This window comes from Agrobacterium sp. lyk4-40-TYG-31, from assembly GCF_030209855.1.
GTDB classification, from domain to species: domain Bacteria; phylum Pseudomonadota; class Alphaproteobacteria; order Rhizobiales; family Rhizobiaceae; genus Agrobacterium; species Agrobacterium vaccinii.
Genome location: NZ_JARVRE010000006.1, coordinates 1 through 115,343 on the forward strand (window position 1 = coordinate 1; position 115,343 = coordinate 115,343).

Below are 115,343 nucleotides of genomic sequence, written 5' to 3' on the forward strand. Positions count from 1 at the left end.
GCCGCCCTCGTCAGTGAGCGGACTTATAGAGGACACTCACGAAACAAGTCAACAGCACCCCAGTAAAAAAATCGACATATTTTGTAAGTTACGGGTTTTGTTGGATAATTTTCATAATTCTTTTGGAACGCCCTTGTTTACGCGCTAAACGCCCATACTGGTTCTCTCCTCGAAAACATGCGATAGGTCGCATTACACTCTCCGGTGCTTGTATACCGGTTGTTGCCCTATAGAGAGATTGGACAATCCCGTGCGCGTTCTTGCAGAAGCCGTCATTCCAGAACTTCCCCAGTATTATCGCGGCAAGGTTCGCGAGAATTACGACCTTGCAGACGGCACGCGCATCATCATCTCCACTGACCGCCTGAGTGCCTTTGACCGTATCCTGACCTGCATTCCTTATAAGGGGCAGGTTTTGACGCAGACCGCACGCTACTGGTTCGAGCACACGGCGGATATCTGCCCCAACCACGTCGTCTCCTATCCCGACCCGAATACGGTTGTTGGAAAGCGGCTTGATATTCTGCCGGTGGAGGTCGTCGTGCGCGGCTATCTCGCGGGCACCACGGGTACATCTATTCTTACGCTCTATAAGAAGGGCGAGCGTTCGATGTACGGCGTCACCTTCCCTGATGGCATGAAAGACAATCAGGCGCTGCCTGAGCCGATCATCACGCCGACCAGCAAGGAATTCGATGGTGGTCATGACGAGCCCCTGACACCTGCCGAAATCATCGACAAGGGTTTGCTGACGCAGGAGCAATGGGCAACCCTCTCCACCTATGCTCTGGCACTTTTCAAACGCGGTCAGGAGATGGCGGCGCAGCGCGGTCTCATTCTGGTAGACACCAAGTACGAGTTTGGCACCGATGAGAATGGCACCATCATTCTGGCCGACGAGATCCATACCCCCGACAGCAGCCGCTACTGGATGGCTGACAGCTACACCGAGGCTTTCGAGGCTGGCACGCGTCCGCACAGTTTCGACAAGGATTTCGTACGCGCCTGGGTGGCGGAGCGTTGCGACCCTTATAAGGACGATATCCCTGAAATTCCTGAAGAGCTCGTGCAGCAAACATCCCGCGTCTATATAGAGGCGTATGAACGCATCACCGGCCAGACATTTGTCCCCGACGATAGCGAAGCATCGCCGCTGGAACGCGTGCGAAAGAATTTGGAGCCTTTTTTCCAGGGAACGTGATCGTGACGAAAGCCACTGCCCCATCGTCGAAGGATGAGCCGGTCGTACGCAAGGCCCGCACGCGTCGCTCGGCCGAGGAGACGCGCCGCGATATTCTTGCCATGACCGAGCGGCTTTTTCGCGAGCGGGGCTTTGGGGCCGTATCTATCGCGGACATTGCGGCGGCACTCGGCATGTCACCAGCCAATATCTTCAAGCATTTTCACTCCAAGAATGCGCTCGTCGATGCCATTTTCGTCCATCAGATCCGTTTGCTCGAGCAGCAGATCGATCCTTTGGACAACAGCCACCTTCCTTTGGACAGGCTGAGGCATCTTGCGCGCAACCTGATGGAAAACCATCGGCGTGACCTGAACGCCAATCCCTACATCTTCGAGATGGTCTTGATGACGGCCAAACGAGAGCTTGCATGCGGCCGTTATTATGAGACAGTCATGACGGCGCAATTGGCGGATATTATTGCAGACGGGATCAGCGCAGGTATTTACGTGGCGACGGATGTCGAAGCGGCTGCCAGCACCGCACTCGTCGCGCTGACAAGCGTTTTGCATCCCGCGCTGATTGCCCATGACGAGGTAGACATTTTAGCAACACGCTGCGACGAACTGACCGCATTTATCGACAGCGCGCTTCGATATGGGATTGCTAAGTGACGATACCGCATATACGTCACTTGTTCGCCCTGCCAATACCGCGGGTGCGTTTGTATGCGCTAAATTGCAAGACGTTTATGCACCGACATTGATCGGCATCTGAAAAACCGGGGTTCGCCCGCTGAACATGAGAAAAACGATGAAAAGACGCTTCCACCCGCTCCTCACATCCTTGCTCATGGCGGGCGTCCTGGCAGGATGCAGCGACAGCGGTGAAAACAAGCAGGCGCCAGCCCAGGCCAGCCAGCGTCCCCCTTCTCCCGTCAGCGTCGTTTCCCTGAAGAAAAGTGAATATCCGCTGACGACTGTTTTGCCGGGCCGCGCAAGCGCGTTCCAGACGGCAGATATTCGTCCCCGCGTCGGTGGCGTGATCAAGCAGATCGCCTTCAAGGAAGGCAGCTTCGTGAAATCAGGCGATCTGTTGTACAAGATCGATGACGACACCTATCAGGCATCGTTTGCGGAAGCGCAGGCTGCTCTGGAACGAGCAGAGGTCAGCGTGCCCGCTGCGGAAACCAATCTGCAGCGCTATGAGCGGCTGGCCAATTCCGGCGCCTCGCAAAAAGAATTCGAAGATGCGCGCACGACACTGCTGCAGGCGAAGGCGTCCGTGGCCGAGGCCCGCGCAACCTTGCAGACGGCCCAGATCAATCTGTCCCTCACCGAAGTGCGTGCGCCCTTCGATGGCGTGACATCCGCCACCAACTTCTCCATCGGAAACGTAGTCACGGCCAGCCAGGCCGACTCGTTGATGACGCTGCGCAAGATCAATCCGATCTACATCCAGCTCAACGAATCGAGCGTCAACCTTCTTCGTTTGCAGGCTGCGATCAAAACCGGAAAGCTGGAGCGGAGTGACAACAGCGAAACGACGGATATTCGGCTGAAGCTGGAAGACGGCTCGGAATACCCTGGTGTCGGTAAGCTCGACATGTCCGAAATGGCCGTCAGCACCACGACTGGCACCGTTTCGATCCGCACCCTCTTCGATAATCCTGACAACATCATCCTTCCGGGCATGTATGTTCGCGCAACCATCACGATCGGCAAGGAGATCGGTTACCTCATTCCGCAACGCGCAGCAGGGCGTAACGCCAGTGGCGAGTTGACCGCGAAATTCGCGACGGCGGAAAACAAGGTGGAGACCAGAACATTTCCGACCAGCCAGCTCTCCGGCAACAACTGGCTCGTGACCGAGAATGTGTCGGATGGCGACAAGCTGATCGTCGATGGATTTCAAGGCATTGCCAACAACGCTGTCGTCAATCCAATCCCAGCCGAGATCGACGACAAGGGATTCATAATAGAAAAGCAGAGCGCCCAGCCCGCTCCGGCGCCGAAATCATGATGTCTCAAGACATGCTCGGCAACATCGTGATCAGGAACTAGATTATGGCACACTTCTTTATTCGGCGACCGATCTTTGCTTGGGTCATCGCCATCGTCATCATGCTGGGCGGTGGCCTTGCAATCACCACGCTGTCGATTTCCCAGTATCCGGAAATCGCGCCCCCGACGGTGCGCATCAGCGCAAGCTACACCGGGGCAAGCGCCGACACTGTGCGCAAAACAGTGACTCAGATCATCGAAGACGCGATGACCGGCCTTGACGGGCTGACCTACATGACATCGTCGTCAACCACAGGGTCCGCAAGCGTGACCCTGACCTTCGACAACAGCGTCAATTCCGACATCGCTCAGGTTCAGGTTCAGAACAAACTGCAACTTGTTACCTCGCAGTTGCCCTCTGTGGTTCAGGACCTCGGCATTTCAGTCACCAAATCCACGTCGAGTATCCTGCTCGTCGGCGCACTTGTGTCGACGGATGGCAAGCGCTCTTCCGCTGATCTTGGCGACATCTTCTCCACGCAGATCGAAGATCAGGTGAAGCGCCTCGAAGGCGTCGGCGACATCAATGCGTTCGGCTCCGCCTATGCCATGCGCATCTGGCTCGATCCGTTCAAGCTGAGGAAATTTCAGCTGACGCCAGCCGATGTGACCTCGGCGATCCAGTCGCAGAACACCCAGGTTTCCGTTGGTTCGGTCGGCGGGCTTCCCGCCGTGGAAGGCCAGCAGATCAACGTCACGATGACGGCACAGAGCCAGCTGACGACGGTGCCCGATTTCGAGCGCATCCTTCTCAAGGCGGACACAACGGGTGCAAATGTCCGCCTCAGTGATGTCGCACGCGTCGAGATCGGTCAGGAAACCTACTCATCGACGTCGCGCTCGAACCGCCAACCCGCGTCTGGTTTTGCGGTGAACCTTGCAACAGGAGCCAACGCGCTCGATACGGCGGCACTCGTCAAGTCCAAGCTGGACCAGCTCGCACCGGCGCTGCCGCAGAACGTCAAGATCATCTATCCCTACGACACCACGCCTTTCGTTTCGCTTTCCATCGAGAAGGTCGTTCACACACTCATCGAAGCCATCGTGCTCGTCTTCGTCGTGCTGCTCGTTTTCCTACAGAACCTGCGCGCCACCTTCATTCCGATGATTGCCGTTCCAGTCGTTCTGCTGGGAACGTTCGGAATTTTGGCCCTGACCGGATATTCGATCAATACGCTGACAATGTTTGCGATGGTGTTGGCTATCGGCCTTCTGGTCGATGACGCCATCGTCGTCGTTGAAAACGTCGAACGCATCATGTCGGAAGAGGGCCTGGGGCCGCTCGAAGCGACCGAAAAGTCGATGGGGGAAATTACCGGTGCCATCATCGGCATCGCCCTTGTTCTCACCGCCGTGTTTATTCCTATGGCCTTCTTCGGTGGCTCGACGGGTATCATCTACCGCCAGTTCTCCATCACCATCGTTTCGGCGATGCTGCTGTCTGCGCTGGTCGCCATCGTGCTCACGCCTGCACTTTGCGCAACGATGCTAAAGCCGATCAATCACGACAAAAAGGGCCGTGGGCCCGGCGCGTGGTTCAACAGGGGATTCGATCGCACGACGAACGGATATGTCGGTTCGGTTGGGTATCTGCTGAAGCGGCCTCTGCGTGTCCTCATCATGTTCGCAATCGTCATGGGCGGATGCGCATGGTTCTTCACCCGCCTCCCCACGTCCTTCCTGCCGCAGGAGGACCAGGGCGTCTTGATGACGATCGTCCAATTGCCGAATGGTTCGACCAGCCCGCAGACCGCCAAGATCATCGAAAAAGTCGAGAACTATTATCTCGACGATGAAAAGGACGTCATTGAAAGCGTGTTTGCGGTCAATGGCTTCAGCTTTACCGGCAGTGGCCAGAGCTATGCGATGGTTTTTGCCAAGCTGAAAGACTTCGATCTGCGCACGGACCCGAAAATGGCAGCCTCCGCCATCGTGCAGCGCGCCATGGGTAAATTCATGACCTTCCGCGAAGCTCAAGTCTTTCCGATTCTGCCGCCAGCGATCCAGGGAATGGGCAACTCCAGCGGCTTCTCCATGTATCTTGTCGATAGCGGAAACCAAGGCAGCGACGCGCTCGTTGCAGCCTCCAAGCAGGTCATCCAGACTGCAAATTCCAGTGGCAAAGTGGCAGCAATGCGCGCCAACGACCGCGATCAGGAAAGCCAGGTGAAGCTTGATCTGGACCAGGAAAAGCTTGGCGCCATGGGCCTGAACATTTCCGAGGTCAATTCCATGCTGACCACGATTTTCGCCGGTAGCCGGGTCAACGACTTCACGCTCAACAACAAGATTAAGAAGGTCTACGTCCAGGCGGACGCGCCCTACCGTATGCAGGCGGAAGACCTGAAATACTGGAATGCGCGAAACGCAGGCAGCGAGATGGTGCCGTTTACGTCCTTTGCTACGGCGAAATGGGTAAACGGTTTGCCATCGGTCTCCGCTTTCAACGCGGCCAACGCCTTCTCAATGGAAGGCGCAGCACCTCCTGGCGTCAGTTCGGGCGATGCCATGAACGAGGTGGAAAAGATCGTTTCGCAGATGGAAGGCGGTTACTCGGTCGCATGGACCGGCATTTCCTATCAGGAGCGCCTGTCAGGCTCGCAGGCGCCGTTGCTTTACGCCCTCTCCGTTCTCATTGTTTTCCTCTGCCTTTCGGCGCTTTACGAAAGCTGGTCCATTCCGTTCTCCGTCATCATGGCGGTGCCGGTCGGCGTGTTGGGCGCGCTTTTTGCAGCCGATATCTTCGGTCAATCCAACGACGTCTATTTCAAGGTTGGACTACTGACGACAATCGGGCTTGCGGCGAAAAACGCGATCCTGATCGTGGAGTTTGCGAAAGAGCGGCAGGAACATGGATTGAGCTTGCTGGATGCCACTCTGGAAGCCGCAAAGCTGCGTCTGCGGCCGATCATCATGACGTCTTTGGCCTTCATTCTGGGCGTCGTGCCACTGGCAATCGCCAGCGGCGCGGGCTCTGCGGCGCAGAATGCGATCGGTATTGGGGTGTTGGGTGGTATGCTTTCTGCAACACTGCTCGGAATTTTCTTCATTCCGTCGTTTTTCGTCATGATTCGACGCCTATCTAAACGTTAACAAACCAAAAATGTGCTAGCAAAGCAGGAATAGGCTGTTAGAAATGTCGCGAATTATGAACCGCAATTTCTGCAGCACATAAGCAGCGCTACGCTCATTTCGACTGAGGGTGCAATGTGCGCCAAAATAAATTGGGATAACTTCATGCCGTCTATTCGCGCTACCATTCCTCTGACGTTGCTTCTCCTGTCAGGCTGTGTTGTCGGCCCGGACCATAAAGCACCGGACATTCAGCTTCCCGCCAAATTTGCCGAGGGCGGAAAAGCCTCCAACGGTGATGTTGCGACAGTGGCATGGTGGAACGCGTTCAACGACAGCCGCCTGAACGGATATGTCTCGACAGGTCTGGCGCAGAACCTGACCGTGTTGCAGGCGATTGAGCGTATCAATCAGGCTGAGTCCCAGATCACTGTTGCTGGTGCAGGCGCTCTTCCGAGCCTGACCGGTTCCGGCAGCCACACCACATCGCAGACGAAGGGCAGCTTCCCAAGCACGAACCGCAGCGTCCAGAACACATCGAGCGGTGCGCTTGACGCGTCATGGCTGCTCGACCTGTTCGGCCAATACCGCCGCGCCAAGGAAAGCGCTTCCGCTTCGCTCGACGCCGCCTATTCCACCGCAGACGTCCAGCGCCTGACGCTGATCTCGTCGGTGGTATCGGCTTATATCGACGTTCGCTACTATCAGGAGCGCCTGGCAATCGCCCGTGCAAACCTGAAGTCCCGCCGCGAAACACTTGATCTGACCAAGCTCCAGCTGGAAGCCGGTGCAGCGTCGCGTCTCGATGTCGTCCAGTCCGAAGGTCTGGTCAACTCGACACTTGCCGACATGCCGGGTCTGGAAACAAGCTTCCGTCAGGCGGCCCACCGCATCGCGACATTGCTCGGCATGCCGGCATCGTCGCTGGTTGTCGAATTGCAGCGCGGCGCACGTCAGCCTGTTGCCCGCAAGACGCCGCTTACAGGCATTCCTGCCGATCTCATTCGTAACCGTCCTGACATTCGTGTGGCCGAGCGCAATCTCGCAGCGGCGGTTGCCGAAATCGGCGTTGCTGAATCGCGCCTCTATCCAAGCATCACGATCAGCGGCTCGATTTCGCCAAGCTACGTGAACCTGTCCAATAACGGTTCGCGCGGTACATCGAACTCCTGGTCCTTCGGCCCAAGCTTGGTTCTGCCGATCTTCGATGGTGGCAGCCTGCGCGCCAATGTCGACATTGCCAAGTCCTCTGCTCGCGAGCAGTATCTCGCTTGGAAGGCAACCGTGCTGAACGGCATCGAAGAAGTCGAAAATGCGCTTGCCGCTGTCACTCGCGACAAGCAGACGGAAGATGCGCTTCGCAGAACCGTCAAGTCCTATCAGGAAGCGCTCTCGCTCGCGACAGCAAGCTATCGCGACGGTGCGTCTTCCCTGCTCGACGTTCTCGATGCTCAGCGTCAGGTCTCGACAGCCCAGGCCAATCTCGCAACTGCGGTTCAGACCACAGCTCAAGACTATGTTCGGTTGAGCGTTGCGCTTGGTGGCGGTTATGCCGTCGGCGCGCCGACGACATCGTCGAACAGCATCATGGCGGCCAACACGCCAAAGGGAATGTAGGAGCCGCCATCAGCGTCTCGATCAGATCGATCCCGCAACGAAAGTTGCGGGATTTTTTTGTGCCTGATGCAGACAGCAAAAAGCCCCGGATCGCTCCGAGGCTTTTTCAAATCAGCGATGGTCGAATAATCAGTTCTTGGCGCGTTCGACGTAGGAATTGTCTTCGGTTGCGATAACGACGCGAATACCAGCGTCGACATGCGGAGGCACCATGGTGCGGATGCCGTTGGACAGCATGGCAGGCTTGTAGGACGACGACGCCGTCTGGCCCTTCACGACCGGTTCGGTCTCGACGATCTCAAGCGTGACATGGCGAGGAAGAATAACGGCCAAAGGCAGGCCTTCATGGATCGACAGAACGCAGGTCATGCCTTCCTGAAGATAGGCCTTCTGGTCACCCATTGTTTCCGCGTCAACGACGACCTGGTCGTAGTTTTCCGGGTTCATGAAGTGGAAGCCTTCACCGTCTTCGTAGAGGAACTGGAAGTTCAGGTCTTCAACGAACGCGCGCTCAACCTGCTCTGTCGTGCGCCAGCGCTCGGAAACCTTCACGCCGTCCGAAATGCGGCGCATATCGACCTGCGTTACCGGCGTGCCCTTGCCGGGATGGAAGTTGTTGGCAGTGAGAACGACATAGAGCTTGCCATCGACGTCGATGACATTGCCCTTGCGAACGGATGAGGCGATAACCTTGACCATATGATTTCCTTGTCACTCAATAAAATGCGTCGTAAAGGACCGCGCGGCTGCACCGGCCCGATGGACGTTTTGTATGTTTTCTGGGGCGCAACTACCTTAAATCCGGGCCGAACGCCAGCCTTGTGCAGCATCGAAGCGAAAACTGTGGTGCTGTTTTCCGATAAAACACGCTATGGAAACGTTTGAAGCTGCCGCGACAGCATATTTTCCGCCGCCAAGCAAAGAACCGACCGTAAAGAAGACTGCCGATGGGTAACAGCCTCAACATGACGTCTCCCTGGTGGACACCGGATGTCCACATGGATCGTCGTCCGTTTCTTTTGGGGCGCAACGCCATTCAGGCCGCGTTCCGGGGCTTTTTTGCGAGACACGATTTCATCGAGGTCGATACTTCGACCTTGCAGGTTTCGCCCGGCAACGAAGCCCATCTTCACGCCTTCGCGACAACAGGCATTACGACCAGCGCCGAACAGGCCCCGCTTTATCTCCACACCTCGCCGGAATTCGCCTGCAAGAAATTGCTGGCTGCCGGCGAAAAACGGATTGCCTGCTTTGCCCATGTCTATCGTAACCGGGAGCGCGGGCCGCTGCACCACCCGGAATTCACCATGCTGGAATGGTACCGTGCAGGCGAAACGTATGAGACGCTGATGTATGATAGCGCACAGTTGCTGGGGCTTGCGGCTGAAACTGCGAAAACCAAAACGTTCAGCTACCTCGGGCGCGAGGTCGATCCCTTTCTGGAGCCGGAACGCGTCAGCGTTGCCGAAGCCTTTGAGCGCTTTGCCGGTATCGATCTTCTGGCATCCGTCGATCATTCCGGCGAGACCGATCGCGATCATCTCGCCCTCCTCACGAAGGCGGCAGGCATCCGCGTCTCGGATGACGACAGCTGGGCCGATATCTTCAGCCGCGTCATCGTGGAACGTGTCGAGCCTCAACTCGGCTTTGGACGTGCGACGATACTGGATGAATATCCGACGAGTGAGGCGGCGCTTGCGCGGCGATCTCCCGGCGACAGCCGCGTGGCAGAGCGTTTCGAGCTTTACGCGTGCGGTGTGGAACTGGCCAACGCATTTGGTGAACTGACCAATGCTGGCGAGCAACGCCTTCGCTTCGAAACGGAAATGCGTGAGAAGCAGCGTATCTACGGAGAGACCTACCCAATCGATGAGGACTTTCTGGCCGCTCTTGCCATCATGCCGGAAGCCAGCGGCATCGCCCTCGGTTTCGACCGTCTGGTGATGCTGGCCACGGGCGCACCGCGCATCGATCTGGTCATGTGGGCACCCGTTGCGGCTTACGGCTCATGACGACACGCAGCCTGAAATCAGCGCAGGACTTGTTTGACGCCGGTCTGGTGGACGAAGCCGCCTTGTCGCGCATCCGTGCCGTGGCCGATCGTTACGCCGTGGCCGTCACGCCTGCGATGGCGGGCCTTATCGATACCGAGGATAGGGCCGATCCCATCGGCTTGCAGTTCATTCCAAGCGAAAAAGAGCTTCATCACACACCCGATGAGCGCGCCGATCCCATCGGTGACGAGGCCCATAGTCCTGTGCACGGCATTGTTCACCGTTATCCCGACCGCGTGCTTCTCAAGGCCGTTCATATCTGCCCGGTCTATTGCCGCTTCTGCTTCCGTCGCGAAATGGTGGGGCCGCAGGGCAATGGAACAATGACTGGCGACGAACTGAATGCTGCACTCTCTTACATCAGGGCGCATGAGGAAATCTGGGAGGTCATTTTGACAGGAGGGGATCCACTCGTCCTGTCACCACGTCGGTTGGCGTCCATCATGGAAGGCCTGCGGGAAATACCGCATGTCAAAATCGTTCGTTTTCATACCCGCGTTCCCGTGGTCGAACCTGACCGTATCGATGCAGACCTGATCGCAGCGCTGAAATCCAGCGGCAAGACCATTTACGTCGCGCTCCACGCCAACCACGTGAGGGAACTAACGGATGATGCGCGGGCAGCCTGCGGGCGGTTGATCGATGCCGGTATTTCCATGGTCAGCCAGACCGTGCTGCTGAAGGGTATCAATGACGACCCGCAAATCCTGGCCGACCTGATGCGTGGTTTCGTGGAAACCCGTGTGAAGCCCTATTATCTCCATCACCCCGATCTTGCGCCCGGCACCAGCCACTTCCGGGTCGATATCGAGGAAGGGCAGCGCATCGTTGCCGCCATGCGCGGGCGTGTGTCGGGTCTGTGCCAGCCAACCTATGTTCTTGATATCCCCGGCGGACATGGAAAAGCCGTCATCGGTCCGAATGCGGCAACGAAACATGCCGACGGTTGCTATTCGGTTTCGGATTTCAACGGCAGGGATCATGTCTATCCCCCACAAGAAAATTAATCGCGAGCGCAAAACTGCGGATTTCCGGGGGCTTTAACGCAACCGGCCCAAAGAAACAAAAATTTCACAATTCCGCCCCCGTCCTGTCATCATAAAGAAAAATATTCTACCTATATTGATAATCATTGATTACGCCGGGATTCTGGAGTATCAGTTACTCAACCGGAGAGTGATTCTACGGTGTTCCGGTTCAATACCAAAGCAGGGAGAGTGCCATGTATGACTTTAAACGCATTGCCGCGATCCTTGATCCGCGGTTTTCAGATGCCGGACACACAGCCATGTGTTCCCGCTGCTGTCGAATGTGACCTGACGGTCAACCCATCTTTCAAAATTCGATTCGACGAAATGCTGTGAAACAAGCCACAGCGGGAGTACGACTATGCAAAAGCAAGTTATTGAATTCGCGGGTGAACCCGTAGGTATCGTGGTGCCGGACGAAAACCGTCTGAAGTTCATTGCAGTAAAGTTTCACGTTCATGATCTTGACGATCAACGCTTCGATAGCGCCGATGACGTTCGTCGTGCCATCGGCAATCTGGTCAGAAATCGTAACGTGGCAGCACTGGTCTGAAAGTCGTCCGGGCGCTTCACAAGCTGACGATTGGGTGCTCTGAGTCATCGCACCATTCAAGAAACAACAAAGGCGTTGCCTGCAAACCGGGTCAACGCCTTTCGTATGTTTGGACGAGGCGTCAGAACGCCGTAAATGTCAGCGTCGTCAAGGACCGCACGATGCCGGGAATGCTGACGATATGCTCGTTAATGAACTTCCCGGTGTCCTGTTCGGGCGACAGGTAAACCTTCAGCAGAAGATCGTATTCTCCGCTGGTGGAATAAATCTCGGACACGAGTTCCGTCTTGTAAATGGCATCGGCGACTTCATAGGTCTTGCCGGGCGTGCACTGAAGCTGAACGAAAATAGGCTTCATGATCTTTTTCCCGTCATCAATTGGTATGTCCCACGCAGGGCTAGTGCCCCTGTTCCCATACACTATTGGCCGAGCAGCGCAGATGTTTCAAGCCTGTGCTGCCACCAACGGCGAAAACCGCTGTGATATTCCTCGCTTGCATCACATGATGTCGATATGTCGGTTTTCACACCGTGTTAGCGGCTGTAGACTGCCGTTCGCGCACCGCGCATGACCTCTCCGCTTTCTCGGGTGTTTTCGATGTACAATGATCCTCGCTCCCACGGCCTGTGGGAAAAAACCGCGCCGAAACCACCCGTCACAACGCCGCTGGAAAACAACGCAACAGCAGATGTCGTCGTCGTAGGCGGTGGTTTTACCGGCCTTTCTGCAGCATTTCATCTGGCGCAACGTGGCATCCGCGTCACGGTTCTGGAGGGCAAGGAGATAGGGTTTGGCGGGGCGGGCCGCAATGTCGGCCTGATCAACGGCGGCATGTGGGTCATGCCGCAGGAATTGCCGGGTGTGCTAGGCCTTGTCTACGGCGAGCGGCTGCTCGATCTCTTGGGCAACGCGCCGTTTGTCGTTCGCGAATTGATCGAAAAAAACGACATCCAGTGCGAGCTGGAAAAGAACGGAACGCTGCACTGCGCCGTGGGCGAAAAGGGTCTCGCGGAAATTCGCGAACGCTGCGCACAATGGGCTGCGCGCGGTGCACCGGTGCGTGTTCTGAGTGCCGAGGAAACCGCAGACCGCATCGGCTCTCACGCCTATAGCGGCGCCCTTCTCGATGAGCGTGCCGGAACACTCCAGCCCCTGGCCTATGTCCGAGGGCTGGCACAAGCGGCACAGCGCGCGGGCGTCACACTCCACACGTCCAGCCCGGTCATCGATGCGCAACCGGACGGAGACGGCTGGACGGTCAAAACTGCAAAAGCATCTGTGCAGGCCGACTGGATCATCGTCGCGACCGAGGCCTACAGCACCGGACCCTGGAAAATCATTCGTGAGGAACAGGTCTACCTCCCCTATTTCAACATCGCGACGCGGCCCCTTGGCGATAATCTGCGGAAGACCATTCTGCCGAACCGCGAAGGCTGCTGGGACACCAGGGAAATCCTCTCTTCCTTCCGCATGGATCAGGCCGGACGACTGGTCTTCGGCAGCGTCGGTGCGCTTCGCAACACCGGCACCGCTGTCCACCGCGCATGGGCCAAACGCTCGCTCAAGCGTCTGTTCCCGCAACTCGGTGACATCGATTTCGAATGCGAGTGGTACGGCCAGATCGGCATGACGGATAACGCCGTGCCGCGCTTTCATAGGTTCGCGAAAAACGTCATCGGCTTTAGCGGCTACAACGGGCGCGGCATCGCACCGGGCACCGCCTTCGGCAAAACCCTCGCCGCCCATGTAGCTGGCGACATCAAGGAAGACGATCTGCCCCTGCCCGCCACTGAGCCCAGGGCGCAGAACCTGCGGGCCATCAAAGAAGCCTACTACGAAACCGGCGCACAGGTCGCGCATTTTACCGGCGAGCGGTTTTAGCATTCATAGCGATGCCGGTGGCATGTCGATTGCGGTGGAAGATTGCCTTGGCATTGGCGTAAAGCGAGTCAGACTGTCGCAAATAGCCTGATTTTGTAGCGTTGCGAAAATCAGGCTAACATTCCGGGAAAATGTCGGTGCATTGCGACAGGAAATTTATGGGAGACCTCCATGAAAGACCTTTTTATCATCACCCACACCGAATCCATCCATCATGTGGAGAACAAGGTCGGCGGCTGGTACGACACTGACCTGACTGCTCGTGGCATGCGGGATGCCGAGGCCACCGCCGACCGTCTGGCAACGTTGATTGGCCAGAAAGAGATTGAAATCTACAGCTCCGACCTTCGACGGGCATCTCAAACAGCGGCTGCAATTGCCCGACGTTTCGGTCTCTCTGTGACGGAAACTGCCGATCTGCGTGAAATCAGCTACGGCGTTGCGGGCGGACAACAGCAGGAATGGCTTGATGCTCGCTACAGTCCCGCCCCTGACGAAAATCGGCTGGACTACGATTGCGGGATAGAAGGCGCAGAAACCCGCCGCGATGTTGCAATCCGTGTATTTCCTTGCGTGAACGCAATCGTAGATCGACCGTGCCCAACTCAGATCATTGTGACCCACGGTTTCACGCTGAGTTTGGTCATTGCAGCATGGATGAAGATACCCATTGATGCATGCGGCTTCATAAATTTCCCCGCGAAGTCGGGGAGCATTACCCATCTGCGCCAAGACAATTTTTTCAGGAACCGAGCCGTGATGGGGCTGGCTGACATATCCCATCTGACCGACGCCTGCGCCCCGGAAAGAACTGGTCCAAAATAACCGCCCTGAAAGGCGATCTCGCCCGGCAATCGACACTCTTTTCCGCGCCAATCGATATATTCTTGAAAATATAATGAATGACGTTTATGAGCGATATATTCTTTTGGATATGACGACTGGAGCGGGCTATGGGGATTTTTCGACGTATTGTGATCAAGGGCGCCTTAGCGGCCATGACCGGCGTATGGCTTGGCGCCATCACGCTTTCCAGCCCTGCCTTGGCACAGAATAAGGTGACCGTATTTGCCGCTGCCAGCATGAAAAATGCTTTGGACGCGGCCAATGCCGAATGGACCAAGGAGACCGCCAATGAGGCGACCGTGTCCTATGCCGCAAGTTCGGCGCTTGCCAAGCAGATCGAAGCGGGTGCGCCCGCCGATGTCTTCATCTCTGCCGATCTGGCATGGATGGATTATGTCGCAGGCAAGAAGCTGATCAAGGATGGCACGCGCGTCAACCTTCTCGGCAACCGTCTCGTGCTCGTTGCCCCCTCGGACAAGGCAAAGCCTGTCGACATCAGCCAGGGCTTCGACCTTGCAGGCCTCATCGGTGACGGCAAACTGGCAATGGGCGCCGTCGACTCCGTTCCCGCCGGAAAATACGGCAAGGCGGCTCTGGAGAAACTCGGCGTCTGGTCTGCCGTGCAAAGCAAGGTGGCCGGTGCGGAAAGCGTGCGCGCCGCTCTCGTGCTCGTCTCGCGCGGCGAAGCGCCCTACGGCATCGTCTATCAGACCGATGCGGCAGCCGACCCCGGCGTGAAGATCGTCGGCACATTTCCGCAGGACAGCCATGAACCGATCATCTACCCGGTCGCCATTCTGTCCGAATCCAAGAGCCCCGCCGCAACGGCCTATCTCGATTTTCTGAAATCTGCGAAAGCCGCCCCCTATTTCGAAAAGCAGGGCTTTACCATTTTGAAGTAATATCGAAACAGTACACGCAGGCTTCCCGTCTTCGAAAGGACGGGGAGCCTGCGTGCGACTGTGCACATTGCCATATCATTCAACTGGAACGTCGATTTGGACCTGATAGCGCTGAGCGCGGAAGAATGGACGGCGATACGCTTGAGCCTTTGGGTGTCCAGCATCGCCATGCTGGCAAGTCTTCCCTTCGGCATTCTCGTGGCGCTTCTGTTGGCGCGCGGTCAGTTCTGGGGAAAATCGCTGCTGAATGGTATCGTTCATCTGCCGCTAATCCTGCCCCCCGTCGTGACCGGTTTCATCCTGCTGGTGCTGCTGGGCAGGCGCGGTGTTATTGGCCAGTTTCTTGATCAGTATTTCGGCATCGTCTTTTCCTTCCGCTGGACTGGGGCCGCGCTCGCCTGCGCAGTCATGGCATTTCCCTTGATGGTCCGTTCCATTCGCCTCTCCATCGAAGCGGTCGATCGAAAGCTGGAGGAAGCTGCCGGGACGCTGGGTGCCAGCCCTTTCAGGGTGTTTCTAACGATTACCCTGCCGCTCACCCTGCCCGGCATTATCGCGGGCATGATTCTGGCCTTCGCCAAGGCCATGGGTGAATTCGGCGCGACTATCACTTTCGTTTCCAATATTCCCGGCGAAACGCAGACACTGTCTACCGCGATCTACACCTTCACACAGGTTCCGGGCGGCGATGCCGGTGCTCTGCGGCTGACGCTCGTGGCGGTGGCGATCTCGATGATCGCGCTGCTGGCATCGGAATTTCTGGCGCGCGTCGTCGGCAAGCGGGTGGCTGCCGAATGACGCTTCTTGTCGATGTCAGACATCGGCTTGGCTCCTTTCATCTGGAGGCAAAGCTAACGGCGGGTGAAGGTGTAACAGCGCTTTTCGGGCGTTCCGGCTCCGGTAAAACGTCTGTCATCCGCATCATTGCAGGACTGACGCGACCGGATCACGGCACAATCGAACTGGATGGAGAGGTGTTGACCAATAGCGCCAGCCGCACCTTCATCCCTACCCATAAACGGCGCTTCGGATATGTGTTTCAGGAAGCACGGTTGTTTCCCCATCTGAATGTGGAGCAGAACCTGCACTATGGCCGCTGGTTTTCGGGCGTATCGGATAACCCGGCAGAAGCGGCCAGAGTGATCGAGATGCTGGGCATCGGTGACCTGCTGAAGCGTCGGCCTGAAAAACTTTCGGGTGGCGAAAAACAGCGCGTTGCCATCGGTCGCGCCTTGTTGTCATCGCCGCGCCTGCTGCTGATGGACGAACCGCTGGCGGCGCTGGATGAGGCGCGCAAAGCAGAAATCATCCCCTATCTGGAGCGCCTACGCGACGAAACGAAGATACCGATCATCTATGTCAGCCACGCGGTTGGCGAGGTCTCCCGCCTTGCAGACAGGGTAGTGGTGATGAAGGATGGCAGGGTGGATGCGCAAGGCCCCGCCTCGGAAATTCTGTCCCGCCCCGCCTTTAGCTCACATCTGGAGCGACGGGAAGCGGGAAGTATTCTGTCGGGACGGGTGGAGAATTTTGACGAACGCCATGGCCTTGCCACCGTTCGCCTGAAGGGAACGGCGTTGCAGGTTCCGGCCAAATCGGCAGAGGTCGGAAAGACGGTTCACGTTCATATTCCTGCGCGCGACGTTTTGCTTGCGACGGTCCGTCCCGAAGGATTGAGCGCCTTGAACATTTTCGAAGGTACCATCAAGGACATTGAGCCCTCTGACGATGGCATGGCCATGGTGCATGTGGATTGCGGCGGTGACATCATCATGTCACGTATTACGAGCCTTTCAGCAGAACGGCTGTTGCTTGCATCCGGTAAAAGAATTTTCGTCATCGTCAAATCGGCTGCGCTCGATCCTTACTGATCGTCGTGTTGGCGATTCGCCTCCAGCCAGTCAAGATCAGCGCCAAGCGCATCTCTCATACGGCTCTCCATGTCGCGATACCGCGTCAGCAATTCCGCACCAAACGCCGTCAGTCCCGCACCGCCGCCCTGTTTGCCACCCCGCTGCGATTCGATTACCGGCTGCGTGAACATGTGGTTCAAGGCATCCACTAACAACCATGCGCGACGATAGGACATATCCATGGCGCGACCGGCAGCGGAAATCGAGCCGGTGGAAGCGATGAGTTCCATCAGTTCGATCTTGCCACGCCCCAGGCGTTCACCGGGCGGAAAGTCGATACGCAGGACCGGTTTCAGGGGTAGCGCTTTGTCGGTCATCGGCGCGCATCTCCGAAACGGTCTTGCCATGATGGCTGAGCACCCTCATGGGGAAGGGCCGTCGCCTCGAAAACGCCTCTTGCGATGGCCCGGGCGGTCACGAGTGTCGTCAGATGGCAAAGCTCGGAAAAATCTGCCGCAGCGGTTAGCGGCTTGCGCCCCGTTGCGGCTGCAAACATAGTGTCACCGTCACTGGATAGATGAGGCGGCAGAATAGCTCGCGCCAGACCATCGTGCGCCATGATGGAGAGACGATGCGCCTGCGCTTTCGTCAAGATGGCATCGGTGACGACGGCGCCAATGGTGGTCGCGGTCAGCGTGACACCTTTGATCCGCATCGCCGAGTCAGTGTCCGCAAAAGCGCTCGGCAAGCCATGCCCACCAAATTCAACACCCTTTTCAAATGGCGCTGCCCAGAAGTGATGGCTGGCGCCGACAGTTGCCGAGCCCATGGCGTTTACGGCCACGATAGCCGCGACGCGAAGACCGGTGGATGTTTCGGCGCTGGCAGAACCGAGGCCTCCTTTGAAGGTTGCCGTGGTGGCACCCGTTCCGGCACCCACTGTGCCAAGCGCAAAAGGTGTGGCTGAAGCGGCCTTGAACGCCTCATATCCCATGTCGCGGTAGGGTGAGTGTAGGCCCCAATCCTTGTCCCCGCCGTTCAGGAGGTCCATCAGGATCGCCTGCGGTACAATGGGAACCCTGGTCGGACCGACCTGAAAACCACGACCGATCTCGCGCAAACCCGATTGGACGCCACCCGCAGCATCCAGCCCAAAGGCCGAACCACCGGAAAGAACGAAGGCATCCACGGCCTCGACGGTCATGGATGGATCGAGTAGTGCAGTATCACGACCACCCGGCGCACCACCCAGCACCGAGCCGGACGCGATGGCAGGCGCATCGAAAATGATCGCCGTAACGCCGGACCCCAGCAGGAGATCCGTCGCATGGCCGACGGCAACGCCATCGATATCGGTCAGAAGATTATGCAAGAGTGGGCATCCCTCCATGTCATGCCGGTATCCCGCCCTTGGCCTTCCTTGTCAACGGATCACGAAAACACAGCCGTTCCAATCATCGGCGTGGATGGAACCGCCATGTCACGCGGTTCCAGCATGCCGGAAAGATAAGCCTCGCGGCCTGCCGTGACGGCTTTCGCAAAGGCTCCCGCCATCAGCACCGGATTGCCGGCACCCGCCACCGCCGTGTTGAGCAGCACAGCATCGAAGCCGAGCTCCATCACCGTTGCGGCATGGGAAGGGCGGCCAAGGCCCGCATCCACGATCATCGGGACATCGGGAAAATGGGCGCGCATGGAGCGCAACGCACTGATGTTGAGTGGCCCCATGGCACTGCCGATGGGCGCACACCACGGCATCAGAACCTTGCATCCCGCATCCACCAGCTTTTCGGCAACCACCAGATCATCGGTCGTATAGGGAAAGACTTCAAAGCCGTCATCGGAAAGAATGCGTGCCGCCTCCACCAATGCGAAGACATCCGGCTGGAGTGTATCGTGGTGGCCAATCACCTCCAGCTTGATCCAGTTTGTCTTGAAAACCTCCCGCGCCATCCTGGCCGTCAGCACGGCTTCCTTGGCAGTGTGGCAACCGGCGGTATTCGGCAAAACCAGTCGATCCAGCTCACGGATCATCTCGAAAAACTGCCCGCCCGTTTTCCCACCTGTGCTTTCGCGGCGCAGCGAGATGGTCAGAATATCCGTGCGGCTGGCGCGAACGGCATCTGCCAGCACTGCCGGAGACGGATAGCGCGCCGTGCCGAGAAGAAGCCTGGAACTGACCTCGCGTTCATAAAGCGTCAACATCGATTAGCCTCCCTGCATGGGTGAGAGAATTTCGATCCTGTCAAAATCCTTCAGACAAAAATTAGGGCGATCTTCTGCGTGGACGAGATCGCCATTGACGGCGGTCGCCAGCCAGTCGCCCTCGTAGTCGAGCATCGCCAGCAGTTGTGACAGCGTCGCTGTGGCAAGATCACGCTCTTGCCCATTGACCAGAACCCGCATGGGAAACCTCCTTGTTTTCTATGATGTCGGCAGCCTGCTGCGCCATTGCAGGCGAAAGCAGGAAGCCGTGCCGATAGGCACCATTGATGTGCAGCGTCTTGCCGTTCTCTTCGATGCCAGGAAGATTGTCTGGAAAGGCGGGACGGATGCCTGTTCCCATCTCTATGATTTTTGCCTCCCCGAAGGCCGGATGCAGCGCATAGGCGGCATTGAGGAGTTCCATCAGCGACCGTGCCGAGATTGGCCCGTCATCCTGCGATTCGATCATCGTCGCACCAACCATGAAGCGGCCCGGCTCACGCGGCACGATGTAAAGCGGAATACGCGGATGCAGCAGCCGTACGGGACGGGAGAGCTTTATCTCCCCCGTGGAGAGATAAAGCATCTCGCCCCGCACGCCGCGAAGCAAAGGAAGCGTGCCGACCTGTGCGTGGCCCGTGCAATCGATAACTCTATCAAAGCCTACTTCCGCCACGCCTTCCCTACCAAGGTGGAAAGCCACCCCCATAGAGACAAGTCGCTGCTGCAAAGCCCACAGAGCGAGCCTTGGATCGAGATGGCCTTCATCCGCGAACAGAAGCCCCTGCCGGAAGCGGCCCGCCAGATCAGGCTCCAATTCGCCGATCTCGTCCTCAGCCACGAGCCGGTGGTTGCGCGTGCGCGCGGCAAAGCGGGAGAGTTCCGCACGGTCACGGGCCGGAGCCACGACCAGCGTGCCGTTTCGCACCACGAGGCCTGGCGTGGCCTCATCCCACCAGTCGAGCGCAGACTGCCCCAGCGCGATGACGGCCTCATCAGCGCTTTCCCGTTCGCACCAGGGCGCGAGCATGCCACCGGCATACCAGGACGCGCCGCGACCGGCCCCGGTGGAGAGGTCGTAGACCTCCACCGAAAAGCCGCGCCGTGCAAGTTCAAGCGCAGCCGTCAAACCAACGACGCCTGCGCCTTTGATGAGAATGCGCATGTCACTCACCGGGCGTGGGCTGCGCAAGCGGCAGATAAAGCTCGCCGCCTTGCTTGAACTTCTCGGCCATGGCCTCGAAACCTTCCTTCTGAGCCTCGGCACGGATGTCATGCGAAATGCGCATGGAACAGAATTTCGGCCCGCACATGGAGCAGAAATGGGCGACCTTGTGCGCTTCCTTCGGCAAGGTCTCGTCATGGAAGGACCGGGCCGTCTCGGGATCGAGCGACAGGTTGAACTGGTCCTCCCAACGAAACTCGAAACGTGCACGCGACAGGGCATTGTCGCGGATTTGCGCCGCCGGATGGCCCTTGGCGAGATCGGCCGCATGGGCTGCGATCTTGTAGGTGATCACACCCACTTTGACGTCGTCTCGATCCGGCAGACCGAGATGTTCCTTCGGCGTGACATAGCAGAGCATGGCCGTACCGAACCAACCGATCATGGCCGCCCCTATGCCGGAGGTGATATGGTCGTAACCCGGGGCAATATCGGTCGTCAGCGGCCCCAGCGTATAGAAGGGTGCCTCGCCACAGACCTTCAACTGCTTGTCCATGTTCTCCTTGATCTTGTGCATCGGCACATGGCCGGGGCCTTCGATCATGACTTGGCAATCCTTAGCCCAAGCGATCTGCGTGAGTTCGCCCAGAGTTTCCAGCTCGGCAAACTGTGCGGCGTCGTTTGCATCGGCGATCGAACCGGGGCGCAGGCCATCGCCCAGCGAAAACGACACGTCATAGGCCCGGCAGATGTCGCAGATTTCTTCGAAATGCTCGTAGAGGAAAGATTCCTTGTGATGATGCAGGCACCACTTGGCCATGATCGAGCCGCCACGCGAGACGATACCTGTGACGCGATTGACGGTGAGCGGTATGTAATGCAGTCGCACACCGGCATGGATGGTGAAGTAATCGACGCCCTGCTCGGCCTGCTCGATCAGCGTATCGCGGAACACCTCCCAAGTCAGGTCTTCGGCAATGCCGTTCACCTTTTCCAGCGCCTGATAAAGCGGCACCGTACCGATGGGAACCGGCGAATTGCGGATGATCCACTCGCGTATATTGTGGATGTTGCGCCCGGTCGACAGGTCCATGACCGTATCTCCGCCCCAGCGGATGGCCCACACCATTTTCTCCACTTCTTCCGCCATGGAAGAGGTGACGGCAGAATTGCCGATATTAGCGTTGATCTTCACCAGAAAGTTCCGACCGATGATCATCGGTTCGGCCTCGGGGTGGTTGATGTTGGCCGGGATGATGGCCCTGCCCGCTGCCAATTCTTGGCGCACGAATTCCGGCGTGACGAAATCGGGAATGTGAGCGCCGAAGCTCTCGCCATCGCGCACCATCTTTCCTTTGAGGGCTTCCCGGCCCAGATTTTCGCGAATCGCGACAAATTCCATTTCGGCGGTAATGATGCCCGCCCGCGCGTAGGCGAGCTGAGTGACGGCCTTGCCATCGATTGCGCGCAGCGGCTGATTTCGAACGGGAAATTCCGGCGTGAGACGTTCGCCTGTGGCAAAGCCGTTATCTTCGGGTTTGACGTGTCGGCCCTCATAGGCCGCGACATCGCCGCGTGCCAGAACCCAGTCATGGCGAAGGCGCGGCAAGCCGCCTTCGATATCGAGGCGGTGGCTTGGGTCGGTGTAAGGACCGGAGGAATCATACACTGTGACAGGTGGTTCGCCTGCGGTCGGATGCACTGCGATTTCGCGCATGGGAACGCGAATGTCAGGGTGAAGAACGCCCGGCTTGTGCACCTTGGTGGAGGCGGGCAGCGGACCGGTGGTCACGTTGGGCGAGATGGTTTTGGCAACAATGTTCATCGTGAGGCTCCAAAGCAAAACAGTGGAGACCCAGTTCGAGCATGAAAGACGAAAAAATCACGGAGGAGTGGATGAGGGACATCATCCGTCACAGCCAGGCTGCGCTTTTCCGTGTTTGCACCGTCCCTACGCCAGTATGAACTGGATCAGGTTCAACGGGTCACTGCGCATCGTAGCAGTATCTCAGCCCCTTGACGGGACACCCCTGGTGAATGCCTCAATCAGAAACCCGACACCGGCTTTTGTCAAGTCGATATCTAAAACGTATATGGCCGTGGAGCGCGGTCACGACAAATTAACCTAAGCGTTTATTCGAATGTTATTTTTTGGAGCGTAATTCGGAGAATGAGCTATGATGGCAGCCATTCGACTGGAGATTACTTGAGATGAATTCAACTATTCGTGAAATACTATCGAAATTTGGTCAACTTCCCGTGCCTGTCGATACCATTGCCGATGATGCCGATCTTTATACAGTGGGCCTTTCTTCCTTCGCGTCCGTCCAGTTGATGCTTGGATTGGAAGATGCATTCGACATCGAGTTCCCCGACAGCATGCTCAACCGCAAGTCTTTCGCCAGCATCGCCGCCATCGAAACGACGGTCAAAGCCATTCTCGACGGCAAAGAGGCAGCCTGATGGACGCGTCCGTCGCGTCCACTGAAGCGGCATTGTCCGTGCGGGCAGCGCGGGTTGCAGCCATCGCCGCAAAACACGCCGATGATGTCGATGCAGCCGGTCGCTTCCCGAAAGAGGCCATCGACGCTCTGCGTGCCGAGCGACTGCTTGGCATTCAAATTCCGCCCCATCTCGGTGGCGAAGGCGCAAGCCTTCTCCAGATAACGGATATCTGCTGCACCCTTGGGCAGGCTTGCTCGGCGACGGCAATGATTTTCGCCATGCACCAGATCAAGACGTCGAGCCTGGTCGAGCACGGCGAAGACAGCGCATGGCACAGCGCTTTCATGCGCCGCATGACGACTGAGCAGTTGCTGCTGGGCTCCGCAACGACCGAAGGCGGTATCGGCGGAAATCTGCGAAACTCCATTTGCGCCATCGAAATCGATGGCGAGCGTTGCCGCCTGCAAAAAGACGCGACCGTCATTTCCTACGGCAGCGAAGCAGATGCGATCCTCATCACATCTCGCGCCAACGCGGATGCCTCACCGACCGATCAGGTGATGACCGTTTTCCTGAAAGACCAGTACCGGCTCGAAAAAACGCATGTCTGGAATACGCTGGGCATGCGCGGCACCTGTTCGGATGGCTTTCTGTTCAACGGCGAAGCACCAGCCGAACAGGTCTTTCAGAAGCCCTTTGCCGAAATCGCTGCGCAGTCCATGCTGGCCACATCGCACCTGTTCTGGAGCGGTGTATGGTACGGAATTGCAGCCGATGCGGTTGCTCGCGCGCAGGCTTTTGTTCGCGCCGCGGCCCGTAAGTCCCCCGGCGTTTCCCCTCCCGGCGCCATCCGACTGGCAGAGGTTTCCAACAAGCTCCAGATCGTCAAATCGAATATCGTTGCAGGTCTGAAAGCTTACGATGAAACCAGAAATGACCCCGAAAAGCTGATGTCTATGGCCTTCGCAATCGCCATGAACAATGTGAAGATCTGCTCGTCGGAAACCATCTTGGAAATCATCAATCATGCCATGCTGATCTGCGGCATCATGGGTTACAAAAACGGGACGCCGTTCAGCCTGGGAAGACACTTGCGCGATGCGCATTCGGCGCAGTTGATGATTTCGAACGACCGCATATTGGGCAATTCCGCCAACCTCCTGCTTGTTCAGAAGCAGGACACGAGCCTTTTGGGATAAGACCATGGACATGCAACCTTCCTTTCTTGATCGCCTGTTCGACAAGGGGCTGCTGATAGACACAGGCGTGGATGGTCTCTATGGCCGCAGCGGCCAGTTCGAGGACGTCATCATGGCTTTCGAGCGACTGATCGACACCGTCGGTGGCCCCGACAAGGCCGAAGCCATTCGCTTTCCGCCCGGCATCAATCGCGCCTATTTCGAAAAAAGCGGATACATGAAAAGCTTCCCGCAGCTTGCAGGAACGGTGCATTCCTTCTGCGGCTGTGAACTGGACCATATCAGCCTCATCAAGAGCATGGATGAAGGCACGGACTGGACGAAAGACCAGAAGATCACCGATATCGTGCTGACGCCTGCCGCCTGTTACCCGCTGTATCCGACAATCGCAAGGCGCGGAAATCTGCCCGCCACCGGTGGCCTCTACGATATTCAATCCTACTGTTTCCGCCATGAACCATCGAAAGACCCCGCCCGGCAGCAGCTTTTCCGCATGCGCGAATATGTGCGCATGGGCACAGAAAGCGACGTGACAGAGTTCCGCCAGCTCTGGATGGATCGCGGCGTCGAGATGATGGAAAAAATCGGCCTCGACGTGAAGATCGATATCGCGAACGATCCCTTCTTCGGGCGTGCGGGCAAGATGCTAGTCAACAACCAGCGCGACCAGAACCTGAAATTCGAACTGCTGATCCCGGTGACTTCCGACACCAACCTGACGGCCTGCATGAGCTTCAATTACCATCAGGATTCGTTCGGCACGAAATGGGGTCTGAACCTCGATGACGGTGCTGTCGCACACACCGCCTGCGTCGGCTTCGGTCTCGAGCGCATCGCACTGGCGCTCTTTGCCAAGCACGGGCTGGATGTGGACCAATGGCCGCAAGCGGTTCGCGAAACGCTCTGGGGTTGAGGCTTGCATGACGGCAATATTTCCGGCCCTGAGCGCTGACACCTATGTTCCGCATCCGCTGCATTCATCTGAGCGGATGTGGCCGGAAACGAACTGCTATGTCGATCTGTGGATCGAGCTTCTGTCATCGAGCGAACTTCCACCGGAAGCCATGCTCGGCTTTACGCTGACACAGGATTTCGAGGGCGATCAGTTCACCTTTTTCAAAGTGCCGCTGGAAGACCTCGAAGCGCTCTACGGCATTCGCGTCACCGAACTAGCGATCTTCGACAGGCTCGAAAGTCACGTTGCGACCCAGTTGCAGCGTGGCCGCATCTGCCTGATCGAAATGGACAGCTTCTATATGCCCGATACGCACGGCACCGCATACCGTAGGGAACACGGCAAGACGACCGTCGCCATCAATCGGATGGATGTGGAAAACCGCAGACTGGAATATTTCCACAATGGCGGCTACTTCGCGCTGGAGGGAGACGACTTTTTCGGCATTTTTCAGCATCGTCTTGGGGATGCCGACCTGCCCTTCCTTCCCTATACCGAGTTTGCGAAATTTCCAGAGACGCCCTCGAAGGAGCCTGATATCCGCAAGGTGGCGGAAGGCCTGCTCTCTGTCCATTTCGCACGTCGCCCCAAACACAATCCCATCCGTGCTTTCGCTGATGTCTTCCCGGCACAGGTCGCGCAGGTTGCCGACCGGCCCTTCGACTTTTTTCACAAATACGCCTTCAACACGTTGCGCCAGTTCGGTGCTAATTTCGAGTTGGCCGCCAGCCATCTGGAATGGCTGGGTGGCGAAAGCCACTTCGGCGATGCAGGGCTGCATGCTCTTCGCATATCGGAAGTCGCCAAAACGGTGCAGTTCCAACTCGCCCGCGCGGTCGCTCGCCGCAAGTTCGATACGCTCGCCACCGCCCTTGATCCCGCCATCGCGGCCTGGGACGCCATGATGGGCGCGTTGGAAACAACTCTTGCCAAGTCGAGTGAGGCGGCGTGACTGCGCCGTCCGGCATTCTCCTGAAGCAGGGACAATGTCTCAGCGAAGGCTGGACGCTGACCCTCACGGAGGCGGATGCTAGCCAGACGCCTGCAGACATACCGCTCGACGCAGAAGAGATGACGGCCCCGGTTCCTGGCACTGTTGCGCAGGCGCTGGAAGCACTCGGTCGGTTCGATCGATACAATCCGCATCCGCTCAACGGACATGACGCATGGTACCGACTGACGCTGGTGTCCGACCAGAGCGGCCCCGCCATTCTGCGTTTTCACGGGCTGGCAACGGTGGCGGAAGTCTTTCTGAACGGTCAACTCGTCGCCAACGTTACCAGCATGTTCGAAGTGTTGGATGTACCCTTCGACCTGACCGGTGTCGATGAGCTCGCGCTTTGCTTCAGGGCCCTTGCCCCGCGTCTGGAAAGAACAGGCCCGCGTGCGCGCTGGCGTCCGCAGATGATGAACTCTCAAGGATTACGGCTGATCAGAACGACGGCATTGGGCTATATGCCGGGCTGGTGCCCGGAAATCCATGCCGCTGGTCCCTGGCGCGGGATTAGCCTGCTGACGAAGCCCGTCTTTGATGTGCTCTCGTTCCACTGCGAGCTTGATGGTGACGGAACAGGTCGCATTCAGCTTAGCCTTCGCGCAGAAAATGAGAACTTGCTTGTCAGCATCACGTGCAACGGCGTCTCGGCACCGTTGGAGCATCGCGGCGAAAATGTCTTCGAGGGCAGCTTGGCGCTTCCCGGTATCGAGCCATGGTGGCCTGCGACCCATGGCACACCCGCCCTCTTTAACGTCGACATCGACATAGACGGGCAGATCCATTGCCTCGGCAATACAGGGTTTCGCCGGATCGAGATCGACAAGGGTAAAGATGGTAAAGGCTTCGGCCTGAAGATCAACGGCCAGTCTATCTTTTGCCGAGGTGCCGTCTGGACGAATGCCGACATCGTCCGCCTGCCGGGCAACCGGGCAGACTACGAACCGTGGCTGCGCCTTGCCGCCGAGGCGGGCATGAACATGATCCGCATCGGTGGAACCATGGCCTATGAAACGCCCGAGTTTTTCGCGCTCTGCGACGAACTCGGCATCATGGTCTGGCAGGACATGATGCTGGCCAATTTCGATTATCCGGCTAAAGACGAGGCATTTCTCGCACATATCGAGACCGAGATAACGCAACTTCTGAAAGCGACAAGCCTATCGCCTTCGCTCGCCGTGCTGTGCGGCGGCAGCGAGATGTATCAGCAAGGGGCCATGCTGGGGCTGCCAGAGCAATTCTGGAAAGGCCCGCTGACGGAAGAGATAGTGCCAGCACACGTCAAGCGGATGCGCCCTGATATCGCCTATGTCCCGAATTCACCCTTCGGCGGCGCACTGCCGTTCTTTCCGAACGCGGATGTCGGCCATTACTACGGCGTCGGCGCCTATTGCAGACCGCTGGATGATGCAAGGCGGGCAGACGTGCGCTTTGCCGCCGAGTGCCTGGCTTTTTCCAATGTGCCACAACAACGCACCCTGGAAAAGCACTTGCCCGCAAAGCCGGTTCACGACCCCAGATGGAAGGCGCGTGTCCCGAGAGACCGGGGCGCTTCCTGGGATTTCGAGGACGTCAGAGACCACTATATCAAACTGCTCTACGAGGTCGATCCTGCCGTTCTTCGACGGGAAAACGCAGATCGCTATCTTGATCTCTCACGAGCGGTAACCGCAGAAGTCATAGACGCCACATTTGCGGAATGGAGGCGTTCCGGGTCCAGTTGCCAAGGGGCTCTGGTCTGGACATTGCAGGATTTGCTGCCCGGTGCTGGCTGGGGCCTGATCGATTCGATCGGCGAGCCGAAGTCGGCTTGGTACGGTTTGAAACGGGCGTGTCGCCCCCTACAGATCAGCCTGATAGATGAGGGCACGAATGGCCTCGACATCCATGTCATCAATGAGGGACAGGAACCTGTTGACGTGGACGTCGAGATCGCCTGTCTGCGGGACGGTATTCAGCCTGTCGTTTCCGGCAAACGCGCGCTGACACTTGCAGCCCGCGACAACCTCGCTATCCCCGCGACCGATCTGTTCGGCGCGTTTTTCGATACGACCTATGCCTATCGCTTCGGCCCGCCCTCGCATGATGTGACAGTGGCGAGGCTTCGCGACCGGACATCGGGGACGTTGCTGGCGGAAGCATTCCACTTTCCAATCGGGCGCAGAGCCGCGCAGCATGCAGCCACACTTCAGGCTACACCTGTGCAGCATGGTGAACGCTGGTTTCTGGCCGTGACGACCGACCGCTTTGCCCAATCCGTGCATATCAGCGCCGATGGCTTTCGCCCTGCCGACGACTGGTTTCATCTGACGGCGGGCGAAGGAAGGCATGTGGAATTGCTGCCGCTGGCCCCGATGCGAGCCGAAAAACCCCATGGCGAAATTCGCGCGCTCGGCAGCGGCCACGTATTTCGTTTTTAAGGAATTGCGCTATAACGCGTTGTTCGTAATATCAGCGACGACAAGGGCCGCGCCTGTGGCAGCGCCCTATCCCGCCCCTAGTCCGTAAAATACGCATATCATTCATTTTCGACAGGGCAATCGCCGCCACCTCCCAGCGGCTTTGACGCCATCGAAAACATCAATTACCTTCCAGTCCGGCAAGGCGCAGAAATCCTACATGGAAAAAAGTTTAACCCGCTATATCTGGAACCACACGCGGCGGCAGCAGCTTTTCATTCTGCTGATCGTAGCACTGTCGATGATCCCGTATTTCCTGGCTTTCGACCTGCCCAAGCAGATCGTCAACGGGCCGATACAGGGTGACGGTTTCGAGGGCGTCAACTCCACCCAGCTCTTCATGCATCTGACGCTCGATCTGCCCTATATGGGCACGATCACGCTGTTTCCGGGTATCGAACTGACCCGTCTCGGGATGTTGATGGGGCTGAGCCTGACATTTCTAGCGCTTGTCATCATCAATGGCCTCTTCAAATATTACATCAACACCTACAAGGGACGCCTTGGCGAGCGCCTGCTGCGCCGCATTCGTTTTCAGCTGATCGACCGTATTTTGCTGTTTCCCCCATCTCATTTCAAGCGGGTGAAGGGAGCGGAAATATCCAGCATGATCAAGGACGAGGTGGAGCCCCTCGGCGGCTTTACTGGCGATGCTTTCGTTCAGCCCGCGCTTCTGGGTGGACAGGCGCTATCCGCGCTGTTCTTCATTATCGTGCAGAATTTCTGGCTCGGCCTCATCGCCGCCTTTATGGCTGCAATCCAGGTCGGCATCATTCCCAAGATGCGCCGTCGGCTGATCGAACTCGGCAGACAACGCCAGCTCAGCGCCCGCCAACTGGCGGGACGTATCGGTGAAATGGTCGATGGCATTGGCACGATCCATGCCTATGATACCTCCAATTACGAGCGAGCCGATGCTGCCCACCGTCTCGGCGAAATCTTCAAAATTCGCTACGACCTTTACCAGTGGAAGTTCATCGTCAAGTTCATCAATAATTTTCTGGCGCAGCTGACACCCTTCTTTTTCTACGCGCTGGGCGGTTACCTAACGCTGCGCGGCAGCCTTGATGTCGGTCAGCTTGTGGCCGTGATCAATGCTTACAAGGAACTTCCCGGCCCGCTGAAGGAACTGATCGACTGGGATCAGGCCCGTCAGGACGTTCAGGTCAAGTATGAGCAGGTTTTCGAACAGTTCGATTCACCGACCATGATCGACGGTAAAATCCAGGCACTGTCGCCGGAAGCGGCTGCGGCCATCACCGGGCCACTGGTCATTGCAGGGCTGTCGCTCGATGACGATAGCGGCACGCGCCTGCTGGATCAGGCTTCCTTGACGATCAATCCGGGTGAAACCATTGCCATTGTCGGCGGCTCCGGTGCCGAAGCCCTGGCGGATGCGCTGGGCAGAACGCTCTGGCCGACATCCGGCAAGATTACGTTCGGCGATGCCGACTTGCACGAACTGCCCGAATCCGTGACGGGGCGGCGCATTTCCTATGTGTCTGCCGACACATATTTCTTCCATGCAAGCCTCAGGGAAAACCTTGTCTATGGCCTAAAACACGCACCCTTGAAAGCAAGGGATTACGAAGGCGCAGAATTGGAGCATCGGAAATGGGAAATCCGCGAGGCGAAACTGGCGGAGAATCCCGACATCGATATCAACAGTGACTGGATCGATTATCAATCCAGTCCGGCTGGCAGTGATGACGAAGAGCAGTTCCTGAGAGCCATGCTCTCGGTTCTCGATACGGTTCAACTGTCACCGGATATTCTCGAATTTGCCTTGCGCTCTTCCATCGATCCGCTGACCGACCTGCATCTAGCCGCCCGTATCGTTGAACTGCGGCAAGCCCTGCGCACCGAACTGGAACAGGAAAATCTGAGCGGCCTTATCGTGCCCTTCGAGCCCAGCAGCTACAACGCCGAGGCGACTGTTGGCGAAAACATCATGTTCGGCACCTTGCGCAACGGGTCTGCCTCGAGCCGCCAGATCATCGATAGCGACTATTTCCGCTCGCTGATGCGCGGCAGCGGCCTGTCGGAAACGCTTTTCGACATGGGCTATACGATTGCGGAAAACGTCGTTGAAATCTTCAGCGATCTGCCATCTGATCACCCTTTCTTCCAGCAACTGACCTTCATGACCGCGGACGACATTCCCGGCTATCAGCAGATGCTACAACGCCTGCAGGGCAAAAGTTACTCGGAAGCGACAGAGACCGAACGGCGCGCCATGCTGCGACTGGCTTTCTTCTACATCGAACCACGCCAGCGTTTCGGCCTGTTGACGCAGGAGGTGATGGACAAGATCATCGAGGTCCGTCACATGTTCCACCAGAACCTGCCGGACGATCTGCGCAGTTGGATCGAGCCCTACGATCCCGAACGCTACGCGACATCGACCAGCCTTCTGGACAATATTCTCTTCGGAAAGATCAGCCATCGTTATGCGGACGCCTCACGCCGCATCACCAAGATCGTGGCCGACGCCATGAAGAAGCAGGGCCTTTACGAGAAAGTGCTGGCCGTTGGTCTGGAATTCAACCTCGGAGCGGGCGGCAAGCGGCTGGGGCCGTTGCAGCGCCAAAAGCTCAATCTGGCACGCGCTCTGATCAGAAAGTCGGATTACTACGTGCTGAACCGACCGCTGCCCGGTCTCGATCATCGTCTCCAGCAGGAAATCGTCGATAACGTCATCGCTTTCCTCAGAACCGATGGCGCTAACCCGGCAGTGCTGTGGGTTCTGTCCAACCCGTCGCTGGCGAAAATGTTCGACCGGGTGATCGTGGTCAATCACGCAACGGTTGTCGCAGATGGAACATACGAGACTCTTGTGGAAGAAAACGGTACATTCAAGGAAATGATCGCCGCCTGAGTGGTTTAGCGGTCAAACAGGAACACGAACAGGACAAGGCGATGCTTTTCAAAGACGAAATTCAGATGCTGAAGCGCGTTCCCTTCTTCAGCGGGATGGAACCATCGAAGCTCAAGCTTCTTGCTTTTGCATCCGACCGGGTGTCCTACCACGCGGGAGACGAGCTTTTCCGCCAGGGCGATCTGGGCGACGCGGCCTATGTGTTGCTGACGGGCAAGGTGGATGTCCTGATTGATTCTCCTTCCGGCCAGATCAAGCTGACCGAAATGAGCGGCAATGCCATCGTCGGAGAAATCGCCATCCTTTGCGACAGCGTCAGAACGGCGACCGTGCGTGCCTCCACCTCGGTTGAGGCACTGCGCATCGGCAAGGAACAGTTCTTCAAGCTGATGTCCGATTTCCCCGACGTAACGATCAAGGTGATGCGCGTTTTGGCAGAGCGTCTGACACAGACGACAACGGAACTCAGCAAAGCGCGATCCGGTTCGAATGTTTAGTTGGAACAGCGTTCTTCCGCACTGCTTTTGAAAAGAAAAATAAAAGTGGTGCTTCTGTAATAAAACTGAAATGCTGAGTGGACTAAAGGCGGAGGCGAATATCTCCTCCGGGAATTTGGGGCAAGGACAAGAAAGATAACACGACACCTACCGGAGGATAGTTCGGGTGTACGTGGTAAATTGGGGTGTGTCATGGCGTTGCATTCCGACGATTTGAGTCGGGACGAAAAACAGGAATTTCGGGTTAAGATTTGGGGAGCACGGGGGACGCTTCCCGTCTCGGGAGACAAGTTCCGAAAGTACGGCGGCAACACGATCTGCATCGAAGTGAGATGCGGAAAACACGTCTTGCTGTTCGATGCAGGATCAGGCCTGTTACCCGCCGGTCAGGCCTTGAAGGCCGAAGGCATTGGCGACGTCAATATGTTCTTTTCCCACTGCCATTACGACCACATTGTCGGCTTCCCCTATTTCAAGCCATTCTTCAATCGCGAGAATGACGTCCGCATTTGGTCCGGCCACCTCGCCGGGCAGAAGACGACGCGCGAAATGCTGAACGAATTCATGAGCCCGCCGTGGTTCCCCGCTCCTCTCGACATTTGCTGCGCCCAGATCGTCACAAAGGATTTCAAGGCTGGCGACGTGCTCGCTGTTCATCCTGATCTCAATATCACCACAGGCATGCTGAACCACCCCGGCAATGCCATCGGTTACCGCATCGACTGGCAGGGTCGTAGTTTCGCAATCATTACCGACACCGAACATGAAAATGGCAAGCTCGACAAATCCGTTCTGAAGCTGATCGATAATGTCGACCTGTTTCTCTACGATGCCAGCTTCACCGATGCGGAGATGGAAACCTACCGGGGCTATGGCCACTCGTCATGGCAACAGGCCGTTCTTCTCGCAAAGCAGGCCAATGCAAAGAGCGTCGGCCTGATCCATCACGCGCCATTTCGCACCGATGACGAGCTCGATGTCATCGACGCCGATGCCCGCAAGGAATTCGACGGTATCTTTGCTGCGCGTGATGGCCAGACGATAGAGCTGTAAGCGCCTAGCCTCACGAATGCCGATGACGTGATCCTTGATCTCTTCTGCTTTTCGCAGCATTGACGTATAGCCATGAAAGGCAATTGGCGGGGCCGTCTCCCCTGGTCATGCGCCCGAGGCAAATAAGCGAGCCAATCGGAGACAGCAAGCATGGTGAACATCGTGTCGGAAACGTCGCTCAGACGTGCACGATTGCTGTCCGGCCTCATCATGCTGACCTTCGTTTTTACCCACCTGTCCAATCACGCGCTCGCATTGATCTCGATCGACGCGGCGGAATATGGGCGCGCCTGGTTTACGCTCGTCTGGCTCAACCCGCTGAGCAGCCTTGTTCTTTACGGCTCTGTCCTCACCCATATCGCGCTGGTTCTGCGCGCGATCTATGTCCGACGCTCGCTTAAAATGCCGCTGCGCGAAGCATTGCAGATCATTATCGGCCTCGTCATACCCTATCTGATCATCGATCACGCGAGCGGCATTCGGCTGGCACGGATGCTCTACGATGTCGATATCGGCTACGACACCGTCATCTATAATTACTGGATACGCAATCCCACACTGGGGTTGCGTCACAGCATCGCGCTGGTTCTGATTTGGGCGCATGGTTGTCTGGGCGTGTTTTTCTGGTTGCGCTACCGCGACTGGTACAGGAAAATTTCGCCCTGTCTTCTCACGATCGCGGTTTTGCTTCCCATTCTGGCCTTGCTGGGCTTCAGCGATGCAGGCCGCATTATGGAAATTAACCCGCCCCTGCCTCGTCCTGTCAGGCCCCATCAAGCTGAGATGGATGCGACAGTCGATTTGTTTACCGGCACGTTGAAAGTGATCTTTGGCAGCTCCATTCTGCTGATGTTTGCCCTGCGCGGCGCACGCAGCTGGCGGCAGAGATCGAGCTCGTTCGAAATCCGCTACGACCACGGAGCGCTGGTCCGCGCACCCGCTGGGCTGAGCATACTCGAAGCCAGCCGGTTTGGTGATGTCTCGCATTTTTCCGCCTGTGGCGGAAAAGGGCGCTGCTCCACGTGTCGCGTGCGCATCGTTGGAACAGATGGACCGTTGCCGGAGCCGTCCACGATGGAAAGAGCCACCCTCCAGCGTATCCATGCCGATTCTGACGTTCGCCTCGGTTGCCAGTTACGGCCCAAATATAATCTTCGCGTGGCTTTGCTGCTGGCCTCCAAGCAGCAAAGCGACATCCCGGCCAGCGGCGAAACCATCCGTCCCGGTCGCGAAGAGGAAATCGCAGTCATGTTCTGCGATCTGCGCAGTTTCACGGCGCTGTCTGAAGCGCGGCTGCCCTATGACATGGTGTTTCTGCTTAACCGCTATTTCACCGTTGTCGGTCAGGCGGTCGAGCAGGCTGGCGGCAGACTGGACAAGTTCATCGGTGATGGCGCAATGGCCTTGTTCGGGCTGGATGGCAACGGCAGCACGGCGAGCCGAGATGCGCTGAAAGCGGCGGCTCTTATCTTGCGCAACATAGAGACATTGAATGAGGAACTGGAAAAGCAGTTTGCCGTCAAGCTGCATGTCGTCGTCGGCATTCACGCAGGACCGTCCATCGTCGGCGTCATGGGCTACGGCGCAGCGAAGACGCTGACGGCCATTGGCGATACTGTCAATGTGGCAAGCAGGCTGGAAAGTGCGGCCAAGGAATTCGGCACTGATATCGTGGTGTCGGAACCGGTGTTGGCGCAATCCGGCCACGACGCGGCACTCTTACAAAGCAGGACCATCCCCATCCGCGGCAAGAGCTCGCAGATGAAGGTTTTCCTGATCTCACAGGCGGAAAGCCAGCTGTTTTTATAGGCGCCTAGACCTTGCGGTAGAGAAAATACCGGTCTTCCGGTACCGAGGCCGGAACAGGAATGGGGTTTAGGCTCTTATCTGCCAACGGAAGCCCCGAGACGGCCACCCCACCCTTGGCGAGCATTCCCGCAACCAGTTGCGGCAGCCATGTCAATGTCACCGCATCCTTTTCCGGGTACCCCGTGCCGATATCCGCGTGCACCAACGATGCCTCGATCCCGACATAGGCCTGCGCTGTCTCGGCGATCTCGCCAATGACCAGATCCTTTTCATCCGGCACGGAGGACGCATGGGCGCCCATCGCGCGGTCGAAAGCGACGATGCGGCGGTCCGGGAACAGCTCGCGCAGATGGTTGAAGGTCCGCCCGTTGCCAAGCCCTATCTCCATCACCGCACCTTGCGCCGGTAGATCGAGATCGGCGTGCACGTGGTTGAGGATATCGCGCTGCGCCGTCAGGCGGCGAATGAAGCTGTCCAGTCTGCTCATCTGTCGAATACTTCCGTCAGGCTTTGATGATGTGGCTTGCGACGATGCCGCGTCGGGCAAAGGCGTTGCGCGTATCGATGATCAAGGGTGCCCATTCGCTGAGGCTTTGGTAGTCGATGTCGTCGTGATCGGTTGCGATGAGAACGGCATCGAAACCGCCAATCGTCTGTGCGTCCCACGTCACGGACTTCATGCCCAAGAGATCGCCATACTCACGCGTCTTTGGAATCTCTGAAACGTAGGGATCATAGTAGGACGGCTGGCCGCTGCGTTCCTTGATGAGCTCGATCAGCTTCAGCGACGGGCTTTCTCTGATATCAGGGACGTTCTTCTTGTAGGCAAGACCGACGATCAGAACCTTCGAGCGGCTCAATGCCTTGCCGCGATGGATATCGAGCGCCTCTGCCAGCCGACCGACGATATGGCGCGGCATGCCGGTATTGATCTGCCCGGCAAGCTCTATGAAGCGCGTCGGCAGTTCATATTCGCGGGATTTCCACGTGAGATAAAAGGGATCGATCGGAATGCAGTGGCCGCCAAGGCCCGGGCCCGGATAAAACGGCATGAAACCGAACGGCTTTGTCTTTGCCGCATCGATAACTTCCCAAATATCGATGCCCATCGCTTCGTAGACCACCTTCAACTCGTTGACGAGCGCGATGTTGACAGCCCGAAAGACGTTTTCGGTAATCTTCACGGCCTCTGCCGTAGCGTTGGTCGACACAGGTACAACGGTCTTGACGACTGCGCCGTAAAAAGCCGTCATCAACTGGCCCGCATCCTCACCGTCGCCCGCCACCACTTTCGGAATGGTCGAGGTCTGGAAATCACGATTTCCGGGGTCTTCCCGTTCTGGAGAAAAGCCGAGGAAGAAATCCGTGGCGGACCGAAGCCCGGTCTTTTCCAGAATGGATTTGACGATGCCATCCGTGGTGCCGGGATAGGTGGTCGATTCGAGAACGATCAATTGCCCGGGGCGCAGTGTGGCGGCGATTTCACGGCAGGTGTTTTCGACATAGGACAGATCGGGATCGCGATATTTCGTCAACGGTGTCGGCACGCAGATCGCGATCACATCGCACTCGCCAAGCTTGGCAAAGTCGCAGGTCGCGGTGAACAGGCCGTCAGCGCACGCGCCGTTCAAAACATCGTGTGGAACGGCCTCGATGTAGCTTACGCCCGCATCGATGGCCGTGATCTTGCCCGGATCGATATCGAAACCCACGACCTCGAAGCCGGAACGGGCGATGGTCATCGCAAGCGGCAGGCCGACGTAGCCGAGGCCGATAACACCGGCCTTCGCCTTTTTAGATTGGATCAGATCAAGAAGTTGCTGTGCGTTTGAAGAGGAAGTCAAAGCTGATTGCGCTCCGCGCATGAAAAACATGCCCTTCAGTTGGGCGAGAACCAACACAGTGTCAAGGTTGACGCGGCCAAATTCCCATTGACGAGACGCGCAGTCGCACCGCACAACACGACGATGAAAATCACATTCTATGCACCGCTGAAATCGCCACATCATCCGGTGCCATCCGGCGACCGTTTGATGTCACGCCTTCTGATCAAGGCGATGCAGCTTTGCGGGCATGAGGTGACCATCGTCTCGGAGTTACGCAGCTTTTTGCGCGAGCCGGACGGCGATGGCCACGCCTCACTGCGGCTGGCGGCCAGTGCTGAGAAAGAACGAATTATCGCCGATTGGCGAGCGAATGGCAGGCCGGACATCTGGTTTTGCTACCACCCCTATTACAAAGCGCGGGACCTTCTGGGACCGGACCTGTGTAAACACTTTGGATTGCCCTACGTCACCGCCGAAGCGTCCTATTCAGAGAGACGCAACACTTCGGGCTGGGCCGATACACAGGCAGAACTTCTCGACGATCTGCGTTTTGCCGCTGTGAATATCTGTTTCACACGCCGGGACCGCGATGGGCTCATCCAAGCCGATCCAGACCTCGCATGTACCATGCTCCCTCCCTTCATCGACGCCTCCAGATTCGTCAAAACAGCTCCAACTCCGAAGGACAACCATCTCGTCACGGTGGCGATGATGCGTTCCGGTGACAAGTTCAGCAGCTATCAGGCACTGGCCAGCGCCCTTGCTCTTTTGCCACAGGATTTGGACTGGACCCTGGATATTGTGGGCGATGGCCCGGAGCGTGATGCGGTGCAGCGTCTTTTCGAAACCTTCGATCCCCACCGAATCGTCTGGCAAGGCGAGCAAAATCCGACCGACGTCGCAGACATTCTGTCGCGCTCATCGCTTTACGTCTGGCCCGGCCATGGCGAAGCCTATGGCCTCGCTTATCTGGAGGCGCAGGCGGCTGGCCTGCCGGTTATCGCAGAGAATATCGCGGGGGTTCCAGAGGTTGTGCGAGAGGGCGAGACCGGTCTATTAACAGCGTCAGGAGATATCAACGGCTATGCAGATGCCATCACGACACTGCTGACGCGGCATGATCTGCGCCGGGACATGGCACGCAAGGCACGCCAGTTTGCGACGGAAGAACGCTCGCTCGAAAAGGCGGCGGCCACGTTGAACGACATCCTCACAAACCTGCCGGAGCAGATATTATGACGGAAAGACTGCTGCTCGACACACTGGATGAGTTTGCCAGCCAAGATGTTGTCGCCGATCTCTGGCTGCGGGATGACGATGCCACGCATTCAAGCGCAGAGCTTGACCGTCTGCTTGCCCTTTCGGCTGAATTTTCTGTTCCCATGACAATCGCGGTTATTCCCGAGCCCACAGATACATCGCTGGCCCATCGCCTCGCGCAGACCGCCGGTATCGATGTTGCAGTTCATGGCTGGGCGCATCGCAACCACGCTACCCCCGCGGAGAAAAAACGCGAACTTGGACTGCACAGGCCACTCAACGCTGTCATAGACGATCTGAGCCGAGGATTCGACAAGCTGACCTCGCTACATGAAACGCGCTTCGTGCCCATGCTCGTGCCACCATGGAACCGCATTGATGACGCGGTGATCGCCGTGTTACCGCAAATCGGGTTTAGAGCTCTGTCGGTCTACGGTCCTGAAAAAAGCAGCGTATTCCCCCTCTTGAACACCCATGTCGATGTCATCGACTGGCGCGGGACGCGGGGTGGCAAAGACCATGATCTGCTGTTTGCCGAAACGGCGAAACGGATGCGGGAAGCGCGGGCGACGGGTGGAATGACCGGCATCCTCACCCATCATCTTGACCACGACGAGAGCGTTTGGGCGTTTCTTCAACGCCTGTTTTCGCTGACCGCCGATCACCCCGGTTGCCGCTGGCGGTCTTCGCGCCAGTGGCTTGCTGGCATCTCACCATGATTTCCAGGCGATCAGCAAGCCATCGCCATTTTCATCGCTGCCTGCCCTGATCGCTTCGACCTCGCTGAGAGGAGACCTGTCGGGCACGTGGCCCGCAACAAAATCGCCGCCTGCGAGACAGACCGAACCCGCGCGTGCAACGACGGTGAAAATGAGCGGACCCGTTGCCCACCAGGCCGGTGCTCTCGGCAGTCGTTCGAAGATTTCGGGAAACGCGTCCAGCATGCGCTTGAAAACAGGGTGTCCCGGCGGCGTTGCTATGAACGAGTTGGCCAGGAAGATACTGCCCTTTCCGGTCTGGCGCGGAACATCCTCGCCAAAGGCCGTTAGCCCGATCATCGGCAGGACGTCGCTGAAGCTGATATCGTCACGCGCCGGGTAAAAATCACAATCCAGATAGATACCACCGAACGCATGCAAAATGATGTAGCGCGCAACGTCGACGGCACCGGGATAATCGCCATCAGCCAGCATGCGCGCAAAAATGGGGTGAGCCAGAATCCCGGCGGCTTCAAGATCGGCCTCACGCCACAGGCGATAATCAAGACCGTGGTGGGCGGCGTGGGCAGCCCAGGCTTTGGTCGATACCGGGACTTGCCTGTCGCCAATCCATATCTGATTGAGAATTTTCGGGATCGGCTCCCGGTTTTTGGCGGCGATCTGGCGCCGGTCTTCGAGCGAAAAACGGCTATAGGGTTCAAACACGTCAGGTGGCGGCACCAGCAGATATTGGTAGCCGGTTTTCGTGACCGCATCGCCTTGCGCCTTGGCCAGCCGCAGAAAGGCCGAGTGAAGCTTGCGTGGCAAACCGAGAGCCGTTTTCTCACCCATCAAGCGCTGCTCTTTCGCCTGCGAAAGCTGCCCGAGAATATCGCGGGCGTCCTCGAAATTCGCCTGCTTGATTGCCCGTCTGGCACGTGCCAGCATTTCGTCGAAATAGGCCTTCTCGGGCATCACAGCTCCTTAGATATTCATCACCAAGACATATCTGCGAAATAGACGTTTCTACGCAAGGCCGACCGCTTTGGAACTTCCTGATATTTTCGATGTTTCAGGAGCATAGACAGAACTAAAGGCCTACGATAACGTAAATTTTGATGGCCCTTAAATACATGCCACAGCAAAATAAGAAAACGGTGAGGACACCCTTGGCATGAGTTCAGGCGCCGATCTGCTTCGCATTGAAGACCTGCAGGTTTCGTTCTCTCTGATGGGCGGAAAGATCGATGCCGTCAGGAACACCAGCCTGCGTATTTTGCCCGGCAAAGTTACCGCACTCGTCGGCGAATCCGGCTCCGGCAAATCCGTCATCGGTCAAACCATCATGGGCATTCAGCCACGCACCGCGAGCGTCAAAGGCCGCGTGCTGTTTTCTGATCCCGCGCGTCCCGGCAAGGAGCCGGTGGATTTGCTGCGACTAGAACAGGACGGCAAGCCGATGCGCGCCATCCGGGGCAACCGCATCGGTCTGATTTTTCAGGAGCCGATGACATCGTTTTCCCCACTCCACACGGTCGGCAACCAGATCGATGAAGCCTTGCGCATTCATTCGGTGCTGACGCCGAAAGAGCGGCAGGAAAAAATGGAGGAGACGCTCGACCTCGTCGGCTTCTCCAATCCGGTTAAGATTTGCACGATGTACCCATTCGAACTGTCGGGCGGCATGCGTCAGCGCGCCATGATCGCCATGGCGCTCATTTGCCGACCTGCCCTTCTGATTGCTGACGAGCCGACAACGGCGCTCGATGTCACCATTCAGGCGCAAATCCTCAAGCTGCTGCGCGACCTGCAAAGCCGTCTCAATATGGGCATGCTGCTGATTACCCACGATCTCGGCGTCGTCGCCAACATCGCCGATGAGGTCGCAGTGATCTATCAGGGAGAGATCATGGAAGCAGGACCGGTAAGCGAAATCTTCCGCTCGCCGTCGCACCCATATCTCAAGGGCCTGATGGCAGCGGTTCCGCATTTCGACATGAAGCCGGGCGAGCGGCTGAAGGCGCTGCGTGAAGTCATCGTCGACAAGGAAAGCCTCATCGGCAAGAAATCGGCGACGGTCGACAAGGCACAAGGCGTTCTTCTCAGCGTCAAAAATGTCAGCAAGACCTACACCACCCGCAAATCGAGCTGGTTCACCTCCCGCAAATCCAGCGCCACCAAAGCCGTGGACGGCGTGAGCTTCGATATTCTGCGTGGCGAGTGTCTTGGCCTGGTGGGCGAAAGCGGCAGTGGCAAGACCACCGTCAGCAAAATTCTGATGCGGGCCGTCCGCCCGGATGAAGGCTCCATCACCTTCCACAGCCGCAATGGCGACATTGACGTTCTGGATGCGAAAAAAGACGATCTGCGCGAATTGCGCACCAAAATCCAGATGGTATTTCAGGACCCGATATCATCTCTGTCGCCGCGCATGACGATCAGCAATATTCTGAGCGAGCCTCTCGAAATCCATGGTCGTGGAGATGCGAAATACCGCGCCGAGAAAGTCCGCAATCTCCTGAAGGCCATCGGTTTGGGGGAAAGCGCGCTCAACCGCTATCCGCACAGTTTTTCCGGTGGCCAGCGCCAGCGCATCGGCATTGCCAGAGCCCTGACGCTAGGGCCGGAGCTGCTCATCTGCGACGAGCCGGTATCTGCACTCGATGTGTCCGTGCAGGCGCAAATCCTCAATCTGCTGAAGGATTTGCAAAAGGACCTCGGCCTGACCTATCTGTTCATTTCCCACAATCTGGCTGTGGTGGATTATATGGCGGACCGCGTGGCGGTGATGTGTGAGGGCAAGATCGTGGAACTGGCACCGCGTGAGACGCTGATGCGTCATCCCGTCCATCCCTATACGAAATCCCTGCTGGCTGCCGTACCGTTCCCTGACCTGGACAGACCGCTGGATTTCAGCACCATCGCCAAGATCAGCGCTACCGGTAAATTCGACTGGGGCAAACAGTTCCGTGACAGCGATGACGGTGGCTTGATCACAGCCGATCTCGGCGGTGGACATCTGGTGCTGGCCAATGGAAATGTCGATGTAGCGGAGTTACGCTCGTGATCACGCGCCGCACAACACTTGCACTGCTGGCTTCCGTTTTCGCCCCGTGGAAGGCCCTGGCTGCTTATACCGATGCCGATTTCTTCAAGGACAAGCGCGACAAGGGCGATCTGCCGCCCATCGATCAAAGACTGCCCAAAAATCCCCGCGTCATGAACATGCAAAATCTTGGGCGCCAACCGGGCAAGCACGGTGGGTCGGTCCGTATGCTGATTGGCGGTCAGCGCGATATCAGGCTGATGCCGATCAACAGTTACGCCCGACTGGTGGGTTACGACGAGCAGTTCAATTTCCAACCGGATATTCTCGAAAGCTATACGGTCGATGATGAGCGCGTCTTCACGCTGAAACTGCGCGACGGTCACAAATGGTCCGACGGCAGTGATTTCACCACCGAAGACTTCCGATATTTCTGGGAAGACGTGGCGCTGAACCTTGAAATACACAAGGGCGGTCCGCCCATCGAGTTGCTGGTCTACAACAAGCCGCCTGTGGTCGAGGTTATCGACCGCCTGACGGTTCGCTACACTTGGGAAGGCCCCAACCCCGACTTTCTGGCGAAACTGGCAGGCGCCTCACCCGCGCGCATTTCTCTGCCCGCAGCCTATATGAAGCAGTTCCACGCCAAATATCAGACGGCGGAGAAGCTTGCGAAATTCATGAAGAAGAACAAGGTCGAGGATTGGAGCAGCCTGCACATCAAAATGTCGCGACAGGTGCGCCCGGAAAACCCTGATCTTCCGACATTGGATGCGTGGCGCAACGTAACGGCACCGCCAGCCGAACAGTTCATTTTCGAGCGCAATCCATATTACCACCGGGTCGATGAAAATGGGCTTCAACTGCCTTATCTGGACCGATTCCTGCTCAATGTGACGTCATCGGAAATCATCGCCGCCAAAACGGCATCGGGCGACAGCGACCTCCAGTTCATGGGGCTCGATTTCAACGACTACACCTACCTCAAGGATGCCGAAGACCGTTTTCCTTTGAAGGTGAATTTGTGGAAGCGCAGCCAGGGATCGCGTGTCTGCCTGCTGCCAAACCTCAATTGCGGTGACGACGTCTGGCGCAACCTGTTCCGCGACGTGCGCATGCGCCGCGCTTTGTCGATAGGCATCGACAGGCACGAGATCAACATGGTCTGTTTCTACGGGCTGGCCAAAGAAAGCGCCGATACGGTGTTGCCGGAGAGTTCGCTTTTCAGACCGGAATTTGCAAAAGCCTGGGCCGATTTCAATCCTGCCATGGCGAATGCGCTGCTGGACGAGCTGGGGCTGACGAACCGCAATGACCGGGGTGTGCGCCTGTTGTCCGATGGGCGGCCCGCTCACATCATCGTTGAAACTTCAGGCGAAAGCACGCTGGAAACCGATGTGCTGGAACTGGTGACCGACCACTGGCGCAAGATCGGCATATCCCTGTCCAGCAGGCCCACGCAGCGCGACGTGTTCCGCAAGCGCGCCATGGGTGGCGAGGTCATGATGTCGGTCTGGTTCGGCATGGACAATGCCGTTCCAACACCGGACATGCTGCCTGCCGGGCTTGCGCCCACGGGTGACGATCAGCTTCAATGGCCGGTGTGGGGCGTGCATTACCTCTCGGGCGGTCGCGAAGGCAAACCACCGGATCTGGCGGAAGCAAGCCAGTTGCTTGCGCTGTTGAAGAAGTGGCGCATCAGCGTGACCGATGAAGAGCGCCGGGACATCTGGCTTGAAATGCTGTCGCTGTATTCGCAGCAGGTCTTTTCCATCGGCATCGTCAACAGCGCGCTTCAGCCAATCGTCCACACGGCGAAAATGCGCAACGTGCCGGAAAAGGGGCTCTACGGCTTCGAACCCACCTCCTATCTCGGTGTCTATATGCCAGACGCGTTCTGGTACGACGGAGACGCATGACATGCTCAGATATATTCTAGGGCGCCTGCTCGTGATGATCCCGACGCTCATTTTGATCTCGATGCTGGTTTTCACCATCATCGAATTGCCGCCTGGTGACTACTTCGAAAGCTACGTCGCCGAAATGCGAGCAATGGGCGAGACAGCCAACCTTCAGGAAATCGAAGACCTGCGCGTGCGATATGGCTTCGACCAGCCAGCCCCGATCCGGTATTTCCGTTGGGCAACCGGCATGCTCGTCGGCGACTTCGGCTTCTCGTTCGAGTACCAGCTGCCCGTCAACGAGGTGGTGGGCGACCGTCTGTGGCTGACTATGCTGGTGTCCTTCGTCACCATCATCGTGACATGGATCATCGCGTTTCCCATCGGCATCTATTCGGCGACCCACAAATACAGCTGGGGCGACTACGGCCTGACGTTCCTCGGCCTGCTGGGCATTGCCATACCCAATTTCATGCTGGCGCTGATCCTGATGTATTTCGCCAACATCTGGTTCGGCACCTCCATCGGCCACCTGATGGACCGCGAGTATCTGAATCAGGCGATGAGCTGGGCAAAGTTCAAGTCCATTCTGGAGCATCTCTGGATACCTGTTCTCATCATCGGCACGGCAGGAACGGCGGGCATGATCCGCCGCTTGCGCGCCAACCTTCTGGACGAGTTGCAGAAGCAATATGTCGTCACCGCCCGCGCAAAGGGCCTCCATCCGTTCAAGGTACTGACGAAATATCCGCTGCGCATGGCACTGAATTTCTTCATATCGGATATCGGCTCCATCCTGCCAGCGATCATCTCCGGCGCGGAAATCACCGCTGTCGTCCTGTCCCTGGAAACGACGGGTCCGATGCTGATCCGTGCGCTGCAAAGTCAGGACATGTATCTGGCAGGCTCCTTCCTGATGTTCCTCGCATTCCTGACGGTGATCGGCGTGCTCATCTCCGACATTGCCCTTGCCATTCTCGATCCGCGTATCCGCTTTGGAGGTGGTAACATCAAATGACCACGTCCCTTCCAAAACCCGGCGAGGCCCTGCCGCACTACGTATCGACGGCACCTTTCGATCCCAATCTCGTGGAACCGACAACATCGGGGCTCGCTGCCTTCAGCAAGGCATCGCAGTTCAAGCTTATGTGGTGGCAGTTTCGCCAGCACAAGCTTGCTCTCTATTCTGGCGCGTTCCTGCTGTTCGTTTATCTGTCGATCCTGATCTGCGAGTTTCTGGCACCCTATAATCTGCACACACGCAACGTCGAAAACATCTATGCGCCACCACAGGCGATCCATCTGTTTCACGATGGCCAGTTCGTCGGTCCGTTCGTCTACGGACGGTCGATGAGCCTCGACATGGAAAACCTGCGCCGCGTCTATTCGGATGTTCCGACCGATGTGCAGAAGCTGCGTTTCTTCTGCCGTGGTGATGATTACCGTTTCTGGGGCCTGTTCGACAGCAATGTGCATCTGGTCTGCCCGGCACAGGGTGGCGAGATGTATCTTCTGGGAACCGACCGTCTGGGTCGCGATGTCCTGTCCCGCATCATCTACGGCGCACGTATTTCGCTGACGATCGGCCTGCTGGGCGTTGCCATGAGCTTTGTTCTCGGTATCGTGATCGGTGGCCTTGCCGGTTATCGCGGCGGCATCTTCGATCTCATCGTTCAACGCATCATCGAAGTGTTGCAATCGATCCCCAGCATACCGCTCTGGCTGGCGCTGGCGGCCATCATGCCGGTTACGTGGAGCCCGATCCTCGTCTATCTCGGTATCACCATCATTCTGGGTCTCCTAGATTGGACCGGGCTTGCCCGTGCGGTGCGCTCCAAACTGCTTGCGCTGCGCGAGGAAGACTATGTGCTGGCGGCACAACTGATGGGTGCCAGCACGCCGCGCATCATCGGACGGCACCTCATTCCCGGCTTTATGTCACACCTCATCGCGTCTGCAACATTGACGATACCCGGCATGATTCTGGGCGAGACGGCGCTGAGTTTCCTTGGTCTCGGCCTGCGTCCACCGATCACAAGTTGGGGCATTCTGCTCACAGAAGCGAGAAGCGTCAGCGTGATCGCCCTGTATCCATGGCTGCTTTTGCCAACCGTACCTGTGGTACTTGTCATATTGGCCTTTAATTTCTTCGGCGATGGACTACGTGATGCGGCAGACCCTTTCAAATAACCACGGACGATCCATTGATACATCGACCCGCCAAGACGAACAGCCGCAGCATGGACAAGAGGTGCAGCAAGTGAGCACTCGTCTGAACGACGCCCGCATCCTCATGTATAGCCACGATTCCTTCGGGCTCGGCCATCTGCGCAGATGCCGCACCATTGCCCACGCCCTGGTGGAGGATTATCGCGGCCTGAACGTGCTGATCATCTCGGGCGCAACGATTGCCGGGGCATTCGACTACCGTGCCCGGGTCGATTTCGTTAAAATTCCCAGCGTCATCAAGCTGAGAAACGGCGAATATACTTCACTGGACCGCCATATCGATCTTCAGGAAACGCTGAAGATGCGCCGCTCGATCATCTATCACACCGCCGAAAGCTTCCAGCCGGATATCTTCATCGTCGACAAGGAGCCGATGGGTCTGCGCGGCGAGGTGGAAGAGACACTCACCTATCTGAAGAACAAGGGCACCAAGCTGGTCATCGGCCTTAGGGATGTCATGGATGCGCCCCAGCTTCTGGAAGCCGAGTGGAAGCGCAACGATGTGCTGAGCAAGATCGAACGCTATTACGACCACGTCTGGGTCTATGGCCCGCCCGATTTTCACGATCCGCTTCTCGGTCTCGATGTGCCGCAGAAAGTCCGTGACAAGATGGATTTCGTCGGATTTCTCCAGCGCTCGAAAACGCAGTCGGAAAACCCGTCTCAGCGTGCCGACGGTGATTACATTCTGGTGACGACCGGTGGCGGTGGTGACGGCAGTGAACTGATCGACGATGTCATCAATGCCTATAAATCCGACCCGGAACTGACACAGAAGGCGTTGATCGTGCTCGGCCCCTATATGCCGGGCGAGCAGCGCCAGCGATTCATGCAGAACACCTCCGACATTCCGTATATCGAAATCATCGAATTCGATAACCGCATGGAGGACATCGTCGCCGGTGCGAAAGCCGTCGTGTCCATGGGCGGCTACAACACAGTCTGCGAAATCCTGTCCTTCGACAAACCGGCACTGATCGTTCCGCGCATTGTGCCGCGTGAAGAACAATTGATCCGGGCGACCCGCGCTTCGGACCTCGGCCTCTTCGACATGCTGTTGCCGGAGGAAGCCGAAAATCCGTTGTGTATGGCGCAGGCGCTCAAAGACCTCCTGAAACGCGCGCCACCATCGGCCAACGGTAGAAACCTCAAACTCGACGGGTTGGAAAACATTTCCAAACGGATTGCCGAGTGGTTGCAGCCGGATGACGCCCAGACCGCGTTGCCCGCCACCGCCTGATTGCCAGTCGCCGAGACTGAGAGAGGCACGCATATCGTGACCGCCAAAAAGAAAATTCTGGTTCTTCTGAAGGGCTATCCACGCCTTTCGGAAACTTTCATTGCGCAGGAATTGCTGGGCCTTGAGAAAGCCGGGCTGGAGCTGGAGCTCGTCTCCATGCGCCGCCCGACGGACAAGAAGCGCCATCCCGTGCATGACGAAATCCGCGCCAGCGTTTCCTATCTGCCTGAGTATTTGCACGAAGAACCGATACGCGTTCTGACGGCACTCTGGGCCTGCCGGAAAAAACCCGGCTTCGGCAGAGCTTTGCGACAGTTTTTCCATGACCTGCGCCATGACGTGTCGCGCAACCGCTTCCGGCGCTTCGGGCAGGCTGCGGTTCTGGCCCACGAGTGGCCTGATGATGGCGGGTGGCTGCATGTGCATTTCATCCACACACCGGCATCGGTTGCCGCTTACACGCACCTCATCACCGATATTTCCTGGACGATTTCCGCCCACGCTAAAGACATCTGGACATCCAGCGACCGGGATTTGAGCCACAAGCTGGACAGTGCGAAATGGGCCGTGACCTGCACCGCGAGCGGATTCCGGCATCTGCAAAATCTTGCTGCCGACAAATCGCGTGTACACCTCAGCTATCACGGTCTCGACCTGACGCGGTTTCCGCATTTTGAAGGCCCACGCGTTCAACGCGATGGCTCCGACGCGTCAGATCCCGTCCGTATTCTGAGCGTCGGGCGGGCGGTGAGGAAAAAGGGTATTGATATTCTGCTGCGGGCACTGGCTGCACTGCCCCCCTCCCTTCACTGGCATTTCACCCATATTGGCGGCGGTGACGAGCTTGCGAAGCTGAAGCCTATTGCCGACGAACTCGGCATTTCCGACCGCGTCGTGTGGAGAGGCGCAATGGACCAGACACAGGTTCTGGACCATTACCGGCAGGCCGATCTGTTCGCGCTTGCCTGCCGTATCACTAGCGATGGCGACCGGGACGGATTGCCCAATGTGCTGGTGGAAGCCGCAAGCCAGAACCTTGCCTGTATTTCCACCAATATATCGGGCATTCCCGAATTCTTCGTCGATGGTGAAAACGGCCTTCTGACTGCACCCGACGATCCATCCGCCTTCTCGCAGGCACTGGCGACGGCAATCTCCGATCCCGCCCTGCGCTCGCGGCTGGGTCATGCCGCCGAGCAGCGCGTGCGCACATCGTTCGACCACCGCAACAGCATCACCGAACTGAAGGCACTGTTTGAGCAAGAATGGGAGAAGAGCCCTTGACCGGCAAAAAATCCGCACCGCGTGTCTTCTTCTACGTTCAGCACCTTCTCGGAATAGGCCACATCGCCCGCGCCAGCAGGGTTGCCGCAGCGCTCGTGGCCGACGGTTTCGATGTGACCATGGTGACGGGTGGAACACCGGTGCCCGGATTTCCCGGCGAGGGTATACGCCATATCGAGCTGCCGCCGATTGCGGTCAGCGATGGCAGTTTTTCCGGGCTGGTGGATGCGACCGGACAGCCTGTTGACGATACCTTCAAGGATAACCGCGCCAGCATGCTTCTGGGCGCCTATCAGGGCACACGACCTGATATCGTCATCATCGAAGCCTTCCCCTTTGGAAGACGGCAGGTGCGCTTTGAACTCATGCCATTGTTGAGCTCCATCGAGCACAGCGCCCAACGACCGCTGGTCATGACGTCGCTGCGAGATATTCTGCAGGAGCGCGCCAAGCCCGGTCGGGACGAAGAGACGATCTCCCTCGTCAAGAAGCACTTCGATGCCGTTCTGGTGCACGGTGATCCGACATTCGTGCGACTGGAAGACACATTCCCGCTTGCTGACAAGATCAGCCAGCGCGTGATCTATACGGGTCTCGTCGCGCCTGCAAAGCCATCCCCGCCACAGGAGCGTTTCGATGTCGTTGTTTCCGCAGGCGGCGGGGCTGTTGGCTCTGCGCTGATCCGCGCGGCACTCGACGCTGCACCCAAAATCGACCGCGTCAAAAGCTGGTGCCTGATCACCGGGCCCAACATGCCCAAGGCTGATTTCGAGGAGATTTCGGCACGGGCTGGCGATGGCGTTTCCGTTTTCCGGTTTCGGAAGGATTTCGCCAGCCTGTTGTCGGGCGCCCAGCTTTCCATTTCACAGGCGGGCTACAATACGGTCTGCGATATATTGCAGGCGAAATGCCGCTCGCTGCTCATCCCTTTCGCCGCCGGTGGAGAGACGGAGCAAGGCGCGCGCGCGTCCCGCCTCGCGAAACTGGGGCTCGCCCACGTTCTGGAAGAGAGCGCAATTTCGCCTGACACGATGGCGCAGGCCATCAATGCCGCCTTGGATTTGCCGGAGCCTGATCGTGTCGATCTCGATTTGGATGGCGCGCAGGGAACGGCGAGAATTCTGCGCCGTCTTTACGAAGAACGGGAATTCGACAGGCTCAATATCTGAGCTTCTCGCGCCGCAACCCAAGACCGATCAAACGACCGGCGAGATGCGCCAGCAGCGGAAAACGCATGATCGCAAGCACGAAAGCAGGCGGCCCCTTGGATCGCTTCGCGTCGGCCTGATCCTGCCTGTTGCGGCTGCGCATCATCAATTGCAGACGCTGTATAGCGCGCGTCGGGAACGACCGGCGCTTCTCGATGGCAGCGAGATCGGCATCGCTGATCAACCGACCTGACCCCAGAAGCGGTATAAGCACATTGGCGACCGCCACGGCATCCTGAATGGCCAGATTGACCCCGACGCCACCGATGGGCGACATGGCATGGGCGGCGTCTCCGATGCAGATCACGCCCGGCCTCCACCATTGCTTCAACCGGTCGATACGAACCGTTAGCAGGCTCGCATCATCCCAACTTCGAATCTCCAGCAGACGATCTGGTGGCAACGGGCAGACATCTGCGACGCGTGCACGGAAGGCTTCCAGCCCTTTTGCCTTCAGATCGGCGAACGTTCCCTTGCGAACCACAAAGCCGCACTGCCAGTAATCGCCCCGATCGATCAGCACGAAACCCTGCTGGGGGCCTGCATGACCCATGGTTTCATTGGGATCACCTGGCTGTTTGGAAAGCCGCATCCACACCACTTCAGTCGGGACACCGAAACGCTGGATTTCCAGTCCGGCCTTTTCCCGAATGATGGAATTGCGACCATCGGCCCCGACAACCAAATCAGCCTCGATGGTCAGAGGACCCTCTGGCGTCTCGACGCGAAGGCCGGACACTTTGCCTGCCTGCTGTACAAGGTCCATGACGGGTGCATTCATCAGCAGCCGAAAATTCTCGAACTGGCCAGCCTTGCCTGCGAGAAAGTTCAGGAAATCCCATTGCGGCATGAAGGCTATGAATTTGTGTTTGACCGGCAGCCAGGAAAAGTCGGCAATTGTGATGTTTCGGGCACCGATTTCCGCATGCAGCTTTTCCGCCCGCGTGTGCGGCAGGGCCAGAAACTCCCTGATGAAACCAAGTTGTTCGATGATGTCGAGTGTGGAGGGATGGATCGTATCGCCACGAAAATCACGCAGGAAATCGCTGTGCTTCTCCACCACCACGACATCGACATTTGCCCGCGCCAGAAGCAGACTCAGCATCATGCCCGCAGGCCCGCCACCGGAAATCGCAATCGTCGTCTTGATGGTGGTGTCCACAGGCGTCTCTCTCATCGATTCGAGGGTGGGGCATTCTTGGGATGTGGCCAGCCGCTTTCATCATACCGGAACAGCCACTCGGACCGGGCGAAAATAAAGGCAAAGGCCATGGCCGTCCATGTGCCCAGCAACAGTCCAGCGGCAACGTCGCTGGGATAATGCGCCCCGACGATGACACGCGATACGCCGATCATAAGGGCAAGCCCGATAAAGACGACGCGAAAACGCGGCACCAGCATCAGGAAAGCGCCAAAAAACGACCCGGCAGCGGCAGAATGTCCCGATGGGAAGCTCTCATAGAGATTGTCGCCGGTAAACGGCGTCAGGCTGTAGGCTCCCATATCCATGAAAAGTTCTGGCCGCGCACGACCGATCAGGAATTTCAGCAGGTGAACGAGAACGCTCGCGGTGCCGATGGTCAAAAAGAAATACAGCAACAACCGCCAGAGGGTTTTGATACGGCTGCCATAGGACGAAGCGGTGAGAACGCGGGCCGCCACATAGGCGACGATGGCGAGCAGACCGGTGCTGTAGAGCATCCAGCGGAAGGTGCCGAAGTCGGTGATGGCTTTGTTGAAACCAACGATGGTGCCTGGGAGGGCCTGGGCCTTTTGTGAAAGAAACGGATCAAGCGGAATGAACACCAGAACCAGAACGAATGTCGCTGCGAAAATCCAACCGCTGGAAACGAAAAAACGCCGCATGCACAAGTCCTCTGCCTTCATTCATCGCGATCTCGAACCGCTAATGCAAACAGCACTAAAGCATGCCGTTTAACGCTTCGCAGCTTTTTTACGCCCGAACCATCGTAAATCCTTTTTGAACTGCATGGTGACAGTCACATATCGTCGCAACCGGCTTTCTCCTTGTTCTGCTCACCTTTCGCGAGTAGACGCTTGGGAGAGAAAAATAAGCAAATTCGGATCGACATGATGCAGCAGCCGGAACCGACATTCCCACACAGATTGACCGTGCTCGGTTCCACCGGGTCAATCGGCACCAGCACGGTGGATGTCATAAACCAGCTCGGCGGTCGTGACCGGTTCGAGGTGATGGCGCTGACAGGTGCCGGGAACATAGCGCTTCTGGCAGAGCAGGCGCGTGCGCTGGGTGCCAAGCTTGCCGTCACATCGCAGGACGACAATTATCAGGAACTTCGCGAAGCACTGGCTGGCACCGGCATTGATGTCGCATCCGGCAGAAGCGGCCTGCGGGAAGCCGCCAGCATGAGCGCCGACTGGGTCATGGCGGCCATCGCTGGCACACCGGGCCTTGAGCCAACGCTGATCGCGGCGCAGCGCGGTGCCAATATCGCGCTTGCCAACAAGGAATGCCTCGTTTCGGCAGGCGACGTCTTCATTCGGACCGTTGCGGAGGGCGGCGGCACGCTGATACCGGTCGATAGCGAACACAGTGCCATTTTCCAGTGCCTGGAGCCAGCCAATAAAGCAAATGTGGAGCGGATCGTCCTTACGGCATCAGGTGGCCCGTTTCGAACCTTCACCCGCGAGCAGATGGCAGGCGTCACCGCTGATATCGCCCGCGCTCACCCCAATTGGTCCATGGGTTTAAAGGTGTCCATCGGCAGCGCGTCGATGTTCAACAAGGCGCTGGAAATGATCGAGGCAAAATATCTGTTCGATCTGAGGCCGGACCAGATCGAAGTCATCATCCATCCGCAATCGATCATCCACTCGATGGTTGCCTACACGGATGGATCGGTCATTGCCCAATTGGGTTGCCCGGATATGCGCACCGCCATTGCCTACGCCCTCACCTATCCGTCCCGTGGCGAGATCGACGTGGAGCGGCTGGACTTCGCCAAACTGGCTCGACTGGACTTCGAAGCTCCCGATGAAAGCCGCTTCCCAGCGCTTCGACTGGCCAGAACCGCATTGGAGCGCGGCGGTGCACAGGGTGCCGTGCTGAACGCGGCGGATGAAACCGCGTTTCATGCTTTCGTCGAGGGTCGCATCGGCTTTCTGGATATGGCCGATATCGTCGAAACCGTCATGGACAGGATCAATGACGGGCGAAGTGCCGAGACGATCGAGGACGTACTGGCCGCAGACGCGCAAGCGCGTCAGTACGCCGATGATGTCATCCAGCGTATGCAACAAGCCGCCTGATAAACTCCCTAAACGTCGATTTGATCGCTGCTGGAAGAAGACGCGGTCAGGTGTCGTATCTCCGCGCCGATTTTCTTTGAGAACTGCGGGTTGCCTCCATAGGGAATTAACGCTAGATCACATTTGTAATGTTATTACATGACAAGCTCTCATTGAGAGTACACGTGATTTTAGGGACCGTTTACATGATCAGAAAAGCTCTCGCTCTCACCCTCGGCTCGCTGTTGCTGCTATCGACCGTAGCAACCGCAGAAAACGCCAAACACAGCCACGCCCATGACCATTCCAAGGAGTCGAAAGGCATTTACAACGGCTATTTCGAAGATGCGCAGATCAAGTCGCGCGACCTCTCGGACTGGGAAGGGGACTGGCAGTCAGTCTATCCCTATCTTCTCGACGGATCGCTGGACGCCGTGATGAAACATAAGGCCGAGCATGGCGATAAGACCGCTGCGGAATATCGCGAGGAATACGCGGTTGGGTACAAGACGGATGTGGACCACATCGTCATCGACGGAGACAAGGTCACCTTCCACCGTGCAGCCAAGGCCGTTGCGGCAACCTATGTTTCGGATGGCCACGAAGTGCTGACCTACAAGAAGGGCAATCGCGGCGTTCGCTACGTCTTCAAAAAGAGCAGCGGAGATGATGCGGCACCTCAGTTCATTCAGTTTAGCGATCACACCATCGCGCCGACGAAAGCTGGCCATTACCATCTTTACTGGGGAAATGATCGCGGAGAAGTCCTGCGTGAACTCACCAACTGGCCGACCTATTACCCGGCATCCCTCAGCGCGAAACAGATCGTCCGAGAAATGAACGAGCACTAGGCACCGAAGCAAAAAAGGTCGCGGCTCGATCAAGCCGCGACCTCCAATAAAGGTATCAAAGGCACGTTGCTGTCAGGCGACCGCACGCGCCAGAGCGCAACGCGCCCAGAGCTGATGCAACGCATCCACCAACTGCGCCATGTCGGCATCGCTGTGCAGCGGTGTTGGTGTGATCCGCAGGCGCTCCGTCTTGCGCGGCACCGTCGGATAGTTGATCGGCTGGACGTAGACGCCGTGATCATCCAGCAGGATATCGGATATCCATTTGCATTTGGCAGCATCGCCGACCATCACAGGCACAATGTGGCTTGGATTGTGGATATGCGGGATGCCTGTCTGATCCAGCAAGGTGCGCAGGGTGCGAACACGCTCCTGATGGCGCGACCGCTCGAAGGGGCTAGCCTTCAAGTGCTGAATGGACGCGACAGCGCCAGCGGCCAGCGATGGCGGCAATGCCGTGGTAAAGATAAAGCCCGAGGCAAAGGAGCGGATGAAGTCGCAAAGCGCTTCCGAAGCGGCGATGTATCCGCCCATCACGCCGATAGCCTTGCCCAGGGTGCCCTCGATAATCGTCACGCGGTGCATCAGACCTTCGCGCTCGGCAATGCCACCGCCGCGTGGACCATACATACCAACCGCATGCACTTCATCGAGGTAGGTCATCGCGCCATATTTGTCGGCGAGATCGCAGATTTCCTTGATCGGAGAGATGTCGCCGTCCATCGAATAGACTGACTCAAAGGCAATCAGCTTCGGTGCAGAAGGATCGGCCGCTTTCAGCTTTGCTTCGAGATCTTCAAGATCGTTATGCTTCCAGATGACCTTTTCGCAACGCCCATAGCGTATGCCTTCGATCATCGAAGCATGGTTGAGCGCATCGGAGAAAATGATCAGGCCCGGTATCTTCTGACCCAGCGTTCCAAGTGTCGCCCAGTTGGAAATATAACCCGACGTGAAAATCAGCGCCGATTCTTTTCCATGCAGGTCGGCGAGCTCGTGCTCGAGCTGCACATGGTGATGGTTGGTGCCAGAGATATTCCGGGTGCCTCCCGCACCCGCGCCACAGTGATCGATCGCCGCTTTCATGGCTTCGATGACCTTCGGGTTCTGGCCCATGCCCAGATAGTCGTTTGAACACCACACGGTCACATCGCGCTTTTCGCCCGTTGAAGTGTAGCGGGTCGCGCGCGGGAAATTTCCCTGCTGTCGCTCGAGATCGGCGAATACGCGGTATCGACCTTCCGAATGCAAACCATCCAGTTCAGTCTTGAAATATGCCTCGAAGTCCATTCCATGCTCCAGAATTCTTGCAGGCGTTGTCGGCTCACCTCCCTGAACCGTCAACCCCATCGACGCCATTTCGGAAAAGCTGCGTCAATTCGCCCCTAGTTTTGAACCATTCCAGGAACACCTATAAGATATTTAGCAAACAGCAAAATTGATTCACATCAAACCCGCGACGAATTGGAACTTTTCCTTTTGAACCACGTTGAGAAGGGCACAATCGATTGGGGCGGGGAGCGCAGCCTGTAAGGGGAGGCTTCCATTAACACACTCGACTTGTTAGATATCTGTCGCGGTCGGAGGTAGCAGTCGCCGCAGATAACCTATGGGACGCCTACCAAGAGCCATAGAGCTCGTATGTAACGTTGGAGAGAGTTCATGAAAAAGGCTATTATTTTTGCCGTCATCGGTTTGACGCTTGCAGGCTGCACGCAGACTGAAAAGGGTGCTTCGATTGGTGCCGTATCCGGTGCCGTTATCGGTGGCGCAGTCACCGGCAACGTCCGCGGCGCAGCCGTTGGCGCGGCTATCGGTGGTGTTGGCGGTGCGCTGATCGGTAACGCTTCCGAGCCAGGCTATTGCTACTACCGCGACCAGTACGGTCAGCGTTACACGGCACGTTGCCGCTAACAGCTCAGTTTTGGTACACGAGAAAGCCCCGGTTCGCCGGGGCTTTTGCGTTTGCGTCGTAAAAAGTGCTTTTCAGGGTGCCATTCTTTCAGTTTATGACTAAGCTGGAATATTAACGGACGGGAAACCGGTGGGGCCGATAATAAATGCTCAACCATAAAGTAGCGTATGCCAAAACGACGGACTGACCCAAAGAAAAGTATTGCGTACTGGAAGGCAGGCACCGCCATGGCGGTAGCGGCAACGATTGCCCTGTACCCGGGTTTCGCCAGCAACGCCTATGCCTTCAAGCTATTCGGCATCAATTTCTTTGGCTCAGACAAGGATGAGCAGCAAGTTCTCGATCCGGTCACGTTCTCGATCACGCTCAATGCGCCTGGCGCAGATACCAAACTCACCGAGAGCCTGACCAATAGCTCGCTTCTGGCGTCAGAACCGGAAAAGCCTGCATCGGGAGATCTTGGCCTGCTCATACGGGCGCGTGACGACCGTGAGCGGCTGATCGCTGCGCTCTACGAAAACGCCAGATATGGCGGAACGGTCAAGGTGACGGTTGCCGGGCAGGACATCGATTCCATCCCGCCCAATCCGTCCTTCAACCGCTCAGGACCAGTGCCTGTCGTCATCGACGTCGCTCCTGGCCCGTCCTTCACGCTTGGAAATGTCAGGCTCGAAGGCGATGTCGCAGGGCGTGATCTCGAAAAGTATGGATTGGTCACCGGCGGCGACGCTGGCTCGCTTGCCATCATCCGCGCCGGCAACAAGCTCATCGACGATCTCAAGGCCGAGGGTCGGCCGCTTGCGGAGTTGACGAAGCGCGAAGCCGTGGCCAATCACGCCACCAACACCGTCGATCTCACCCTTTCTGCCGCGGGCGGACCCATCGCCCCCTTGGGTGCAGTGGCCGTCAAGGGCCAGCGCACCGTCGATCAAGACTTCATTCGCCGCTATTCTCGCCTGAACGGCGGCGAGCCCTATTCGCCTGAAAAACTGCGCAAGGCGTCGGACCGGCTTCGCAAACTTGGCGTCTTTTCCAGCATTACCATAAAGGAGGCGAGCGCGCTCGCCCCCAACGGGACGATACCGCTCACCATCGAGGTATCGGAAGGAAAGCATCGCTACCTCGGCGTCGGCGCACAATATTCGACGACCGAAGGCATTGGTCTTCAGGGGTATTGGGGCCATCGCAACCTGTTTGGAAAAGCCGAATCCCTTCGCATCGAAGGCGCTGTCTCACGGCTGGGCGAGGCCTCGAATGTGCAGGATATGGACTATTCCGCCGGGATCATCTTCACGAAGCCCGGCGTCTTCAATCCGGCCACCACCTTTACCGCAAGCCTGAAGGCAAAGACCGAGCATCCCGACACCTATGATGCGCGATCCGTTACCGGATATGGCGGCTTCTCCTACGAATTCAACGATTACGACACCGCGTCTGCCGGACTTGAGGTCGAGTTTACCGATACGGACGATGCCTTCGGCAACAACCAGTACCTAACCACCTCGATCCCGCTGGAATTCGTGCGTGATATGCGTGACGACAAGCTGAACCCGACAGAAGGCTTCCGCGCCTCTGTTTCCGCAAAGCCGAGCTATGAAGCGCTGAACGGTACGTTCTTCTCGTCCTTCGAAGGATCGACCACCGGCTACAAAGGGTTGGGCGCGGACGATCAGGTCGTGCTGGCGGGAAAGATCGCGGGCGGCGTGCTGGTTGGCGCAAGTTCGCTGCAGGACGTTCCAGCCACGAGACGCTTCTATGCGGGCGGCGGCGGATCGGTTCGTGGCTACAGCTATCAGGAAATCTCGCCCTATAATGACGAGGGCAATGCGACCGGCGGACGCTCCTATGTGGTCAGCTCGCTTGAGGCACGCTTCAAGGTGACCGAGACCATCGGCCTCGTTCCCTTCGTCGATGCCGGCGTGGTATCTTCGGATTTGGCGCCCGACTTTTCCGATATTCGCGCCGGTGCGGGCATCGGTCTTCGTTACGCGACACCATTTGGACCCTTGCGTCTTGATGTCGCCATGCCACTCAAAAAATATGAGGGCGGAAGCAGCTTCGGCATTTACGCCGGTATCGGCCAGTCGTTCTGAGGCGCGATGCCTTTCTAGACAACCAGCAGAGTGAATTACGTTTGATGACCGCATTGATTCGACTGTTGACCTGGATCATCTACGTTGCGCTTGGCGGCGTGGCTTTGCTGGTGCTGGCGGTCATGTTCATCGGGCTGACGCGAACAGGGGCGCAGTTTACGGCCACGCAGGTTTCCTCGCTGATCTCCTCCCCAGATCAAACCATCACCATTTCACCACCGTCGGGCCTGCTCACGGGTGCACTGCGGCTGGACACCGTAACGCTGTCGGACCGCGAAGGGCGCTATGCCCAAATCAATGGCGTGGAAGTGGACTGGTCGCCGTTGGAGCTGTTGCGTGGCACGTTCCATGCCGAGCGAATCAGCGCCCTGAACGTCGATGTCGAAAGAACCCCTGCCCCATCAACCGAACCATCCCAGAAAAGCTCGGAGGGTTTTTCCCTACCCGTCAACGTCAGAATCGATGATTTGGCACTGCCGGATATCCAACTTGGCGAAAAACTCGCAGGTCGCCCGTTCCAACTCGCGGCCAGAGGCAACGGCACCGCAAGCACCGACACGATTGCGCTGTCGCTTTCAGCCAACCGCAAGGATGCGCCTGACGCGACGGTGACGGCGGATATCGCCTTCGTTCCCAACCAGAATGTGCTGAAACTCGATGCATCTCTGAACGAGCCGCAGGGTGGTCTGCTGGCTACGCTTTTGCGTTTGCCAGACGCTCCCGCCGTTGCCTTGAAAATCAACGGCGAAGGTGCGCTTTCGGATTGGACCGGAAAGCTGGACGGCGCAGTTGGCGGCAATGCTGTTCTAGAACTCACCGGTCGTCACCAGCTATCAACAGATGGCATGAGACGCATCGAACTTCATGGCGGCGGTCAGCCGGATATGCTGTTACCCCCTATGGTGCGCCAGCTTTTCGAAGGCCAAACGAAGCTGGACCTCGTCGCGACTCTTGCGCCGAACGGACGTATCAGTGTCGAGAGCGGCAATTTGGAAACGGGAAAACTGCTCCTCACGGCATCGGGTGCTATCGATCAGCAAGGCCAGAACGATCTGTCCGCAAACCTGATCGGCACAAATGGCCCTGTCGATATCAGGCTGCCCCTGGAAGGCGGTGAAATTGCTGCACTGGTCAACGGCGTCGATCTATCCCTGCGTGGCAATGCGGACGCTGCCAAACTCAATCTGTCGGCCTCCTTGCGCTCCCTCGCACTGCCGCAGGGTCGTATCGATGATGTGAAACTGACGGCTGTCAGCGATGATCTCAACCTTGCCAGCCAGACCGGTACGGTGAAGACCTCCGTCAGTATCGCGCAATCGGCGCTGGTGGCACCGGAACTCGAACGGGCGATCAAGGCTCCCCTGACCTTAAACGCGCCGCTTCGCATCTCACCACAAACCATCGCATTCGAAGGCGCCACGCTGGAAAGCGCCAGTGTTGGCGGCACCGGAAGCGGCACCTACGATCTGTCCGCAGGGACCATCGCGACAAATCTTCGCCTTTTCGTTCTGCCTGCCGTCCTGCCGCCTACGCTTGCAGAAAAATTCGACACCACCATCGCAATCGACGCCTATGTCAACAGCACTATTGGTGGCCGCACGAGTGTCGAGAACCTCGTCGTCAAATCCGGCACAGTAGAGGCCAATGGCGATATCGCTCTGGAGAATGGCAACGTCACTGCAAAGCTCGGCGGTCGTCTGCCTGCACTGGAAAAACTGACTCCACAGGCGGTCGGAGCGCTGGGCTTCGCACTCGAAGCGAGCGGCCCCCTAACCGCCGCCGATTTCAAGCTCAACCTCAACGCAGCAAAAGCTACACTAGCAGGCCGCGCATTGGAGGGGCTGACCCTATCGGCAACAGGCAAAGCCGATGCAAACGCTCCGCAAGCCAAGCTTCAGGCCAGTGGTTCACTGGACGGCCAGGTCATCGATGCCTCCGGCGAGCTCGTCCAGGGCCAGAACGGAACAAGCGTTCCGCAACTCGATGTCAAGGTCGGGCGCAACGTGCTGACCGGCCAACTTCAATTCACACCGGAATTTTTGCCAACGGGGAGACTGTCCTTCGATTTCCCTGACGTCTCGCTGCTGGCAGCACTGGCCGCGCAACAGGCCAGTGGCGATATCAAGGGCAATGTCGCGCTGTCCAATGCCGATGGAAAAATCGCAGCGACGATTCGCGCCTCGGGCACCCGCATCGGACAGGGCACAACAGCGGTCTCAAAATTCGTCGCCGATCTGAAGGTCGATGACCTCCTGTCACTTGCCGCCAACGGCAAAGTGACGGCAGAAACGATCAATGCAGGTGCAGCCTCCATTTCAGGTATGAACCTCGATATCGACCATGCCGGGACAGCCACCACATTCGACCTCAATGCCCGCTACTACAATGCGCCTCTCGTGTTGAAGGGCAGTGCCGACACAGGCACAGGCGCTCTGGCCGTCAAAATCGACGCTTTGTCCGCCACACCGCTTGGTATTGCCGTCAAGCTTGCGCAGCCAACGACGATAGCCGTCAATGCTGGCGTAGCGCGCGTATCGGGCCTCGTGATCCAGACCGGCAATGGACGGGTGGAAGTTAGTGGCACAGCTGGTTCAGCGCTCGATCTCACCGCCAACATCCGTGCTTTGCCAGCCAATCTCGCCAATGCCTTCTCACCAGGTCTTGAAGCGGCGGGAACCATCTCCGGCACTGTGACGGCGAAGGGTTCCGCGTCTGACCCGAGTGTTGACTACGACCTGACATGGTCGGATGCAGCGGTCAGCCAGAGCCGTGCAGCGGGAATCGGTGCGCTCGGTATCAAGGCAAATGGACGCTTTGCTGGCGGAACCTTGCGTCTCGACACCAATGTCACCGGTCAAGGCGGACTGACCCTCTCGGGTGGCGGCACGCTGGGTATCAGCGGCAATCGCCCGCTCTCCATGGCATTCAAAGGCAACATGCCCTTCGGCGCGGTCGCTGCCCAGACGGCAGCACAGGGTTTCGATGTGAACGGCAAGGCAGCTGTCGATGTGAAGATCGAGGGCACGGTGGCCGCGCCTATCATTACCGGCGGCATAACCACTGACGGGACGCGCGTGACGGATGTGCGCCGAAACCTCACCGTCAACAATCTCGGTGCGACCATCGATCTCCAGCGTGACCGGGCGACCATCTCGCGTCTGACCGGGCGACTGGCTGGCGGCGGCAGCATTTCCGGTACCGGTACTGTCGGCATCGCACCCGGCTCGGGCTTTCCTGCGGACCTGACGATCACGCTGAACCGTGCAGCCTATAATGACGGAACCTTGTTCACGACCAATGCCAGTGGCACCTTGACGCTCAAAGGTCCTGTTCTGAACTCACCCGTTCTAGGCGGCACGATCACGCTTGAGAAAAGCGCTATCACCATTCCAGAACGCCTGCCTGCTTCGCTGGCCCAGATCGACGTCAAGCACAAGAATGCGCCGCCTGCCGTGCGTGCTCAAGAGAGAAAGCTCAACGCCGACAAGGGTGGCTCCGGTAGCTCATCCACTATCGCGCTCGATCTTCAAATCAATGCGCCCAGCGGTATATTCGTGCGCGGTCGCGGTATCGATGCTGAGTTGACGGGTAGCCTGACGGTGCGCGGTACGGCTGCGGCTCCTGCCGTGTCCGGCGGGTTTGAGATGCGTCGAGGCCGACTTGAAATCCTGACCCGCCGCCTGGATTTCACCACCGGCGACATCACCTTCGGCGGCGGACTTGTCCCCGTCCTCAACATGGCCGCCGAATCCACCGCTGGCTCTACGACGGTCACGGTATCGGTCACCGGAAATGCCAACGACCCGGCCTTTGCCTTCACCTCCTCACCGGCGCTGCCGCAGGATGAAGTCATGGCGCAGCTGATTTTCGGCCAATCCATGTCCAAGCTTTCCGCATTGCAGATCGCCCGGCTTGCCGACGCCGCCGGACAGCTTGCAGGCGGACGCTCGACATCCCTGTTCGACAGTCTTCGCAGCAATCTCGGCATCGATGATCTCGATATTTCAACGGATTCCGAAGGGCAGGCCCGCGTCTCAGCCGGTAAGTATCTCAATGATCGTACCTATCTCGAACTGGAACAAAGCGGCAGCTCCGGCGCCAAAGCCATCATCAATCTTGATGTCGGAAAAGGCGTAAAGTTGCGCGGCGAAGCCGGTGGCGATGGCGAAGGTGCGGCGGGCATTTTTTATGAAAAAGAATATTAATATCCGCGAACCCTCACCCTGTTGCGGATTCAATGACAACTCTGAACGTGTGTAAGCACGCATGCGAATTCAGATATTCTTAAATATGATCTTGTAGATGAATTGTTGTTGCCTTGAACAGTTGGCTCGCCCGCTGATCACGCCCCGCACGCAACGGCCTAAGCTGCATCGGACACCTCAGCCTGTCCCTGCGATGGAGTTCATCTAGTGCTATCTCTCCTCGGAACACATGCAAAAGCTGTTCTTACCGCCCTGGGCCGCTCCCAGGCGATGATTGAGTTTGATACCAGCGGCAAAATTCTCTCCGCCAACGAAAACTTCTGCCGCGCCATGGGTTACAGCGCCGAGCAGATCGTTGGCAGACATCACAACATGTTTTGCGAGCCTGCCTATGCCCAGAGTGCGGATTACAGCACCTTCTGGAAAAATCTAGGCGACGGCAAATCAGACGCCCGCCAGTATAAGCGCATTGCCAATGGTGGACGCGAAGTCTGGATACAGGCGTCGTACAATCCGATCATCCTCGGCGGCAAGGTCAAGAGCATCGTCAAGCTTGCAACCGTCATCACCGAAGACAAAGCCAGATCTGCCGAAGATGCCGGAAAGCTAGCTGCGCTTTCGCGTGCGCAGGCGGTAATCGAATTCACCACCTCCGGCGACATCATCACCGCCAACGAAAACTTCCTGAATTGCCTTGGATATGGCCTGCATGAAATTCGCGGCCAGCATCACCGCATGTTTTGCGACGATCAGTTCCGCAACAGCCCTGATTATGCGGAGTTCTGGCGCAAGCTTGCAGCGGGCGAGTTCATCTCGGCGGAATTCAAGCGCATCGGCAAGGGCGGCAAGGAAGTCTGGATTCAAGCGTCCTACAACCCCATCATGGATGCGGATGGAAGGGTCTTCAAAGTCGTGAAATTCGCGACCGATGTGACCGAACGGGTGCGCGCTGTGGACGAACTGGCGGGTAGCCTAACCGCACTTGCGAATGGTGACCTCACCGCGACCATCGAGACCCCTTTCATTCCCACGCTGGAGAAAGTTCGTCAGGACCTGAACAGCTCGCTGCAGAAACTTCAGGGCGCGATGCGCGAAGTTGCCGAAAGCGCCAGCGGCATTGCAACGGGATCACGCGAAGTCAGCGAGGCCTCCGACAATCTGGCCAAGCGGACTGAGCAGCAGGCAGCCGCGGTGGAGGAAACCTCCGCAGCGCTGAATGAAATCACCAGAACCGTTGCGCAGAACACCGTGCGGGCCGAACAGTCTGGCGAGCTCGTGGCTAAGACGAAGGCTGGAGCCGAACATTCCGGTGCTGTGGTCGGCAAGGCGATTGAGGCAATGGGCCGCATCTCGCAGTCCTCCAACGAAATCGGCAACATCATCAGCGTTATCGACGACATTGCGTTCCAGACCAATCTGCTGGCTCTGAATGCCGGTGTCGAGGCAGCGCGTGCGGGCGAGGCTGGCAAAGGCTTTGCCGTCGTGGCGCAGGAAGTGCGTGAACTTGCGCAGCGTTCGGCCCAAGCCGCCAAGGAAATCAAGACGCTCATTAACACCTCTGCACAGCAGGTGAAGGACGGTGTCGAACTGGTGGGAGAAACCGGCAAGGCCCTCGACACGATCGTTTCCCAGGTCGCGGAGATCAACGTCAATGTCGGCGCGATCGTCGAGACCGCGCGCGAGCAAGCCAGTGGCCTGAAAGAAATCAACCACGCCGTCGAAGCCATGGACACCAATACGCAGCAAAACGCAGCGATGGTGGAAGAAACGACGGCAGCCAGCCACAGTCTTGCCCATGAAGCAGACGTGCTGAGAAATTTGTTAACGCAGTTTAGATTTGGGAAACATTCTTCTGCTACGAATCAAAGAATGAAGCCGGAGAATAAAGCTCCAGTTGTTCGTACACCAGGCAGGATGCCAAAGTCCGGATACGCAAGCGTCGGTGCGCTCGCACTAGCCCAGAACAAGGATTGGGAAGAATTCTGATGGTTACGATTAATTCTACGAACTTCGGCGGCGATACCCTCGAAATCATCGCGTTTCGTCTGCACGATCAGGAGTTCTGCGTCAAAACGACCACGATCCGTGAAATCCGCGGCTGGGCTCCATCCACCCCTCTTCCGCACGCACCGAAGGACGTCATCGGCGTGATGAACCTTCGTGGCTCGGTTATTCCTATTATCGACCTGGCCTACAAGCTCGGTATGAAGAGCACCGTTGCCAATGAGCGCAGCGCCATCGTCGTGGCTGAAGTCCACAACATGGTCATCGGCATGCTCGTTGATCGCGTGTCTGACATCCTGACCATTCCGGCAAGCCAGGTACAGCCAGTTCCTGAAGTGTCCGCATCCTTCGACAAGTCGTTCTCGGAAGGCATCATCGCCAACGAGCATGGCATGATCTGCTTCCTCAACCTTGCGAAGATGTTCAAGGGCGCAGAACTGGACGACTTGGCCGCGTAAGCGCCATCATCCAGACACCGGCGAATTCAAAGCGCCACCCGGAAACGGGTGGCGCTTTTTCTGTTTTATGCTTCCGTTGAATGCTTTGTTTCCAAATATAACAATCAACAAAAAAGCCAAAACGGAAGAAAATCGGAGAGGAAAGAAAAATTTAGACTTAAATTAAACATGAACTCGACTTGAGATCACTCTTTTGTCAACTCAATATTAATATTACCAATGTCTAATTCAATCAAAGACTGAATAAATGCTCTGGAATTAACCCCATTACAAAAATCGCACGCGACACTGAAGTCACTGCCGCGGCATTTTAAGCTCACTTGGAGATGACATGCTTTGGCTGGGAAAAAGCGCGGATGACCGCAACATTCTGGGGGCGATCTCGACCTCGCAAGCCGTGATCGAATTTGACCTCAATGGCAACATTCTCGCGGCAAACAAAAACTTCTGCACTGCTCTGGGATATGACCTGAGCGAAATTCTGGGCAAACATCACAGGATCTTTTGTGATCCCGAATATGTCGCGTCGCCAGCCTACCAGGATTTCTGGTCAAGCCTTGGCAGCGGCAAATACGATGCCCGCGAATATCGACGCATCAGGAAAGATGGCCGCGAAATCTGGATCGAGGCATCCTACAACCCGGTCTGTCGCGGCGGTCAGCCCTACAAGGTCGTCAAAATCGCGACCGACATCACAGCGAAAAAGCTGAAAGCAGACGACGACAAGAGCAAGCTGGAAGCAATCTCCCGTTCGCAGGCCGTCATCGAGTTCACGCCAACAGGTGAAATTCTCACGGCCAACGACAATTTTTGTAGCACGTTGAACTACACCTTGAGCGAAATTGCAGGCAAGCATCACCGCCTGTTCTGCGAGCCGGGTTATGCTGCATCCAGAGAATATGCCGATTTCTGGAAACGGCTGGCTGCCGGTGAGTTCATTTCCGACGAGTTCGTGCGGTTCGGCAAAAACGGCAAGGAGGTCTGGATACAGGCGGCCTACAATCCCATTATCGATCACGCTGGCAAGGTTATCAAGGTCGTAAAATTCGCGACGGATGTCACACCACGCATGAGCGCCATTTCGACATTGGGCAACGCGTTGCGCCAACTTGCAGACGGCGAACTTCGGCAGCATCTCGACAAGCCGTTCGTTCCGAGCATGGAAAAGCTGCGGGCGGATTTCAACGAGGTCATCGAGAAGCTGCGCGAGACCATGCAGACCGTCGCTCAGAACTCCGCGACCATCGCATCCGGCTCTGCGGAAATCCGCGTCGCCGCGGACCAGCTCGCCCGCCGCACAGAACAACAGGCCGCCTCACTTGAGGAGAGTGCCGCAGCATTGGAAGAAATCACGACAACCGTCAAGGATTCCAGCATGCGCGCAGATGAAGCGGGCAAGCTCGTCAGTTCGACCAAGGAAAGTGCAGAGGTCTCCGGCGATATCGTCCACCGCGCCATCGGTGCCATGGATCAAATCTCCCAGTCTTCGGGCGAAATCACCAACATCATCGGCGTTATCGACGACATCGCCTTTCAGACAAACCTGCTGGCACTGAACGCTGGCGTAGAGGCAGCGCGAGCTGGCGAAGCTGGCAAGGGCTTTGCGGTGGTCGCGCAGGAGGTGCGTGAACTCGCTCAACGCTCAGCCAATGCTGCCAAGGAAATCAAGCAGCTCATCAACACCTCGCGCCAGCAGGTGGAAAATGGCGTTGACCTCGTGAACCAGACAGGTGATGCGTTGAAGCAAATCGCCAAACAGGTTGGCCTGATCGATGTCAACGTGGCGGCCATCGTCGAGGCATCGAAAGAACAGGCAAACGGTCTTGCGGAGATCAACGACGCCGTCAACCTGATGGATCAGGCAACCCAGAAAAACGCTGCCATGGTAGAGGAAACCACCGCAGCCAGCCACGGCCTTGCCCGTGAGGCAGAAAGCCTGCGCCACTTGCTGACGCAGTTCAATGTGGGAAATACACCAGCGCAAGCAGCGCCCCAGCGCCCCACCGCAGTGCCTGACGCGTCACCCGTCCACAAATTGGTGGCATCCGCCCGCCAAGGCATGGCGGCGGCACAATGGTCTGAATTTTAAAACCTCAAGTTCTCCAAAAATAAAAAAGGCGGCACAAGTGCCGCCTTTTCTTTTCGAGCTCATCTGATCAAGTGAACAGAACGAAGGTCTTCTGCAAGGTGATCCAGATGCCCCAGACGATTGGGATACCGACGATTGCCCAGGCAATTGCTGCCTTGGTATCAAAGCCACCTTTGCCGATGCCGAAGGAACCTGTCGGGCCGCTGCTGGCAGCAGACGTCTTCGCCTGAAGGGACGCAACTTCTTCGTCGGACATGTACCACTTGTCTGCGAGTGGCTTGACCATCAGGTTGGCGATGAGGCCAAGAACCAGCATGCCAGCCAGAATATACATCGTGAAATCGTAGACCTGAGCGCGCGGAATGCCCGCTGCGATCTGCGCTTCACGAATGTAGTTGACCACGACGGGACCGATGATGCCAGCCGTTGCCCAGGCCGTCAGCAGACGACCGTGGATGGCGCCGACGAACTGCGTACCGAAGATATCGGCAAGGTAAGCCGGGATGGTCGCGAAGCCGCCGCCATACATCGAAACGATGATGCAGAGCATGCCGACGAACAGCGCCTTGTTGCCAAGACCTGCCGCCCATGGAGCGGATGCATACAGCACGATGCCAAGCGCAAAGAAGGTGAAGTAGGTAGCCTTGCGACCGATGCGGTCAGACAGCGATGCCCAGAAGAAGCGGCCAGCAATGTTGAAGACCGACAGCAGACCGGTGAAACCGGCAGCGATGGCGGCGATCTGCGCAAGCTGCTCGGGCGTCAGATCGGCGAACTTCACTTCGGGAAGACCGATGAGGGAGCCCGCGAAGATTTCCTGCAACATGGGCGACGCCATGCCGAGAACGCCGATACCAGCTGATACGTTGAGGCAGAGAACGAGCCAGATCATCCAGAACTGTTTGGTCTTGTGCGCGTTCTTGAGGTGAACGTGACGGGTGGTGATCATCGAGTTCTTGGCAGCCGGTGCTGTCCAGCCCTCTGGTTTCCAGCCAGCAGGAGGAATGCGGTAACCGAATGCGCCAGCCATCATGAAGACGAAATAGATTGCCGCCATGACGAGGAAGGTTTCCCAAACGCCGATGGACACATCCGTGCGGAAGTGGCGCATCAAGGCATCAGCCAAGGGCGCACCAATCATCGCGCCGCCGCCGAAGCCCATGATGGCCATGCCGGTTGCCATGCCACGACGGTCAGGGAACCACTTGATGAGGGTCGAGACCGGAGAGATGTAACCGAGACCAAGGCCGATACCGCCGATGACACCGGCGCCGAACCACATCAGCCAGAGCTGGTGCGTCATGATACCGATGGCGGCAATGGTCATGCCACCGCACCAGCAGATCGCGGATACAAAACCGGCCTTACGTGGACCCGCGCGTTCCAGCCATCCGCCCCAGATGGCAGCAGAGCAGCCGAGAAGCACGAAGAACAGCGTGTAGATCCAACCGAGATCGCTCACACGCCAGTCGCAGGTAGTGGTGAACAGAGCGGATGCGAGGTTGAGGTCAGCACAGGCAACGGTGGAGGTAATGCCGATTGCCTTGGTCAGCGGAAGCCAGAAGACCGAAAAGCCATAGGCCATGCCGATGCAGAGATGGATTGCCAGCGCTGCCGGTGGCACCAGCCAACGGTTGAAGCCGGGTTTAGCGATAATGCGTTCACGGTCCAGAAGACCGGCACCCGCAGCCACCGGCGCGAGCGTTTCGTTGGTCGCAGTCATGTGTGTCCCTCCATTCACCGCTTTGCGCGCTGAATTTCGATGTTGTTGTTAGCTTCACGGAGGTGAGGCGCAGCCCGTAATCGTTACGGCTGCGCCTTCATCCCTTGAAACAAGGTCCCAAGCCCACATGTCCGAATGCCTGGGCGCTCCTTCTATGGGACGCTCGTACGCAGGGACATTTGTGTTGCTAGCAACAACGGAGCAATTCCTGTGCCAAAAATGAAATTGTTATTTATCAATACGATAGTCTTTTTCGCACTATCGTCCGAGACAAATTGTCTCACTTGAGCGACAAAATGTCCGTAATTTCGCTTTTATTTCGCCATTTTCTGATGTGCAAACCCCTCGCTGTCAGACAGCATGAGGGAGCCAGATCGTAAATGCGGTTCCGGTGCCAACCACACTTGTGACCGTGATGTCTCCGCCTTGCCGAGCCACCAACATCTGGCTGACCGAAAGGCCCAATCCAGTGCCTTCCTGTCGTTTGGTCGTGAAAAATGGATCGAAAATCCTCGCGACGACATCCTCGGCCATGCCAACGCCCGTGTCCGCGACTGTGACAGCCACGCCGTGAGAACCATGACGTTCCTCGTCTGCACTGGTCAATGTCAGCGTTCCGCCTTGCGGCATGGCATGCGCAGCGTTGACGATGAGATTGACGAGCACCTGCTGCAACTCGGTCCGGTTCATCGCGAGAAGCCCTTGCGCGCTGTCATTCCTGACGACTTCGACACCGGCATGGTTCAGCACATGCTTGACCAACGGCATGCAGTCCGAGATCACGGTCGCCGGGCTTTGGCGCTCCACATAACCCGCAAACTCTTCCGGGCGGGCAAATTGCAGGAGCTTGCCGACGATCCGGCTGATGCGGTCTACCTGCTCATCGATGAGGTTGAATTCGGTCGTCGCAACGTCCGCCCCGTCACCGAGCATGCTACGCGCGACCTCCAGATTGCCCTGGATGACGGCAATGGGATTGTTGATTTCATGCGCAACGCCAGCGGTTATCTCGCCGATCGTCGCCAGTTTCTCGGACATCACGAGCTGCTTGGTGGTCGCTTCCAGACGCAGATTGGCCAGTTGCAGTTCCTGCGTTCGCTGCTCTACCCGGACGTTCAGCTCCTCATTCCAGGCACGCAACTCGCCTTCGCGCTGTTGAAGACGATCGAGCAATTCATCGAGATGCACGGCCACCCGGCCAATCTCGTCGCCAGTGGGTGGCAGGCCTGTCCGCGCGCCGAGATCGCCATCATCGACCTTGGAAATCGTCTGCGTCATGCGTTCCAGAGGTTTGAAAATGCCTCTTGCCCACCGCAGAAACACCGGAATGCTGAGAATGGTGATGCCCAGAAAGGCCGCGATCACCGAACCAAGAGTTTCGTATTTCGCCTGCGCAAAGGGCGCTTCCAGAAAGCCCACATAGAGCATGCCGACACGCTTGCCATAGCTGTCGACAAGCGGCTCATAGGCAGAAATGTACCAGTCGTTGACCACGAAAGCGCTGTCCAGCCAGACCTGCCCTGCCCCCAAAACCGCCGTGTGCACCGCCTCCGACACTCTGGTGCCCAGTGCGCGACGATTTTCGAACAGGCGGACATTGGTGCTGATGCGAACGTCATCCAGAAAAAGGGTCGCCGTGCCCTGACTTCCCTCCGGCAAACTAGCTTCACGGTAAACGAGATCATTGATCGTATCGATGAAATCGAGATTCTGGTTGAGCAACCGCCCGCCCACGAGCGCCAATGCAGTACTACCCGGCAAACGCATCGGACTTGCGGCATGGATCATCATGCCGCGTGTCTCAACAGTCCTGTCCCCTTCATGCGCTGATTTCGTCGGCACGAGTTCCAGATGTGCCCGCTCCGCAAGGGCTGGAGAAAGCCCCGCCAAATCTTCCTGCGAAAAGATATCGATAGAATAGGACGCCTTGCCTGCAAGCGCCGTTGCACGGACCGGCCAGTCCACCCGAAGTCGCTTCGCATCCGTACCGGCGCTGGCCGAGACATTGCCCGCGCCATCAACGACGAACAGAAAATCCAGACCGAGCTGTTGCCGGTTTTCTTCGAGAACCCCGGCAAGTGAGGATTGATCGCCATCGGCAACGATATCGCGTAAGCGCGCAGAATTGGCGATGGCCTCAAGCCGTTCGCCGGTATTTTCCAGAATGGTCGCTAGATACTGGTGAGCCACCGTCAGGTCGCTATTGACCTTCGTGATCAAAAGCGCGTCGAACTTGCCGCTCCAACGCACCATGGTTACACCGAGAAGAAGCGGCAAAATAACCAGCGTTGGCAAAAGAGCAATCGCCAACAGCCGGAAACGAACGGACCTGACAGCGTACCAGAACGGTGTGAGCGCCGGTTTCTCAGCCATGCCAGGACGACATTTTACGGTCGATTGTTTTGCGGGAAATGCCCAGACGTTTAGCGGCTTCGTCCCTGTTGCCAGCCATCTCGTTTAAGACAGCGAGAATGTGACGACGCTCAATCTCTTCGAGCGTGCCTGTTGCAGGAGTGACGGCATTGCTGCCCCGCAAATCCAGCGGAAAGCGCCCGAGGATGAGGCTCCGTTCGATGAAATTGCGCAATTCTCGCACATTGCCCGGCCAATGATAGGCAAGCAGCATTGCGCGCACCGTATCATTGATGGCAACAGGCGGCATGCCAAGCTGTTGCGATAACTTATGCATAAAAAGGTCGGTCAGTTCGACCACATCACGCTCCCGGTCCCGCAGTGGTGCGAGATAGATCTGCATGACGTTGATACGGTAAAACAGATCAGCGCGGAAACGTCCTTTTTCCACGTCCGCCGCCAGATCTGCATTGGTCGCGAAGATGAAGCGGATGTCGATCGGCACTTCCCGCTCGGCACCAACGGGTCGTACTTTGCGATCTTCGATGACCCGAAGAAGCTTGCTCTGAAGCGCCATCGGCATCTCACCGATTTCATCTAGAAACACCGTGCCGCCTTGGGCGTGAAGAAAAAGCCCCTCCCGCCGACTATCGGCGCCCGTGAAAGCGCCTTTGACATGGCCGAACAGCTCAGTCTCCAGCATATCGGCGGGAATGGCTGCGCAGTTGATGGGCACGAACGGTTTGTCGGCCCTGTCCGACAATTCATGAATGGAATGGGCCAGCACCTCCTTACCCGTTCCCGACTCACCCGTCAGCAAAACAGACGTCGGCAAAGGCGCAACGCGACTTATCATATCCCGGGTCTGTTGGATGGTCGTCGAACTGCCGACCAGCCTGTCCCGTAGGAATATGTGCTCTGACGCCGTTTTCAGCTGGTATCTCAACGCCGAGTTTTCCTGCTGCAGGTTGGACCGGTCAAGCGCGCGAGAAATGGCATTCAGTATCTGATTGGAACGAAACGGTTTCAAAACGAAGTCAGCCGCACCTGCGCGGATGGCCTGAATGGCGGTGTCCAGATCGGCATAGGCCGTCATCAAAATCGCATCGGCATAGAACCCGATGGCTCTCTGCTCAGCCAACCATTCCAACCCGGTTTTCTTCGGCATGATGTTGTCGAGAATGACGACGTCGAAATGCCGCTCGTCGAGTTTTCGGCTGGCTTCGACGGTGTCGGCGGCCTCATCCACGAAGGCGCACCGCGTCTCCAGCGTCCGCATCAGGAAATTGCGCATGCCGGGCTCATCATCAATGATGAGGATCGACGCTTTCGCCAGCCAGGGTCCGAAATCCGTTTCCTGAACGGCATGCCGCGTCTTCGAGATCAAGTCATGCTGCATTGTCGTCTCCCGGAAACGTCGTCGCGACGCAGCCCGTCAAATATGGTTCTGGGAATGCACAGGCATACCACTCTCACGCTGGCGAGCGTCCGTTGATATCCAGTTGACGAATATCAAAGCAGAAGCAGAAAGCAAAAGGAATGCGGGCAATCCCTCAAGATTTATCGTCAGGCATATTCAAAACGATCCGATCCGAGCGGGTGAAGATTTCCAAATCTTCGCCCCTCACAAGCGCGACGAGCGTCATTCCAGCCTCCTCAGCGGTTTCGATTGCAAGCGCTGTCGGGGCTGAGACCGCTGCAAGGATCGGACTGCCCAAAATCGCAGCCTTCTGCACCATTTCCACGGAAATACGGCTGGTGACCACAACGACGCCGGTTGAACCAGAGTGACCGCTTCGTAAAACACAGCCAGCGAGCTTATCCAAGGCATTATGTCGGCCAACGTCTTCTCTGGCAGCGATGAGGCCGGACGCCGGAATATAAAAGCCCGCCCCATGTACCGCTCGTGTATGCCGAAAAATGGCCTGTTCCGCATGCAAGGCGTCCATCGCTTTAACAAGTTCGGTTGTATGGAGGCTCAATTCGACGGACGACACATAGGGTATCGGGCGCACGGCCTGCTCGATGGATTCGATCCCGCATAAACCGCAGCCGACTGGACCCGCCATGTGACGCCTGCGCGCCCGCAATGCGTCCGCCTGCTGATCGAACAATGTGACCTGAACATCGAAGCCCTGGTCCGTTTCGAGGACGTCAACTGCTTCAATCTGTGAAGCCTCCGAAATGATACCTTCGGTAAGGCTGAAACCATAGGCGAAATCTTCCAGATCGACCGGGGATGCCATCATCACTGCATGGGTCGAGCCACCATAAGAAAAAGCAACAGGAATCTCTTCTGGAACGTCGCGCGCGTCTTCCTTTACCGCACCATTTTTAAGCGAGATGCGCTTGACCGAACGATAGGCTGGAACTGGAGACATACGAGATACCCTTGTGACGTCACTCGCCAACCTAGCGAAGCATATTCGCTGTCACCAGTTTCCTGTTTTGGCGAACACAGCCTAGAAAAACAAAAAGCGGCCAAGTTGGCCGCTTTTCGTATTGTTCGTGGGCAGTCATTCCTTGGAACCTGCCCGGTGCTTTCAAGCGGCGACGAGAACCTCATGAAGGTTCGTCAATTCATAAAGATGCTTTTCAAGCTTCGTCAGATGCTCGTGGTGATGGTTGCCTTCCTGAATTTCAGAACGGGCAGCATCAATGCGCTTCTGCAAATCATCCGGCGTGATGTCGTCAGCAGCAGTTGCAGATTCGGCCAGCAACGTGCAGCCGCTCTGAACGATATCTGCGAAGCCACCGAAAACGACGTACTTATGCGTTTCGCCAGAAGCAAACTTCACGGTAACAAGACCTGGCTTGATCGTTGTCATCACAGGCGCATGGTTCGGCAGAACAGTCATTTCGCCAAGCGTGGCAGGAATGACAACTTCAGTGACCGTCTCGGAAACAAGCAGGCGCTCTGGGGAAACAAGTTCGAATTTGAAACTGTCGGCCATGGCTATTTACTTCTTTTTCGTTGGGCGGCGGACGAAAGCGCGTGGAGGCCACGCGCTTTCAAGATGATCAGGCGGCTTCAGCAGCCATCTTCTTGGCCTTTTCGACGGCTTCTTCCATCGAACCAACCATGTAGAACGCAGCTTCCGGCAGGTGGTCGTACTCGCCGTTGACCAGACCCTTGAAACCCTTGATCGTGTCTTCGAGAGCGACCAGCTTGCCTGGGGCGCCAGTGAAGATTTCAGCCACGAAGAACGGCTGCGACAGGAAGCGTTCGATCTTACGAGCGCGCGCAACGGCCAGGCGGTCTTCTTCAGACAGTTCGTCCATGCCGAGAATGGCGATGATGTCCTGGAGAGCCTTGTAGCGCTGCAAGGTCATCTGAACCTTACGGGCAACTTCATAGTGCTCTTCGCCAACGATCATCGGGTCAAGCATGCGCGACGTGGAGTCGAGCGGGTCAACAGCCGGGTAAATACCCTTTTCAGCGATCGAACGCGACAGAACCGTCGTTGCGTCCAAGTGGGCGAACGATGTTGCTGGCGCCGGGTCGGTCAAGTCGTCGGCAGGTACGTAAATGGCCTGAACCGAGGTGATCGAACCCTTGGTCGTGGTGGTGATGCGTTCCTGCATCTGGCCCATGTCGGTCGCCAGCGTGGGCTGATAACCCACAGCGGAAGGAATACGGCCCAAGAGAGCCGACACTTCGGAACCAGCCTGCGTGAAGCGGAAGATGTTGTCCACGAAGAACAGAACGTCCTGACCCTTGTCGCGGAAGTCTTCAGCGATGGTCAGACCCGTCAGGGCAACGCGAGCACGCGCGCCTGGTGGTTCGTTCATCTGGCCGTAAACGAGCGCAGCCTTGGAGCCTTCGCCACCGCCCAGCTTGTTCACGCCGGATTCGATCATTTCGTGGTAAAGGTCGTTGCCTTCGCGGGTACGTTCACCCACGCCAGCAAATACCGAGTAACCACCGTGGGCCTTGGCGACGTTGTTGATCAGTTCCATGATGAGAACGGTCTTGCCAACGCCGGCACCGCCGAACAGGCCGATCTTGCCGCCCTTGGCGTAAGGTGCCAGGAGGTCGACGACCTTGATGCCGGTGACCAGAATCTGGCCATCTGTGGACTGCTCGACGTAGGAAGGTGCTTCCTGGTGAATGGCGCGCATGCCGGAGGTTACCAGCGGACCTGCTTCGTCAACCGGCTCGCCGATAACGTTCATGATACGACCAAGCGTCTCAGGACCGACAGGAACGGTGATCGGAGCGCCCGTGTCACGAACGGCCTGACCGCGAACCAGACCTTCGGTCGAGTCCATGGCGATTGTACGCACGACGTTTTCGCCGAGATGCTGCGCAACTTCGAGAACCAGACGGTTGCCGTTATTGTCAGTTTCAATCGCGTTGAGGATCGCAGGCAGGTCGCCTTCGAACGCCACGTCGACAACAGCGCCGATAACCTGCGTAACCTTGCCGGTCGCGCCAGTGATCGCTGCGGTTTTCTTTGGGGTAGCTGCCTTAGCCATTATCCTTACCCTCTTTCCTTAACCTCAGAGCGCTTCCGCGCCCGAAATGATTTCAATCAGTTCCTTGGTGATCTGAGCCTGACGCTGACGGTTATAGGAAAGCGTCAGCTTGTTGATCATTTCACCGGCGTTGCGCGTGGCGTTGTCCATCGCGCTCATCTTGGCACCCATTTCGCCAGCCACGTTTTCGAGCAGAGCCCGGAAAACCTGAACCGAAATGTTGCGCGGAATAAGGTCTTCCAGAATGGAAGCCGCATCCGGCTCGTATTCGTAAATCGCCGTCGTTGCAGACTGCTCGACCTCAACCGCAGGAGCCGCAGCAGGAATAAGCTGCAGACCTGTCGGGATCTGGCTGATGACCGATTTGAACTCGGAATAGATCAGCGTGCAGACATCGAACTCACCGGCGTTAAAACGCGCGATGATCTTCTTGGCGATACCGTCAGCGTTCTCGAAACCCACCCGCTTCACGTCACGCAGTTCGATGCGCTCGATGATGTTGGACGAGAATTCGCGACGCAGGCTATCGTAGCCCTTCTTGCCGACAGTCATGATCTTGACCGTCTTGCCTTCTGCAATCAGCTTGCGAGCGCGATCGCGGGCAAAACGGGAAATCTGTGCATTGAAACCACCGCAAAGACCACGGTCAGCCGTGCAGACGACGAGCAGATGCACGTCGTCCTTGCCCGTACCGGTCATCAGAACCGGAGCAACGTCTGCCTCTACCGCCTGAGCGATATTGGCAAGAACGGCACCCATGCGCTGCGAGTAAGGCCGGGCGGCCTCCGCAGCTTCCTGGGCGCGCCGAAGCTTCGCCGCGGCGACCATTTTCATCGCCTTGGTAATCTTCTGCGTCGCCTTTACGGAGGCTATGCGGTTTTTCAGATCCTTTAGTGAAGGCATCCGTTATCCGTCCCAGTCACGAGGCTAATCAGGAGAAAGACTTGGCGAAGTTCTCAAGAGCAGTCTTCAACTTGCCCTTGGTATCGTCGCTAACAGCCTTTTCCGTGCGGATGGTGTCGAGAATGTCTTTGCCTTCCGAACGAAGGTAAGACAGCAGACCCTGCTCGAACTTGCTGATATCTGCAACAGCGACCTTATCCAGGTAACCGTTCACACCAGCGAAGATCACAGCAACCTGTTCTTCCGTCTTGAGCGGGGAGAACTGTGGCTGCTTGAGCAATTCGGTCAGACGTGCACCACGGTTCAGCAGGCGCTGTGTGGAAGCATCGAGGTCGGAACCGAACTGGGCAAAGGCTGCCATTTCACGATACTGGGCAAGCTCGCCCTTGATCGAACCGGCAACCTGCTTCATGGCCTTGATCTGAGCGGCAGAACCAACGCGAGACACCGACAGACCGACGTTAACAGCCGGACGGATACCCTGATAGAACAGGTCGGTTTCAAGGAAGATCTGGCCGTCGGTGATCGAGATCACGTTGGTCGGAATAAACGCGGAAACGTCGTTGCCCTGCGTTTCGATGACAGGCAGAGCCGTCAGCGAACCATTTCCAGCATCGTCGCCCATCTTGGCGGCGCGCTCGAGTAGACGCGAATGAAGGTAGAAAACGTCGCCAGGATAAGCTTCGCGGCCCGGAGGACGGCGAAGAAGAAGCGACATCTGACGGTAGGCAACAGCCTGCTTGGAAAGGTCATCGTAACCGATCAGCGCGTGCATGCCGTTGTCGCGGAAGTATTCGCCCATCGCGCAACCAGCAAACGGTGCCAGATACTGCATCGGAGCAGGATCGGAGGCGGTTGCGGCAACGATGATCGAATACTGAAGAGCGCCACGCTCTTCCAGAACCTTCACGAACTGAGCAACAGTCGAACGCTTCTGGCCGATAGCGACGTAAACGCAGTACAGCTTTTCGCTGTCTGGACCGCTATCGTGAATGGCCTTCTGGTTCAGGATCGTGTCGAGAATGATCGCTGTCTTACCGGTCTGACGGTCGCCGATGACCAGCTCGCGCTGGCCACGACCAACCGGGATCAGAGCATCAATGGCCTTGAGGCCTGTCGACATAGGCTCATGAACCGACTTGCGCGGAATGATGCCGGGAGCCTTGACGTCAACACGCGAACGGCGCGTTGCGTTGATCGGGCCCTTGCCGTCGATCGGGTTGCCGAGAGCATCGACCACGCGGCCGAGAAGCTCTGGACCGACGGGAACGTCAACGATAGCGCCGGTCCGCTTGACGGTGTCGCCTTCCTTGATGTCACGGTCAGAACCGAAAATAACAACGCCGACGTTGTCGTTTTCGAGGTTGAGTGCCATGCCGCGAATGCCGCCTGGGAACTCGACCATTTCACCGGCCTGAACATTGTCGAGGCCGTAAACGCGGGCAATACCGTCACCGACGGAAAGCACTTGGCCGACTTCCGAGACTTCTGCCTCGTTGCCGAAATTTTTGATCTGGTCTTTTAGAATAGCGGAAATTTCCGCGGCGCGGATATCCATCAGCCAACCTCTTTCAGTGCAAGCTTAAGGGTGGAAAGTTTGGTGCGAAGAGACGTATCGGTCTGGCGCGAACCAACCTTGACGATAAGACCGCCAAGAATGGATGGATCGATGGTCAGAGCGACCTTCACATCCTTACCAGTAACGCTCTTCAGCGCCGCTTTCAGTTCAGTTTCCTGCGCTTCATCCAGCGCATGAGCCGAGGTAACCTCGGCAGTAATCTCACCGCGATGCGCGGCAACGATTTCACGATAGGCAACGACCATGCCGGGAACGGCAAACAGACGACGATTGCCCGCAACGACTTTCAGAAAGTTTGCAGTCAGGCCAGCGATACCGGCTTTTTCTGCGATGGCGGAAATCGCGCTGGATTGCTCTTTCGCCGAAAAGACGGGGCTCGCAACCAGACGCTTCAGATCGTCGCTTTCATCAAGCAAGCCCTGAAACTTTTCGAGGTCGGCACCAACCGCTTCAATGACACCCGCTTCCAAAGCAAGCTCGAAAAGCGACGACGCATACCTTTCCGCTACACCGGATGTTCCATGGGAGGTATCTGCCACGGGCACTTTTTCCCTGCTAATCGTCCAAGAAGACGGCGCCAATTGCTCAGCTTTCCAAATTCTTGAAATCGTTTCAATTTCCCCGAAAAAGGCCGGAATTCCCCCCTGCCTTATCTCGATTTCGCGGTCCGTCTAGCATAGGAAGCCGGGACTCGCAACACGCGTAGTAACGGAAAGTGGCGTTTGAGCAAGAGCCAGGCCGTTAAATTTTTCGACATCACCCCGCAGAAGCCCATATCGGCGGCATGAATGCCGCATCGGCTTTTTTAGACCAAACCGAATACGTAAATCAGAGGCAGCGCGGCCAAGGCGGAATGCACAACCAGAAGTAAGCAATTTCGCATCGTTGCGCCCCCGTCCGACAGAATCGACAGGACCGCACCGAAAGCAGCGAGTGCGAACGAAAAACCAAAGGCCATGTACACTAAGAATTGTCCTAGTAACATTGCCGTCGCTCCAAACCCCAGATAAAGGCCCGCAAGAGAAGAGCGTAACAAGACTAGGCCATCCCGGCGCTCCGCCTGAAATTGCATACCGAACAGACGAAACGTCACGCCAGGCGCAAACATGATGACCAAACCAATGATGGCAGAGACGGCTGCGGCAGAAAATGCCAGTTGCTCGCCGAGCTCGGTCGGAAAATAGAATTCCATTGTTGTCCCCAAATCAGGTGTTCCCCGACAGCCTTATGGCATGACGGGCTGTAAGTGGAAAAGGCGTCAAAGAAAACTTTGCGGATCGATATCGATCTGGACGTGGATCGACCCACGCTCCTTGGGTCCGTTGCCCAGCATCGCCCGCATGAAGGCCTGCATGTCGGAATTTCTCTTGCCGTGGACCAGAAGCCGGAATCGGTATCGCCCGCGAATGAGCGCAAGCGGTGCTTCGGCGGGGCCAAGCAGCATGATGCCGGATGCCTGCGGCGCGGAGGCCCGCAGGCCACGCGCATGCGTTTCGGCCTCGGCGCGCGTATCGGCGGAAATGATGACTGATGCCAATCGCCCGAATGGCGGAAGCAGGGCTTTCTCCCGCTCCATCACCTCTCTGTCATAGAAAGCAGCCGCATCACCGGAAACGATGGCCTGCATGACCGGGTGCTGCGGCTGATAAGTCTGCAACAGACCATGGCTTTTGAGACCCGTGCGGCCTGCACGTCCCGTTACCTGGGACAGCAGTTGGAACGTGCGCTCCGCAGCGCGTGGATCGCCATTCGCCAGCCCTATATCGGCATCGACGATACCCACCAGCGTCATCAGTGGAAAATTATGACCCTTGGCCACGAGTTGGGTGCCGATAACGATATCCGCCTCCCCTTTCACGATGGCTTCGAGCTCCAGCCGCAAGCGTTTTACGCCCATCAGGTCGGACGACAGCACGATGGTTCGAGCCTCAGGGAAGTGCTTTTCGACCTCTTCAGCAATCCGCTCGACACCGGGACCACAAGCGGCCAGATGATCGAAGGTGCCGCATTCCGGGCAATGGTCCGGCGTCGGTTGATTGTGACCGCACTGGTGGCATTGCAACTGGCTGCGAAAGCGGTGCTCGACCAACCAGCTGGAACATTGCGGGCACTGGAAACGGTGACCGCACACCCGGCATAGCGTCAGCGGGGCATAACCACGCCGATTGAGAAACAGCAGCGACTGCTCACCCTTCTCCATGGTCTTGGCGATGCCGCGCAACAGCACCGGTGACAGGAACCCGCCGCGTTCCGGCGGGTGTTTGCGCATATCGACCAGATGAAGGTCCGGCATGGCCGCATCGCCAAACCGCGTGTGCAGATGAATGGTGTTGTAACGGCCCGACGTGCCGTTCACCTGGCTTTCCACGGAGGGCGTCGCCGACACCAGCACGACCGGGAAGTCGGCGATGCGCGCGCGCACGACAGCCATGTCACGCGCATTATAATAGACGCGGTCTTCCTGCTTATAGGCCGGGTCGTGCTCCTCGTCGACAATGATAAGGCCAAGATTGTCGAACGGCAGGAAGAGTGCGGAGCGCGCGCCCGCCACCACGCGCACCTCGCCCGTCACCGTCTGGCGCCAGACTTTTTCGCGCAGACGCGGCGAAAGATCGGAATGCCATTCCGCCGGTTTGGAGCCGAACCGGTCCTGAAAGCGGTCGAGAAAAGATGCCGTCAATGCGATCTCGGGCAGCAGGATCAGTACCTGCTTGCCTTGCCGCAGGGTTTCGGCCACGGCTTCGAAATAGACCTCGGTCTTACCGGAGCCCGTGACACCATCGATCAGCGAAACAGCAAAGCCGCCTTTCCTTACGTCCTCAAGAATCTCGGAAGCCGCCTGCCTTTGCGGCCCTTCCAGACGGGGCTCGACATAGTCAGGGTCCGGCTCTGCGACTACGGATGGAGCGGGCAGAAAGACCGTTTCAAAAATGCCCTGTTTGGCAAGTCCATCGATGACGCTTGCCGAAACACCCGCCGCATTGGCAAGCCCGCTTTTCGTCCAGGCATGTCCCTCGGCGGCCAGCTCCAGGACCCGCGCACGGGCAGGCGTCGAGCGCTCCGGTCGCGCTTCCGTCAGCCGCAGGCCTTCGATCATCGGCTCCGGGTCGAAGGCGGCTGGAGCACGTAGAGCCATGCGGGCCACCAGACCTGGTGGAGACAACGTATAAGCGGCCACCCAATCGATGAAGCGGCGCATTTCATCGCGCATTGGCGGGCAATCGAAGGATTTCGTGATGGGCCGAAGCTTTTTGGGATCGACGGAAGCTCCATCGGTCTTGTCCCAGACGACGCCGATAACCTGCCTCGGGCCCAGTGGTACCTGCACGATGGACCCCGGCTCCACCACCATGTCGGCGGGCACCGAATAGCTATATGGACCCGGCGCAGGCATGGGCACCAGAACGGGCACCGCCGCAACGGGTTCGGGAAGAGCGGGCTTGTGCTGGTCGAACAAGGCCGCAAACAGATCAGTCGAATCTTTTGCCATAGGCTGGCGACAATGCACTCTGGGAACAGGAAAAGGAACCTTTAGCGGAGACAGTCCCTGCCTGTCATCCGCATTTTAACCAAATGCAGACGGCAACTGGTTAGTCTTGCCGCAAACAATGGGATTTTACCATGGACGAGATTTTGACCTTTGCCGACCCCGAGCTTTTGGCAGAGCGACAGGTCTGGCTTTCCTCTCTGGCGGATGAGAGGCGGCTCGCAGATAACACGCTTGAAGCCTATGAGCGTGATACCAGACAATTTTTGACGTTCATGACCGGCTATCTCGGCAATCCGACCAGCATCGGCAATGTCAGCAATTTGCGCCCTGTCGATCTTCGCGCTTTTCTCGCGTCACGCCGTAAAGAGGGTGCGGGCGCACGCTCGCTGGGGCGACATCTTGCTGGGTTGCGGTCGTTTCTCCGGTATCTCGAGAAAAAGGGCATGGTCAACGCAGCCGGTGCAACCGCCATGCGTGCACCGAAACAGCCGAAATCCCTTCCGAAACCGCTCACAGATCGGCAGGCCCTGAAAATCACGACTGTTGACGCGCAGCTTTCCGAAGAGCCATGGATCGCCGCCCGCAATGCTGCGGTGCTTGCTTTGCTTTACGGTTGCGGCCTACGTATCTCCGAGGCGCTGGGGCTGACCGGGGCTGATCTTTCGCACGATGTGCGCAGCCTTCGCGTGACAGGCAAAGGCAACAAGATGCGCCTCGTACCGCTGCTTCCCGTCGTCTTGGAGGCTGTAGAGACCTACCGCAAGCTCTGCCCCTATCATATCGAAGACGACGAACCGCTGTTTCTCGGCGCGCGCGGCGGCACGCTCCAACCCGCCATTATTCAGCGTGAAATGCAAAAACTGCGTGGCGCGTTCGGTCTGCCGGAAACTGCAACACCGCACGCCCTTCGGCATTCTTTTGCCACGCATCTGCTGGCTGGCGGCGGGGATTTGCGCACGATTCAGGAATTATTGGGCCATGCCAGCCTGTCCACAACGCAGATTTATACCGGCGTCGACACGGCACGTTTGCTGGAAATCTACGACAATTCCCATCCTCGGGCATAAAAGATTTAACGCGCAAGATTTGCTTAACTATGCCCATTAACCGTCCGTCCAAATCCCCGGACTTATAAGTGCTGCCAGAAAACGGGGTGATTCGATGATCGATCTTTCCAGGCCTCAAAACCTGACATCACTGATGATGGGCCGCATGGGCGACGCGTTGCTGTGGCTGCTGGCCGCACTGCATGTCGCAGCAATTGCCGTTCTGGTCACAACCTTACTGTCCGTTGGCGAAGCTCATGCTGCCGACGACCCGATCGAGTGCAAGGGAACCAATCTGCTGGTCGAGATGCAGAAGAAGGAACCTGCGCGCTACGACGCCATTGTTGCGGAAGCGAAAGAGACGCCCAACGGCAGGGGCGCATTCTGGAAAATCGAAAAAGCAGGCGTCGAGCCCTCATGGCTTCTCGGCACAATGCATATTTCCGATCCGCGCGTGCTGCAAATGCCCGATGGTGCAAAAGAGGCTTTTGCAAAGGCCGACACTGTCATTGTCGAATCGGACGAGATTACCGATGAAAAAAAGGCTGCCGCATCTTTGCTGGCGCGCCCGGAGCTGACCATGTTTCTCGACGGCAAATCGATGACCGACCTGTTGTCGCCTCAGGACGTTGCAAAGCTGGAGAGCGGGCTGAAAGAACGGGGCATTCCGCTCGATGCCGTCGTCAAAATGAAGCCGTGGATATTGTCCAGCTTCGTGGCACTTCCGGCCTGCGAATTTGCGCGCAAGGCGCGTGGCGCGAACTTTCTGGACATGAAGCTTGCCAAGGATGCAGTGAGCGATGGCAAAAAGCTGGTCGGTCTGGAAACACTTCTGGAACAGATCACCGCCATGTCCGACCTGCCGCTGTCCTTTCACGTGCAGTCGCTGATCCAGATGCTGGAACTGGGCGACCGGATGGATGACGTCATGGCGACGATGATCGACCTCTATGTGGAGGGCGAGATCGGCATGATCATGCCCATGATGAAAAGCATCGATCCCAAGCATGACGATCTGGGAAAAGACGGCTATGCCGCTTTCGAACAACGCCTGATCAATGATCGCAACCACGTCATGGCGAACAACGCCGCACCACATCTCGAGCACGGCAATGTCTTCATGGCTGTTGGCGCGCTGCATCTGCCCGGCAAAGTCGGCGTCATCGAACTGCTACGCGCAAAAGGCTTCACCTTAACGACCGTCCATTAGAAACAATCTGGACGTAAACCACTGTATAATTAGAATTTTCTAAATTTATACGCTCACAAAATATGCAACTATTTGGCGCGCAATTCATTCTCCGCTCCGCATAGCACCGCCAAGGCAGCGCTTGCTTTCTATGTGGATTTGAGGGGACTGACATGGCTGACGAAGACGCTTCGGAGAAGAAACGCGTGGGTTTGACGGAGGGTGTCAACAAACCCGTCTTTCTCTGGTCTGTTGGACTGACGCTGGTTTTCGTCATTGCAGGTGTTGTGACGCCGCAAGGGTCCGCCGCCCTGTTCAGCGGCATGCAGTCATGGATCGTCACGGAACTGGGCTGGATTTACCTGCTCTCCGTCGCCGTCTTTCTCATATTCATGCTCTATCTCGGATTTTCCAGTCACGGCAAAATCAAGCTTGGGCCGAATCATTCTGAGCCCGATTACAGTTATGGCGCATGGTTCTCCATGCTGTTTGCTGCGGGCATGGGCATCGGCCTCGTCTTCTTCGGCGTCGCCGAGCCGGTAAAGCATTTCACTGCACCGCCAACGGGTGACCCTGCAACCATCGAAGCCGCCCGCACGGCCATGGAAATCAGTTATTTCCATTGGGGTCTGCACGCCTGGGCCGTTTATGCCGTCATCGGCCTGTCGCTGGCTTACTTCTCGTTCCGCCATGGCTTGCCGCTCACCATGCGTTCGGCGCTTTATCCACTGATCGGTGATCGCATCTATGGGCCGATCGGCAATGCCGTCGATATCTTTGCCGTCATCGGCACGCTCTTCGGTGTCGCCACGTCCCTTGGCCTCGGCGTGCTCCAGGTCAATGCCGGTTTCAACCATGTTCTTGGCTGGCCGATCAGCTTTTGGATACAGCTGCCGCTGATCGTCGTCATCACCGGCATGGCAACCGTGTCGGTTGCGACTGGTCTCGACAAGGGCATCAAGTTTCTATCGAATCTGAACATGCTGATGGCCGTAGCCCTGATGCTGTTCGTCTTCGTCATGGGTCCAACGACATTTCTCCTGCGCGCCTTCGTGCAGAACCTCGGCGCCTATCTCGATCAGTTCGTTCTGCGCACCTTCTATATGTACGCCTATGCGCCCGATAAGGGACCGAGCGAGTGGCTGGGTGACTGGACGCTGTTCTACTGGGGCTGGTGGATTGCATGGTCGCCATTCGTCGGCATGTTCATCGCCCGCATTTCCCGTGGTCGCACCATCCGCGAATTCATCGCAGGCGTTCTGCTCGTTCCAACCGGTTTCAGCTTCGCTTGGATGACGGTGTTTGGTGATACCGCTCTGTCGATGCACCTGACAGGCGCAACGACGGCCGTATCAGAAGCGGTGGCCAACGATGTGACACTGGCTCTCTTCGTGTTCCTCGAGCAGTTTCCATTCGGCGTTTACGTCTCGTGGTTTGCCATGGCGCTGATCGTGTTTTTCTTCGTCACAGGTGCTGATTCTTCAGCGCTCGTCATCGATACGCTGACATCGGGCGGACGTGAGGATGGACCCACCGCACGGCGCGTGTTCTGGGCGATCGTCTCTGGTGTCATCGGTGCCATCCTGCTCTCGACCGGTGGACTGGATGCCCTACAAACCGCCTCCATTGCCGGTGCCCTGCCCTTCACTTTCGTCATGCTGTTGATGTGCTGGGGCCTGTGGAAGGGGCTGCAAAAAGAAGGCCTGCGCCAGAATGCCTTGGTCCAGAGCTTGAGGCCACGCCAGTCAGCAAGCTGGCAGCGACAGTTGCAGGGCATTCTCAACCATCCCGGCAAAGCTGAAACCGAACGCTTCCTGCAGGAAACGGCGACACCTGCATTGGAAGCCGTCGCGCTTGAGCTCGAGAAGCGCTCCCTCACCTCGCAGCTGGACAACAAGGACGACAGGCTAAAGCTGACCGTTACGCCGGGAGAAGCGGAGGAGTTCATCTATGGCATCCGCATGCGCCGCTATGAGACGCCCGGCTATAGCTTCTTTGAAAGCCAATCCAACCGCAAGAAAGCCGAGTATTATTACCGGGCAGAAGTCTTTCTTTCGGATGGCGGGCAGGATTACGATGTGATGGGCTTCACGAAAGAAGAGCTCATTCAGGACGTGCTCCTGCAATATGACAGGCACTTCCAGTATCTTCACGCCATAAGAACGTAATACGACGCGCAAAAAGCACGCATAAAAAAGGCCACAGTCCGTAGAGACTGCGGCCTTTTTGTTGGCTTGAAAGCTTACATGTGGATCGGCTTGAAGAAGGTGGCGAGTGCCGCTTCCTTCACCGCTTCAGACATGGTCGGGTGCGCATGGCAGGTACGGCCCAGATCTTCCGAAGAACCGCCGAATTCCATCAGCACGGAAATTTCCTGGATCAACTCGCCAGCGCCGAAGCCGAGGATGTGACCGCCGAGAACCTTGTCGGTGTCCTTGTCAGCCAGAATTTTCACGAAACCGTCCGTGACCTGCATGGCGCGAGCGCGACCATTGGCGGTGAAGGGGAATTTGCCGACCTTGTAGGCGATGCCCGCAGCTTTCAATTCCTCTTCCGTCTTGCCAACGGAGGCGACTTCAGGCTGGGTGTAGACCACGCCGGGAATGACGTCGTAATTCACATGGCCATGCTGGCCGGCGAGAATTTCTGCCAGCGCCACGCCTTCATCTTCAGCCTTGTGCGCCAGCATCGGGCCCTTGACCACGTCACCGATGGCATAGATGCCGTCGACATTGGTCTTGTAATGACCATCGATCTCGACGCGGCCACGGCTATCCAGCACGACGCCTGCTTCCGTCAGACCGAGACCCTCAGTGAAAGGCTTACGACCGGTGGAAATCAGCACGACATTGGCGTCGAGCGTTTCAGCCGCACCGCCCTTGACCGGCTCGAACGTAACCTTGGCGCCATCACCAGTCTTTTCGACGGCGGTGACCTTGGCGCCCAGCTTGAAATCAATGCCCTGTTTGGCAAACAGACGCTGCGCCTGCTTGGAAAGTTCGCCATCCATGCCAGCGAGAATATTGTCGAGATATTCAACGACCGTGACCTTGGCGCCCAGACGCGCCCAGACCGAGCCGAGCTCGAGGCCGATGACACCGCCACCGACGACGATCATCTTTTCTGGAACCTTCGTCAGCGCAATGCCGCCTGTGGAAGAGACGATGACCTGCTCATCGATATCGACCTGCACGCCTGGAATACCCGCGATGTCGGAACCGGTCGCGATGACGATGTTCTTGGTTTCGATTTCCTGAACCTCACCCGCATCGTTGGTAACGGACACCTTGCCGGCAGACACGATCTTGCCGAGACCCTGGAAGGTGTCGACCTTGTTTTTCTTGAAGAGGAAGGAAACGCCATCGACGTTGGCCTTCACCACACCGTCCTTATGCGCCATCATCTTGTCGAGGTTGAGCGTCGGCGCAGCAACTTCAATACCAAGACTATCGACGCCATGGGCCACATGCGCGAAAACTTCCGATGCGTGCAGCAGCGCCTTGGATGGAATGCAGCCGACGTTGAGGCAAGTGCCGCCATAGGTCGCACGCTTTTCGATAACGGCAACTTTCAAACCAAGCTGTGCCGCCTTGATCGCGCAAACATATCCGCCAGGGCCTGTGCCGATTACAACTACATCATATGCCATGTGTTCGTTCCTGATAGATTGGGGGCAGCAACGTGAGCCACCCTACTTTCGTTTGACCTAAAAACTCAGGCCGACTTTTCCGTTGCCAGTTTGATGCCGAGCGCGATGAACACGACGCCGCTGGTGCGGTCGATCCATTGGCTTGCGCGGGCGAAGGCTGCGCGCATGCGCGGCGTTGTCATGAACATGCTGACACCGACGAACCAGAGGATAAGGCAACTGGCCATGACGAAGCCGTAGCCGAACTTGATCGGAACCGGCGTGTGCGCATGCACAACCGTCGAGAAGATCGACAAAAAGAAGAATACGGGCTTCGGGTTGAGCGCGTTCGCCGCAAAACCAAGCGTGAAAGCCTTTAAGCCCGACTGCCGCTTCTTCTGAATGATCTCGGCGCCTTCGACCTCCGGCATTTCCATCTTGCCAGCCCGCAGGGCTTTGACACCGATATAGATGAGATAGGCAACGCCGAGCCATTTGACGATGTTGAAGAGATAAATGGACTGCGAGATGATCAGCCCCAGTCCAAGGATCGTATAGGTCACATGGAACATCAAGGATGTTCCAACGCCAAAGCTGGTGATGATCGCTTCGCGGCGCCCATGGGTCATCGCCTGGCGCATGACCATAGCGAGATCGGCGCCGGGAGACACGATGGCGAAGAAGAAGATTGCCATCAAGGATGCAAGTTCGATCAGATATTGGTGCATCAACCTGCCTCCTAGAACAACAACACGAAGAGCATGAGCAAGAGCCCGATCATCGAGCCGACCCAGACCAGCGACCGGATATAGGGGATGCCTGCCAGATACAGGGGTATGTAGACGATGCGGCAGACAATCCAGATCCAGGCGCCGATCAACGCAAGGCCGACCGGGTCGCCCGCCATGATAACGCCGAAGGCCAAGGCGATGAAGGCGACATAGGTTTCGAGAAAATTCGAAGCTGCGCGCTCAGCGCGGCCAGCAAGCTTACCCTGTACTTTTTTGCCGTCATCACGCGGACCGGCATTCCAGCTACTACCGAGCTCTTTCGTCGCGATCATGGCCTGCAGCGCGATATGCACCATAAGAATGAGCACACTGACCCCGATGAGGGGTAAAAACGGTGAGGCGGCGAGGAAAGTAGGTTGCACAAGCAAGCTCCTGAGACAATTTCAGCGGGATTTCACTTGAAACCCCGCTGACTGAAAAAAGCAAGTTCGATCAGAGATCGAGAACCAGACGCTCGGGATCTTCAAGGCTTTCCTTGACGCGGACGAGGAAGGTTACGGCTTCCTTCCCGTCAACGATACGGTGATCGTAGGACAGCGCCAGATACATCATCGGACGGATCACGACCTGACCGCCGATAGCGACCGGACGCTCCTGAATCTTATGCATACCGAGAATACCGGATTGCGGAGCGTTGAGGATCGGCGAAGACATCAGCGAGCCGTAGACACCACCATTGGTGATCGTGAAGGTGCCGCCCTGCATGTCGGCCATGCCAAGCGAACCGTCGCGGGCTGCCTTGGCAAGACGACCGAGTTCTTTCTCGACGCCAGCGATAGAACGCTGATCGGCATCGCGGATGACAGGGACGACAAGACCCTTGTCGGTGCCGACAGCCATGCCGACGTGACAATAGTTCTTGTAGATGATGTCGGTGCCATCGATCTCAGCGTTGACGGCTGGCAGTTCCTTCAGGGCGTGCGTAACGGCCTTGGTGAAGAAGCCCATGAAGCCGAGCTTGACGCCATGCTTCTTCTCGAACACGTCCTTGTAGCGATTGCGCAGTTCCATCACCGCTGTCATGTCCACTTCGTTGTAAGTGGTCAGCATGGCGGCTGTGTTCTGCGCGTCCTTCAGGCGACGTGCAATCGTCTGGCGCAGGCGCGTCATCTTCACGCGCTCTTCGCGAATGGCATCGCCTTCCGAAGAAACCGGGCGGGGTGCAGCAACGGCAGCCGGGGCCGCGGCTGGTGCAGACGTACCCTTGGCAACAGCGGCCAGCACGTCACCCTTCAAGACCTGTCCGCGCTTGCCGGAACCATCGACCTGATCGGCAGAGAGGTTGTTTTCTGACAAGAGTTTGCCAGCAGCCGGTGCAGGCGGCATGGAGCTTGGCGCAGCGGACGAAACAGCAGCAGCAGGGGCTGCGGCAGCAGCGGCTGGTTCAGGTGCCTTTGCAGGCGCAGCAGCCGGTGCGGATGGAGCAGCGCCCGCGGCACCTTCTGCGATCTGGCCCAGCAGAGCGTCAAGGCCAACCGTCTCGCCATTCTGGGCAACGATCTCGGTCAGCACGCCGGAGGCGGGTGCCGGAACTTCAACGGTTACCTTGTCGGTTTCCAGCTCTACCAGCGGCTCATCGGCCTTGACGGTATCGCCAACCTTTTTGAACCAGGTTCCGACAGTTGCTTCGCTGACGGACTCGCCGAGGGTTGGTACGCGGATTTCAGTGGCCATGATCTAGTTCCGTTTCATCAAATAGCTGTTTTGAGAGGGTGCGATGGGAAGAGTTTTCACTCTCCCAGCGCGTCTTCCAGGAATGCCGCGAGCTGCGCGAGGTGCTTGGACATCAGGCCTGTTGCAGGCGATGCAGCAGCCGGACGACCCGTGTAACGGACCTTCTGGTACTTGGCATCGATATGGGCCAGGACCCATTCCAGATAAGGGTCGATGAACGACCACGCACCCATGTTCTTCGGCTCTTCCTGGCACCAGACCATCTCGGCGTTGCGGAAGCGGGACAGCTCGTTGATGAGCGCCTTGGCCGGGAACGGATAGAGCTGTTCGATGCGCAGCAGATAGACGTCGTCAATGCCACGCTTTTCACGCTCTTCGAGCAGATCGTAGTAAACCTTACCCGTGCAAAGCACGACGCGACGGATTTTCGAATCCTTCTGCAGCTTGATCGGGCCGTCCTTGATGACCTCGGCATCGTCCCACAGCAGACGGTGGAAGGAGGACTCGCCACCCAGTTCCGTCAGCGAAGAGGTCGCACGCTTGTGGCGCAGGAGGGACTTCGGCGTCATCAGGATGAGCGGCTTGCGGAAGTCGCGCTTCACCTGGCGGCGCAGGATGTGGAAGTAGTTAGCCGGCGTCGTAACGTTTGCGACCTGCATGTTGTCTTCGGCGCACATCTGCAGCCAGCGTTCCAGACGAGCGGACGAGTGTTCCGGTCCCTGTCCTTCATAACCATGCGGCAGAAGGCAGACGAGACCGGACATGCGCAGCCACTTGCGCTCACCAGACGAGATGAACTGGTCGAACACGACCTGCGCACCGTTGGCGAAGTCACCGAACTGGGCTTCCCAAAGCGTCAATGCATTCGGGCGAGCCAGCGAGTAGCCATATTCGAAGCCGAGAACAGCTTCTTCAGAGAGCATGGAGTTGATGACTTCGTAGCGCGCCTGCGTCGGTGCAAGGTTTGCCAGCGGAATGTAACGCTCTTCCGTCTCCTGATCGTAGAGAACCGAGTGACGCTGCGAGAACGTGCCGCGTTCGCAATCCTGACCGGAGAGACGGATCTTGTGACCGTCAACAACCAGCGAGCCGAACGCCATGGCTTCCGCCATCGCCCAATCCAGACCTTCGCCGGTCTCGATCATCTGCGCACGGTTTTCCATGAAACGCTGGATGGTCTTGTGCGCCTTGAAGCCTTCAGGAATGGTCGACAGCTTGCGACCGATTTCCTTCAGCTGCTTCATCGGAGCGCCGGTCTTGCCACGACGCTGCTCATCGGCATTGTCGGCGGCACGAAGACCGGACCACTGACCGTCCAGCCAGTCGGCCTTGTTCGGCTTGTAGCTCTGCCCTGCTTCGAATTCCTGCTCCAGATGCGCGCGCCAGTCGGCCTTCATCTTCTCAAATTCGCCTTCGGTAATCAGACCTTCGGCAATCAGACGCTCGGCATAGATATTGGCAACCGTCTTGTGCGCACGAATAACCTTGTACATCTTCGGCTGCGTGAAGGATGGCTCATCACCTTCGTTGTGGCCAAAGCGACGGTAGCAGAACATGTCGACCACAACAGGCTTGTGGAACTTCATGCGGTATTCGGTCGCGACCTTGGCTGCATACACGACAGCTTCAGGGTCATCACCATTGACGTGGAAGATCGGTGCTTCGATCATCTTGGCAACGTCGGATGGATAAGGCGACGAGCGCGAAAAGCCCGGGTTCGTCGTAAAGCCGATCTGGTTGTTGATGATGAAGTGCATGGTGCCAGCAACACGGTGACCGCGAAGACCGGACAGTCCGAGAATTTCAGCAACCACGCCCTGACCTGCAAAAGCAGCATCGCCGTGCAGCAGCAGCGGCAGAACCTTTGCGCGCTCGGATAGCGGAATTGTGTCACCATCCCAGGCCTTGGCCAGTTGGTCCTGCTTGGCGCGGGCCTTGCCCATGACCACAGGGTTGACGATTTCAAGGTGCGACGGGTTTGCCGTCAGCGACAGGTGAACCTTGTTACCATCGAATTCACGGTCGGAAGAAGCACCCAGATGATACTTCACGTCACCGGAACCTTCGACATCGTCCGGCTTGAACGAACCGCCCTTGAACTCGTGGAAAACGGCGCGGTGCGGCTTGCCCATGACGTTGGTCAAAACGTTGAGGCGACCACGGTGGGCCATGCCCAGCACGACCTCTTCAAGGCCGTCCTGACCACCACGCTTGATGATCTGTTCGAGCGCCGGGATGAGCGATTCACTGCCATCGAGGCCGAAGCGCTTGGTGCCTTTGAAGCGAACGTCGAGGAACTGCTCGTAGCCTTCGGCTTCGACGAGCTTTGAGAGAATAGCCTTCTTGCCTTCAGCGGTGAAGGCAACGCCCTTGTCCGGGCCTTCGATACGTTCCTGAATCCAGCCTTTTTCGTCCGGGCTGGACATGTGCATGAACTCGACACCGAGTGTCGTACAGTAGGTCCGTTCGAGAATTTCGATCATCTCACGAACGCTGGCATATTCGAGGCCAAGGACGTTATCGATGAAAATCTTGCGGTCGTAATCGCTTTCCTCGAAGCCATAGGACTTCGGCGACAGCTCGTTGTAGTCCTCAACCGCGCTGGCAATGCCGAGCGGATCGAGCTTGGCATGCAGGTGACCGCGCATACGGTAGGCGCGGATCATCATGATGGCGCGGACGCTGTCGCGTGTCGCCTGAAGAACCTCAGCTTCGCTCACGGCCTTGCCGGTTTCAGCGCCCTTGGCTTCCGCCTTGGCCTGAACCTTCTTTTCGATGGCCTTTTCGACGGTGGCCCAGTTGCCATCCAGCGCCGAAATCAGGTCGCCATTGGCCGCAATCGGCCAGTTGGAGCGCTTCCAGGAAGCGCCCTGCGCGGCTTTCTTCACATCTTCTGGATTATCGGAAAGCCCCTTGAAGAAGCTCTGCCATTCTGGCGATACGGAGGATGGATCCTCCTCATACCGGGCGTAGAGCTGCTCGATATAGGCTGCATTCGCGCCGTCCAGAAACGACGTGATCGAAAACTGCTCGTTGGCTTCTTGCCTTGCCATGGTGCTTTCGCGGACGTATTCGCCCGCCTCCTCAATCCCGTTGATGACCGTTGTCGGTCTGCCGCTTTAGTCTCCGATGCGAAAGCATCGACTCTTCTTCCTGCGGCTTCGGGCAGGCTGCCGTTTCCGACCCCTGCCCGCTGCCAGATTTTTGGTCGTCTCAGCCCTTGAGGACTTCGACCAGCGTCTTGCCCAGACGTGCCGGGGATGGCGAAACCTTGATACCAGCTGCTTCCATGGCAGCGATCTTGGACTCCGCATCACCCTTACCGCCTGAAACGACAGCACCGGCGTGGCCCATGGTGCGACCCTTAGGCGCCGTACGACCGGCGATAAAGCCAGCCATTGGCTTCTTACGGCCCTTCTTGGCTTCGTCGATCAGGAACTGTGCCGCATCTTCTTCCGCTGCACCGCCGATTTCGCCGATCATGATGATCGACTGCGTGGCTTCGTCAGCGAGGAACATTTCCAGGATGTCGATGAACTCGGTACCCTTGACCGGGTCGCCACCGATGCCGACAGCCGTCGTCTGGCCAAGGCCTTCGTTGGATGTCTGGAACACGGCTTCGTAAGTCAGCGTGCCGGAGCGCGAGACAATACCGACCGAACCCTTGCGGAAGATCGAACCCGGCATGATGCCGATCTTGCATTCTTCCGGCGTCATGATGCCTGGGCAGTTGGGCCCGAGCAGGCGCGAGTTGGAACGGTCCAGCCGTGCCTTGACGCGAACCATGTCCATGACAGGAATGCCTTCGGTGATGCAGGTGATGAACGGGATTTCCGCTTCGATCGCTTCGATGATGGCATCGGCAGCGCCTGCTGGCGGAACGTAGATGACAGACGCGTCAGCGCCGGTCTTTTCCTTGGCTTCCGCAACGGTTGCATAGATCGGCAGGCTTTCGCCCTTGGAGCCAGTCCATGTTTCGCCACCCTTCTTCGGGTGAATACCGCCGACCATCTGCGTGCCGTAATAAGCAAGCGCCTGTTCGGTGTGGAAGGTGCCGGTCTTGCCGGTCAGACCCTGAACGAGGATCTTGGTGTCTTTATTTACAAGAATAGACATTATTTCCAGTCCCTCAATTAGGCGTTGATCGCCGCAACGATCTTCTTGGCTGCATCGTCCAGATCGTCAGCAGCCGTAATCGCAAGACCCGATTCGTTCAGAAGCTTCTTGCCCAATTCGACATTGGTGCCTTCAAGGCGCACGACGAGCGGAACCTTGAGACCAACTTCCTTCACCGCGGCGATCACGCCCTCGGCGATGACGTCGCACTTCATGATGCCGCCGAAGATGTTGACGAGGATGCCCTCGACCTTGGGATCAGCAGTGATGATCTTGAACGCAGCCGCGACCTTCTCCTTGCCAGCACCACCGCCGACGTCACAGAAGTTTGCAGGCTCTTTGCCGTACAGCTTGATGATGTCCATCGTTGCCATGGCAAGACCGGCACCATTGACCATGCAGCCGATGTTGCCATCGAGCGCCACATAGGCGAGGTCCCACTTGGAGGCTTCGATTTCCTTGGCGTCTTCTTCGGTCTCATCGCGCAGCAGCTTCACGTCGTCGTGACGGAAAATTGCGTTGCCGTCGAAGGACATCTTGGCGTCGAGAACGCGCAGGTGACCATCGGTCATGACGATCAGCGGGTTGACTTCGAGAAGAGCCATGTCCTTTTCGACGAAGGCCTTGTAGAGCGCGGGGAAGAGCGCCTTGGCGTCTTCGGCAGCAGCACTGGAAAGCTCCAGAGCCTTGGAGATCGCTGCGATGTTTTTAGCCGTTACACCGGCTTCAGGCTCGATTGCGATGGTGTGGATTTTCTCAGGCGTGTCGTGGGCGACAGCTTCGATGTCCATGCCGCCTTCGGTGGAAACCACGAAAGCTACCTGACCGACGGAACGATCAACGAGCAGCGAGCAATAGAGTTCACGGTCGATATCCGCGCCGTCTTCGATGTAGAGACGGTTGACCTGCTTGCCAGCATCGCCGGTCTGCGCTGTGACCAGCGTGTTGCCGAGCATGTCCTTGGCGTGAGAAACGACTTCCTCAATGGACTTGGCCAGGCGAACGCCGCCCTTTGCATCGGGGCCGAGTTCATTGAACTTGCCCTTGCCGCGACCACCAGCGTGGATCTGGCTCTTGACCACGTAAAGTGGGCCAGGAAGCTGCTTTGCAGCAGCTTCGGCTTCTTCGACCTTGAGGATAGCAACCCCTTCGGCCACCGGCGCACCATAGCCCTTCAGAAGAGCCTTGGCCTGATATTCATGAATATTCATGGATTAATCCCTGTTTGTGCCGAAAGGCAATTACTTCAGCGACGGAGCAATGTTGACGCAGGCTTCGCAAAGACCCGCAACCGCGCCGACGGACTTCTGGAAGGCGGCTTCCTCGTCCTTGTTGAGTTCGATTTCGATGATGCGCTCGATACCGCCTGCACCGATGATTGTGGGAACGCCGACATACATGTCGTTGACGCCGTACTGGCCGGACAGATAGGCCGCAGCAGGCAGAACGCGCTTCTTGTCCTTGAGGTAGGACTCAGCCATTTCGATAGCCGAAGCAGCAGGCGCATAGTAGGCCGAACCGGTCTTCAGCAGGCCGACGATTTCGGCACCGCCATCACGCGTGCGCTGAACGATCTCTTCCAGACGCTCGGCAGTGAGCCAGCCCATCTTGACGAGGTCCGTCAATGGAATACCGCCAACGGTGGAGTAGCGTGCCAAAGGCACCATAGTATCGCCGTGGCCGCCGAGAACGAATGCCGTCACGTCCTGAACGGAGACGTTGAATTCTTCGGACAGGAACAGGCGGAAGCGCGCGCTGTCGAGAACGCCAGCCATGCCGACGACCTTGTTCTTCGGCAGACCGGAGAACTTCTGGAGAGCCCAAACCATGGCGTCGAGCGGGTTGGTGATGCAGATCACGAAAGCGTTCGGGGCATATTTCTTAATGCCAGCGCCGACCTGTTCCATGACCTTGAGGTTGATGCCGAGAAGATCGTCGCGACTCATGCCGGGCTTGCGGGCAACACCGGCAGTTACGATGCAGACGTCTGCGCCTTCGATGGCAGCATAGTCGGAAGCGCCCGTCAGCTTGGCATTGAAACCTTCGACAGGACCGGACTGGGCAATATCCAGACCCTTGCCCTGTGGAATACCGTCAGCAATATCGAAGAGGACGATATCGCCCAGTTCTTTCAGGCTGGCCAAATGCGCCAGCGTGCCGCCGATCATGCCAGAACCAATAAGTGCAATCTTTTTGCGAGACATCGAATGCTTCCTCTCGAGCTTCAATTCAATTTCGCCGCGGATGTATGGCGGCTTTAAATTGTCGCACTCGACTTAGCTTTATTGCAGATAAATGGCAACAGATAGTTTTGATGTCAGTATTTTCAATCGTTTAGATCATAAAATACTTACGTAAACGTAAGAAATTAAGTTATAAAAGTGTCACGCAGCGGCGCGTTTTTCGTTGTGTAACGCCAAATAGTCGGCGCTTCGCATCTCGAACAACCGCGATGCGGTGCGATCAAACTCGAAACCTTCCGTACCCTTGCGCTTCTCCAACAAATCTTCCGGCATAGCCGCAGCGGAGGCGAAGACCCTTACCGTACGATCGTAGAAGGCATCGATGAGAATGATGAAACGCTTCGTTTCATTGCGCTTGTCGGCATTCAGCAACGGAATATGGTCGATGAAAACGGTATCGAACCGGTCAGCGATGGCCAGAAAGTCCGAAGCACCAAGCGGCTTTTCACAGAGATCGGAGAATGAAAAACGCGCTACGCGACCGGCAGCCTGCGGCACCAGCACGGAGCGTCCCTTTCTGGCAATCTCGGTAGGTGCGCTGACGTGACCTTCTGTCAATCGCCGCCAGGCCGCATCCATAGCCTTGTCAGCGGCCTCGCCCAGTGGCGTAACATAGACCGGCAGGCTCTTGATCTTTTCCATCCGATAGTCGGTCGGGCTATTCAGCGTAACGACCTCAACATGCTGCTGGAGCAGATCGACGAAGGGCAGAAAAAGGCTGCGATTGAGCCCATCCTTGTACAGATTGTCCGGCAAGACGTTCGACGTCGTCACCAGCACGCATCCATTGGCGAAGAGTTCGGTAAACAGGCGGGCGAGGATCATTGCATCGGCAATATCCGTGACCGAAAACTCGTCAAAACACAGCAGCTCCGCCTCGGCTAGCAATTGTGCGGCAACGGGCGGGATAGGATCTGCCTGTTTGGTCTCCCCGTTCTTCAATTTCTGACGATGCGCATGAACGCGATTATGGACGTCAGCCATGAATTCGTGGAAATGGCAGCGGCGTTTCTTTTCGATGGGTGACAACTGAAAGAACATGTCCATCAGCATGGTCTTGCCACGCCCGACACTACCCTCGACGTAAAGACCTTTGACGGACGAGGCAGGTCCGGCCTTCTTCGCAAACATCCAACCCAGTGCGCTTTTCTTCTTGGCCGGTTTGCGGATTTTGAGATCGGTCAGAATACGATCGAGATGGGCGGCCACATCCAGTTGTGCGGCGTCGGCCTTCAGCTCGCCAGATGCGGTCAATGTGTTGAGTTGCTCAACAACGCTATGATTGTAGTCGGGTAATGGCTTCATAAACAGGCCTCAGGCGCGAGCAACGTGAAACGCTGCCCGCGTGACAAAAATTATCGGCTGAGGCTGAGGGGCTGACCGCTGTTGGTCGTGCCGTCATAACGTGTATCGCCGGTCTTGTAGACACGACCGATCGTATCGCCGGCGCGGTTCTTGAACTGAACCATCTTGTTGGAGACTTCCCATGATCCCATGGACGACAATTCACCCGCGCAACCACGCGTACCACCACGCGAGCCGCTGCCGAGGTTCGTCAATGTCAGGAACATATCGCAGCTTGCGCCGCCGTTTGACACGCGCCAGTTGCCGACCATGGCTTCCTTGGTGACATCCATCGCAGCCGCCGGAGCGGCAGAAGCAACATTAGTGCCACCCGGCGCCGCATTGGCAGGTGCATTCGGGAACTGTGCGGAGCCGCCAGGAGGTGGCAACGCGCCGGACTGCACGGATGGTACCGGCTGCGCCTGGAGCGGCGGGGTGTAACCGGGATTACCGCTTGGAGCGCTATTGTTGTTGTAATCGAAGGAGGTACGCTGGCAACCGGCAAGGCTCATAACGACCGCTAGACCCGTCACCACATATCTGAACTGCATTTCAAGCTCCCGATTTTCTGCTTCGGCAGGACCATGTCTACACAAAACGGCTGAATTATTACCAAAGCATTAGCTAACGCAAGCCGCTACCGCGATAATTGCAATTTCAGTCGATTTTTATAGAAATTTCCAGCCCCGTTATTATCAAACAGGCCACGACGGGGAGTCGCGGCCTGTTCATTATCTTCAATTATGAGCCACCTTTAAACGCGACGCTCGACCATCATCTTCTTGATCTCGGCAATCGCCTTGGCAGGGTTAAGACCCTTAGGGCATGCCTGCGCGCAGTTCATGATGGTGTGGCAGCGATAGAGGCGGAACGGATCTTCGAGGTTATCGAGACGTTCGCCCGTTGCCTCATCGCGGCTGTCGATGAGCCAGCGGTAGGCCTGTAGTAGAACGGCAGGACCGAGATAACGGTCGCCATTCCACCAGTAGCTGGGACAGGACGCCGAGCAGCAGGCGCACAGAATGCACTCATAGAGGCCATCCAGCTTCTGGCGGTCGTCATGGCTCTGCTTCCATTCCTTGGCAGGCGTCGGAGACACCGTCTTCAGCCATGGTTCGATGGAGCGATGCTGGGCGTAGAAGTTCGAGAGGTCAGGAACGAGGTCCTTCACGACCGGCATGTGCGGCAGAGGATAGACCTTCACCGTGCCGGTGATCTCTTCCATGCCCTTGGTGCAGGCCAGCGTGTTCGTGCCATCGATGTTCATGGCGCAGGAACCGCAAATGCCCTCGCGACAGGAACGGCGCAACGTCAGCGTCGGATCGACATTGTTCTTGATGTAGAGAAGCGCATCGAGAACCATCGGGCCGCAATCATCGACATCGATGTAATAAGTATCGATGCGCGGGTTCTGGCCGTCGTCAGGGTTCCAGCGGTAAACCCGGTATTCGCGAACATTCTTCGCGCCTGCCGGCTTCGGCCAGACCTTGCCTTCGGTCATCTGAGAGTTCTTGGGAAGAGCAAGTTCAACCATGTCCAGTTCCTCTCAAATCAATAGACGCGTGCTTTGGGCGCGATCTTCTGGAGATCGATACCCTCAGCAATGAGATCGGTGTGAACCGGACGGTAATCAAGCTTCACATCGCCCTGCTCGTTGACCCAGGCCAGCGTGTGCTTGCGCCAGTTGACGTCGTCGCGACCACCGAAAGGACCGTCGACGAAATCTTCACGCGCATGGCTGCCACGGCTTTCCTTACGGGCTTCCGCGCCGTAAACGGTCGTGATGGCATTGGCCATGAGGTTTTCGAGTTCGAGCGTCTCAACCAGATCGGAGTTCCAGACCATCGAACGGTCGGTGACCTTGATGTCAGGCAGCTCTTTCCAGATGGCGGAAATACGCTTGCAACCGCTTTCCAGCGATTCCTGCGTGCGGAACACGGCGGCATCGTCCTGCATGGCGCGCTGCATCTTGTCGCGCAGCACAGCAGTTGGCGTGCCGCCATTGGCGTTGCGCAGACGGTCGAAGCGATCCATGATCTTGTCACAGGCAGCGACGTTGAGCGCCGGAATAGCACTGTTGCGATCGATAACCTCCGCTGCGCGAATGGCGGCGGCGCGACCGAAGACCACGAGGTCGATCAGCGAGTTGGAGCCGAGACGGTTTGCACCGTGCACCGAAGCGCAACCAGCTTCACCCACGGCCATCAGGCCGGGAAGGATGCGTTCTGGGTTTTCGCTGTCGGCATTCAGCACTTCGCCCCAATAGTTGGTGGGAATGCCGCCCATATTGTAGTGAACCGTCGGCAGAACCGGGATCGGCTCGCGCGTCACGTCCACGCCTGCGAAAATCTTGGCGCTTTCGGAGATGCCCGGCAGGCGTTCGTGCAGAATGGCCGGGTCGAGGTGATCCAGATGCAGGAAGATGTGGTCCTTGTTCTTGCCAACGCCACGGCCTTCACGAATTTCCATGGTCATGCAGCGAGAGACGACGTCACGCGAGGCCAGATCCTTGGCAGATGGCGCATAGCGCTCCATGAAGCGCTCGCCTTCGGAGTTGACGAGATAGCCGCCTTCACCGCGCGCACCTTCGGTAATCAGACAGCCTGCGCCGTAAATACCGGTTGGGTGGAACTGAACGAATTCCATGTCCTGAAGCGGAAGACCGGCGCGGGCAACCATGCCGCCGCCATCACCCGTGCAGGTATGCGCAGATGTCGCCGAGAAGTAGGCGCGACCATAACCACCGGTCGCCAGAACGACCATCTTGGCGGTGAAGCGGTGGATCGTTCCGTCATCGAGGTTCCAGGCAACGACGCCCGTGCAACGGCTGCCATCATCGGACATGATGAGGTCGAGCGCGAAATATTCGATGAAGAATTCGGCATTGTTGCGCAACGACTGGCCGTAAAGCGTGTGCAGAATGGCGTGTCCGGTACGGTCGGCAGCGGCACAGGTACGCTGTACCGGCGGGCCTTCGCCGTAATTCTGCATGTGACCGCCGAACGGACGCTGGTAAATCTTGCCTTCAGCGTTACGCGAAAACGGGACGCCGTAATGCTCCAGCTCATAGACCGCCTTCGGCGCTTCCATGGCCAGATACTGCATGGCGTCCACGTCGCCCAGCCAGTCGGAACCCTTGACGGTATCGTAAAGGTGCCACTGCCAGCTATCCGGCGTCATGTTGTTGAGCGAGGCGGCAATACCGCCCTGTGCTGCAACCGTGTGCGAACGGGTCGGGAAAACCTTGGTGATACAGGCTGTCTTGAAGCCCTGTTCGGCCATGCCGAGCGTCGCGCGAAGACCCGCGCCGCCAGCGCCCACAACGATCACATCATAGGAGTGGTCGACGTAAGTATAGGCCTTGCCGTTCTGAGTAGGTGAACTGATCGATGCCATGACGGATTATCCTGCGAATGCGATTTTCAGAACGGCGAAGAGACAGAGACCAGCCATGATCACCGAGAAGAAGGTGTTGAGCATCAAAAGAACCAGCTTCGGCACTTCCGCGTGAACATAGTCTTCGATGATGACCTGCATGCCCAGCTTCATGTGGATGATACCGGAGACGACGACAAGAACCATCGTCACGGCAACCAGCGGGTTCGAAAGAGCCGAGGCAACCACGTCGTACGGCGCGCCGCCATACATCACCAGAAACACGACGAAGAAGATCAGCAGCGGCACGTTGGCAATCGCGGTGACGCGCTGGCGCCAGAAGTGCTCGGTGCCTTCCTTGGCAGAACCCAGACCGCGAACCTTATTGAGAGGTGTACGCATATCCATGACAGTATCTCCTCAGCGCACGATCAGGGCGACAACCCAGATCAGCGCGGTCAGACAGATCGAAACCACCCAAGACGCCTTGGCGATCTTCGTGGTGAAATGCTTGTCGAAGCCATGGCCCAGATCCCACATGAAGTGGCGAAAACCGCCAAGCATATGGTGAACGAGCGCCCAGGTGTAGCCGATCAAAACGAGCTTTCCGATGATGGAGCTCATGGCCCACTGAACCCAGCTATAGGCATCGACACCCGACGCCGTCGCGATCAGCCACCAGGCGACCAGCAACGTGCCGAAGTAGAGCGCTGCACCGGTAATGCGGTGCACGATCGACGCAAGCATGGTTGGAATAAGCTTGTAGACTTGAAGATGCGGCGACAATGGCCGATTGCTTGTCGTATTCGCCATATAAACCTCACGGCGTTCCTGCGCACCGAATTGCGGGCGCCCCCAAACAACGCACATAAAGGAAAAATGTGCATTGCACCAACCGCGACCTTTAATAGCACGGAGCCATGACCACAAGCGCAATTGACCTTCGAAACGAATTTAATCGATTGGGTATCAAAGAATCTTTCGTGTTTCACGGATCGAAAATAAAATATCAAGCGTTTCCAAGTGTCACTGATAAAAATATCTTACGTAAACGTCAATTTTATTTCCGATTCAAGACCCCAGAATATGGAGCGATACATTCATGTTTTATATCCGAATCATGCTTGCTTCGGCTCTGATGGCGACGTCGTTTTCAACGGTCGCGAGTGCGCAATCCTTAGAGACGCGTGGCCACATTGACTATTCCCACACCCGACATCAAGGCAAATCGTACTATGGTGGAGATGGCCTGCCGTCGTATCTTAAAGGCGTCGGGACCTATTCTGGCGCGTTTTACGCAAGCCGCGCTCCACGCAACGGGAATTATTTCACGGTTGAAGGCTCAGGAAGAGGCGTCCGCTATCGTAACGACACAGCCTCACCGAGGATTATCCATGTCGATAGTAGAGCAAGCGGTGAAAATTGCTCGTATGAAGCAGGCGTCTGCGTCATCAGGCCCTGATGATCGATCAGACGAACTCCCAGACCGTCGTCTTCTTCACGTCGCTGTCTTCCAGCGCCCGCGTGACCGGCACCTCGTAGGTCGCACAGGCCCTTAAGCGATCTAAGGGCAAATAGGCCCGACCCGGGTCCCCAACCAGAACTTTCACACCTTTTACAGCGAGCGCGAAAAGCCAGGGTGTCAAAGCTTCGGCAAAAGCGCGATCGTAAAAAACATCTCCGGCCAGAAGCACCTCGGTGTCCATGTCGGAGCCAATGACATCGCGACCTGAAAAACCGATGACAACGTCATTTTCGCAGGCGTTAAGCTTTATGGCTGTCTCAGCCCACGGGTCTATATCAATAGCCGTTATCTGCGCGGCACCAGCCTTCGCAGCGGCGATGGCGACCAGCCCGGAACCGCTTGCGAAATCCACCACGCGCTTGCCTTGCACCGTCTCGGGATTATCGATGATATAACGCGCAAGCCCCTGCCCGCCTGCCCAGGCAAAAGCCCAGAACGGCGGCGGCAGGCCGATTTCCTGTAGCTCTTCTTCCGTCTTCAGCCACAGATCATGGGCCTCACTCGCCAGATGAAGCCTGACCTCCGACACGTGCGGCGGCGCCATGATGCTAGTATTGTCGCGAATGAATGTTTCAGGCTCGGTTTTCAATCGACATCATTTCGTGCGTGGCGGCTTGTCGAGCTTACCCATGCGGCAGACTTCCAGATATTCGTCTTCGGTCACCGGCTGCACGGAAAGCCGCATGGATGTGACCAAAGACATATCCGCAAGCTTCGGGCTGGCCTTCACGTCCTTCAAGGACACCGGCTGCGGCATGTCGCAGACTGCTTTGATGTGGACGCAATCCCAGCGATGGTCACCCTCAGCCGAAGAATCCGGCTGCGACAACTCGCAGACCTCGACAATGCCGACGACTTCCAAGCCTTCATTGGAATGGTAGAAGAACCCCTTATCGCCAATTTTCATGGCGCGCATGTTGTTGCGTGCCTGATAATTGCGAACGCCCGTCCACTCTTCCCCCGCATCGCCCTTGGCCTTTTGCTGCTCCCAGGACCATGTCGCCGGCTCGGATTTGAAAAGCCAGTAATTCGCCATCTGTCTTACGCTCCAGGATTGTTGAAGACCCAATTATAGGGCTTCACATCGACGCTTTCGAATAGACCGGCTCTCGCGTAGGGGTCGGCATCGGCCAGCGCCCGTGCAGCGTCGATATCTGCTGCCTCGACGATCACCAGACTGCCATTTGGCTTGCCATCGGCATCCAGAAACGGACCTGCCATTTTCAAGATTCCATCGGCATTGAGCTTGTTGAGGTGCTCCAGATGCACGGGGCGGGTTTCCATGCGCACATGCAGATGGTCGGGCTTGTCTTTGCAGATGAAAGCAAACAACATTTTCGTCTCCTCTTGTCGCCCTATTCGGTGGTGATCGGGCGCGTCATCAATTGTTGTATCGCGGTTTTGACATCCAACCGACCATCGATGATGGCTGCCACCGCACTCGTCACCGGCATCTCGACACCAAGGTCTGCGGCGATCCGCGACGCGATGGAGGCGGCATAAGCGCCTTCGACAAGCCCGCCGTGGAAAGAGGCGGGATCACCGCCCTGCCCCAGCAGAATGCCGAAGCGCAAATTGCGCGATTGATGGCTGGTGGCCGTCAGGACGAGATCGCCAAGCCCGGAAAGACCGCGAACCGTATCCGCCATGCCGCCCATGGCCGCAACCAGACGCGACATTTCCGCCAGTCCTCGCGAGATCAGCGCTGCTCTGGCGGAATCGCCAAGCCCCGCCCCTTCGACGATACCGCAGGCGATTGCCAACACATTCTTCAGCGCACCACCAAGCTGCACGCCTGTTCGGTCCGTGGAAGCATAGAGCCGAAACGTCTGACCGGAAATCGTTTGCGCCAATCGCTCGGCCACGGCACGATCACCAGCAGCGACCGCCATGGCTGTCGGCAGGCCGCTTGCGATATCGGCAGCAAAGCCGGGGCCTGAGAGAACGCCAACCGGATGGTTCGGCAATTCATGCTCCAGCACGTCGGTCAACAATTGCCTGGATGAGCGGTCGATGCCCTTGGCGCAGGTCACGACGACAGCCTCTTTGGAGAGATAGGGGCCGTAATACCGCGCCGCATCCGCCTGGGCCTGCGAAGGCATGGCAAACAGAACGATATCGGCAGCATGAAGCACATCGGGCTCTGCGGAATAGTGAAGCGCATCCGGCAAGGATATTCCCGGCAGCGCCGCCTCGTGAACACCGAGATTGCGCAAGTCCGCCATCAAAGCGGCATCGCGGCCCAGAAGGGTTACGTCGTGGCGGTTCTCCAGTGCAACCACGACGGCGATGGCCGTTCCAAAAGCGCCAGCACCGATGACGACAAGTTTTTCCCTATCACTCATGCCTTGGCCCCGCGCTTGCCAAACCCGATCAACGTCTGCGCTTGCGCATCCAGCGGCCAGCGCGAACGGGGCTGTACATCGAGCCCATCAGGCTCCATACCCTGTGCCATGCGCTCCAACCCTGCCCAGGCAATCATCGCAGCATTGTCGGTGCACAGTTCTAGCGGTGGTGCGACGAAGCGGAAGCCATTGGTATCGCACAGGGTCTGAAGCGTGCTGCGGATTTCCTTGTTGGCAGCGACACCACCGGCAACCACCAGCGCAGGACGGCCCTCAACCGAAGGAAACTCACCCGAAAACCGTTGCAAGCCGCGACCGATACGGTCCTTCAAGGTGCGCGAAACTGCTTTCTGGAATGACGCGCAAATATCAGAGATATCCTGTTCAGACAGCGGAGCAATGGCGGTAGCGGCCTGCCTTACGGCTGTTTTCAGGCCAGAGAAGGAAAAGTCCAGACGCGCTTCGCCGACCATGGGGCGCGGAAGTGCGAAACGATCGGGATCGCCATTGGAAGCGGCCTTTTCGACCGCGGGCCCGCCGGGATAGGGTAATCCCAAAAGCTTCGCCGTCTTGTCGAACGCTTCGCCCAGCGCATCGTCAATCGTCGTGCCCCAGCGCTCATACTGCCCGACGCCACGCACGAGAATAAGCTGCGTATGCCCTCCGGACACCAAGAGCATGAGGTAGGGAAACGACAGTCCATCCGTCAGCCGCGCAGTCAGCGCGTGGCCTTCCAGATGGTTGACGGCATAGAGCGGTTTGCCCGCCGCCTTGGCGATGGCCTTGCCTGTCATCAGGCCGACGATCAGACCGCCGATCAAACCCGGACCAGAGGTGGCGGCGACGGCATCGATATCCGCCAGCGTCACACCGGCCTTGGCCAATGCTTCTTCTATCAACGTATCGAGCGCCTCGACATGCGCGCGTGCTGCAATCTCGGGCACCACGCCACCATAGGCACTGTGCTCCTCCAGCTGCGACAAAACGACGTCGGAGATGATTTCCCCACGCCCGTCAGCATGCCGAACCACCACGGATGCGGCGGTTTCGTCACAACTTGTCTCTATGCCGAGGATACGAAGAAAGGGGGTCATCAGCCGGTTCGTTGATTGCGGTGCTCAGGAAACTTGGGTACGAACACCTCCGGTAACAATGGATAGAAGCGGATGCAAACAAAACCTTTCCGAATCGGCACACGCGCCAGCCCGTTGGCACTAGCGCAGGCACACGAGACGCGCGATCGCCTTATGGCGGCCCACGGTCTTGCGACCGAGATGTTCGAGATCGTGCCGATCTCCACAAAGGGTGACCGCATTGCTGACCGCGCACTTTCGGAAGTTGGCGGCAAGGGTCTGTTCACGGAAGAACTGGAAACACAGCTTCTGTCCGGCGAACTGGATTTCGCCGTTCATTCCTCCAAGGATATTGCGACAAAGCTGCCTGATGGATTGTACCTGTCGGCATTTCTTCCGCGCGAGGATGTCCGCGACGCCTTTATCGGCCGCGCCGCGCCGAAGCTGACCGAATTGCCACACGGCGCGACCGTAGGCTCCGCATCGCTGCGCCGACAGGCATTGATCCGCCGCGTCAGGCCTGATCTCAACGTCATCCTGTTTCGCGGTGCGGTGGCCACGCGTCTGCGCAAACTGGAAGATGGCCAGGCAGACGCGACATTGCTCGCCTTTGCCGGACTTAAGCGGCTTGATATGGCGGACGTTCCCACGCAGGTGCTAGAAACGACGGACTTTCTACCAGCGCCCGCGCAGGGCGCCATCGGCATTGAAAGTCGCATCGGTGACACGCGCATTGATAGTCTGCTGGCTGCCATCAACCACTGTCCCACCTTCGATGCCGTATCCTGCGAACGTGCGTTTCTGTCGGTTCTGGATGGCTCCTGCCGTACACCCATCGCCGGCTACGCGACTTGCGAGGGGGACGATATGCATTTTTCCGGCCTTATCCTCACACCGGATGGTCGCAGCGAACACAGTGTCGAGATAACGGGCAAATGCACGCAGGCCTTGGCACTCGGCAGACAGGCAGGAGAACAGGTTCGCGCTGCCGCTGGCACTGGTTTCTTTGAAGGTTGGACCTGACCATGCGCGTCGTCGTCACCCGCCCGGAAGCATCGGGGCTGAAGACGGCGGAGCTTTTGCGCGAACGCGGGCACGACCCTGTGATGCTGCCGCTGACCAGACCGATCCATAATTCTAAAGCTGTTGCATCAGCATTTTCGAAACGCTTTGACACACTGGCGATAACGAGTGCCGAAGCCATCCGAGCCATAGTGGCGTGCGGCGTAGATATGGACACGATCCGACACACAACGCTGTTTGCGGTCGGACAAGCATCGGCCAATGCAGCGCGTTCTGCAGGTTTTGAAAACGTCGTCGCGGGCAAGGGCGATGGCCATGAACTGGCCCAGACCATCTCTGACATCGGCATCGAGAGACAGGCGGGCACAGTTCTTTATCTGGCGGGCTCTGTAAGAGAGGTCGGCTTCGAAGAGCGCCTCTGCGCGCTGCACATTCCATTTGAAACCGTTGAAGTATACGGGATGGAGCCGGTAAACTGGGACCGTGCCGGTTTGGAGGCCATCGTGTCCTCGCGACCAATAGATGCCGTTCTTTTTTACTCCAGCGAGGCGGTTCGAGGTTTTTTCGATCTGATGCATCGCACTGGCGTTCAGATTGTTTCCGCTCACATCAAATTCATCTGCATCAGTGATAAGGTTCTCGCTCTCATTCCAGAACCGCTGCAAGCCAAGGCATTTGCAGCCAGGACCCCCCGTGAGACCGAAATGTTTGATCTGCTTGGTCAGATGACGGGAACCTAATTCCCTCTTGCCCCTTTCCTTTGCCGTTATCACTGACTAGGTTTAGGGAAATGCAGGCAGAATGAGGTTGTCATGGTATCGGGAAAGCCGCCACGCCACTCCAAGTCCACCGCCGAGCCGGTCACGATTGATCTGGACGCCAACGACGTGAAAGAAATCGGCAAAGATGCGGACACTGCAGCCGGTTCAACCGCTGCAAAAACCGATACGGCAGAGACACCTACCCCCGCCCAGAGCGCACCTGCGGCGGCACCTGATGAGAACCCCAAGCCGATTTGGGACCAGCAGGTCAAGAAGCCCATCGAGCCTGAGCCGAACATTCACAAGGCCGATGATGCCAAACCCGCGCCCGACACGCCGAAGGCGACCTCCGTGCCGCCTTTAAAAAAAGATACGCCGAAGCCTGACGATACGAAGAAGGAACAGCCCAAGGCGGAGACGAGCAAACCCGCCGTGGACACCAAATACTCTTCCACGGCAGCAGCAACCCCGAAAATAACGGCACGAAACGAAGCTGGTAGTTCAGGCCTTCTCCTTGCAGGCATCGTTGGCGGTTTGATTGCGCTTCTGGCAGCGGGAAGCATGCAATATGCCGGTTATCTACCGCCGTTCTCCGGCAACAATACTTCTTCCGACGAACTCGCGACGCTCAAGTCTCAGGTCTCAGCACTTCGCGAGCAGGCGGCAAGTAACCCAAACTCGTCTGCCGATACATCTGCACTTGAAACGCGCCTCGCCGCTCTGGAAAATTCCGCGCCGACCGCGAGCGGTGATATCGCTGGTAAAGTCACCGCACTCGAATCCACCGTCGCTGCGCTACAGTCGGAGAAGACAGCGCAGGATGCGACCAACGCAGACCTGACGCGACGTCTGACCGATGCTGAAACCAAGATCAATGAGCCTCGGGACGATATTGAAGTCGCCCGCGCCATCGCCTCAGCCGGTCTTAAAGCTGCGATTGACCGCGGCGGCCCGTTCCTGACTGAACTGGACACGCTTTCAAAGGTTACACCCGATGACCCAGCCGTTCAGTCGCTTCGCCCATTCGCTGCGACTGGCGTGCCGTCTCGTGCCGAGCTTACGCGCAATTTCCCCGATGTAGCGAGTGCCATGCTCGATTCGCTGCGCCAGAGTGATCCCAACCAGGGCGTCATCGATCGGCTAACCGAAAGCGCCCTGTCGCTGGTGAAAGTCCGGCCTGTCGGGAACGTAGAAGGTGAAGGTGCCGAGGCGAAGATCGCCCGGATGGAAGACAAGCTGCGAAACGGCGACCTCAAGGGTGCGTCACTGGAATGGGACGGTGTTCCCGATGCTGCCAAGACTGCATCAGCCGATTTCAAGAAGTCGCTCGATGCCCGTGTTCAGGTGGAAGACCTCGTGAACGGAACGTTGACCCGCGCCATCACTCGCACTGGCCAGCAGGGATAAGATATGACCAAGATCATCAGCTTCGTCGTCTTCATACTTGTCGTTGCCTATGGCTTTTCCTGGCTTGCAGACCGTCCGGGGGAACTCTCCCTGGTCTGGCAGGGCCAATTGATCGAAATGAGCCTCATGACAGCAGCCTGCGCCGTCGCAGCGTTGATTGCAGCGGTCATGATCGTCTGGTGGATGTTCAACACCCTGTGGAACTCTCCACATGTAGCGCGCCGTTACTTCCGTTCGCGCAAGCGCGACCGTGGCTATCAGGCACTCTCGACCGGCCTCATTGCTGCCGGTGCTGGCAACGCTCTGCTCGCGCGTAAGATGACAGCACGCACACAAGGCCTGCTGAGCGCCGATCAGGAACCACTCATTCATTTGCTGGAAGCGCAGGCCGATCTCATCGAAGGCAAATATGATGCCGCTCGTCGCAAATTCGAGGCGATGGCACAAGACCCCGAGACGCGCGAGCTTGGTCTTCGAGGGCTCTATATGGAAGCCCGTCGCCAAGGGGCAAATGAAGCCGCCCTCGAATACGCTGAGGATGCAGCCAAGAATGCACCGTATCTGCCATGGGCCGCGCAAGCGACTTTGGAAAGCAAGTCCCGCAATGGAGAGTGGGATGATGCGATCCGCTTGCTGGATCAGCAAAAGGCCGCAAGTGTCATCGAGCGTGGTGAGGCAGAGCGTCTCAAGGCCGTGCTCCTGACGGCAAAGGCCGAAGAAAAATTCGAGAGTGACCCGAAGGCTGCACGCGAAGATGCCAAGCATGCGCTTAAGCTGTCGAAGGCGCTGGTCCCGGCTGCACTCGTTGCCGCAAAGTCGTACCTGCGCGAGGATAACCTACGCAAAGCGGCAGCGGTTCTGGAACCTGTCTGGAAAATCGCGCCCCATCCGCAGATCGCACAGCTTTATGTGCGGGCACGCAGCGGTGATACAGCTGTTGACCGTCTGAAGCGTGCAGAACGGCTGGAAAGCCTGAAGCCCAACAATGTCGAGTCACTGTTTGCCGTTGCGCAGGCCGCTCTCGACGCTGGCGACTTCACACGGGCACGGATGAAGGCCGAAGCCGCCGCCCGAATGGAGCCGCGCGAAAGCGTCTTTCTGTTGATGGCCGATATCGAAGAGGCAGAAACGGGCGATCAGGGTCGTATACGCCATTGGATGTCCCAGGCATTGCGCGCACCGCGTGACTACGCCTGGGTGGCGGATGGCGTCGTCTCGGAGAAATGGCTCCCCGTCTCCCCCGTCAACGGACGCCTCGACGCATTCGAGTGGAGGACACCGTTCGGCCAGATGGAAAGTCCAGTTGAGAGCGTCACGGTCGATCACGCGCTGTCATCGCTGCCGGAGATCACCGAGCCGGAAGTGCGCGAGCGGATCATCGAGATACCGGTTCCGGTAAAGTCACCTGAGCCTGTCCTAGTCGCTGGACCTATGAAGACGGCAATTGTTGAAAAGCCGCCCGCACCGCGAAAAGAAGAACCTAAGCCCGACGCTGAAAAGCGGCCTGAACCGGTACCTTTTTTCGGTGGTTTGCCGGATGATCCCGGTGTGAAAAAGCCCAATGCCGAGCCGGATGAGAAGACCCGCCTAAAATTGTTTTGATCGATTTCAAGGAAAATCATGTTCGATCGCATCCAGTCGTTCTTTCAAAACCTGACCCACGGCGGGAACCAGCAGGATTTCGCACCCGACGATCTGAGGGTGGCAATTGCCGCCCTTTGTTTTCAGGTCATGGAAGCAGATGGCACCGTTTCCGACGTCGAGCGTAAACGCCTGCGTGAGCTGCTGCAGGAGCACTATCAGCTTTCCTCCGGCAAACTGGAAGCCTTAATGGACGCTGGTCGCGAGGCTGGCCGAGAAGCGGTTGATTATTACCGCTTCACGGCAGATATCCGCCGCCACCTCGACGAAGAAAAACGCATCGAACTCATCGGCATCCTCTGGGACATCGTCTATGCCGACGGAGAGCGCAACGAAATGGAAGATCACGTGATCTGGCGCGTTGCCGACCTGCTCGGCGTATCTGTCCGCGACAGAGTGTTGCAACGCCAACAGGCTGCAACCCATGTGAACATTTCCGAGGATAGCGAAAGTCACAAAGACGCAGTTTGACACCAAGTCTTGCTGGCGCCGATCCTGGCAACAATTTCCTAAGTTTTATGGCGGTGGTGTGGTCGTGCCGGGTAAAGCGTTGCCGCTCTCAAAGCTCCTCATGAAAGAGGCCGGTTAACCAAGCGCGACGGGCACATTGGCGCTTCCCCTTGCCGGTTGATCTGCGAATGTCTAAATGTCACTCAACAACGATTGGAGACATTGATGCTTGCCCTGTTTCAGACAATAGATCTGGCCCTGAACCTCTATACATGGGTGCTGATTGCCAGCGCTCTCTTCTCTTGGCTCTACGCCTTCAACGTCATCAATTCTTCGAACCAGTTCGTCGGCTCGATTGGCAGCTTCCTTTACAATGTCACGGAGCCAGCGCTGCGTCCCATTCGCCGCGTTCTTCCCAACCTCGGTGGCATCGATATTTCGCCCATCATCCTGCTGCTCCTGATCTTCTTCATTCGCTCCTTGATGTGGAACACCATTTACCCGTTGGTTGCCTGAACCTTAGTCTCAGACATAAAAAAACTCCGGATCGGCGACGACCCGGAGGTTTTCAATCAGTCTATCCAGCCTTGACCTAAATCAGGCCTGAGCCTTGTAGCGATCGATGGCTTCGACGATCAGCTTCTTGGCAACGTCCACGTTCTGCCAGCCGCCCATCTTCACCCATTTGCCGGGCTCCAGATCCTTGTAGTGCTCGAAGAAATGCTCGATCTGCTTCAGCGTAATTTCTGGCAGGTCGGTATAGTTCTGCACCTTGTCGTAGCGCTGTGTCAGCTTCGGCGCAGGAACTGCGAGAATCTTCTCGTCCTTGCCGCCATCATCTTCCATGATCATCACGCCGATCGGGCGCACGTTGATCACGCAACCTGGAACGAGCGGACGCGTATTACAGATCAGCACATCGATAGGATCGCCATCTTCCGACAGGGTATGGGGCACGAAGCCGTAATTACCCGGATAGGTCATCGGGGTGTAGAGGAAACGGTCAACGACGAGAGCGCCCGCGTCCTTGTCCATTTCATACTTGATCGGGTGTCCGCCGACCGGCACTTCCACAATCACATTGATGTCATCCGGCGGGTTCTTGCCGATAGAAATTGCATCGATACGCATTCGCTTCCCTCGATTAGGTGGGTTTAACTGGCATGTCGATACTGGGAAAACGACCGCTTTGCAACACAACATCGCCCATTTGACGCAAACTCAACGAAGCAAATACAGGTTCAATTGCAGTGATTTGGCGCGCAAATAAGCCATCAGAGGCGTGGGCAACAATATAGTGCCATGGACTTTTCAGAGAACGTCATTCGACGTACGCAGCACGGGTGAGACGCCTGCAATGCAAGACGAAGCGTCGGAATGCCCGTCGCTCCTGCTTACTTAGAGACTATGAACCGGTCTTCGGATCAGAGATCGATGATTGTACCGCGACCATCGTTCCAAACGCGCATGGTCTGCTGCTCATCTCTGCGGGTTTTGACCGGAATAGGCTGTTGCTTGAGACGGGAAGAGGCCAGCCTGACCACGCTAATAACGGCGAGTACGCCTACAAAAGCGACCGTCAGAGAAGCGGTAAAGAGTGCGACAAGCGCCAGAACTGCGATGCTCGAAGCCGCGATGAAGAATGTACGTATGCCCTGCATTGTCCAAACCTTTCTGTCCTGACGAATGTGGTCCTTCCGTGCACCGCTTGCAAGAGGAATCACACTGTCTATCTTCTTGCGAATGTCACAAAAGGTTGACACAAGTGCGGCATGGCCGATTTTTATCTCGACAATACTGTCCGTCCGCGCCGCTCTCTGCTTTCGGTGCCATCCATCAATTCACGCGCATTGGCAAAGGTGCCGAATCTGGATTGCGACGGCGTGATTTTCGATCTGGAAGATTCCGTTGCACCTGACATGAAAGACGACGCGCGCCGCAATCTCCTGTCTTTCTTCAAAGAGACACGGTTGAACGAGCGCGAATCCATCATCCGTATCAATCCGCTTTCCAGTGCTGCGGGACGTGCTGATCTCGTCGCGGTTCTGGAATGCAGACCAAATGCCGTGTTGGTGCCGAAGGTCGACCACCCCTCCGATATTCACGATATCGCAGACGTTCTGGCGGAAGCCGATGCGCCCGAGGACATAAAAATTTGGGCGATGATCGAGACGCCGAAAGGCGTCCTGAATGCAGCCGCGATTGCCGAAGCGTCACATACCCAAGGGTCTCGTCTTGGCGGCTTCATCGTCGGCCTCAACGATCTTCGCAAGGAAACACGCGTTCCTTCCCGAGCGGGGCGCCATACACTGTTGCCTTGGCTCATGCAGATCGTGTTGGCCGCCAGAGCTTACGGACTTGAGGTCATCGATAGTGTTTCCAACGACTTCAGCGATCTGGACGCCTTCGCCAGCGAATGCGAACAGGGCCGCGCCATGGGCTTCGATGGCAAGATGCTGATCCACCCGGCACAGATCGACGCGGCCAACCGGGCGTTTGCACCGACGCATGAAGAGTTGAGCGAGGCACAAGACATCATTGCCGCTTTCGCCAAGCCGGAATCTGTGGGATTGAATGTCATCAACGACAATGGGCGAATGATCGAGCGGCTTCACGTCAGCGAGGCTGAAAGACTGGTCGCGCTAATGAACGTCATTGCCCGAAGAAAAGGACAGGAAACATGAAGGTCTATCGTTTTATCACGGGCCCGGATGATGCGAAGTTCTGCCATCGCGTTACCGAAGCCCTCAACAAGGGCTGGGAACTGGCAGGCTCGCCAAGCTACGCGTTCAACGCGGCGGCAGGCATCATGCACTGCGGACAGGCCATCACGAAAACGGTCGAAGGCAAGGAATACAACCCGGATATGAAGCTGGGCGAGCAGTAAGGCTCAAAAATGCGGCGCAACGGCGGATCAGCGATCCGTCGCTGCCTCATCTGCGCTTTCTTCGATCCGCTCCATATCGTCGTCGGACAAGCCGAAGTGATGGCCGATTTCGTGGATGAGGACATGGGTGATGATATCGCCCAGCGTTTCCTCGTTCTCGGCCCAGTAATCCAGGATCGGACGACGATATAGCGTGATGCGGTTGACCATCTCGCCGGTTTCCATCGTGAAACGCTCGGAAATGCCGCGCCCTTCGAACAGGCCGAGCAAGTCGAACGGCGTTTCAAGCGCCATGTCTTCGAACACCTCATCGGTCGGGAAATCGGCGATTTCGATGATGAGGTCCTTCGTCAGCGCACGAAACTCTTCCGGCAAATGGCCATATGCCTCGATAGCAAGTGATTCAAACGCTGAAATTGTCGGCGCGTGGCGGTCCCGCCAATCGTCGGTTTTGTCTATGCGGGCCATTTCTGCTCCTTGTTGTGACGCCCATATAAACCCTTGGCGAAAAAATTTCGAGGCCTGTTTGCCACAAGGGTTAAAATCACAGGCGATTCTTGCTCGTCGCCTTGTTTTCAGGGCCTTTTGATCTTGACAGAAACGATGACCTCGCGTATTTCGCAGCCAAATTGATGGCGTATTGCGCCTTCTGTTTGCATCGCTTTGTCAAAAGCGGTTTCACCGGCAGGGTTCCAAGAGGCCTCAAACCTCCCAAATCTCCGCTATTCGACTGATAAAAAGACGGCCAGCACGCATTTGCGCGCAGAGCCGGAACGAACATGAAAGGGTAAAAAATGTTCGCAGTCATCAAGACCGGCGGTAAGCAGTACCGTGTAGCGGCCAACGACGTGCTCACAATTGAAAAGTTGGAAGCAGACGCTGGCGCAACTGTAGAATTCACCGAAGTTCTCGTGATCGGCGTTGGCGCTGACGCACAGTTCGGCGCACCTTTCGTTGCAGGCGCAACGGTCAAGGCCGAAGTTGTCGAACACAATCGCGGCAAGAAGGTCATCGCCTTCAAGAAGCGTCGTCGTCAGAACTCCAAGCGTACGCGCGGACATCGTCAGCATCACACCGTCGTCCGTATCACGGACATCGTTGCTGCCTAATCGGCGCGACACGGGAAACTAGGTTTAAAGGAGCAATCCAATGGCACATAAAAAAGCTGGTGGTTCTTCGCGTAACGGTCGCGATTCCAACTCCAAGCGCCTTGGCGTAAAGAAGTTCGGCGGGGAAGCTGTCATTCCAGGCAACATTATTCTGCGCCAGCGCGGCACGCAGTGGCATCCGGGCGCCAACGTCGGCCTCGGCAAGGACCACACGATTTTCGCGCTGACAGCCGGTAACGTAGCCTTCCGCACGAAGGGCAATGGCCGCGTTTACGTGTCTGTGGCACCGAAAGCGGAAGCAGCAGAATAAGCCGGTCGCGTCATATGCAGCCGGTGTCCCAATGACCCGGCTGAGACGTAACAGGTTCAGTCACAAAAAAGGGGAGTTGGGGCACCACCCAACTCCCCTTTTTTCTTAACCTCATGGAGGGACTGAACCATGCAAGCTGAATTGTTAAGGGTAGACCAATCACGGTCACCCGAAGAAAGTCCGAGACCTGATAGGTCAAGGAGCGATTGCCCCGTCTTATTGTCGCAAAGGCTCGTTCTGCGTAAGCCCCACGAAGAAGACATTGACGCCCTTGCCCATCTTGCCAACAACGCCAACATTGCGACCATGGTGTCGCGTATGCCGCACCCTTACACGGCCAAAGATGCCGCGGATTTCGTGCGACGTGCAAATGTGGGCGAGATTGGCAAGTGCGTCTATGCGATTACCCGCATGGAGAACGGCGAGTTTATGGGCTGCTGCGGGCTGGAACCGCAGGAGGACGAAAAGACCCTCGAAATGGGCTATTGGCTGGGCGAGCCCTACTGGAACAGGGGTTACACCACCGAGGCGGCCCATGCGCTGATCGACATGGCGTTTCGGACCCGTGATATCGACCAGATCGATGCGCGCTGC

100 protein-coding genes and 1 riboswitch (1 of these 101 running past the window's edge) are annotated in these 115,343 nt (G+C 57.4%); of the genes, 53 read left to right on the forward strand and 47 right to left on the reverse strand.

All coding sequences use genetic code 11. From position 1 onward, the window contains the following. Nucleotides 1-250 precede the first annotated feature (250 nt). From QRN55_RS14145 to QRN55_RS14165, 5 genes are all read left to right on the forward strand, one after another. Nucleotides 251-1,201: a phosphoribosylaminoimidazolesuccinocarboxamide synthase gene (locus QRN55_RS14145; RefSeq protein ID WP_284777186.1), complete on the forward strand. Its 951-nt coding sequence runs from the start codon at nucleotides 251-253 to the stop codon at nucleotides 1,199-1,201. 101 nt (nucleotides 1,202-1,302) lie between these two features. Continuing rightward, nucleotides 1,303-1,854 carry a TetR/AcrR family transcriptional regulator gene (locus QRN55_RS14150; protein ID WP_502871329.1) on the forward strand — a complete coding sequence of 184 codons (552 nt, stop codon included), beginning with the start codon at nucleotides 1,303-1,305 and terminating at the stop codon, nucleotides 1,852-1,854. 139 nt (nucleotides 1,855-1,993) lie between these two features. Next, the gene (locus QRN55_RS14155; protein ID WP_111840363.1) at nucleotides 1,994-3,202 is read left to right on the forward strand and encodes an efflux RND transporter periplasmic adaptor subunit; all 1,209 of its coding nucleotides are present in this window, start codon (nucleotides 1,994-1,996) and stop codon (nucleotides 3,200-3,202) included. Nucleotides 3,203-3,246: 44 nt separating this feature from the next. Next, nucleotides 3,247-6,336 (forward strand): efflux RND transporter permease subunit, encoded by a 3,090-nt coding sequence (locus QRN55_RS14160; RefSeq protein WP_111840364.1) that lies wholly within the window; start codon nucleotides 3,247-3,249, stop codon nucleotides 6,334-6,336. A 144-nt stretch (nucleotides 6,337-6,480) separates the two neighbouring features. Next, complete coding sequence (locus tag QRN55_RS14165) at nucleotides 6,481-7,932, forward strand: efflux transporter outer membrane subunit (protein ID WP_112499115.1); 1,452 nt, start codon at nucleotides 6,481-6,483, stop codon at nucleotides 7,930-7,932. A 129-nt stretch (nucleotides 7,933-8,061) separates the two neighbouring features. Here the strand turns inward: QRN55_RS14165 and efp are convergent, their stop codons facing one another. After that, entirely contained in the window at nucleotides 8,062-8,631 is a 570-nt protein-coding gene (efp, locus tag QRN55_RS14170) for an elongation factor P (RefSeq protein WP_111840366.1), read from the reverse strand. Nucleotides 8,632-8,879: 248 nt separating this feature from the next. Between efp and epmA the strand changes: the two genes are divergently transcribed. The 3 genes from epmA to QRN55_RS14185 all read left to right on the forward strand — a co-directional run bounded on the left by epmA (nucleotide 8,880) and on the right by QRN55_RS14185 (nucleotide 11,567). Further along, nucleotides 8,880-9,944, forward strand: coding sequence for an EF-P lysine aminoacylase EpmA (gene epmA, locus QRN55_RS14175; protein ID WP_284777189.1), 1,065 nt, complete (start codon nucleotides 8,880-8,882; stop codon nucleotides 9,942-9,944). Continuing rightward, a complete protein-coding gene (locus tag QRN55_RS14180) occupies nucleotides 9,941-10,993 on the forward strand; it encodes a lysine-2,3-aminomutase-like protein (protein ID WP_284777190.1) in 1,053 nt (350 codons plus the stop codon). Before epmA ends, QRN55_RS14180 begins: the two co-directional genes overlap by 4 nt. 382 nt (nucleotides 10,994-11,375) lie before the next feature. Next, a complete protein-coding gene (locus QRN55_RS14185; RefSeq protein WP_112499112.1) occupies nucleotides 11,376-11,567 on the forward strand; it encodes a hypothetical protein in 192 nt (63 codons plus the stop codon). Nucleotides 11,568-11,688: 121 nt separating this feature from the next. Here QRN55_RS14185 and QRN55_RS14190 read toward each other — a convergent pair whose 3' ends face one another. Then, nucleotides 11,689-11,925: an Lrp/AsnC family transcriptional regulator gene (locus QRN55_RS14190; RefSeq protein WP_111840370.1), complete on the reverse strand. Its 237-nt coding sequence runs from the start codon at nucleotides 11,923-11,925 to the stop codon at nucleotides 11,689-11,691. Between the two features lie 240 nt (nucleotides 11,926-12,165). Here QRN55_RS14190 and QRN55_RS14195 point away from each other — a divergent pair, with 240 nt between their 5' ends. The 5 genes from QRN55_RS14195 (at nucleotide 12,166) to modC (ending at nucleotide 17,068) form a co-directional block, all read left to right on the forward strand. Continuing rightward, nucleotides 12,166-13,449: an NAD(P)/FAD-dependent oxidoreductase gene (locus tag QRN55_RS14195; protein ID WP_284777191.1), complete on the forward strand. Its 1,284-nt coding sequence runs from the start codon at nucleotides 12,166-12,168 to the stop codon at nucleotides 13,447-13,449. A 171-nt stretch (nucleotides 13,450-13,620) separates the two neighbouring features. After that, nucleotides 13,621-14,274 (forward strand): histidine phosphatase family protein, encoded by a 654-nt coding sequence (locus QRN55_RS14200; protein ID WP_284777192.1) that lies wholly within the window; start codon nucleotides 13,621-13,623, stop codon nucleotides 14,272-14,274. Between the two features lie 128 nt (nucleotides 14,275-14,402). Continuing rightward, nucleotides 14,403-15,197 (forward strand): molybdate ABC transporter substrate-binding protein, encoded by a 795-nt coding sequence (modA, locus tag QRN55_RS14205; RefSeq protein ID WP_502871326.1) that lies wholly within the window; start codon nucleotides 14,403-14,405, stop codon nucleotides 15,195-15,197. A gap of 96 nt (nucleotides 15,198-15,293) precedes the next feature. Continuing rightward, on the forward strand, nucleotides 15,294-15,995 hold the full coding sequence (modB, locus tag QRN55_RS14210) for a molybdate ABC transporter permease subunit (RefSeq protein WP_284777193.1): 702 nt from the start codon (nucleotides 15,294-15,296) through the stop codon (nucleotides 15,993-15,995). Next, entirely contained in the window at nucleotides 15,992-17,068 is a 1,077-nt protein-coding gene (gene modC, locus QRN55_RS14215; protein WP_284777194.1) for a molybdenum ABC transporter ATP-binding protein, read from the forward strand. Before modB ends, modC begins: the two co-directional genes overlap by 4 nt. Here the strand turns inward: modC and QRN55_RS14220 are convergent. Genes QRN55_RS14220 through thiC form a run of 6 tightly spaced genes read right to left on the reverse strand, consistent with a single transcriptional unit; the run spans nucleotide 17,062 to nucleotide 22,245 of the window. Then, nucleotides 17,062-17,427 (reverse strand): winged helix-turn-helix domain-containing protein, encoded by a 366-nt coding sequence (locus QRN55_RS14220; RefSeq protein ID WP_284777195.1) that lies wholly within the window; start codon nucleotides 17,425-17,427, stop codon nucleotides 17,062-17,064. The two genes, modC and QRN55_RS14220, sit on opposite strands and share 7 nt — an antisense overlap. Beyond that, a complete protein-coding gene (locus QRN55_RS14225; RefSeq protein ID WP_284777196.1) occupies nucleotides 17,424-18,440 on the reverse strand; it encodes a P1 family peptidase in 1,017 nt (338 codons plus the stop codon). The genes QRN55_RS14220 and QRN55_RS14225 overlap by 4 nt, the downstream gene beginning before the upstream one ends. A 41-nt stretch (nucleotides 18,441-18,481) precedes the next feature. Continuing rightward, nucleotides 18,482-19,255 carry a thiazole synthase gene (locus QRN55_RS14230; RefSeq protein ID WP_284777197.1) on the reverse strand — a complete coding sequence of 258 codons (774 nt, stop codon included), beginning with the start codon at nucleotides 19,253-19,255 and terminating at the stop codon, nucleotides 18,482-18,484. 3 nt (nucleotides 19,256-19,258) lie between these two features. Continuing rightward, a complete protein-coding gene (thiS, locus tag QRN55_RS14235) occupies nucleotides 19,259-19,456 on the reverse strand; it encodes a sulfur carrier protein ThiS (protein WP_284777198.1) in 198 nt (65 codons plus the stop codon). Further along, nucleotides 19,425-20,420 (reverse strand): glycine oxidase ThiO, encoded by a 996-nt coding sequence (thiO, locus tag QRN55_RS14240; RefSeq protein WP_284777199.1) that lies wholly within the window; start codon nucleotides 20,418-20,420, stop codon nucleotides 19,425-19,427. The genes thiS and thiO overlap by 32 nt, the downstream gene beginning before the upstream one ends. A 1-nt stretch (nucleotide 20,421) precedes the next feature. Further along, on the reverse strand, nucleotides 20,422-22,245 hold the full coding sequence (gene thiC / locus QRN55_RS14245) for a phosphomethylpyrimidine synthase ThiC (RefSeq protein ID WP_284777200.1): 1,824 nt from the start codon (nucleotides 22,243-22,245) through the stop codon (nucleotides 20,422-20,424). A gap of 105 nt (nucleotides 22,246-22,350) precedes the next feature. Beyond that, a riboswitch (TPP riboswitch) is annotated at nucleotides 22,351-22,462 on the reverse strand. Nucleotides 22,463-22,631: 169 nt separating this feature from the next. Between thiC and QRN55_RS14250 the strand changes: the two genes are divergently transcribed. From QRN55_RS14250 to QRN55_RS14290, 9 genes are all read left to right on the forward strand, one after another. Continuing rightward, nucleotides 22,632-22,883 (forward strand): acyl carrier protein, encoded by a 252-nt coding sequence (locus QRN55_RS14250; protein WP_284777201.1) that lies wholly within the window; start codon nucleotides 22,632-22,634, stop codon nucleotides 22,881-22,883. Further along, complete coding sequence (locus QRN55_RS14255; RefSeq protein WP_284777203.1) at nucleotides 22,883-24,064, forward strand: acyl-CoA dehydrogenase family protein; 1,182 nt, start codon at nucleotides 22,883-22,885, stop codon at nucleotides 24,062-24,064. Before QRN55_RS14250 ends, QRN55_RS14255 begins: the two co-directional genes overlap by 1 nt. A gap of 4 nt (nucleotides 24,065-24,068) precedes the next feature. Continuing rightward, complete coding sequence (locus QRN55_RS14260) at nucleotides 24,069-24,977, forward strand: amino acid--[acyl-carrier-protein] ligase (RefSeq protein WP_284777205.1); 909 nt, start codon at nucleotides 24,069-24,071, stop codon at nucleotides 24,975-24,977. Nucleotides 24,978-24,984: 7 nt separating this feature from the next. Then, entirely contained in the window at nucleotides 24,985-25,971 is a 987-nt protein-coding gene (locus QRN55_RS14265; protein ID WP_284777206.1) for a DUF1839 family protein, read from the forward strand. Next, a complete protein-coding gene (locus tag QRN55_RS14270) occupies nucleotides 25,968-28,433 on the forward strand; it encodes a glycoside hydrolase family 2 protein (protein ID WP_284777207.1) in 2,466 nt (821 codons plus the stop codon). Before QRN55_RS14265 ends, QRN55_RS14270 begins: the two co-directional genes overlap by 4 nt. A gap of 199 nt (nucleotides 28,434-28,632) precedes the next feature. Beyond that, on the forward strand, nucleotides 28,633-31,350 hold the full coding sequence (locus QRN55_RS14275; protein ID WP_284777208.1) for an ABC transporter transmembrane domain-containing protein: 2,718 nt from the start codon (nucleotides 28,633-28,635) through the stop codon (nucleotides 31,348-31,350). Between the two features lie 41 nt (nucleotides 31,351-31,391). Beyond that, nucleotides 31,392-31,847: a cyclic nucleotide-binding domain-containing protein gene (locus QRN55_RS14280; protein WP_111840386.1), complete on the forward strand. Its 456-nt coding sequence runs from the start codon at nucleotides 31,392-31,394 to the stop codon at nucleotides 31,845-31,847. A 192-nt stretch (nucleotides 31,848-32,039) separates the two neighbouring features. Further along, nucleotides 32,040-32,900, forward strand: coding sequence for an MBL fold metallo-hydrolase (locus QRN55_RS14285; protein WP_284777209.1), 861 nt, complete (start codon nucleotides 32,040-32,042; stop codon nucleotides 32,898-32,900). Between the two features lie 150 nt (nucleotides 32,901-33,050). Then, nucleotides 33,051-34,709: an adenylate/guanylate cyclase domain-containing protein gene (locus QRN55_RS14290; RefSeq protein ID WP_284777210.1), complete on the forward strand. Its 1,659-nt coding sequence runs from the start codon at nucleotides 33,051-33,053 to the stop codon at nucleotides 34,707-34,709. Nucleotides 34,710-34,713: 4 nt separating this feature from the next. On the opposite strand, the gene QRN55_RS14295 is transcribed toward QRN55_RS14290, so the two are convergent. Both QRN55_RS14295 and QRN55_RS14300 read right to left on the reverse strand, forming a co-directional pair. Then, the gene (locus QRN55_RS14295) at nucleotides 34,714-35,196 is read right to left on the reverse strand and encodes a class I SAM-dependent methyltransferase (protein WP_284777212.1); all 483 of its coding nucleotides are present in this window, start codon (nucleotides 35,194-35,196) and stop codon (nucleotides 34,714-34,716) included. A 16-nt stretch (nucleotides 35,197-35,212) separates the two neighbouring features. Then, nucleotides 35,213-36,553 (reverse strand): nucleotide sugar dehydrogenase, encoded by a 1,341-nt coding sequence (locus QRN55_RS14300; protein WP_284777213.1) that lies wholly within the window; start codon nucleotides 36,551-36,553, stop codon nucleotides 35,213-35,215. Nucleotides 36,554-36,676: 123 nt separating this feature from the next. On the opposite strand from QRN55_RS14300, the gene QRN55_RS14305 reads away from it, so the two are divergent. Both QRN55_RS14305 and QRN55_RS14310 read left to right on the forward strand, forming a co-directional pair. Then, nucleotides 36,677-37,774, forward strand: coding sequence for a glycosyltransferase family 4 protein (locus QRN55_RS14305; RefSeq protein ID WP_284777214.1), 1,098 nt, complete (start codon nucleotides 36,677-36,679; stop codon nucleotides 37,772-37,774). Beyond that, a complete protein-coding gene (locus QRN55_RS14310; protein ID WP_284777215.1) occupies nucleotides 37,771-38,514 on the forward strand; it encodes a polysaccharide deacetylase family protein in 744 nt (247 codons plus the stop codon). Before QRN55_RS14305 ends, QRN55_RS14310 begins: the two co-directional genes overlap by 4 nt. Here QRN55_RS14310 and QRN55_RS14315 read toward each other — a convergent pair. Beyond that, nucleotides 38,506-39,468, reverse strand: coding sequence for a glycosyltransferase family 32 protein (locus QRN55_RS14315; RefSeq protein ID WP_284777216.1), 963 nt, complete (start codon nucleotides 39,466-39,468; stop codon nucleotides 38,506-38,508). The genes QRN55_RS14310 and QRN55_RS14315 overlap by 9 nt on opposite strands. Nucleotides 39,469-39,667: 199 nt before the next feature. Here QRN55_RS14315 and QRN55_RS14320 point away from each other — a divergent pair, with 199 nt between their 5' ends. The 7 genes from QRN55_RS14320 to QRN55_RS14350 all read left to right on the forward strand — a co-directional run bounded on the left by QRN55_RS14320 (nucleotide 39,668) and on the right by QRN55_RS14350 (nucleotide 49,362). After that, nucleotides 39,668-41,560, forward strand: a complete 1,893-nt coding sequence (locus tag QRN55_RS14320) for an ABC transporter ATP-binding protein (RefSeq protein WP_284777217.1) — start codon at nucleotides 39,668-39,670, stop codon at nucleotides 41,558-41,560. Continuing rightward, nucleotides 41,557-43,458 (forward strand): ABC transporter substrate-binding protein, encoded by a 1,902-nt coding sequence (locus tag QRN55_RS14325; protein WP_284777218.1) that lies wholly within the window; start codon nucleotides 41,557-41,559, stop codon nucleotides 43,456-43,458. The genes QRN55_RS14320 and QRN55_RS14325 overlap by 4 nt, the downstream gene beginning before the upstream one ends. 1 nt (nucleotide 43,459) lies before the next feature. Further along, nucleotides 43,460-44,458: an ABC transporter permease gene (locus QRN55_RS14330; protein WP_111840394.1), complete on the forward strand. Its 999-nt coding sequence runs from the start codon at nucleotides 43,460-43,462 to the stop codon at nucleotides 44,456-44,458. Further along, nucleotides 44,455-45,630, forward strand: a complete 1,176-nt coding sequence (locus QRN55_RS14335; RefSeq protein WP_112499091.1) for an ABC transporter permease — start codon at nucleotides 44,455-44,457, stop codon at nucleotides 45,628-45,630. Before QRN55_RS14330 ends, QRN55_RS14335 begins: the two co-directional genes overlap by 4 nt. Nucleotides 45,631-45,700: 70 nt before the next feature. Further along, nucleotides 45,701-46,909, forward strand: coding sequence for a glycosyltransferase family protein (locus QRN55_RS14340; RefSeq protein ID WP_284777219.1), 1,209 nt, complete (start codon nucleotides 45,701-45,703; stop codon nucleotides 46,907-46,909). A 36-nt stretch (nucleotides 46,910-46,945) separates the two neighbouring features. Beyond that, a complete protein-coding gene (locus tag QRN55_RS14345) occupies nucleotides 46,946-48,193 on the forward strand; it encodes a glycosyltransferase family 4 protein (protein ID WP_284777220.1) in 1,248 nt (415 codons plus the stop codon). Beyond that, nucleotides 48,175-49,362 carry a glycosyltransferase family protein gene (locus QRN55_RS14350; RefSeq protein ID WP_502871327.1) on the forward strand — a complete coding sequence of 396 codons (1,188 nt, stop codon included), beginning with the start codon at nucleotides 48,175-48,177 and terminating at the stop codon, nucleotides 49,360-49,362. Before QRN55_RS14345 ends, QRN55_RS14350 begins: the two co-directional genes overlap by 19 nt. Here QRN55_RS14350 and QRN55_RS14355 read toward each other — a convergent pair. Together QRN55_RS14355 and QRN55_RS14360 are read right to left on the reverse strand one after the other, a co-directional pair. Continuing rightward, nucleotides 49,352-50,578, reverse strand: a complete 1,227-nt coding sequence (locus tag QRN55_RS14355) for an FAD-dependent oxidoreductase (protein ID WP_502871328.1) — start codon at nucleotides 50,576-50,578, stop codon at nucleotides 49,352-49,354. The two genes, QRN55_RS14350 and QRN55_RS14355, sit on opposite strands and share 11 nt — an antisense overlap. Then, nucleotides 50,575-51,267, reverse strand: a complete 693-nt coding sequence (locus QRN55_RS14360) for a phosphatase PAP2 family protein (RefSeq protein ID WP_284777223.1) — start codon at nucleotides 51,265-51,267, stop codon at nucleotides 50,575-50,577. Before QRN55_RS14360 ends, QRN55_RS14355 begins: the two co-directional genes overlap by 4 nt. Before the next feature lie 228 nt (nucleotides 51,268-51,495). On the opposite strand from QRN55_RS14360, the gene dxr reads away from it, so the two are divergent. Both dxr and QRN55_RS14370 read left to right on the forward strand, forming a co-directional pair. Continuing rightward, a complete protein-coding gene (dxr, locus tag QRN55_RS14365; protein WP_284777224.1) occupies nucleotides 51,496-52,692 on the forward strand; it encodes a 1-deoxy-D-xylulose-5-phosphate reductoisomerase in 1,197 nt (398 codons plus the stop codon). Nucleotides 52,693-52,877: 185 nt separating this feature from the next. Further along, the gene (locus tag QRN55_RS14370) at nucleotides 52,878-53,522 is read left to right on the forward strand and encodes a ZinT family metal-binding protein (protein ID WP_284777225.1); all 645 of its coding nucleotides are present in this window, start codon (nucleotides 52,878-52,880) and stop codon (nucleotides 53,520-53,522) included. Nucleotides 53,523-53,594: 72 nt separating this feature from the next. Here the strand turns inward: QRN55_RS14370 and hemA are convergent, their stop codons facing one another. After that, nucleotides 53,595-54,812 carry a 5-aminolevulinate synthase gene (gene hemA, locus QRN55_RS14375; protein WP_112499086.1) on the reverse strand — a complete coding sequence of 406 codons (1,218 nt, stop codon included), beginning with the start codon at nucleotides 54,810-54,812 and terminating at the stop codon, nucleotides 53,595-53,597. Between the two features lie 372 nt (nucleotides 54,813-55,184). Between hemA and QRN55_RS14380 the strand changes: the two genes are divergently transcribed. The 6 genes from QRN55_RS14380 to QRN55_RS14405 all read left to right on the forward strand — a co-directional run bounded on the left by QRN55_RS14380 (nucleotide 55,185) and on the right by QRN55_RS14405 (nucleotide 66,286). After that, nucleotides 55,185-55,436, forward strand: coding sequence for a YMGG-like glycine zipper-containing protein (locus tag QRN55_RS14380; RefSeq protein ID WP_042620082.1), 252 nt, complete (start codon nucleotides 55,185-55,187; stop codon nucleotides 55,434-55,436). Between the two features lie 168 nt (nucleotides 55,437-55,604). After that, complete coding sequence (locus QRN55_RS14385; protein ID WP_284777226.1) at nucleotides 55,605-57,530, forward strand: autotransporter assembly complex protein TamA; 1,926 nt, start codon at nucleotides 55,605-55,607, stop codon at nucleotides 57,528-57,530. Between the two features lie 44 nt (nucleotides 57,531-57,574). Then, on the forward strand, nucleotides 57,575-61,735 hold the full coding sequence (locus QRN55_RS14390; RefSeq protein WP_284777227.1) for a translocation/assembly module TamB domain-containing protein: 4,161 nt from the start codon (nucleotides 57,575-57,577) through the stop codon (nucleotides 61,733-61,735). Between the two features lie 270 nt (nucleotides 61,736-62,005). Next, nucleotides 62,006-63,721 carry a methyl-accepting chemotaxis protein gene (locus QRN55_RS14395; RefSeq protein WP_111840403.1) on the forward strand — a complete coding sequence of 572 codons (1,716 nt, stop codon included), beginning with the start codon at nucleotides 62,006-62,008 and terminating at the stop codon, nucleotides 63,719-63,721. Next, nucleotides 63,721-64,197 (forward strand): chemotaxis protein CheW, encoded by a 477-nt coding sequence (locus tag QRN55_RS14400; protein WP_111840404.1) that lies wholly within the window; start codon nucleotides 63,721-63,723, stop codon nucleotides 64,195-64,197. The genes QRN55_RS14395 and QRN55_RS14400 overlap by 1 nt, the downstream gene beginning before the upstream one ends. Before the next feature lie 331 nt (nucleotides 64,198-64,528). Continuing rightward, a complete protein-coding gene (locus tag QRN55_RS14405) occupies nucleotides 64,529-66,286 on the forward strand; it encodes a methyl-accepting chemotaxis protein (RefSeq protein WP_284777228.1) in 1,758 nt (585 codons plus the stop codon). A 67-nt stretch (nucleotides 66,287-66,353) separates the two neighbouring features. Here QRN55_RS14405 and QRN55_RS14410 read toward each other — a convergent pair whose 3' ends face one another. The 11 genes from QRN55_RS14410 to QRN55_RS14460 form a co-directional block, all read right to left on the reverse strand. Further along, nucleotides 66,354-68,009 (reverse strand): OFA family MFS transporter, encoded by a 1,656-nt coding sequence (locus QRN55_RS14410; protein WP_284777229.1) that lies wholly within the window; start codon nucleotides 68,007-68,009, stop codon nucleotides 66,354-66,356. A 351-nt stretch (nucleotides 68,010-68,360) separates the two neighbouring features. Next, nucleotides 68,361-70,382 (reverse strand): cache domain-containing protein, encoded by a 2,022-nt coding sequence (locus QRN55_RS14415; RefSeq protein WP_284777230.1) that lies wholly within the window; start codon nucleotides 70,380-70,382, stop codon nucleotides 68,361-68,363. Further along, complete coding sequence (locus QRN55_RS14420) at nucleotides 70,375-71,760, reverse strand: sigma-54-dependent transcriptional regulator (RefSeq protein ID WP_284777231.1); 1,386 nt, start codon at nucleotides 71,758-71,760, stop codon at nucleotides 70,375-70,377. The genes QRN55_RS14415 and QRN55_RS14420 overlap by 8 nt, the downstream gene beginning before the upstream one ends. Nucleotides 71,761-71,914: 154 nt before the next feature. Next, nucleotides 71,915-72,742 carry a formate dehydrogenase accessory sulfurtransferase FdhD gene (gene fdhD / locus QRN55_RS14425; protein WP_284777325.1) on the reverse strand — a complete coding sequence of 276 codons (828 nt, stop codon included), beginning with the start codon at nucleotides 72,740-72,742 and terminating at the stop codon, nucleotides 71,915-71,917. A 162-nt stretch (nucleotides 72,743-72,904) separates the two neighbouring features. Next, nucleotides 72,905-73,315, reverse strand: a complete 411-nt coding sequence (locus tag QRN55_RS14430; protein WP_111840410.1) for a F0F1 ATP synthase subunit epsilon — start codon at nucleotides 73,313-73,315, stop codon at nucleotides 72,905-72,907. A gap of 67 nt (nucleotides 73,316-73,382) precedes the next feature. Next, nucleotides 73,383-74,840 carry a F0F1 ATP synthase subunit beta gene (gene atpD, locus QRN55_RS14435; protein WP_112499077.1) on the reverse strand — a complete coding sequence of 486 codons (1,458 nt, stop codon included), beginning with the start codon at nucleotides 74,838-74,840 and terminating at the stop codon, nucleotides 73,383-73,385. Between the two features lie 24 nt (nucleotides 74,841-74,864). Beyond that, nucleotides 74,865-75,743 carry a F0F1 ATP synthase subunit gamma gene (locus tag QRN55_RS14440; RefSeq protein WP_112499076.1) on the reverse strand — a complete coding sequence of 293 codons (879 nt, stop codon included), beginning with the start codon at nucleotides 75,741-75,743 and terminating at the stop codon, nucleotides 74,865-74,867. 28 nt (nucleotides 75,744-75,771) lie between these two features. Continuing rightward, nucleotides 75,772-77,301 (reverse strand): F0F1 ATP synthase subunit alpha, encoded by a 1,530-nt coding sequence (gene atpA, locus QRN55_RS14445; RefSeq protein WP_065700562.1) that lies wholly within the window; start codon nucleotides 77,299-77,301, stop codon nucleotides 75,772-75,774. Continuing rightward, nucleotides 77,301-77,867, reverse strand: coding sequence for a F0F1 ATP synthase subunit delta (locus QRN55_RS14450; RefSeq protein ID WP_233123507.1), 567 nt, complete (start codon nucleotides 77,865-77,867; stop codon nucleotides 77,301-77,303). The genes atpA and QRN55_RS14450 overlap by 1 nt, the downstream gene beginning before the upstream one ends. A 260-nt stretch (nucleotides 77,868-78,127) precedes the next feature. Continuing rightward, on the reverse strand, nucleotides 78,128-78,514 hold the full coding sequence (locus tag QRN55_RS14455; protein WP_284777233.1) for an AGROH133_08824 family phage infection protein: 387 nt from the start codon (nucleotides 78,512-78,514) through the stop codon (nucleotides 78,128-78,130). 66 nt (nucleotides 78,515-78,580) lie between these two features. Continuing rightward, nucleotides 78,581-80,812, reverse strand: a complete 2,232-nt coding sequence (locus QRN55_RS14460; protein WP_284777234.1) for a primosomal protein N' — start codon at nucleotides 80,810-80,812, stop codon at nucleotides 78,581-78,583. Between the two features lie 131 nt (nucleotides 80,813-80,943). On the opposite strand from QRN55_RS14460, the gene QRN55_RS14465 reads away from it, so the two are divergent. The 3 genes from QRN55_RS14465 to QRN55_RS14475 all read left to right on the forward strand — a co-directional run bounded on the left by QRN55_RS14465 (nucleotide 80,944) and on the right by QRN55_RS14475 (nucleotide 85,215). Continuing rightward, entirely contained in the window at nucleotides 80,944-81,879 is a 936-nt protein-coding gene (locus QRN55_RS14465) for a tyrosine recombinase XerC (protein WP_284777235.1), read from the forward strand. Nucleotides 81,880-81,973: 94 nt separating this feature from the next. Beyond that, nucleotides 81,974-83,068, forward strand: coding sequence for a TraB/GumN family protein (locus QRN55_RS14470; RefSeq protein ID WP_284777236.1), 1,095 nt, complete (start codon nucleotides 81,974-81,976; stop codon nucleotides 83,066-83,068). Between the two features lie 152 nt (nucleotides 83,069-83,220). Beyond that, nucleotides 83,221-85,215, forward strand: coding sequence for a BCCT family transporter (locus tag QRN55_RS14475; protein WP_284777237.1), 1,995 nt, complete (start codon nucleotides 83,221-83,223; stop codon nucleotides 85,213-85,215). A 74-nt stretch (nucleotides 85,216-85,289) separates the two neighbouring features. Here QRN55_RS14475 and lpdA read toward each other — a convergent pair whose 3' ends face one another. The 19 genes from lpdA to tsaD form a co-directional block, all read right to left on the reverse strand. Next, nucleotides 85,290-86,696 carry a dihydrolipoyl dehydrogenase gene (gene lpdA, locus QRN55_RS14480; protein ID WP_284777238.1) on the reverse strand — a complete coding sequence of 469 codons (1,407 nt, stop codon included), beginning with the start codon at nucleotides 86,694-86,696 and terminating at the stop codon, nucleotides 85,290-85,292. Nucleotides 86,697-86,761: 65 nt separating this feature from the next. After that, nucleotides 86,762-87,403, reverse strand: a complete 642-nt coding sequence (locus QRN55_RS14485; RefSeq protein WP_284777239.1) for a LysE family translocator — start codon at nucleotides 87,401-87,403, stop codon at nucleotides 86,762-86,764. Between the two features lie 11 nt (nucleotides 87,404-87,414). After that, nucleotides 87,415-87,828: an MAPEG family protein gene (locus QRN55_RS14490; RefSeq protein WP_045230941.1), complete on the reverse strand. Its 414-nt coding sequence runs from the start codon at nucleotides 87,826-87,828 to the stop codon at nucleotides 87,415-87,417. A 70-nt stretch (nucleotides 87,829-87,898) separates the two neighbouring features. Beyond that, nucleotides 87,899-89,140: a 2-oxoglutarate dehydrogenase complex dihydrolipoyllysine-residue succinyltransferase gene (gene odhB, locus QRN55_RS14495; RefSeq protein ID WP_284777240.1), complete on the reverse strand. Its 1,242-nt coding sequence runs from the start codon at nucleotides 89,138-89,140 to the stop codon at nucleotides 87,899-87,901. Between the two features lie 56 nt (nucleotides 89,141-89,196). After that, nucleotides 89,197-92,193 carry a 2-oxoglutarate dehydrogenase E1 component gene (locus QRN55_RS14500; protein WP_284777241.1) on the reverse strand — a complete coding sequence of 999 codons (2,997 nt, stop codon included), beginning with the start codon at nucleotides 92,191-92,193 and terminating at the stop codon, nucleotides 89,197-89,199. A 160-nt stretch (nucleotides 92,194-92,353) separates the two neighbouring features. After that, nucleotides 92,354-93,256 (reverse strand): succinate--CoA ligase subunit alpha, encoded by a 903-nt coding sequence (gene sucD, locus QRN55_RS14505; RefSeq protein WP_284777242.1) that lies wholly within the window; start codon nucleotides 93,254-93,256, stop codon nucleotides 92,354-92,356. A gap of 17 nt (nucleotides 93,257-93,273) precedes the next feature. Further along, nucleotides 93,274-94,467, reverse strand: a complete 1,194-nt coding sequence (sucC, locus tag QRN55_RS14510; RefSeq protein WP_284777243.1) for an ADP-forming succinate--CoA ligase subunit beta — start codon at nucleotides 94,465-94,467, stop codon at nucleotides 93,274-93,276. A gap of 30 nt (nucleotides 94,468-94,497) precedes the next feature. Next, nucleotides 94,498-95,460 carry a malate dehydrogenase gene (gene mdh, locus QRN55_RS14515; RefSeq protein ID WP_045230854.1) on the reverse strand — a complete coding sequence of 321 codons (963 nt, stop codon included), beginning with the start codon at nucleotides 95,458-95,460 and terminating at the stop codon, nucleotides 94,498-94,500. A gap of 180 nt (nucleotides 95,461-95,640) precedes the next feature. After that, complete coding sequence (gene zapE / locus QRN55_RS14520) at nucleotides 95,641-96,804, reverse strand: cell division protein ZapE (RefSeq protein WP_284777244.1); 1,164 nt, start codon at nucleotides 96,802-96,804, stop codon at nucleotides 95,641-95,643. Between the two features lie 50 nt (nucleotides 96,805-96,854). Further along, nucleotides 96,855-97,394: a protease inhibitor Inh/omp19 family protein gene (locus QRN55_RS14525; RefSeq protein WP_173998833.1), complete on the reverse strand. Its 540-nt coding sequence runs from the start codon at nucleotides 97,392-97,394 to the stop codon at nucleotides 96,855-96,857. A 203-nt stretch (nucleotides 97,395-97,597) separates the two neighbouring features. Continuing rightward, entirely contained in the window at nucleotides 97,598-98,377 is a 780-nt protein-coding gene (locus QRN55_RS14530) for a succinate dehydrogenase iron-sulfur subunit (protein WP_111840426.1), read from the reverse strand. Nucleotides 98,378-98,394: 17 nt separating this feature from the next. Continuing rightward, the gene (gene sdhA / locus QRN55_RS14535) at nucleotides 98,395-100,239 is read right to left on the reverse strand and encodes a succinate dehydrogenase flavoprotein subunit (RefSeq protein WP_284777245.1); all 1,845 of its coding nucleotides are present in this window, start codon (nucleotides 100,237-100,239) and stop codon (nucleotides 98,395-98,397) included. A 6-nt stretch (nucleotides 100,240-100,245) separates the two neighbouring features. Beyond that, complete coding sequence (sdhD, locus tag QRN55_RS14540; protein WP_045230859.1) at nucleotides 100,246-100,626, reverse strand: succinate dehydrogenase, hydrophobic membrane anchor protein; 381 nt, start codon at nucleotides 100,624-100,626, stop codon at nucleotides 100,246-100,248. Between the two features lie 12 nt (nucleotides 100,627-100,638). Further along, on the reverse strand, nucleotides 100,639-101,031 hold the full coding sequence (sdhC, locus tag QRN55_RS14545; protein ID WP_045230942.1) for a succinate dehydrogenase, cytochrome b556 subunit: 393 nt from the start codon (nucleotides 101,029-101,031) through the stop codon (nucleotides 100,639-100,641). 656 nt (nucleotides 101,032-101,687) lie between these two features. Then, on the reverse strand, nucleotides 101,688-102,332 hold the full coding sequence (locus QRN55_RS14550) for a class I SAM-dependent methyltransferase (protein ID WP_284777246.1): 645 nt from the start codon (nucleotides 102,330-102,332) through the stop codon (nucleotides 101,688-101,690). A 6-nt stretch (nucleotides 102,333-102,338) separates the two neighbouring features. Beyond that, nucleotides 102,339-102,779: an EVE domain-containing protein gene (locus QRN55_RS14555; RefSeq protein WP_284777247.1), complete on the reverse strand. Its 441-nt coding sequence runs from the start codon at nucleotides 102,777-102,779 to the stop codon at nucleotides 102,339-102,341. Nucleotides 102,780-102,784: 5 nt separating this feature from the next. Then, nucleotides 102,785-103,078: a YciI-like protein gene (locus QRN55_RS14560; protein WP_284777248.1), complete on the reverse strand. Its 294-nt coding sequence runs from the start codon at nucleotides 103,076-103,078 to the stop codon at nucleotides 102,785-102,787. Between the two features lie 20 nt (nucleotides 103,079-103,098). Further along, nucleotides 103,099-104,088 (reverse strand): NAD(P)H-dependent glycerol-3-phosphate dehydrogenase, encoded by a 990-nt coding sequence (locus QRN55_RS14565; protein WP_284777249.1) that lies wholly within the window; start codon nucleotides 104,086-104,088, stop codon nucleotides 103,099-103,101. Next, nucleotides 104,085-105,182, reverse strand: a complete 1,098-nt coding sequence (gene tsaD / locus QRN55_RS14570) for a tRNA (adenosine(37)-N6)-threonylcarbamoyltransferase complex transferase subunit TsaD (RefSeq protein ID WP_284777250.1) — start codon at nucleotides 105,180-105,182, stop codon at nucleotides 104,085-104,087. The genes QRN55_RS14565 and tsaD overlap by 4 nt, the downstream gene beginning before the upstream one ends. Nucleotides 105,183-105,254: 72 nt before the next feature. On the opposite strand from tsaD, the gene hemC reads away from it, so the two are divergent. The 6 genes from hemC to QRN55_RS14600 all read left to right on the forward strand — a co-directional run bounded on the left by hemC (nucleotide 105,255) and on the right by QRN55_RS14600 (nucleotide 110,959). Beyond that, nucleotides 105,255-106,184: a hydroxymethylbilane synthase gene (gene hemC, locus QRN55_RS14575; protein WP_111840435.1), complete on the forward strand. Its 930-nt coding sequence runs from the start codon at nucleotides 105,255-105,257 to the stop codon at nucleotides 106,182-106,184. Between the two features lie 2 nt (nucleotides 106,185-106,186). Beyond that, nucleotides 106,187-106,924 (forward strand): uroporphyrinogen-III synthase, encoded by a 738-nt coding sequence (locus QRN55_RS14580; protein ID WP_284777251.1) that lies wholly within the window; start codon nucleotides 106,187-106,189, stop codon nucleotides 106,922-106,924. Nucleotides 106,925-106,996: 72 nt separating this feature from the next. Continuing rightward, nucleotides 106,997-108,352, forward strand: a complete 1,356-nt coding sequence (locus tag QRN55_RS14585) for a COG4223 family protein (protein WP_284777252.1) — start codon at nucleotides 106,997-106,999, stop codon at nucleotides 108,350-108,352. A gap of 3 nt (nucleotides 108,353-108,355) precedes the next feature. Continuing rightward, the gene (locus tag QRN55_RS14590; RefSeq protein WP_284777253.1) at nucleotides 108,356-109,954 is read left to right on the forward strand and encodes a heme biosynthesis protein HemY; all 1,599 of its coding nucleotides are present in this window, start codon (nucleotides 108,356-108,358) and stop codon (nucleotides 109,952-109,954) included. 18 nt (nucleotides 109,955-109,972) lie between these two features. Then, nucleotides 109,973-110,464 carry a tellurite resistance TerB family protein gene (locus tag QRN55_RS14595; protein ID WP_111840439.1) on the forward strand — a complete coding sequence of 164 codons (492 nt, stop codon included), beginning with the start codon at nucleotides 109,973-109,975 and terminating at the stop codon, nucleotides 110,462-110,464. 204 nt (nucleotides 110,465-110,668) lie between these two features. Beyond that, nucleotides 110,669-110,959 carry a YggT family protein gene (locus QRN55_RS14600; protein ID WP_111840440.1) on the forward strand — a complete coding sequence of 97 codons (291 nt, stop codon included), beginning with the start codon at nucleotides 110,669-110,671 and terminating at the stop codon, nucleotides 110,957-110,959. 81 nt (nucleotides 110,960-111,040) lie between these two features. Here QRN55_RS14600 and ppa read toward each other — a convergent pair whose 3' ends face one another. Both ppa and QRN55_RS14610 read right to left on the reverse strand, forming a co-directional pair. Then, entirely contained in the window at nucleotides 111,041-111,574 is a 534-nt protein-coding gene (ppa, locus tag QRN55_RS14605; protein ID WP_284777254.1) for an inorganic diphosphatase, read from the reverse strand. Between the two features lie 293 nt (nucleotides 111,575-111,867). Next, entirely contained in the window at nucleotides 111,868-112,104 is a 237-nt protein-coding gene (locus tag QRN55_RS14610; RefSeq protein WP_284777256.1) for a hypothetical protein, read from the reverse strand. Nucleotides 112,105-112,215: 111 nt separating this feature from the next. On the opposite strand from QRN55_RS14610, the gene QRN55_RS14615 reads away from it, so the two are divergent. Together QRN55_RS14615 and QRN55_RS14620 are read left to right on the forward strand one after the other, a co-directional pair. Further along, nucleotides 112,216-113,127 carry an HpcH/HpaI aldolase/citrate lyase family protein gene (locus tag QRN55_RS14615; protein WP_284777257.1) on the forward strand — a complete coding sequence of 304 codons (912 nt, stop codon included), beginning with the start codon at nucleotides 112,216-112,218 and terminating at the stop codon, nucleotides 113,125-113,127. Further along, nucleotides 113,124-113,330 (forward strand): DUF1737 domain-containing protein, encoded by a 207-nt coding sequence (locus QRN55_RS14620; protein ID WP_284777258.1) that lies wholly within the window; start codon nucleotides 113,124-113,126, stop codon nucleotides 113,328-113,330. Before QRN55_RS14615 ends, QRN55_RS14620 begins: the two co-directional genes overlap by 4 nt. A 27-nt stretch (nucleotides 113,331-113,357) precedes the next feature. Here QRN55_RS14620 and QRN55_RS14625 read toward each other — a convergent pair whose 3' ends face one another. Continuing rightward, complete coding sequence (locus QRN55_RS14625; protein WP_062452937.1) at nucleotides 113,358-113,798, reverse strand: metallopeptidase family protein; 441 nt, start codon at nucleotides 113,796-113,798, stop codon at nucleotides 113,358-113,360. 326 nt (nucleotides 113,799-114,124) lie between these two features. On the opposite strand from QRN55_RS14625, the gene rplU reads away from it, so the two are divergent. The 3 genes from rplU to QRN55_RS14640 form a co-directional block, all read left to right on the forward strand. Further along, entirely contained in the window at nucleotides 114,125-114,439 is a 315-nt protein-coding gene (rplU, locus tag QRN55_RS14630; RefSeq protein ID WP_045230876.1) for a 50S ribosomal protein L21, read from the forward strand. Between the two features lie 40 nt (nucleotides 114,440-114,479). After that, a complete protein-coding gene (gene rpmA, locus QRN55_RS14635; RefSeq protein WP_111840445.1) occupies nucleotides 114,480-114,749 on the forward strand; it encodes a 50S ribosomal protein L27 in 270 nt (89 codons plus the stop codon). Nucleotides 114,750-114,878: 129 nt separating this feature from the next. Further along, nucleotides 114,879-115,343 carry the 5' portion of a GNAT family N-acetyltransferase gene (locus tag QRN55_RS14640; RefSeq protein ID WP_284777259.1) on the forward strand. 168 nt of this gene lie beyond the right edge of the window, so 465 of the gene's 633 nt are visible here — the first part of the coding sequence; it begins with the start codon at nucleotides 114,879-114,881; its stop codon lies off the right edge, out of view.

Excerpts from the sequence above, each read along its gene's own strand:
- QRN55_RS14150 (WP_502871329.1), top strand. The coding sequence starts at position 1,303 with ATGACCGAGCGGCTTTTTCGCGAGCGGGGCTTTGGGGCCGTATCTATC.
- QRN55_RS14155 (WP_111840363.1), top strand. The coding sequence starts at position 1,994 with ATGAAAAGACGCTTCCACCCGCTCCTCACATCCTTGCTCATGGCGGGC.
- QRN55_RS14160 (WP_111840364.1), top strand. The coding sequence starts at position 3,247 with ATGGCACACTTCTTTATTCGGCGACCGATCTTTGCTTGGGTCATCGCC.
- QRN55_RS14165 (WP_112499115.1), top strand. The coding sequence starts at position 6,481 with ATGCCGTCTATTCGCGCTACCATTCCTCTGACGTTGCTTCTCCTGTCA.
- efp (WP_111840366.1), bottom strand. The coding sequence starts at position 8,631 with ATGGTCAAGGTTATCGCCTCATCCGTTCGCAAGGGCAATGTCATCGAC.
- epmA (WP_284777189.1), top strand. The coding sequence starts at position 8,880 with ATGGGTAACAGCCTCAACATGACGTCTCCCTGGTGGACACCGGATGTC.
- QRN55_RS14180 (WP_284777190.1), top strand. The coding sequence starts at position 9,941 with ATGACGACACGCAGCCTGAAATCAGCGCAGGACTTGTTTGACGCCGGT.
- QRN55_RS14185 (WP_112499112.1), top strand. The coding sequence starts at position 11,376 with ATGCAAAAGCAAGTTATTGAATTCGCGGGTGAACCCGTAGGTATCGTG.
- QRN55_RS14190 (WP_111840370.1), bottom strand. The coding sequence starts at position 11,925 with ATGAAGCCTATTTTCGTTCAGCTTCAGTGCACGCCCGGCAAGACCTAT.
- QRN55_RS14195 (WP_284777191.1), top strand. The coding sequence starts at position 12,166 with ATGTACAATGATCCTCGCTCCCACGGCCTGTGGGAAAAAACCGCGCCG.
- QRN55_RS14200 (WP_284777192.1), top strand. The coding sequence starts at position 13,621 with ATGAAAGACCTTTTTATCATCACCCACACCGAATCCATCCATCATGTG.
- modA (WP_502871326.1), top strand. The coding sequence starts at position 14,403 with ATGGGGATTTTTCGACGTATTGTGATCAAGGGCGCCTTAGCGGCCATG.
- modC (WP_284777194.1), top strand. The coding sequence starts at position 15,992 with ATGACGCTTCTTGTCGATGTCAGACATCGGCTTGGCTCCTTTCATCTG.
- QRN55_RS14220 (WP_284777195.1), bottom strand. The coding sequence starts at position 17,427 with ATGACCGACAAAGCGCTACCCCTGAAACCGGTCCTGCGTATCGACTTT.
- QRN55_RS14225 (WP_284777196.1), bottom strand. The coding sequence starts at position 18,440 with ATGGAGGGATGCCCACTCTTGCATAATCTTCTGACCGATATCGATGGC.
- QRN55_RS14230 (WP_284777197.1), bottom strand. The coding sequence starts at position 19,255 with ATGTTGACGCTTTATGAACGCGAGGTCAGTTCCAGGCTTCTTCTCGGC.
- thiS (WP_284777198.1), bottom strand. The coding sequence starts at position 19,456 with ATGCGGGTTCTGGTCAATGGGCAAGAGCGTGATCTTGCCACAGCGACG.
- thiO (WP_284777199.1), bottom strand. The coding sequence starts at position 20,420 with ATGCGCATTCTCATCAAAGGCGCAGGCGTCGTTGGTTTGACGGCTGCG.
- thiC (WP_284777200.1), bottom strand. The coding sequence starts at position 22,245 with ATGAACATTGTTGCCAAAACCATCTCGCCCAACGTGACCACCGGTCCG.
- QRN55_RS14250 (WP_284777201.1), top strand. The coding sequence starts at position 22,632 with ATGAATTCAACTATTCGTGAAATACTATCGAAATTTGGTCAACTTCCC.
- QRN55_RS14255 (WP_284777203.1), top strand. The coding sequence starts at position 22,883 with ATGGACGCGTCCGTCGCGTCCACTGAAGCGGCATTGTCCGTGCGGGCA.
- QRN55_RS14260 (WP_284777205.1), top strand. The coding sequence starts at position 24,069 with ATGGACATGCAACCTTCCTTTCTTGATCGCCTGTTCGACAAGGGGCTG.
- QRN55_RS14265 (WP_284777206.1), top strand. The coding sequence starts at position 24,985 with ATGACGGCAATATTTCCGGCCCTGAGCGCTGACACCTATGTTCCGCAT.
- QRN55_RS14275 (WP_284777208.1), top strand. The coding sequence starts at position 28,633 with ATGGAAAAAAGTTTAACCCGCTATATCTGGAACCACACGCGGCGGCAG.
- QRN55_RS14280 (WP_111840386.1), top strand. The coding sequence starts at position 31,392 with ATGCTTTTCAAAGACGAAATTCAGATGCTGAAGCGCGTTCCCTTCTTC.
- QRN55_RS14285 (WP_284777209.1), top strand. The coding sequence starts at position 32,040 with ATGGCGTTGCATTCCGACGATTTGAGTCGGGACGAAAAACAGGAATTT.
- QRN55_RS14290 (WP_284777210.1), top strand. The coding sequence starts at position 33,051 with ATGGTGAACATCGTGTCGGAAACGTCGCTCAGACGTGCACGATTGCTG.
- QRN55_RS14295 (WP_284777212.1), bottom strand. The coding sequence starts at position 35,196 with ATGAGCAGACTGGACAGCTTCATTCGCCGCCTGACGGCGCAGCGCGAT.
- QRN55_RS14305 (WP_284777214.1), top strand. The coding sequence starts at position 36,677 with ATGAAAATCACATTCTATGCACCGCTGAAATCGCCACATCATCCGGTG.
- QRN55_RS14310 (WP_284777215.1), top strand. The coding sequence starts at position 37,771 with ATGACGGAAAGACTGCTGCTCGACACACTGGATGAGTTTGCCAGCCAA.
- QRN55_RS14315 (WP_284777216.1), bottom strand. The coding sequence starts at position 39,468 with ATGCCCGAGAAGGCCTATTTCGACGAAATGCTGGCACGTGCCAGACGG.
- QRN55_RS14320 (WP_284777217.1), top strand. The coding sequence starts at position 39,668 with ATGAGTTCAGGCGCCGATCTGCTTCGCATTGAAGACCTGCAGGTTTCG.
- QRN55_RS14330 (WP_111840394.1), top strand. The coding sequence starts at position 43,460 with ATGCTCAGATATATTCTAGGGCGCCTGCTCGTGATGATCCCGACGCTC.
- QRN55_RS14335 (WP_112499091.1), top strand. The coding sequence starts at position 44,455 with ATGACCACGTCCCTTCCAAAACCCGGCGAGGCCCTGCCGCACTACGTA.
- QRN55_RS14350 (WP_502871327.1), top strand. The coding sequence starts at position 48,175 with ATGGGAGAAGAGCCCTTGACCGGCAAAAAATCCGCACCGCGTGTCTTC.
- QRN55_RS14355 (WP_502871328.1), bottom strand. The coding sequence starts at position 50,578 with ATGAGAGAGACGCCTGTGGACACCACCATCAAGACGACGATTGCGATT.
- QRN55_RS14360 (WP_284777223.1), bottom strand. The coding sequence starts at position 51,267 with ATGCGGCGTTTTTTCGTTTCCAGCGGTTGGATTTTCGCAGCGACATTC.
- dxr (WP_284777224.1), top strand. The coding sequence starts at position 51,496 with ATGCAGCAGCCGGAACCGACATTCCCACACAGATTGACCGTGCTCGGT.
- QRN55_RS14370 (WP_284777225.1), top strand. The coding sequence starts at position 52,878 with ATGATCAGAAAAGCTCTCGCTCTCACCCTCGGCTCGCTGTTGCTGCTA.
- hemA (WP_112499086.1), bottom strand. The coding sequence starts at position 54,812 with ATGGACTTCGAGGCATATTTCAAGACTGAACTGGATGGTTTGCATTCG.
- QRN55_RS14380 (WP_042620082.1), top strand. The coding sequence starts at position 55,185 with ATGAAAAAGGCTATTATTTTTGCCGTCATCGGTTTGACGCTTGCAGGC.
- QRN55_RS14385 (WP_284777226.1), top strand. The coding sequence starts at position 55,605 with ATGCCAAAACGACGGACTGACCCAAAGAAAAGTATTGCGTACTGGAAG.
- QRN55_RS14390 (WP_284777227.1), top strand. The coding sequence starts at position 57,575 with ATGACCGCATTGATTCGACTGTTGACCTGGATCATCTACGTTGCGCTT.
- QRN55_RS14395 (WP_111840403.1), top strand. The coding sequence starts at position 62,006 with ATGATTGAGTTTGATACCAGCGGCAAAATTCTCTCCGCCAACGAAAAC.
- QRN55_RS14400 (WP_111840404.1), top strand. The coding sequence starts at position 63,721 with ATGGTTACGATTAATTCTACGAACTTCGGCGGCGATACCCTCGAAATC.
- QRN55_RS14405 (WP_284777228.1), top strand. The coding sequence starts at position 64,529 with ATGCTTTGGCTGGGAAAAAGCGCGGATGACCGCAACATTCTGGGGGCG.
- QRN55_RS14410 (WP_284777229.1), bottom strand. The coding sequence starts at position 68,009 with ATGACTGCGACCAACGAAACGCTCGCGCCGGTGGCTGCGGGTGCCGGT.
- QRN55_RS14415 (WP_284777230.1), bottom strand. The coding sequence starts at position 70,382 with ATGGCTGAGAAACCGGCGCTCACACCGTTCTGGTACGCTGTCAGGTCC.
- QRN55_RS14420 (WP_284777231.1), bottom strand. The coding sequence starts at position 71,760 with ATGCAGCATGACTTGATCTCGAAGACGCGGCATGCCGTTCAGGAAACG.
- fdhD (WP_284777325.1), bottom strand. The coding sequence starts at position 72,742 with ATGTCTCCAGTTCCAGCCTATCGTTCGGTCAAGCGCATCTCGCTTAAA.
- QRN55_RS14430 (WP_111840410.1), bottom strand. The coding sequence starts at position 73,315 with ATGGCCGACAGTTTCAAATTCGAACTTGTTTCCCCAGAGCGCCTGCTT.
- atpD (WP_112499077.1), bottom strand. The coding sequence starts at position 74,840 with ATGGCTAAGGCAGCTACCCCAAAGAAAACCGCAGCGATCACTGGCGCG.
- QRN55_RS14440 (WP_112499076.1), bottom strand. The coding sequence starts at position 75,743 with ATGCCTTCACTAAAGGATCTGAAAAACCGCATAGCCTCCGTAAAGGCG.
- atpA (WP_065700562.1), bottom strand. The coding sequence starts at position 77,301 with ATGGATATCCGCGCCGCGGAAATTTCCGCTATTCTAAAAGACCAGATC.
- QRN55_RS14455 (WP_284777233.1), bottom strand. The coding sequence starts at position 78,514 with ATGGAATTCTATTTTCCGACCGAGCTCGGCGAGCAACTGGCATTTTCT.
- QRN55_RS14460 (WP_284777234.1), bottom strand. The coding sequence starts at position 80,812 with ATGGCAAAAGATTCGACTGATCTGTTTGCGGCCTTGTTCGACCAGCAC.
- QRN55_RS14465 (WP_284777235.1), top strand. The coding sequence starts at position 80,944 with ATGGACGAGATTTTGACCTTTGCCGACCCCGAGCTTTTGGCAGAGCGA.
- QRN55_RS14470 (WP_284777236.1), top strand. The coding sequence starts at position 81,974 with ATGATCGATCTTTCCAGGCCTCAAAACCTGACATCACTGATGATGGGC.
- QRN55_RS14475 (WP_284777237.1), top strand. The coding sequence starts at position 83,221 with ATGGCTGACGAAGACGCTTCGGAGAAGAAACGCGTGGGTTTGACGGAG.
- lpdA (WP_284777238.1), bottom strand. The coding sequence starts at position 86,696 with ATGGCATATGATGTAGTTGTAATCGGCACAGGCCCTGGCGGATATGTT.
- QRN55_RS14485 (WP_284777239.1), bottom strand. The coding sequence starts at position 87,403 with ATGCACCAATATCTGATCGAACTTGCATCCTTGATGGCAATCTTCTTC.
- odhB (WP_284777240.1), bottom strand. The coding sequence starts at position 89,140 with ATGGCCACTGAAATCCGCGTACCAACCCTCGGCGAGTCCGTCAGCGAA.
- QRN55_RS14500 (WP_284777241.1), bottom strand. The coding sequence starts at position 92,193 with ATGGCAAGGCAAGAAGCCAACGAGCAGTTTTCGATCACGTCGTTTCTG.
- sucD (WP_284777242.1), bottom strand. The coding sequence starts at position 93,256 with ATGTCTATTCTTGTAAATAAAGACACCAAGATCCTCGTTCAGGGTCTG.
- sucC (WP_284777243.1), bottom strand. The coding sequence starts at position 94,467 with ATGAATATTCATGAATATCAGGCCAAGGCTCTTCTGAAGGGCTATGGT.
- mdh (WP_045230854.1), bottom strand. The coding sequence starts at position 95,460 with ATGTCTCGCAAAAAGATTGCACTTATTGGTTCTGGCATGATCGGCGGC.
- zapE (WP_284777244.1), bottom strand. The coding sequence starts at position 96,804 with ATGAAGCCATTACCCGACTACAATCATAGCGTTGTTGAGCAACTCAAC.
- QRN55_RS14525 (WP_173998833.1), bottom strand. The coding sequence starts at position 97,394 with ATGCAGTTCAGATATGTGGTGACGGGTCTAGCGGTCGTTATGAGCCTT.
- QRN55_RS14530 (WP_111840426.1), bottom strand. The coding sequence starts at position 98,377 with ATGGTTGAACTTGCTCTTCCCAAGAACTCTCAGATGACCGAAGGCAAG.
- sdhA (WP_284777245.1), bottom strand. The coding sequence starts at position 100,239 with ATGGCATCGATCAGTTCACCTACTCAGAACGGCAAGGCCTATACTTAC.
- sdhD (WP_045230859.1), bottom strand. The coding sequence starts at position 100,626 with ATGGATATGCGTACACCTCTCAATAAGGTTCGCGGTCTGGGTTCTGCC.
- sdhC (WP_045230942.1), bottom strand. The coding sequence starts at position 101,031 with ATGGCGAATACGACAAGCAATCGGCCATTGTCGCCGCATCTTCAAGTC.
- QRN55_RS14555 (WP_284777247.1), bottom strand. The coding sequence starts at position 102,779 with ATGGCGAATTACTGGCTTTTCAAATCCGAGCCGGCGACATGGTCCTGG.
- QRN55_RS14560 (WP_284777248.1), bottom strand. The coding sequence starts at position 103,078 with ATGTTGTTTGCTTTCATCTGCAAAGACAAGCCCGACCATCTGCATGTG.
- QRN55_RS14565 (WP_284777249.1), bottom strand. The coding sequence starts at position 104,088 with ATGAGTGATAGGGAAAAACTTGTCGTCATCGGTGCTGGCGCTTTTGGA.
- tsaD (WP_284777250.1), bottom strand. The coding sequence starts at position 105,182 with ATGACCCCCTTTCTTCGTATCCTCGGCATAGAGACAAGTTGTGACGAA.
- hemC (WP_111840435.1), top strand. The coding sequence starts at position 105,255 with ATGCAAACAAAACCTTTCCGAATCGGCACACGCGCCAGCCCGTTGGCA.
- QRN55_RS14580 (WP_284777251.1), top strand. The coding sequence starts at position 106,187 with ATGCGCGTCGTCGTCACCCGCCCGGAAGCATCGGGGCTGAAGACGGCG.
- QRN55_RS14585 (WP_284777252.1), top strand. The coding sequence starts at position 106,997 with ATGGTATCGGGAAAGCCGCCACGCCACTCCAAGTCCACCGCCGAGCCG.
- QRN55_RS14590 (WP_284777253.1), top strand. The coding sequence starts at position 108,356 with ATGACCAAGATCATCAGCTTCGTCGTCTTCATACTTGTCGTTGCCTAT.
- QRN55_RS14595 (WP_111840439.1), top strand. The coding sequence starts at position 109,973 with ATGTTCGATCGCATCCAGTCGTTCTTTCAAAACCTGACCCACGGCGGG.
- QRN55_RS14600 (WP_111840440.1), top strand. The coding sequence starts at position 110,669 with ATGCTTGCCCTGTTTCAGACAATAGATCTGGCCCTGAACCTCTATACA.
- ppa (WP_284777254.1), bottom strand. The coding sequence starts at position 111,574 with ATGCGTATCGATGCAATTTCTATCGGCAAGAACCCGCCGGATGACATC.
- QRN55_RS14610 (WP_284777256.1), bottom strand. The coding sequence starts at position 112,104 with ATGCAGGGCATACGTACATTCTTCATCGCGGCTTCGAGCATCGCAGTT.
- QRN55_RS14615 (WP_284777257.1), top strand. The coding sequence starts at position 112,216 with ATGGCCGATTTTTATCTCGACAATACTGTCCGTCCGCGCCGCTCTCTG.
- QRN55_RS14620 (WP_284777258.1), top strand. The coding sequence starts at position 113,124 with ATGAAGGTCTATCGTTTTATCACGGGCCCGGATGATGCGAAGTTCTGC.
- QRN55_RS14625 (WP_062452937.1), bottom strand. The coding sequence starts at position 113,798 with ATGGCCCGCATAGACAAAACCGACGATTGGCGGGACCGCCACGCGCCG.
- rplU (WP_045230876.1), top strand. The coding sequence starts at position 114,125 with ATGTTCGCAGTCATCAAGACCGGCGGTAAGCAGTACCGTGTAGCGGCC.
- rpmA (WP_111840445.1), top strand. The coding sequence starts at position 114,480 with ATGGCACATAAAAAAGCTGGTGGTTCTTCGCGTAACGGTCGCGATTCC.